The following is an 81,660-nucleotide window of genomic DNA, read 5'->3' on the forward strand; positions in this document are numbered from 1 at the left end:
GTTGAACCTAAAGAACCTGAACCACCGGTAGTACCCAACAAGCCGAAAGATCTGATCGTACGCCCTGAGGCGGGTAGCTACATTGCCAACCATGCAGCAGGAAATACTTTATTCACGACCCGATTGCACGATCGCTTAGGGGAAACCCAATATACCGACGTATTAACCGGTGAAGAAAAAGTGACCAGCATGTGGCTACGCCAGATCGGTGGGCGTAATAACTTTAAAGACAGCAGTGGGCAATTGAAAACCAGCACCAACCGCTACGTTATGCAATTAGGCGGTGATATCGCGCAGTGGAGTACGGATGGTTTGGATCGTTGGCACCTTGGCCTGATGGCTGGTTACGCCAATGCGAAAAGCCACACCCACTCAAATAAATCGCGTCATGACTCGCGTTCAAGTATTGATGGCTATTCCGTCGGCGCTTACGGTACTTGGTATAACAACGATGCAGATAAGACAGGACTCTATGTTGATAGCTGGCTGTTGTATAACTGGTTTAAAAACTCGGTAAACGGTGATGATTTACCATCCGAATCCTATGACTCTAACGGTTTCACCGGATCTGTGGAAAGTGGATATACCTTTAAAGTGCGCGAAAGCGAACGCCGCAAAGTGTTTATTCAGCCTAAGGCACAGCTAACGTGGATGGGTGTCAAAGCGGATCGTCACATTGAAAGAAACGGCACCCGAGTAGACAGCACGGGCAACAACAATCTGCAAACCCGACTTGGCGTTCGAGCCTATATGCAGGGTAATGCAGCGCAAGATGACAACAAAGATCGTACCTTCGAACCCTTCGCTGAGGTTAACTGGATCCATAATACCCAGCGATTCGGCGTAGAGATGAATAATGTCAAACTGTCCCAAGACGGTGCACGCAACATTGGTGAGGTCAAAGTCGGTATTGAAGGGCAATTCAGCCAACGCACCAGCGGCTGGATAAATATAGCCCAGCAAATCGGCGATGCCGGCTATAACGATACGTCTGGGATGTTAGGAATTAAATATAGCTTCTAAGCTTTGTTTCTAACGCCTTCGTTACATGAACAGCCCGCCTTCTTGACTACCTTCAATGAAGCAGGGCTGTTCATGTTAAGCAAATTTCGGGACCGGGGCTCGATATTCCATCGAACTCCGGCCTTTTGCAGTCAGGGCTATTCTGTAGTTTTGTACTAGTAGATGCTTTCCTTTATCGTACTTCTCAGCTCGTTAATACTACTTATCTGAGGTAAAAGCACTCCGATTACTATATAACACGCAAATATATCCCCACACTTTAAAATTTTTAATCTGCAAGAAAATCCCGTTTTTATACGCTGTCACATTAATAATATGTAGGAATACTTAGCCCCCGACAGACCTATAAAAGCCATCTGCGATACTGAACCACTATAGTATCAACTATATAATTGATACTATAGTGGCTCACCAATATCATAAATCTTCCTGAATAGGTGATGATATTTTCATTTCCATTACATCTGCCCCTAATGAATAGATATCAGAAAAATATTCTGGGTAGGTTTGCCCAACATGATACGGCTCTTTAATTAGAATAGGATTCTTGCAATGTAGACCTATGGTTGTAAGCCCCATAATTAAAGCATGATCATAATGGCCATCAACAATTACATTCCCTTCGTAACCATTAGGGTTACCATATATGATCAATTTATCATTCTCTTCTTCAGTTTTTATTCCTATTTTTAACATTTCAAGTCTATAGTCAGAAATACGATTTGATTCTTTATAACGAATGTGCTCAATGTTATAAAACACACTTTTTCCATTAGCAAATGCCGCTCTTGCTACAAGAGCAGGAACAGCATCGGGGGCAAGAGAACCGTCGAAATCAAGAGGTATAATTTCCTTTCCATCCGATTTTATATTAATAGAGTTATTACCTACACTAGTAATACTAGCACCACTTTCAATCAAATAATTAATAACAGCACCATTGCCGAGTTCTTCTTCAAAAAAACCATTTAGAATAACATTTGATGATAATGAAGAACAAAGAGTTAAAATTGCTGACGCACTTGCTGGATCTGAACCAATACTGAAATTTGATGGCTTAAATTTTTCTTTTCCACTGATGAAAAAATCCCTAAAACCATTATCATATCCAATATCTACTCCTGCACTACTCAAATTATTTATTGTTGTATGAACCATTGATGGTGCTGTAATTTCATCAATAACCTTTATATGCAAATCTCTATCACTTACCGCACCCAAGTAAAGAAGCCCACTTAAAAACTGAGAGCTTTTTCGACACGAAACTTCAGTATAAGAATTTAATTTCCTACTAGACTTTATTTTTATCGGTAAAAAACCGTCTTCACCAATACCCGTGCAGTGTACATTTAGTTTTTGTAAAGCACTAATCATTTCCTTTTGAGAGCGCTTAGCTAGCGAATTAATATAACTAGTAATAAAATATGATTCAGGTAAATATCCTGCAACCCCCATTAGCAATCGTAATACAATACCTGAGTTTTCAGGATTAAAGGTGATTATTTTATCTATATTATTAATATCAACTCCATTAATAACGGTATTATTCCCAATACAAGTAAATGAAGCCCCAAGATTCATACAATTTTTTATCATTGCAGTCGTATTATATCCTGTGGCTAAATTAGCTATATGACACTTACCATTTGTAAGTGTCGATGTTAATATAGCCCTTGTCGAAGAACTTTTTGATGACGGTAAATTAACTTCTCCATACATTGAATCAGTTGGTGATACTTTAGCATATAAAGGAAAGTTCCCACCATAATATTTCATGTACCCTCCACATTAAAAAAATTTTACTTTTGCGCCTAAATAATTCAAATGATGAATAAAATCTGGAAATCCATCATCTAATTTATCAACTCCATCAACAATAGTTTTTTCTTTCGCACCTAATGCTATAATTATATTCGATGCACAAATTCTGTGATCTTCATAACTCTGCAACTCAGCCCCTCCTGCGACAGCCCCAGAACCTTTAAGGTATATTCCATCAAAGCGTCCGTTACTATCAAATAGTAAACTAGTCTCCCCCCCCCATCAATCTTATATTTTCATTTATAACAAGTGATCTTTGACATTTATAATTATTAGTAGATGACACCTCCCTAAAAACCATCTTATTATAAGAGTTTATTGATGCGGATATAATATTAGATGCTACGGATGGAAGCTTGCACAAGTTAACTTCGTAAAGTTCATGAGTTCTAATACAATTGGAGTTAATTTCAACTATATTATTTCCCACATTTATTTTCAATCCTAACATTTCATATATATTAAACATTCTAACCTCATTAATAGTACCACCATAAAAATAATTTTTTATTCTTATCTTTGATTTTTTGTTAATACTAAGCAGAGAGGATGCAATATAACTTACAGAAGTAAAATCAGAAGGGATATTAATCTCAATATTTTTCATTACATAAGGAGTTAAGTGATAGTGATCATCAATTATTTTGATTTTACATTCAAGTAGTGACATTATATCTGTGGTAATCTTCACATATCCAAATCGACACCCACCACCCATAAATTTTATCTGGCCGTTAGTCAATGGAGATATTAATAATAAGAACGTCAAAAACTGTGTACTTTCATTTGTGCCAACCGGGCTTTTAAAATCATATTTTTTCCTTGATATTGAAAAAATATTTTCATTTATTTTTTCAATGTCTATGTTCAAATGTGAGAGATAGCCAATATCAATCAGAGATGTTCTATTGAACAGCGAGTTGTTACATTTTATTTTTATATCACCATCAGATAATGAAGATAAAGCAAGAGTAATTCTAAATAGCATCCCTGAACCATTCGCCAATATAATGTCACTACATTTAAACGGAGGCCTTACTCCTTTAACTATAATTTTATTATGAGTCTTATACAAAACATTCAACCCAAATTGCTGTAATGCAATTAACAAATCCTCTGTTTCTTTACACCAAGATATATTATTAATAACTGTTTCAAACTCATTTATAAGACCAACTAACAGCGCTCTTTGAATATGTGGTTTCGAAGATGGAATGAACACATCACCATTAAGGATTGAATCAGAATCAATGCTCACTTTACTCATAATATCTACCTTTAGTTTTTAGTAATTTCGTTTCATCCTTTACATGACTCATAAATAAGGTTTAAACTAATTATTATTGAAACAAAAATAATCATTGGTTTTATTATTTTTTTTCCTTTAGTAATTACTAGTTTCGCCCCAAAATACCCACCAAATATTTGACCTATAAGCATAACGATTCCAAGTGGCCAGATTATTTTTCCACCAAAAATGAAAAACAACACAGATGCTATATTTGATGATAAATTTAAAAAATTAGCATTCATCTGTGCTTTGTCAATGTGAACCCCCCACAATGAAATGTAAGCTATAGTATAAAAAGTTCCTGCACCAGCCCCCAGAAAACCATCGTAAAAACCAACCAATGAAATAATAAAACAAAATAGACATAGTGAAACTCTACGATTGACATTTTTATTATTAACTGTTGGTGTTAATATGAAATATATAGCTATCGCAATCATTATTATTGGTATTAATTTCCTTAAAAAACCAACATCAATAAACTGGATTAAAACTGTACCAACTGCAGCACCGACAAAAACACTAAAAAAAATGAATTTCCCAGTTTCTAGATCAATACCTCCTTTCCTCAAAAAACATAGCCCGGAGGTTACACAACTCCCAAAAGATTGGACTTTATTAGTTGCTAATGCATTAGACGGAGGCAACCCTAAAAGTAATAACGCACTAATAGATAAAAAACCACCACCACCTGAAACAACATTTATAGCACCTGAAATCATAGCAATGAAAAACATTACTATATATAAACTATAATCATGAAACATGACATACATGAGATGTCACCTCATTGAATAGAATTTAACCAACCTATCTACACTAATTAGAAAAAAAAAGAACTTGATTATTCATCAAGTTATTATGCATTTTTTAGATATCTATTGTTTTTATTGATTTTTATATTTTTAACCAAGGAAATGAATTAATTTTTATTTTTATAATTGCAATGAATGTCGCAAAAGCCATCATATCTACCATTGAGTTCCATTCCTCCATTTAGTACTCCATTGGGCTATTTCTCAACAAGCTTCCATCTACGTACGGGTGATAGATACTACCTATAAATAGCTTGAAATATAATATAATAACAATCATCTCATCGACAAACCAGTGGAAAGCTGCCACTAATAATCACTATTAAATTTACACAATTAGTTTATTTATTCATATTATTAGCAGCTGTCAGATCATTTGCTAATGTTGATCTCTCATCGAGCTACACCTTACTCCCGACCAAACTACTCCTCACTGAACTATTGCTATCACTTATCTTGCCTTCACCAAACAGACCATCGCAGCAGCAACATCTAGTTTGAAGTATATTGCTCCGCATGATTTGCACACCACTGTGAGATGATCATTTTTCGATGCATGCAATAGTGCTAGCAAGGTTACATAACAAACTTGCGAAGCACTTCCAGATATTAACTATGTCAGTTTGCAGATCCCTACGTTAGTATAGTGCCCTAAAAAATCGTTCTGGATGACTGCTTCTCCAAACGATTTCGTGATGCTTAAACAGAATCTAAAAAATCACGATAATCTTAAAATTCAATATATTAGATATAGAAATTCTATGAGCGACATGACAAACCTAGACTCACATACCCCGATGATGCAGCAGTACTTAAAACTGAAAGCACAGCATCCTGATATCCTGCTGTTCTATCGTATGGGTGACTTCTACGAGCTATTTTATGATGATGCCAAACGTGCCTCTCAGCTCATGGATATTTCGCTAACCAAGCGCGGAGCCTCTGCCGGAGAGCCAATTCCCATGGCCGGCATTCCGCATCATGCCGTTGAAAACTATCTCGCAAAGCTGGTACAGCTCGGTGAATCCGTCGCTATTTGTGAACAAATTGGCGATCCGGCAACCACCAAAGGGCCTGTCGAACGCAAAGTGGTTCGTATCGTCACGCCGGGTACCATCAGCGATGAAGCGCTGCTTAAAGAGCGTCAGGATAACCTACTAGCCGCAATCTGGCAGGACGCGCGCGGCTTTGGCTTTGCGACTCTCGATATTAGCTCTGGCCGTTTTCGCGTTGCCGAACCAGCCGATCTCGAAACCATGGCCGCAGAACTCCAGCGCACTAATCCGGCAGAGCTGCTTTACCCCGAAGATTTCGGCTCTATGCCGTTGATTGAAAACCGCAGAGGCCTGCGCCGCCGTCCGCTTTGGGAGTTTGAGTTAGACACCGCTCGGCAACAGCTGAACCTCCAGTTTGGCACCCGCGATCTCAATGGTTTCGGCGTGGAGCAATCAACACAGGCGCTGCGTGCGGCTGGCTGTTTGCTGCAATATGTGAAAGATACGCAACGAACCACGCTGCCTCACATTCGTGGTATTACCATCGAGCGCCAGCAAGACGGCATTATTATGGATGCCGCTACCCGCCGAAATTTAGAGCTCACTCAGAACCTATCCGGCGGCGTTGAAAATACGCTGGCCGCTATTTTGGATTGCACCGTTACGCCAATGGGCAGTCGTATGCTAAAACGCTGGGTGCATATGCCGAGCCGCGATCACAAAGCGCTCAATAATCGTCAACAGGCTATCGAAGCCCTTCAGCCTCTGGTTGAAGATCTTCAACCGCTACTGCGTCAAGTCGGCGATCTTGAACGAATTCTTGCCCGTTTAGCTCTGCGTACCGCTCGCCCACGTGATCTTGCGCGCATGCGCTATGCATTCCAGCAGCTACCTGAAATTCAGGCGCTCATCGGTGACCATGCCACGCCTCACATTGCGACGCTGGCGAAAAACGCCGGTCAGTTTGATGAGCTGAAAGCATTGCTGGAAAGAGCGGTCGTAGAAACGCCTCCTGTTCTAGTTCGCGACGGCGGGGTCATCGCACCAGGCTACAACGAAGAGTTAGACGAATGGCGCGCGCTGGCCGATGGCGCTACCGACTATCTCGATCGTTTAGAAATTCGCGAACGCGAAAAGCTCGGTTTAGACACCTTGAAGGTCGGTTTCAACGGCGTGCATGGCTATTACATTCAGGTCAGCCGTGGCCAAAGCCATTTAGTGCCGATTCACTATGTACGTCGCCAGACCTTAAAAAACGCAGAACGCTATATCATCCCTGAATTAAAAGAGTATGAAGACAAGGTTCTGACCTCAAAAGGCAAAGCATTGGCGCTAGAAAAGCGTCTCTATGAAGAACTGTTCGACATGCTATTGCCTCATTTGGCCGATCTTCAGCAAAGCGCCACCGCACTTGCCGAACTGGATGTGTTGAGCAACTTGGCAGAACGTGCTGAAACGCTAAACTATGTCCGTCCAGAACTCAGCGATAAGCCCGGTATTAAAATCGTTGGCGGACGCCATCCCGTGGTTGAGCAAGTGCTCAAAGAGCCTTTCATTGCTAACCCGCTGTCACTTTCCCCACAGCGCCGCATGTTAGTGATCACCGGCCCGAATATGGGCGGGAAAAGCACCTATATGCGTCAAGCCGCGCTCATTGTGCTTATGGCGCACATTGGTAGCTTTGTGCCTGCTGAGAAAGCCGTGATTGGGCCTGTTGACCGCATATTCACCCGCGTGGGCGCAGCCGATGATTTGGCATCGGGCCGTTCAACCTTCATGGTCGAGATGACCGAAACCGCCAATATCTTGCATAACGCCACGGAAAACAGTCTGGTGCTGATGGATGAGATTGGTCGCGGGACATCGACCTATGACGGCTTATCGCTGGCGTGGGCCTGTGCCGAGAATCTCGCCAGCCGCATTAAAGCCATGACGTTATTCGCCACGCATTACTTCGAATTAACCACGCTGCCAGAAAAACTGGAAGGCGTGTACAACGTTCACCTCGATGCCCTTGAGCATGGTGACACCATTGCCTTCATGCACAGCGTGCAAGATGGCGCGGCCAGTAAAAGCTATGGCCTTGCGGTTGCCGCGCTGGCAGGCGTTCCTCGTGATGTTATCAAGCGTGCAAGACAAAAACTCAAAGAGCTGGAAACCTTGTCGGCGCAAACCGGCAATAGCCAAATTGACGGATCACAGCTTCAGCTTCTAGCTGAACCTGAAGCCTCTCCTGCCGTAGAAGCTCTGGAAACGCTCGATCCCGATACACTCACGCCGCGTCAGGCATTGGATTGGCTGTATCGCCTAAAAGGCATGGTTTAAACTCTAAACTTGAAGCATAAAAAAAGGTGAAGCCGCAAAGCTTCACCTTTTTATTTTATGCATTATCGAAAGTCTTATTCGCGGAATAGAGCCTCAATGCTCAATCCCTGTCCTTGCAGGATTTCACGCAGACGACGTAAGCCTTCAACTTGGATTTGACGCACACGCTCACGGGTTAAACCGATTTCGCGCCCCACATCTTCCAAGGTAGCAGCTTCATAACCCAGCAGACCAAAACGACGCGCCAAAACTTCACGTTGTTTCGCGTTAAGCTCAAACAGCCACTTAACAATACTCTGCTTCATGTCATCGCTTTGCGTGGTATCTTCCGGACCACTTTCATTCTCATCGGTGAGAATATCCAGTAAGGCCTTCTCTGAATCGCCCCCCAGCGGAGTATCCACTGAAGTGATACGCTCGTTTAAGCGCAGCATACGGCTAACGTCAGTGACCGGACGATCTAACTGCTCAGCAATCTCTTCCGCGCTCGGCTCATGATCCAGTTTGTGTGAAAGCTCACGTGCAGTTCGCAGATAAACGTTCAACTCTTTGACAATATGAATCGGCAAACGGATCGTACGTGTCTGATTCATGATAGCCCGCTCAATCGTTTGGCGGATCCACCATGTTGCATAGGTAGAGAAACGGAAGCCACGCTCTGGATCGAACTTCTCGACGGCACGGATTAAACCTAAATTGCCTTCTTCGATCAGATCTAACAGCGCAAGGCCGCGATTGCTATAACGACGGGCGATTTTCACCACCAGACGCAGGTTACTTTCGATCATTCTACGACGAGACGCTTCGTCTCCGCGTAACGCTCGTCGGGCAAAAAAGACTTCTTCTTCTGCGGTTAGCAGCGGAGAGTAACCGATTTCGCCCAAATAAAGCTGAGTAGCATCAAGTACACGTTGTGAAACGGCCTGTGCCATCAGTTCATCGGATGAATCAACCTCGGTGGGTTCTTCAACGAGTACCTTCTCGTCAAACGCTTCTTCCCCGTTCTCATCGAAGTCTACTTCTTCATTTAACTCGTTAACTTTCAGCGTATTCTGGCTCATAGCTGTACCCTACCCGTGATATTGCGGGCAGAATACAGCGATTCTGCCCCGACTATCGCTGCGGCAAGTAGCGCAGCGGGTTTACGGATTTCCCCTTGTAACGAATTTCAAAGTGCAATCTTACTGAGCTGGTTCCGGTGCTCCCCATGGTTGCAATTTTTTGACCCGCCTTAACCTCTTGTTGTTCCCGGACCAGCATCGTGTCGTTATGGGCATAGGCGCTCAGGTAGTCATCATTATGTTTAATGATGATCAGATTTCCGTAACCACGCAGCGCGTTGCCGGCGTATACCACACGGCCATCAGCCGTGGCGACCACCGACTGGCCGCGTGAACCCGCAATATCAACGCCTTTATTTCCACCTTCGGCAGAAGAGAAGTTGTCGATAACTTTACCGTCAGTAGGCCAGCGCCAGGTTCCTACTGGAGCACTGCTGCTTACGCTACTGGCTGACGAGCTCGGAACTGTAGCTGCAGCAGTCGTTGTCGCCGCTGTAGCCGTAGATGCAGGCAACATTTTGCCAACATTCTGTTTACCCGAATTGTCAGAATACGCTGTGGTTGATTGAGAATCAACACCTGTGCTCTTAATTTGACCACTTGATGGTTGCGTAGGGACTCCGCTGGTTCCATCATTAGCAGCTAGCATGCCACCGCTGTTGCTGTTGGCGTCTAATTTGATTGTTTGACCAACATTGAGGCTGTACGGCGCAGGTATATTGTTTTTCTCTGCAAGATCGCGGAAGTCATTTCCAGAGATCCAAGCAATATAAAAAAGTGTATCGCCGCGTTTTACGGTATAAGTGCCGCCGTTATAGCTTCCCTTCGGAATATTCTGATAGCTACGATTGTATACAATGCGTCCGCCGTCACCGGCCTGAGCCGTGCTGGTATTTCCACCATTTGACAGCATACGGCCATTGCCGCCGCCATTTACCGAGCTTATCGGCGCAGAACTATTATCTGACGAACAACCAGCCAACCATAAAGTAATCAAAGTACACGCCGCTACCTGGCGCCACTTCATCATCGGGCTTCCCATGCTCATGCTTCCCCCATGACAGCAAAATCAGCGATATCCAACATATTCAGTCTCTTATCCGTCTAAATTACCGGTAGCCACAGCTTCAAGTAACCAGAACTTTACGCGCTCTGAACCGACTAGCCCAACCATTGGGCTAGCGAAGAAATACCAAACAAGACAAAAAATCAGGCAAGGTCACGATCAAAAACCTCACCCGCTGCATTTAGTTTCCAACCATATACTGCAATTAGTCATGAATTGGACACTAAAAACAGAGTGCGGGTCAAATGCGAATCAATAAGAAAAATCATTATGTCGATTTAACATAGCAGATATGTTCTCGATTATTCGCCTTGATGCACAAAAACATAGCCGATGCCCGACGGTAAAAAATAGGGGGCATGGCTGAAAAAATCAGGCTAACTCACCCTGAACGAGTGGCACAAATCTCACAGGTTCAATCGACTCAACGGAGAAATCATTTCCACGCCGCTGCACGCAGCGTAGCTGCTGAGTTTTATCAAATTCACCTACTGGCAGAACCAAGCGTCCACCGTCGGCTAACTGCAACAGCAATGCCTCAGGGATTTCAGGCGGAGCAGCGGTAACAATAATCGCGTCAAACGGCCCGCGCGATGCCCACCCCTGCCAGCCGTCACCGTGACGCGTCGACACATTATGCAAATCAAGCTGCTTAAGACGTCTTTTAGCCTGCCACTGTAGGCTTTTAATCCGCTCAACCGAGAATACGTGTTGTACGAGATGTGCCAGTACCGCGGTTTGGTAGCCAGAACCGGTGCCAATTTCCAGCACCTTAGACTCTGGCCCAACGCGTAACAGCTCCGTCATACGCGCAACCATATAGGGTTGAGAGATAGTTTGGCCTAAGCCTATCGGTAAGGCCGTATTGTCGTAGGCCTTGTGAGACATGGCCTCATCAATGAATTTTTCACGCGGAACTTCAGCCATTGCTTTCAGTACCCGCTCATCACCGATCCCTTGCTGCATCAACTGCTGCAATAAGGTCAGCACACGTCTATCTACCATTCCTCACCGACCTTAGTCTGTTCAAGCCACGAAGAAAGCAAATCCTGCGCGTGATACGCGGTTAAGTCCACCTGTAAAGGCGTAATGGATACGTAACCTTGCTCAACGGCGGCAAAATCAGTATCAGGTCCCGCATCATGTTTCGCGCCCGGAGGTCCGATCCAATATAAATCACGGCCACGCGGATCATGCTGATGAATCACCTTATCAGCCGGATGCCGACTACCACAGCGCGTCACTTTAATGCCTTTAATCTGTGACAAAGGCAAATCAGGTACGTTCACATTGAGAATACGCCCCGTGCGTAAAGGGTGCGCAGCCAACCCCTTCAGCAGGCGGACAGTCACCTGAGCCGCCGTGTCGTAATGCTGAAAACCATTGAGTGAAACCGCCAGCGCAGGAAAACCTAAGTGTCGCCCTTCCATTGCCGCGGCCACGGTTCCCGAGTAAATCACATCGTCACCCAGATTAGGCCCGGCATTAATACCCGATACAACAATTTCTGGATGAGGCCGCATCAAGGCATTCACGCCCAGATAAACGCAGTCGGTCGGCGTACCGTCGATCACGCTAATATCACCGTTCGCCAAAGTATCAATACGTAGCGGCGACTCAAGCGTTAATGAATTTGAAGAAGCGCTGCGATTCCGATTAGGGGCAACGACCTGCACCTGAGCAAACTCACGCAGCGCTGCCGCTAATGTTTGCAGGCCCGGGGCCATCACGCCGTCGTCGTTACTCAGCAAGATCCGCATTAGGGTTTTCCTGATTAAACAACTCACGCACGATGCTGGTAGCAAAGCTGCCTGCCGGAAGCGCAAACTCAACTTCTACCGTAGCATCGTCCCACCATGACCAGCTCATCTCCTGCGGTTTGACCAGCATAGCGCGACGCGCGGACTCCACGCGCTCACGCTTAACCAGCGCCAGAAGATCGCCATATTCAGCAATCGCCTGTTGCTCAAACTCTGCGGCTAAATCACGCGTCCCTAGATCGTTATCGCCCGGCAACGCCGCTGTAATTTGTAACTCACCGCTGTCTGTTCGCTGCTGTAGGCTTTCTAGCTCTTCCGCATTCGCCACAAACCAACTACCACGGCCCGTTAACTGCATGGCATCACCCAGCATTACCTGACGTTGAGACCCCTGTTCCAAACGCTTATTCGCGATCTGGTTAAACATCGCACTGCGGGCAGCAGACAGGTAAAAACTGCGCTTGGGGCGCTCTCTGACCTGAATTTCATTACGCGACCATTTTGCGGCCTGAACCAGATTGTTACCACCGCGGCCAAAGCGCTGAGCGCCAAAATAGTTTGGAGCGCCTTCCGAGGCAATGGCCTGCAAACGCTGCTCTACGTCATCGCGTTCGGTAATATGGCGCAGCACCAAGCGGAACGTATTGCCTTTCAGCGTACCAATGCGCAACTTGCGCAAATGGCGTGCGCTGCGTACCACTTGGCAGCCTTCTAAAATAAACTGACTCAAATCCGGTGATTCTTTACCCGGAAGATGTAGGCAGAACCACTGCTCGGTGACCGCATGACGATCTTTTAGGCCAGCGTAGCTCACCGAGCGCTGCGGAATTTTGGCAAATCGAGCCAAATTATCCGCAACAAACTGCGTGTTACAACCTTCCTTACGAATACGCACCAGCAGATGCTCACCTTCGCCGTCGGGCTCAAACCCCAAATCTTCCGAAACAAAGAAGTCTTCTGGGAACGCTTTTAAAACACCCGTTCCGCGTGGGCGTCCATGCAAATAATGCAGTGCATCAAAATCCACGCGTTACTCCTTAATCAACAGCGCAACAGCTTCACAGGCAATGCCTTCACCGCGGCCGGTAAAGCCCAATTTCTCTGTGGTCGTCGCTTTAACGTTGACATCATCCATATGGCACTCCAAATCTTCCGCCAAATTCACGCGCATCTGCGGAACGTGCGGCGCCATCTTTGGAGCCTGAGCAATAATCGTAATATCGAGATTGCCTAAACGATATCCTTTAGCACGAATACGGCGATAAGCCTCACGCAGAAGTTCACGGCTATCCGCACCTTTAAACGCAGGATCGGTATCAGGGAAAAGTTTACCGATGTCGCCCAGCGCAGCGGCGCCAAGCAGCGCGTCAGTAGCCGCATGCAGAGCAACGTCGCCGTCTGAATGCGCCAGCAAACCAAATTCGTAAGGGATACGCACGCCGCCAATGATTAGAGGGCCTTCGCCACCAAATTTATGAACATCAAAACCGTGGCCAATTCTCATCAAGCATTCTCCTTTGGAGGCAGTGGGGTAACGAAATAAAACATCGTTGAGTTATCGCAAGCGCAAAAAAACAAGCACAAAACGATTAAGTACGCTGGGATAAATAAAACTCAGCCAACGCAAAATCCTCTGGCCTTGTCACTTTAATATTATCAGAACGGCCAGACACCAGCAGCGGATGATAACCACAATATTCCAACGCCGATGCCTCATCTGTCACGTTAGCGCCTTCATTGAGCGCGCGTTCCAGACACATCATAAGCAATTCGCGTGGGAAAAACTGGGGCGTCAGCGCATGCCATAGCGCTTCACGATCGACCGTATGCGCAATCGCGCAACAATCGCCCGTTTCTGCGCGTTTCATGGTGTCACGTACCGGCGCGGCAAGAATACCACCGATTTTAGAGGTATGGCGTAACGCCAAGAGCTGGCTGAGATCTTCTTGGTGTAAACACGGACGAGCAGCGTCATGTACCAATACCCATGAAGCATCCGTCGCCGCTTTTAAACCAGCAAAAACCGAATCTGCACGCTGGGCGCCGCCAAATACCACCTGAATACGGGGATCTTTTGCTAGCGGCAAATCGTTAAAATAGCCATCGTCAGGGCTGATAGAAACAATCACCCGCTCAACGTCAGCATGGCATAGCAACGCCGCAATCGAATGCTCAAGGATCGTTTTTCCCGCAATGGTCAAGTACTGCTTAGGGCAGGCCGAACGCATTCGGCTGCCAACGCCAGCTGCGGGTACAACGGCAACAATGGGGAGGAGTGTAGACACGTCAGGATCACTCATACTTATCAGTTTGTTCTTATCAAGATTATTGTAATGAAGATCATGGATATGACGTTAGGCCCAATGACATAACTAAACTAACGGGCATGATGAGTGAACGAAAAACGGTGTTCGAGGCTAATTTCGTGCCGTAGACGATGAGAACGAAGGCGCTGGGGAAGACTGAGTTGCCCCACCATTATGTTTTGCCTGTTCTGGAACCAGACGATAAAACGTTTCGCCAGGCTTTATCATACCAAGTTCATTGCGTGCGCGTTCCTCAATGGCTTCTTGCCCGCCATTTAGATCGTCAATTTCTGCAAAGAGTTGATCGTTACGAGATTTCAGCTTGCCATTATTAGCCTGCTGACTCGCAACATCTTCTTTTACGCGCACATAATCATGGATACCATTTTTGCCGATCCACAATGAATATTGCAGCCAGCCCAACAGTATCAATAATAATAGCGTTAGTTTACCCATTCACGCCCCCTGAAAAACCGCACAATCATCCCACAACTTTTAGCGAGACTCCACACTCAAGGGAAAATTACTGCGTTATACAGATTTCTCTTTATCAGATCCGTATAAGAAGAACTCATCACCGTGAATAGTTTAGGATTATTCATAAAAATTAGTTGGAAAATAAAACAAAATAATTACAAGCCACCGCGAATTAAGCCACCCAGACCACGTCTTTCCATAAAAGCAGCGGTGAGATGACGAACTTCAGTCGACATTTGAGTTTCCAGCACTCGCTGAACTAAAAAGCGAGCATCTTCCAACTCAATCGTCCGTAGCAGATATTTTATACGCGGAACGCTATGGCCATTCATGCTGAGATTTCGATAGCCCATACCGATCAATAACAGCGCCCCCATAGGATCGCCCGCCATTTCACCGCATACGCTAATCGGTAAATTCAGACGTTCACACTCATTAACCACTTGGTTAAGAACGCGCAGCATAGCCGGATGCAGGCTGTCATACAGCGATGCCACCCGCGTATTATTGCGGTCAACGGCCAGCAGATATTGGGTTAAATCGTTGGTGCCCACCGAGATAAAATCTACGCGCTCGGCCAAAAACGGCAGCAAGAAAATCAGCGATGGAACTTCGAGCATTACGCCGATGCGTGGTTTCGGCAATGCATAGCCGATCATCTCTTCCACTTCCCGCCCTGCTCGCTCAATCAGGCGTTTCGCCTCATCCACTTCGCTCAGGCTGGTTACCATCGGCAGCAAAATGTTTAAATTGCCGCTGGCCGCATTAGCACGCAGCATCGCACGCACTTGAACCAAGAAGATCTCTGGCTGATCGAGGGTGATCCTAATCCCACGCCACCCAAGGCTTGGATTCTCTTCGTTGATCGGCATATACGGTAGCTGTTTATCCGCACCGATATCCAGCGTACGCAGCGTTACAGGTTTATTGGGATTGATCTGCAACATCCCTTGGTATTGCGCAACCTGCTCTTCTTCCGATGGGAAACCGCTTTGCAACATGAACGGTATTTCTGTGCGGTATAAACCAACCCCATCAACGCGGCTATCCTGACGTTGCTCATGCTCCGCACTCAAACCGGCGTTGAGCATAACCTGCACGCGTTCACCACTTTTTAGCTGAGCGGGTTTTTCGGCGTCGTCTTCCGCCATTTTGCTGAGCGCGATCTCTTCATTCACCAAGCGCTGATATTCATGCACCAACACCGGATCCGGTGCAACCAACACCTCACCGCGATAGCCATCAACGATCAGCTGACGCTCATGCAATAACGCAGGCTGAATATCAGCTCCCATCACCGTCGGCACGCCCATGGCACGTACCAGAATGGCAGCATGCGAGTTTGCCGCACCGTCACGCACCACCACGCCGAGCATCCGCTCCTGCGGAACCTCAGCCAAAAGCGTCGCGGTGAGCTCATCAGCGACCAGAATAAAACGATCTGGCCATTGGTTAATGCCGGTCGCGTTATCATCGAGATGGAAAAGCAAACGCTGCCCAAGGGCACGCAGATCGCTGGCACGCTCACGCATATAAGGATCTTGCAAACTGGCAAACTGTTCGGCAAAGCGCTCAATTACCTGCTTGACCGCCCATTCAGCGACGGATCCCGCGTCGATCTCATTCATGAGCTCGCGTTTAAGCCGTGCGTCATTGATCAAATGCGAATAGAGATCGAAGATGGCCGCGCTGTCTTTCTGCGAATTGGCCGTAAAACGTTTACTGAAGCGACGAAACTCTGCCGCCGCCTCTTCCAAGGCCTGCGTCAAACGCTCGCGCTCGCTGGCGCTGTCTAGGGTTGAAGCTTGGTAGACATGTTCAAGCGAAGGCTGGCTAACATCCATCCAACCTTCACCCACGGCAATTCCGGGAGAGGCGGCGATCGCACGGATCCTGCTCTGCCGCAGCTTGCCAAACAAACCGTTAAGCTGGGTTTGAGAAAGGATCCCAGCCAGCTGAGTCGCCAGCGTCACCAAAAACGACTCTTCGGTTTCATTAAATTGGCGAGACTCACGCTGCTGTACGGCAAGAACGCCGAGCAGCTGGCGGCGATAAATCATCGGCACGCCGAGAAAAGCGCGGTAGCGCTCCTCTTTTACTTTGGGAACATATTTAAAACTGGGATGGCTCGGTGCGTCCGCCAAGTTAATTGGCTCGGCCAAACGCCCCACTAATCCAACGATGCCTTCGTCAAAAGCTAACGTCACCACACGCCCGCGCGGCTTTTTCAAACCACGCGTCGCCATCAGGTAATAGCATTGACGATCGTTATCAGCCAAATAGATCGAACAAACTTCCGTATCCATTGCCTGACACGTCTCATCAACCAGCACTTCCAATGCATCAGTCAGACTGGTGGCCGCAGCCACCTTCTCAACGATTTCCCGCAAACGCGTGAGCATGATTAAAGCCACTTAACCTCTTTTACGGCGATAAGCAGGAGATGGTGGGCGCGTCGTGGGCGGCAACACTTCCTGTAATGGCATGACCACGGGCGAAAATTCTTTCATCACCCGACGATAGACATCACGTTTAAATGAGACAACTTGGCGCACCGGATACCAAAAACTGACCCAGCGCCAGCCGTCAAATTCAGGCGTACTACTTCTTTGCATGTTGATTTCAGACTCATTGCACATTAATTGCAATAAGAACCAACGCTGCTTTTGGCCGATACACACCGGCTTTGTATCCCAACGCACCAAACGTTTAGGTAATTTATAGCGTAACCAGTTACGGGTTGATGCAAGAATTTTAACGTCCTTTCGCCCCAGACCCACTTCCTCAAACAGTTCGCGGTACATCGCCTGTTCGGCGGTTTCTCCAGGATTAATTCCCCCTTGAGGAAACTGCCAAGAGTTCTGACCAAAGCGACGGGCCCAAAGTACTTGCCCCTGCCGATTACAGATTACGATACCCACGTTCGGGCGGTAGCCATCATCATCGATCACTGGACTACCTCAATAGCAAATTCGCAAGATGGGCTGATTGTTTCACACTCCCCTGTGGTGGTAAACCACCGCATTAAATCGGGCAAAAAACGGATAACATTGGGATAACTCACAGATTCATCCATAGTTATAAACATTGCTCGCTCCACAACATCGTTTTTATTCACTTTTTCTGTGGATATATTTGTGTAGAACTTCAGGGGAAGTGATGTAAACCTTTGGATAGCTCAAAACAACCTGTTTTACACATCCTGACATTAATCTTATATATCAGTAAAATAGGCATAACCAATCATATCACTAATAAGCAAAAATGTGAGCTATGCACGGTTTGGATCTTAGCTTGTTCAAAGATCGTCCAATGGCGATTTTATCCACAGCTTATTCGCCAAACTTGCACACTGAGACGGCAATTTCCCAAAAAACCCCCTACGTCAAGCCTGTAAATCAAACCAGTGATCGGTAAATAAATGGGTTATCCCAAAAATCTGTGGATAAATAGGTGTAAGATCCTGTTCATTGTCGGTGTCTAGTCTTGCACAACAAATTTTTGAAATTACCGTAAAAAAGAAAATTTCGATAATTTCTTATATGAATCATGGTATTATTTCCGGCTCGGTGCAAATAACTCGGCGCCAAATTTTACTCACAGCATGCAGCTCATTTTTTAACCAACTTGTGAGTTCTGGTAAAATTAGTGAAATTTCAACGATGACAACACCTCAACTGCCCACCACCACGCCTGAAAATGTGCAACAACTGTTAAACCGCGCCCAGTCACTGGCCGGTTATACATTGGGTGAACTCGCGGCTAGAGCGAACATCGCTATTCCACGCGATTTGAAACGGGATAAGGGTTGGGTTGGCATGCTGTTAGAGTTGTACCTCGGTGCCAGCGCGGGTAGTAAGCCTGAGCAAGACTTCCCCGAGATAGGCGTTGAGCTCAAGACAATCCCCATCGACAACCGCGGAAAACCATTAGAAACCACCTTCGTTTGCGTGGCTCCTTTAACAGGAAACAGCGGCATAACGTGGGAGTCGAGCCATGTTCGTCACAAACTACAGCGCGTGCTGTGGATCCCTGTCGAAGGCGAACGGCAAATTCCACTGGAACAACGTCGAGTCGGTAGCCCGCTGCTGTGGACGCCCAACGAAGAAGAAAACGAGCAGCTCAAGCGCGATTGGGAAGAATTGATGGATATGATCGTGTTAGGTAAAGTCGAGCGCATTACCGCTCGTCACGGCGAAGTATTACAAATCAGGCCTAAAGCGGCCAATAGCCGCGCGTTAACCGAAGCCACTGGCGAACATGGGGAACCTATACTCACGCTCCCACGCGGTTTTTACCTCAAGAAAAACTTCACCGCAGCCCTGCTCGCACGCCACTTTCTGCTATAACGCAAAACTCACCTCAGCATTTCACTACGTTCATAGGATCCCTGAACGGTCAAGAAAGCGTATAATCTTCGTTTATCGTTTATTTAGGTAGTACTGAGTCATGTTTGAATGGATTGTGGATCCCAATGCCTGGTTAGCGCTCGGCACGCTGACTATTCTAGAAATCGTCCTTGGCATTGATAACATTATTTTCTTATCTCTGGTTGTCGCCAAACTTCCTAAAGCACAGCAAAACAAAGCCCGCCGCATCGGCCTGCTGGCCGCCATGGGGATGCGTTTATGCTTGCTAGCTTCGATTGCGTGGGTTGTGCGCTTAACACACCCGCTCTTTAGCGCGTTCGGTCATGCCGTTTCCACGCGCGACCTGATTTTGCTGTTAGGTGGTTTGTTCCTGATTTATAAGGCGATAAAAGAGATCCACGAAACCATTGAGGGCGGTGGCGAAGACATCACCACCAACGTCCATTCGTTTTTAGGTGCCATCGTGCAAATCATGCTGCTGGATATTATCTTCAGCTTGGATTCGGTGATTACCGCCGTAGGTCTTTCAGATCATCTCTTTATTATGATGGCGGCCGTGGTGATTGCCGTAGGCGTGATGATGTTTGCCGCTCGCCCAATCGGCGAATTTGTGGCCCGCCATCCATCGGTAAAAATGTTGGCGCTATCCTTCCTGATACTGGTTGGCTTTACCCTGATCCTAGAAAGCTTCGGCATACATGTCCCCAAAGGCTACATCTATTTTGCGATGTTCTTCTCGATGACGGTTGAAGCGCTGAACTTGCTGCGTAGCAAAAAAGAACAAAGCAGCGATTAATATCAGATTATTCATACATAAATAAAAAAGGAGAACTCTCGTTCTCCTTTTTTATTTGCCTAATCGGTCACAGTCTTTCTTATCCATTACAAAGATATGTTCGAGCTGGTCAACATGATATACGTACATGATTTTCATATTGTAATGACGAATCCCTTTCTCATTGCAGTGCGCAATAAAGTCATCTTTGGCATGTTTGGCTAAAGTGCTTTCAATCGGCTCATCCGATGGCGGAATAACACGGAAAACAAACACCAGCGTTTTCCCTTCCAGCCTGACCCGACGCAGCTTAAACATACTGTCCGGAGTATCAGCCTGCGGAGTCGCATCCACATAGCGTTTCAGCATTTCGCGACGATATTCAATCCATTGCAACGGATCTTCTTTTTTCTTTTCAATCCAACGAAACGCATATCCGCTGCTCAGTAAAGCCGCCAGTAGAGCAATTAAACACAATAACCCGATAGGCTTGCACCTGCGCTGCGCCAGCCACAGTGGCCTTTCGAGGCCACGATGGAGTTGGGTATTCGCCACGACACCCAATAAAAAGAATAACGAAAACAATGTCGATATAACGAGATTAAACGTCGTGCCATCAATAAATAAATACAATAGCATGGTATGAAAAACAGCAAATAATATCCAACTACATATCATTGGATATTTAAACATACCAAGAAGTAAAAGAAGTGTGACGGGACCATACACCAGACAAGCAATACGATAGGCATTTTCGTGCATGCTTTCTGGATACACCAATACCGTTAGTAAGGTAATAAATACAACACTTGCTGCAGCCATTATCCCGCAAAGCCGATAGAAACGGAGATGTTCCCCGACTTCACTTTCAACAAGGGATTGTTTATCTGCTGGACTATTTTCTTTCATAAGATAACGCGCAACACATACTGCCGATGAAAATACTTATAGCCAAAACATAGCATGCAATAAGGTATTACCGCAGAGTTACTTTATCTAAATACTATCTATTTTTAGGGGAGGCCCCATGAAACGCCCACCTCCCCACCGTTAAATAGAGATGGCCCCCCATCCTATCTCCGATACTTATCTTTATATAATAAGGATATACCCAAAATAATTCGAGTTACATCGAGGCGGCAAGTGAGCGAATCCCGATGAACTTACTCAAGTCAGTGATTCGGGTGAGTGAGCGCAGCCAACAAAGATACAGCTTGAAGTATGATGGGTATAAACAGTTACTTAATCCCCATCGCATCGCGCATGGTAAAGAACAAATCGGTTTGATCGGTCAGGCCAACGACGTTACCCGCATGTGGCCCATAGGCCGCGACACGTAGCTGAGTGCCGGTATGCTCCTGTGAATCACCTTCAGAATTACCGTAGCTAATCGCCATCACCGCGCCATCTTTGGTGGTTAACGCCTGAGTTAACCCCGGCGCTTTGCTATCAGGTGCAATAATCTGGCTTGAATGGGCATGGTCTGCGGTCACAATCACCAAGGTATTACCGTCTTTGCGCGCAAATTCTAGCGCTTTTTGCACCGCTTCATCTAAATCAACGGTTTCACCAAATTGCCCACAGGGGTTGGCGGCATGATCTTGTTTATCGATCGATGCCCCTTCTACCTGCAAGAAGAAACCTTTTGGATTCTTATCTAACAACGAAATCGCTTTTTCAGTCATCTGTGCCAGCGTCGGCGTGGAAGCGCTGCGTTCAGGGTTAACGCTACAGGTTACCGGCGCGCTATCCAGATTCCCATGGTAGGTCGCTTTTGGCCCCTGCCAGCGTACCGGCATATTGCCATCAGAAAAGAGCCCCAGAACTGGTTTTTGCTGGTCTGCGACACTTAGTTTGTTTAGCGCATCTAGATTCGTAACCACCTGATAACCCAGTCCTTCGGCCTGCTGCATCAACGTTTTGTCTTTCCAATCGCCTGAATTTGCCGTTTCAGAGAACGTTTTAGCGCCCCCGCCCAGCGTCACGTCGGCACGGGTTTTTAACAGCTGCTCGGTAATAGAGCCTTCACCGCCATTTTCCAACGCATTCCCCGGACATAGCTCCAGCGTTTTACTTGGACCATAGCATTTACGTGAGGTTACGTGAGATGCCTGTGCCGCTGGCGTGGCATCCTGCAGCTCAGCCGTTGAGACGTTACCCGTGGCTTTTCCCGCCGCTTTCGCCATCTCTAATAAGGTGCGATGAGACTTACCGTTCACGTCCACGCCCAGAGCTCCATTGTAGGTTTTTACACCGGTGCTCCACGCGGTCGCTGATGCCGCTGAATCCGTAACATAGTCGGGTTTATGGGTTTTCTTATCTAAAGAGTAATGCGTGTATTGCCCCGTCAGCGGCAACGCATCGATCCCTTTAAATTGGCCGCCAGCGCCTTCGGCATAGTTACGCGCCGAGGTAATCTCAGAATCCCCCATGCCGTCGCCAATCAACAAAATGACATTTTTGGCCGTTTTATTGCTCAAAGAGGCAATTAGCGCAGTGGTTTGATCCTGCGTCATGCGTCGCGCACCACCAAACTGAGTGATATCTCCTTGGGCTGCACGCGCCGTTAAATCGGCCAGAGCCGGATTAGCCGCCTGCGCCGGTGGCATCAACATCATTAGACTTAACATAGACAACGAAAAAATTTTATTAGAGGCCACTTCACTATCTCCTTGTAAATAAATACTCTGCATATACGCGTCGTGCTTCAAGATGCAGGCAGTATAAGAAGCCTTAGTGAAGGTTTTGTGACGGAGTTGTTCTAGAAATATGACAATGTGGCGTAACCTCGAAATATTGGGGTAGATATATACCCAAAATAATTGGAGTTGGAGTTGGAGTTGCTTCAAGTATGAAGGGTATAGGCCCGCATAATCTTGCTAAAGTAGTAGCAGAAATAAATGAGGATGACGTTCCATCCTCTAAGAACACGTTCCATCTATGAAGGATGCTCAGCTATGCAATATCACCGCATTCCACACAGCTCGCTGGAAGTTAGCGAACTGGGCTTAGGAACCATGACGTTCGGGGAACAAAACAGCGAAGCTGATGCCCACGCTCAACTCGATCTGGCAATTGCCAGCGGAATTAACCTGATTGATACTGCAGAAATGTATCCGGTGCCGCCTCGCCCAGAAACTCAAGGTCTGACCGAGGCCTATATTGGCAGTTGGCTTGCCAAACGAGGCAACCGTGAAAAAATTGTGCTGGCGACCAAAATCACCGGCCCTGTGCGCAACAACGACAGCAGTATTCGTCCTGAACAAGCCCTCGACCGTAAAAATATCCGCGCTGCGCTGGATGCCAGCTTAAAGCGACTCAATACCGACTATATCGATCTTTACCAGCTGCATTGGCCACAGCGACCAACCAACTGCTTTGGCCAGCTTGGTTATCGCTATACCGAACAGAAGCCTGCCGTCACTATTCTAGAAACCTTAGAAGCTCTTTCTGAACAAGTTCGTGCGGGTAAAATTCGTTACATCGGGGTTTCTAACGAAACGCCTTGGGGCGTCATGCGCTACCTACAGCTGGCGGAAAAACACGATCTGCCGCGTATCGTTTCCATCCAAAATCCCTACAGCTTGCTCAATCGCAGCTTTGAAGTGGGATTAGCTGAAATCAGCCAATATGAAGGCGTTGAGCTGCTGGCCTATTCCTGCTTAGGCTTCGGCACTTTAAGCGGCAAATACCTCAATGGGGCGAAACCCGCGACGGCGCGTAATACGCTGTTTAGCCGCTTCACTCGCTACACCAGCAAACAAACCGAAGGTGCCGTCGCCGAATATGTCGCACTGGCGAAAAAACATGGGTTAGATCCCGCGCAGATGGCATTGGCGTTTGTGCGTCAGCAGCCATTTGTGTCCAGCACCTTGCTGGGCGCAACCACGTTGGAACAGTTGAAGAGTAATATTGAAAGCAGAAATTTGGTGCTAAACGAAGATGTGTTGAAGGCTATTGATGAAATTCATAGCCGGTTTACTTATCCGGCACCGTAAGCGCGAAAACAGCCCTCCCTTTACCGGGAGGGCACTTAAAGCATTTTAAATTCCACGCTTTCTACGCACAACGTCCCATCCCCAGACGCCCGCGATTGCCAAAGCAAAAACAACGCCGAAGCCCACGCCGATACCCACAACCGGGACACCGATTTTTACCACCAGCGAATACAGACCAAGCATCAGCAGCATGGCGGTGTTTTCACCCAGATTCTGTACCGCGATAGCATTACCCGCGCCTACGCTGTGTCTTCCACGCTCTTGCAGCAACGCATTTAGCGGCACGACAAAGAAACCGCCGCAAATCCCTACCAGCACGAGCAACGCATAAGAAACCGATGGGCTACTTTGCATCGCAAACCATGCCACCACGACGCCAATCAAAACGCCCGCAGGCAAACAGCGTTTCACCGTACTGAGCGTAACAAGTTTGGCCGCTGCCGCTGCACCAATCACAATCCCCACCGCAACCATTGCATTCAGCAAGGTTGGCGTGGTGTTATCCGTGATGTTCAGCACCACCGGCACCCACAGCACTAACAGAAAACGCAGCGTAACGCCTGCGCCCCAGAATAGGCTGGTGCCAATTAGCGAGAAACGTGCTTCCTGATTGTTCCATAACACCCGACATGCATTGCCGAAGATCGACACCATACGGGCAGGGTTCCATGATTTCGCAGGATGCGCCGCATTCAGCTTCGGGATAAACCAGTTCGCTGCCACCGCCGCGCCATAAACCAATACGCACAGCGCCAATGCCGCGATCACATTGAGATCCGCCATCATGCCGCCAGCCACCGACCCAATGAGGATCGCCGCGATCGTGGAGGCCTCCATCAATCCGTTGGCTTTCACCAACTGATCGCCGCTGGTGATCTCGCCAAGAATGCCGTATTTAGCCGGAGAATATGCCGCAGCACCAATACCCACGAGGGTATATCCCAAGAACGGATTAAAGCCAAAACAGATAACCAACGCGCCCAACAGTTTCAGCGCATTGGCAACCATCATAACTCGCCCTTTGGAGAAGCTGTCGGCAAACTGCCCCACAAACGGGGCTAGAATGATATAAGTCGCCACAAACGCCATCTGTAAAACCGGCTGACTCCAATCGGGATAGAGCTGCTGTTTAATCACCGCGAGGGTGGCAAACAACAGCGCATTATCACCAAACGCCGAGAAAAACTGCGCCAGAATCACCGCCTTCATGCTGCGGTTTAACAACGGCGCTGTCGGACTTACTGCATCACTCATGCTGTTTCTCCGGTTGCTGTCTCTTTGTTCTCGGCCATTTGGCGTAGGGTAACGAAATCAATTTTCCCGCTCCCTAATACCGGCAACGGTTTAAGGAAACGAATATCGCGTGGCACAGCAAGTTCTGGCACACCGCTTTCACGCGCCTGTTTTAACAGGCGGTCACGGCTTAATTCAGCATCGGTCGTAAACAACACCAACGCTTCGCCTTTGCTGCTGTCACTGCGCGATGACGCCGCATGTTCATGATCGGGAGACACTTTTAAGGCCAACTGCTCCACGCTTTCCAGCGATACCATTTCTCCCGCTAACTTAGCGAAGCGCTTAACTCGCCCACGGATAACGCAATAGCCTCTATCATCTAACGTAACTACGTCGCCGGTGTCATACCAACCCGCTTCCATCACGCCGTCAGCATTTTCCGCCTGTGGAACTTCCAGCACGCCTGGATTCTCGACCCGCAGATAGCCTTTCATAATATTTGGCCCGCGCAGCTGCAAACGCCCACCCTGCTCTATGCCGGTCATCTTCATTAAGCGGGCTTCCATCGATGGCAAAATTCGACCAACGCTGCCGACTTTCGTCGACATTGGCACGTTAATCGCCACCACCGGCGCACACTCGGTCACGCCATAGCCTTCCAGAATGCGAATGCCAAATTTGTCCTGCCAAACCTGCGCCGTATGTGGCGATAGCTTCTCAGCGCCAGCCACCACGTAACGCAAGCGAGCAAAATCGTAAGGATGAGCAAAACGCGCGTAGTTGCCCAAGAATGTTGAGGTACCAAACAGCACGGTACAGTTACGATCGTAGACCAGCTCCGGCACTACGCGATAATGCAAAGGGCTTGGATAGAGGAAAACGCGGCTGCCGGTCATCAACGGCGTGAACAAACCAACGGTCAGGCCAAAGGCATGGAACAACGGTAAAGCCGACATGAAACGGTCTGCGGGCGTGAAGTCAGCCACGGTACGAATTTGCTCAACGTTAGCCATCAGGCTAGCGTGAGAATGCACCACGCCCTTCGGATAACCTTCAGAGCCTGAGGTAAACAGGATCAGCGCGGCGTCATCCGGCTTTTGCGGTAGCATCGCGCGTTCAGGACGCAGCAGATGTTTGATAATCCAAATTTTATCATCGCGCGTTACGGTATCTTTCAGATCTTCCAGATAGACCCAGTTAGCCTCGGTTACCTGCTCAGGCAAATGCGTCAGCTTGCCTTTTTCCAAAAACTGGCGCGACGTTACGATAGTTTTGATGTTGGCAGCCAGCATGGCATTCTTCACGCCGTTCACGCCCGCGGTATAGTTCAACAACGCAGGGACGCGGTTACGCATCGTGGCACCAATAATGGCGGCGGCGGTAATCGTTGCGTTCGGCAACAGCATACCCACGTGCTCACCTTCCGTGGTGAATCGTTCGAGAATACGGCTCACGCCCAGCGATTTTTTCAATAGCGTACGGTAGCTATCTTCTTTAAAAGAGATGTCTTCGATAATCGGTTTGGAAGCGCCGTAGCGTGTCATCGCCGCCAGCAGTCCCTGATATAACGTGTGCCGCGGCTGAGAATCCATGCGCGCCTTCATCATGATGTCATGCAGACGCTCACCGGCTAACAAACGACGGTCGCGCGCACGCGGTGCTTCAGGCATGGCTAAATGCGTTGGCGGCAAAATGTGAATACTAATATGTGGGAACCAACGGGTCTTGAACAGCCCGCGTAGACGACCAAACGGCGTAAACTCCGCGCCTTCGATTCGAACAGGAATAATCGCCGCGCCTGAACGTGCCGCCACAAACGCGGCTCCGTCATAAATCTTCATCATCGAACCAGTCACGGTGATACGCCCTTCTGGGAAAATCACCACCGGACGCCCCTGCTCAACCATACGGATCAGATGTTTAATCGCCATTGGCTTAGTGGGATCGAGCGCCACAATATCCACATACTTACTGATAAAACGCATATAGCGGCTATCAGCAATCGAGCTATAAACGGCAAACACTGGTCTAATGGGCAAATAAAGCGCCATTAAAACACCGTCTAAAAATGAGACGTGATTGGGGGTAATAAGCAATTTTTCATGCTTGAAGGAGTGCTCAAGACCCGTAATTTTTATGCGGAATATCAAGCGGAAAAAAGCGCGGAAAAAACGGAAAACCATACACATCTCCCTATGTTCAAAGGTTATACGCAATAAGTATTACGTACATTTTCATTGAGCATACTAAAGCCCTGATATTTTTTCAGGAAACAGATGAGAAATAATCATAATTTAAGAATAACTAACAGCCGTCGAGGCGGAGGCGTACAGGAATTTGGGGTAAAAAAAACCTACGCATCTGCGTAGGTCGGTGTAATTTATTGGCTCAGTAGCAAATGCACTGAAAAACCCACCAATCAATACCTCTGGGATGGCTAATGTAGAAGACATTCGGCTGCATCACTATGCATTTATCGCAAGATAACCATTCAAAATGCAACGATATGTAAATTACCTTTCAAACCCGAAACACCTCAGGTCAATGTGAGAAAAACCGTGGGGAAAACCGTGGGGAAAATGTGCAAAGCTGCCAACGCAGCGGCAGCTTCAAATACACCAAACTTCCCCAAAGTATTTGGAGTTGCGGCAAGGCGGCAAGAGAGTGAAGCCCGATGAGCTTACATCAGTAAGTGATTCGGGTGAACGAACGCTGCCAACGCAGCGGCAGCTTCAAAGACGCAGGGGAAGCAAAAAAAAACCTACGCATCCGCGTAGGTCGGTGTAAACATTGGCTTCAGCCACAAATGTACTGAAATCACACCAATCAATACCTCTGGGATATTTAGGTTAAAACGTCGTTCCATTCGCTGCTAGCTGCGAATCGCAACATTCGTGGGCAAAATGTAACTAGCGGTGTTATTTCTGTCGTTCTGAGACATATCCCTGCAAACCGATATTGCACGGGACTTGCGGCGGCGGGGGTTTTCCGCAACACTGGCGTGTAACCGCTTCCCCTCACTGTATTTTTGGACAATCCCATGGCTACCATAAAGGATGTTGCCAAACTCGCGGGTGTTTCCGTAGCCACGGTTTCTCGCGTTATCAATAATTCACCTAAAGCCAGCGACAGCTCGCGCAATGCCGTGATGTCTGCCATGGAACAGTTGCAGTATCACCCCAACGCCAATGCCCGCGCGCTGGCTCAGCAATCGACTGAAACGATTGGCTTGATTGTATCTGACGTTTCTGACCCCTTTTTTGGCGCGATGGTCAAAGCAGTTGAACAGGTCGCCTATGCCACCGGTAATTTTTTATTAATTGGTAACGGTTACCACAACGCAGATAAAGAACGTCAGGCGATTGAGCAACTGATCCGCCATCGCTGTGCGGCGCTGGTGGTTCACGCCAAAATGATCCCAGATGAAGAACTGGCCCATCTCATGCAGCAAATTCCGGGAATGGTGTTGATCAACCGCACATTGCCGGGATTCGAAACCCGCTGTGTGGCTCTTGATGACCGCTACGGTGCTTGGCTTGCTACGCGCCATTTGATCCAGCAAGGGCACAAGAACATCGCCTGCATCTGCTCAAACCACCCCATTTCCGATGCGCACGATCGCCTACAAGGATATTTAGATGCGTTGCATGAGCATCATATTCCGGTTGACGATAGACTGATTGCCTACGGTTCACCGGATGAAATCGGTGGTGAACAGGCGATGACTGAGCTGCTTGGTCACGGCAAAGCCGTGACCGCTGTGACCTGCTATAACGATCCCATGGCGGCTGGCGCACTATCCGTACTGAGCGACAACAGCATTGATGTTCCAGGGCAAATTTCACTGATAGGTTTTGATGACGTGCTGATATCACGCTATCTACGCCCACGCTTAACCACGATCCGTTACCCTGTCGTTGCCATGGCTACGCAGGCGGCAGAACTAGCGCTGGCATTATCAACAGCATCGCCGCTGCCAGAAACCACGAATATGTTTAGCCCAACGCTAGTATGCCGTCACTCGGTCTCTACACCACGTTCGGTATGATAGACTCTAGGTTTTGCGAACAATGCAGGGAAGGTACTCATGATAACCATGCTGGATGTATCGCGACAGGCTGGCGTCTCCAAGGCCACTGTTTCCCGAGTATTAAATAATACCGGTCAGGTTAAAGAGAGCACGCGCGTTGCGGTATTTAAAGCGGTCGAAGAGTTGGGCTATCGCCCCAATCTGCTGGCGCAAGCATTGGCGAATCAGACCTCTAATACCATTGGTTTAGTCATCTCTAACTTTGATGGCCCTTATTTTGGCCGGCTGCTGCGCCAAGCTGCTCAGCTTATCGAAGCGAGCGGTAAACACATGATCGTTACCGATGGTCATGACACACCAGAAGGCGAACTTGAAGCCGTTCGACTGCTGATAGATCGTCGCTGCGATGCCATCATTCTCTATACGCGTTTTATGGAAGAGCCTGCGCTGATGCAGTTAATCAGCCAGCACCCTGCACTGATGGTTATCAACCGCGATTTGCCTCAGGCTCGCGAGCGTTGTGTTTTCTTCGAACAGCAGCAGGCAGCCAGCGAAGTGGTCAACTATCTAATTGCTCGTGGCCACCAAAATATCGCGTGTATCACTGCACCAATAGATACCCCAACGGGGCAGTTGCGATTGGCAGGCTATCGAGAAGCATTAGAGCAAAACCACATCGCCTATCACGACGATTGCGTTGCCTATAGCGATAGCAGCATCGCAGGCGGATACCGCGCCTGTTGCGAACTTCTCGCAAAGAACCCATCCTTTACCGCCCTATTTGCCTGCAATGACGATATGGCCATCGGTGCTTTGCGTGCGCTCCATCAAGCAGGAAAACGCGTTCCTGATGATGTTTCTCTGTTTGGATTTGATGATGAGCCTAGCGCGGAATATTTACAGCCACCGCTTTCTACGGTGTATTTACCTATCGATAAAATGATTTCTACCGCAATTCAGCAAGCGCTGCGCTTGAGCAACGGCGAAATCGTTGAGCCAGTAGAGCCGTTTGTGGGCGAATTGAAGGTGAGAGAGTCGGTCATTAACCGAAAATAATCGAGAGGAAAATCCCCCTCCAAACCTCCACCTTCACAGGGGGGCGGAGCCGATCGAGATTCTTACAAACATCACTGAACAGTTCCCTCCCCTGCCAAGGGGAGGGTTAGGGTGGGGTCATTACCCAAACATCACCGAATCTGTAGTGGGTAACGCCTTCGACACTAATGTCGAACCCTCCTCCAAGTGTCGACAGCGACACACTTCCGACACACAAAAACCGCAACAAAAAACCTAATAATCAATTGAAAAGTAACGATTAAATTAAAAATAAAATCTACTGGCACGTTTTGTGCTTAACAAGGAGGAATTTTACTTTTTGTAGTCTGAACCAGAGGACTGAACATGAACCGCTTTGTTATTGCGGATCCCCGATTATGTATCGGGTGCAACACCTGTATGGCCGCGTGCTCTGAAGAGCATAAGACTTATGGCCTGCAGACTGAGCCGCGTCTGGTGGTGGTGAAAGACAATCACGATTCTGTGCCTGTCATGTGCCATCACTGTGAAGACGCGCCATGCGCACAGGTTTGCCCGGTCAATGCGATTACCCATACCGACGACGCCATCCAGTTGAGTGAAAGCCTGTGCGTGAGCTGCAAGCTGTGCGGTATTGCCTGCCCATTCGGTGCTATCACCATGAACGGCAGCAAGCCTTTGCACATTCCAGCCAACAGCAATACGCCAAAAGCCTTGCCTGCACCACCAAACAAGCGCGGCATCAGCCCATTCTTAGATTGGTATCCCGGTATTCGTAGCATCGCAGTGAAATGCGATTTATGTCAGTTCAGCGAACAAGGGCCTGCCTGCGTTCGTGCCTGCCCAACTCACGCCATCATGCTAGTTGATGATAATCAACTGTCTCAGGCGAGCGCGGCCAAACGCCAAAACGCGATGGACGCAATGGATGCCGATTTGATGATGTTTAGCTCATTCTCAGAGGGGTCCGACGCACAATGAATACCGTTGAATTATTGAGTTTCGCGCTCAGCATTTATCTCATCTCAGCCATCCTGGCGTTGCTGCTAGGCACAACAGGTTCAGGCTGGATTGGCGCTCGCGTTGCAGCGCTAGGTGCATTGGTTGCGGGCATTGCCGGAACCTGGAGTGCTTGCCAAGGGCTGGCGTTTACCCCTGAAATCGTCAGCGCTAACCTGTTTAATCACACGCCGGTGCTGTTCAGTACGCTCAACAGCCTGATGTTGCTGCTGACCTCGGTAGTGAGCCTGCTGTGCGGCGTTTATGCATTTAGCTATCTCAAGGGTTATGCCCCGAAAAAAGCCGCGCTGATTGGTTGCTTGATGAACCTGTTGAGCGCTGCCATCAGCCTACTAGTGCTAACTGATAACGCCGTTATCTTCGTTGCGTTGTTGGAGCTGATGACGCTGTTCACCGCGTTGCTAGTGTGGCAGTCGCAGGATGCCAAAGCGCGTAAGGCAGCCAGCTTATATTGGCTGATGTCGCGTTTAGGCACTGTGCTTATCATCGCCGCATTCTGGATTATTTACCGTCATAGCGGCACGCTGGCGTTAAGCGAATTCCATCTGGCAAGCCTGAGCCACGGCTTAGCCTCATGGGTCTTTGTGCTGGGCTTACTGGGCTTTGGCATCGTTTCTGGTTTAGTTCCGCTTCACGGCTGGATCCCACAGGTTCACTCCAGCGCACCAAGCCATGCAGCCACGCTGATTTCTTCCGTGATGCTGAAAGTCGGCCTGTTTGGTTTACTGAAACTGAGCATCGACTGGCTAGGCATGCCGCAGCTGTGGTGGGGCGCCGCGTTGATGATCGTCGGGGCGCTAACCGCCTTTATCGGTGGTTTGTACGCGCTGATGGAGCACGATATCAAGCGCCTGTTGGCTTATCACACCGTAGAAAACATTGGCATTATTCTGCTGGGTCTTTCCGCCTGTGTGCTCGGTTTAGCGCTGGGTAAACCTACGCTGGCGGTACTCGGTTTGATGGCTGGTCTGTTCCATATGGTTAACCACACGCTGTTTAAAGGCGTGCTGTTCCTCGGCGCCGGAGCAGTTATCCGCAGCACCGGTGCGAAAGATATCGAGAAACTGGGCGGCGTCGCGCGCCGTATGCCGTTAACCGCCACGGCGATGTTAATTGGCCTGATGTCGATGGCGGCACTTCCCCCACTTAATGGCTTCGTCAGCGAATGGTTTACCTACCAATCCCTGTTCTCTCTGAGTCACTCTTCCGCGGTGAGCATGCGGATTATCGCTCCGCTGGTGATGGTGGTTCTAGCCATCACCGGTGCGCTCGCCGTGATGTGTGTGGCGAAAATCTTCGGCGTAACGTTCTTAGGAGCACCGCGCAGTGAAGGTGCAGCGAATGCAGGCTGCGCACCCGCTTCCATGCTGTTCTCTCCGGTATTGTTAGCAATTGGCTGCTTGGCATTTGGTATCGGCGCACCTTGGGTTCTGCCATATATGCTGCAAATGGCGGCAGGCTCACTGGGCTTGATGCTCGATCCACATCAAATGACACAGGGCGCGGTGATGATTTCCGGCACCACCAATACCACCCTGCTTTCAACACCGATGATCGCCATTCTGCTGTTGGCCTTCCCGATTCTGCCAATGCTGCTCGTGGGGATGTACAAAAACTCACGCCTGCCACGCCGTAGCCACGGCGATGCATGGGCCTGCGGTTATGGTCACGAAGCGGAAATGGTGGTTACGGCAACCGGCTTCGCTCAGCCTTTGCGCGTGATGTTTGCCCCGATCTATCGCCTACGCAAAGTTTGCAACCCTGCGCCTCTGTTCGGTGGTCTGCTGCGTGACGGTGCAATGCGCGTTTATCCAGCGTTAGCGGTGATTGAACTCGCCCTGCTGCTAGTGGCGATTTTCGCCTGAGGAGAATGACATGAGTTCGCTTTCTATCCTTGCGCTAGCGTTGATTCAGGCTTTAGCCCTGTTGGCGCTGGCTCCGTTATTTAGCGGAATTTCCCGCGTGCTGCGAGCCAAAATACACAGCCGCAGCGGCCCTGATATTTTTCAGGACTACCGCGATATTTTTAAACTGTTTAGACGACAAAATATTTCGCCAGCGGCTTCGGGCGTGTTCTTCCAGATGATGCCTTATGTGATGGTTGGCACCATGCTCACCATCGCGACTGCCCTGCCGATTGTCACCGTTATCAGTCCGCTATCGCCGATTGGCGATTTGATTACCGTGGTGTATCTGTTTGCCGTTGCGCGTTTCTTCTTTGCAATTGCAGGTCTAGACACCGGAAGTACCTTTACCGGCATCGGCGCGAGCCGTGAATCCATGCTGGGCATTTTAGTTGAACCGATTCTGATGCTAGGCCTTTGGGTTACCGCGCTATTAGCGGGTTCAACCAATCTGGGTGTGATGAGTTTCCACGTTCTTAACTGGGACGTGAATTCCTCACTGGCTCTGGTGCTAGCACTTCTGGCCTGTGCATTTGCCACCTTTATCGAAATGGGCAAACTGCCCTTCGATATGGCCGAAGCCGAACAAGAATTGCAGGAAGGCCCGTTGACCGAATATTCCGGCTCGGCGTTTGCCGTGCTGAAATTAGGCATCAGCCTTAAGCAGTTGGTTGTTCTGCAACTCTTCATCGGCGTCTTTGTCCCTTGGGGCCAAATGGCCACTTTCAGCGCAGGTGCTTTGGTTCTGGCGATCGTGGTTGCCTTTATCAAACTGCTGGTTGGGATTGCCCTTATCGCCCTGTTTGAAAACAGCGTTGCCCGTTTGCGCTTCCTGAAAACGTCTTACACCACTTGGGCCGGTTTCGGTCTGGCGGCAATGGCGTTCTTATCATGGTTAATTGCGTGAGGCCGGTTATGACAACCTTCGCTCACCTACTCACTATTTCACCCTCTCAGCTTACGGGGCATCACGGTTTATGAATCAGCAAAAAATAGGTCAACATTACATTCAGGAACTGCGTCAGCAGTTCCCTTCAGCGATTCTGGACGAAAGCTGGCAGACAGACACTCAGGCAACCATCACCATTAAAACCAATATGTTGCCGGAAGTGGTTGAGTTTCTGTATTACAAACAAGGCGGTTGGCTATCGGTTCTGTTCGGCAATGACGAACGTCCACTGTGCGGCAGCTATGCGGTGTACTACGTGCTCTCTATGGAAACCGGCACCAAATGTTGGATCACTGTAAAAGCGCTGGTCGATGAGAGAACGCTGGAGTTCCCGTCTGTTACCCCTCGCGTACCGGCTGCCGTTTGGGGCGAACGCGAAGTACGTGATATGTACGGTTTAATCCCGGTAGGATTGCCCGATGAGCGCCGTCTGGTGCTGCCAGATGATTGGCCAGATGAGCTGTATCCGCTGCGCAAAGACTCAATGGACTATCGTCAGCGTCCGGCGCCAACCACCGACGTTGAAACCTATCCGTTCATCAACGAAAGCAAAAGTGGCAAAATTGTCCCTATCGGCCCCCTGCACATCACCTCTGACGAACCGGGTCATTTCCGTTTGTTCGTTGACGGTGAAGATATCGTAGATGCCGACTATCGTCTTTTCTACGTCCATCGCGGCATGGAAAAGCTGGCTGAAACCCGCATGGGTTATAACGAAGTCACCTTCCTGTCTGACCGTGTTTGCGGCATCTGTGGCTTTGCACACAGCACTGCGTACACCTCTTCAGTAGAAAACGCGATGGGCATTCAGGTTCCTGAGCGTGCGCAGGCTATTCGTTCTATTCTGCTGGAAGTCGAACGTTTACACAGTCATCTGCTGAACCTCGGTTTATCGTGCCACTTCGTCGGCTTTGACTCCGGCTTTATGCAGTTCTTCCGCGTGCGTGAAAAATCCATGAAAATGGCGGAAATCCTCACCGGCGCACGTAAAACCTACGGTCTAAATCTGATCGGCGGTATCCGTCGCGATCTGCTGAAAGACGACATGATCCAAACCCGCAAACTGGCCGCTGAAATGCGTGCCGAAGTGAAAACGCTGGTTGATATCCTGTTCAGCACGCCAAATATGGAACAGCGTACCGTGGGCGTGGGTCGTTTAGATCCACAGATCGCGCGTGATTTCAGCAACGTGGGTCCAATGATCCGCGCCAGCGGCCATGCCCGTGATACCCGTGTGGATCATCCGTTCGCGGGTTACGATCTGCTGCCAATGGAAATTCACACTGAAACCGGCTGCGACGTGATTTCCCGCGTCAAAGTGCGCGTCAACGAAGTCTTCACCGCGCTGAATATGATCGACTTCGGTTTAGATAATTTGCCGGGTGGCCCGCTGGCCGTTGAAGGCTTCACCTATATTCCAAACCGTTTCGCACTGGGCTTCTCTGAAGCGCCACGCGGCGACGATATTCACTGGTCGATGACCGGTGATAACCAGAAACTCTATCGCTGGCGCTGCCGTGCGGCCACCTACTCTAACTGGCCAACGCTGCGCTACATGCTGCGAGGCAACACGGTATCCGATGCACCATTAATCATCGGCAGCCTTGACCCTTGCTACTCCTGTACCGACCGCGTAACGCTGGTCGACGTGCGTAAACGCAAGTCCGTTACCGTGCCGTACAAAGAAATCGAGCGCTATGGTCTGGAACGCAAAGACTCACCGCTGAAGTAAGGTCAGGAGAATACCCATGCTGAAATTATTAAAAACGGCGTTTAAGCATCGCAATGCGACGGTGGCTTATCCCGCCAAGCCAATGCAGGTTGATCCGAACTTTCGCGGGAAACCTGAATACAATCCAGAACAGTGCATCGCCTGTGGCGCATGCACTGCCGCTTGTCCGGCCAATGCGCTAACCATGGAAACCGATGCGCGTGAAGGTACGCGCACTTGGGCATTACATCTTGGCCGCTGTATTTTCTGCGCGCGCTGTGAAGAAGTGTGCCCAACGACGGCTATCAAATTGTCACAAGAGTTTGAAATGGCGGTATGGAACAAAAGCGATCTGTTCCAAACCGCTGAGTTCAAAGTCTGCAACTGCGTTGAATGTGGTGCGCCTTACGCGGCACAAAAAGAGATCGACTACGCTATGGCATTACTGGTTCAGGCGGGCAATTTAACGGAAGAGCAGGCCGAAGAACGCCGCTCGCAGTTTGAAACCTGCCCCAACTGTAAGCGTAAAAACAACATTACCCACTCAGCACGTATCACGCTGGGACGTCACCTGACACAGGAGGCGGCACAATGAGCCAAATAATTACTCAACAGCCAGCCGATGGCTCACCGATTATCGGCCCACGCGACGCCAACGGTTTACCGGTACCCATCACCGTCGATGAGCAGATTGCTAAACTTAAAAGCACGCTGCTGAAGGATATTCGTCGCTCAGCCTACGTTTACCGCGTGGACTGCGGCGGCTGTAACGGCTGCGAAATCGAAATCTTCTCTGCGCTAACGCCGTTATTTGATACCGAACGCTTTGGGATCAAGGTCGTTCCTTCGCCGCGTCATGCCGATATTTTGCTATTTACCGGCGCGGTGACCCGTTCAATGCGTATTCCAGCGATCCGCGCGTATGAATCCGCACCGGATCCAAAAATTGTGATCTCCTACGGTGCCTGCGGCTGCAGCGGTGGCATCTTCCACGATTTATACTGCGTATGGGGCGGCACGGACAAAATTGTTCCGGTTGACGTTTACATCCCAGGTTGCCCGCCAACCCCTGCTGCCACCATTTATGGTTTTGCCATGGCGCTGGGTTTGCTCGATCAAAAACTGAAAGGCGAACACCACCAGCAGGCTGAAGATGAGCAGGCCGCTATCTTGCATCCGGCGATCCCACAGCAGCTGCGCGTTATGATCGATCGTGAAGCGCGTCGTATGTCGGGTTATCGCTATGGCCGCCAGATCGCCGATAAGTTTATGGATCTTCTCGCTCAGCAAAACGATCTCACCGTTGAAGCACGCGTGGCGCAATTTTTAGCCCACGAAAATGATCCTCGCCTAACCGAGATCATCTCTCGCCTGCAGGCGGTGTGCCATGATGCTGCTCGCGGAGGCAATTTCTAATGACTGACCACGCCCGTAATCAGCCTTATCACGAACAAGACCCGATGGTTGTGTTCTACTCCCTTAGCCGTAAATTCGTGCAAAAAAAGGAAGATGAGGACAGAACTCCGCAGGAAGCGAAAGAAGTTATCTATTACAGCCTCGCGATTGGCCATCACCTTGGGGTGATCGACTGCCTGAAAACCTGTTTGGAATGTCCACTGACGGGGTATCGGGCGTGGGTAGCCAAGCTGCCGGAAGAGAGTACGGCACGCCGCAAACTGGAAGGACTTCCGCGCTATGGCGAAATCTGTATCGATAGCACGCACACACATTTGCTGGCCTGCGCTTTAGATAAAGCACGTCCGCAGATGAATGAGCAAGAGCAGACATGGACAGACGCACTGATCGCTGCGCTGCAGATGATCGAAAATGAACCCGCAATCTATCTGATGGTGAAAAGACGCGATGGCTAGTTTTTTAGAAGAGAGTGCTCACCCCGTTAAGAATCTATTGTTATGCGTTGGCAACAGCATGATGGGTGACGATGGCGCAGGGCCATTGTTGGCCGAAAAGGTCACTGACCATCCTGTCGCTGGTTGGGCCGTCATCGACGGAGGCACTTCGCCGGAAAGTTATTCCCACGCGATCCGTGAGATGAAACCAGAGCGTTTGATCATCGTCGATGCCACCGAAATGGGATTAGAACCCGGCGAGATCCGCATCATCGACGAAAAAGATATTGCCGAGCTGTTTATCGTCACTACCCATAATCTGCCGCTGAGCTATTTGATTGAGCAACTGCGTGAAGATGTACCGGATATCACCTTTGTGGGTATTCAGCCCGCTATCGTCGCATTTTATGCCCCGATGATGCAGCCGGTGAAAGACGCCGTTGAAACCGTTTATCAGCGTCTGAATAACTGGGGCGATCAGGGCGGATTTGAACTGCTGGTGGCCTACGAGGATGAGTTTGGGGTGAGTAGCCAAGGGTAAACCGTCAAACTCCATGTTAGAAATGTGCAAGATTCCGCCCGCCGATATATCCCTGTATCGGCGACTCTTTCTCCCAAGGCTTACCCCTGAAAAAAACAAAAATAATATTGTTTTGCTTTTTTCGTGTTGAAAAAGTTCGTTATAGATTCACCAGCAAGGATGCTGGTGAAAGGTTGAGGGCGTGCAAGGATGCACGCTCCGAGACTGGTCGGCCAAGCAACTCGGTGATAAGCGCGAGAGTCGAGAGGCTGCGCGCCAGCAACCTTTCGTCGGACGCCTACGCCTCCAAAACATGGGAGTATGGATGGTGACTGGCGTTCGAAACCTTACACCACATCTAAAATCCACAAACGTTACTCCTCACTTCGACAAAACTGTCGAACTCGTCACCGCTTTGATGATGTCGATCAGCACGCCTCTATCCCCTGAGCCCTTATAGTTCAACGTATTAGCCATCACCCACAAGGGGTATAAAACTGGCACAGTACATGCATATAAATAAGATGAATAAACATTAAATAACGCTCGGCTTGCTGAGCGGTATGTATACGAGCCGGATTGTGTCCCTTCCGGCCGCATAAAATAGGAGCAATGTTGATGAAGAAAGTCATCACGGTCTGCCCTTATTGCGCATCAGGTTGCAAAATTAATCTGGTGGTCGATAACGGTAGAATCATTCGCGCTGAGGGTGCGAATGGCGTGACGAACCAAGGCGAGCTGTGCCTGAAAGGGTATTACGGCTGGGATTTTATCCACGATACTAAAATCCTGACTCCGCGCTTGAAGTCACCAATGATCCGCCGTGAACGCGGTGGGAAGCTGGAAAACGTCTCATGGGAAGAAGCGATTGAATTCGCAAGCTCCCGCCTGCTGGCTGTAAAAGAAAAATACGGCCCAGATGCCATCATGACCACCGGTTCTTCCCGCGGTCCTGGTAATGAAACTAACTATGTGATGCAAAAATTTGCTCGCGCAACGATCGGTACTAACAATATCGACTGCTGCGCGCGCGTCTGACACGGCCCTTCGGTTGCAGGTCTGCAGCGATCGGTCGGTAACGGCGCCATGAGTAACTCAATCGTTGAGATTGAAGATACCCAATGCATTTTTGTCTTCGGTTATAACGCCGCAGACTCCCACCCTATCGTGGCTCGCCGTATTATTAAGGCGAAAGCGAAAGGGGCTAAAATTATTGTTTGCGACCCGCGTTTCATCGAAACCGCGCGCATCGCCGACATTCATGTTCCGCTTAAAAACGGTTCTAACATCGCACTGCTGAATGCGCTGGCTCACGTCATCATTGAAGAAAACCTTCATGACCGTGAATTCATCCAACAGCATACCGAAGAGTTTGAAACCTTCCGCGATCTGGTCTTGCCGTATACGCCAGAATCGGTTGAAGAAACCACCGGTATCAGCGCGCAGATGATTCGTGAAACCGCACGTATGTATGCCAAGGCACCAACGGCAACCATTCTGTGGGGCATGGGCGTTACCCAGTTCTATCAGGGTGTCGAAACCGTTCGTACGCTTACCAGCTTGGCGCTGCTGACCGGCAACTTAGGTAAAGCACACGTGGGTGTGGGTCCTGTTCGTGGTCAAAATAACGTTCAGGGTGCTTGCGATATGGGTGCGTTGCCAAACACCTATCCGGGTTATCAGTATGTCACTGATGAAGCTGCCCGCGAGAAGTTTGCCAAGGCGTGGGGCGTTCCTTCCCTGCCAGCCCATATCGGCCACGCGCTGAGCGAAGTGCCGCATAACATCGACCACGGTCTGATTAAAGCGCACTACGTCATGGGTGAAGATCCATTACAGACCGAACCGGATCTGGCGACGATCCGTCGTACCTTTGAGAAGCTGGATATTCTGATTGTTCAGGATATCTTCATGACCAAAACCGCCGCCATTGCAGACGTGGTGTTCCCTGCAACGTCGTGGGGCGAGCATGAAGGTGTTTACACCGCAGCTGACCGCGGTTTCCAGCGATTCTACAAAGCCGTAGAGCCTGTGGGTGACGTTAAACGCGACTGGGAGATCATTAGCCTGATGTCCACCGCGATGGGTTACCCAATGCACTACAACAATACGCAGGAAATCTGGGACGAACTTCGCGAACTGTGTCCGATCTACTACGGCGCGACCTATGAAAAAATGGCCGATCTGGCCTACATTCAATGGCCATGCCCAACGCTCGAAAGCCCAGGAACGTCTTATCTGTATGAAGGCGGCAAGTTCGACACCCCTAACGGCAAAGGACAGTTCTACACCTGCGAATGGCGTCCGCCGATTGATAAAGTCAGCGACGAATTCCCAATGGTATTGGCTACCGTACGTGAAGTGGGTCACTACAGCTGCCGCTCTATGACCGGTAACTGTAAAGCGCTGGCGGCTCTGGCAGACGAACCTGGCTTTATCCAAATCAATACTGAAGATGCCGCACGCTTTGGCATTCGCGATCAGGAACTGGTTTGGGTTCGTTCACGTCAGGGTAAAGTCATTACCCGCGCCAACGTGAGCAACCGTCCAAACAAAGGTGCGGTCTATATGACGTATCAATGGTGGATCGGTGCCTGTAACGAGCTGGTCGCAGAAAACCTGAGCCCAATTACCAAAACGCCAGAGTACAAATACTGTGCCGTCGCGGTAGATGCCATCAAGGATCAGGATGAGGCCGAACAGTACGTCGTTCGCGAATACGACAATATCAAACGTCGTCTGCGAGAAACGGCGGAAGGTTAGAGGTAGGTCGTTTACTGAAACATATGCTCAACGTGATTTAATCCACCACGTTGGGCATTTTTATCATCTTGGATTCTCATTTTAAGAACGCTAACACCCGCGAGTTCAGAGACCTAAAGTGGCACCCCCGTCCCTTTATCAAATCAGCACCTGCCATTATCACCGCCAAGATCAACGAGTGAGATCTCCATTCCAACGATAATGTTGCCGATGTCGTATCGCGCAAATTATTCGACACTTATGTCGAATTTCCCTGTCGAGCTGGCAATTCAGCGCGCTATTTTTTGCGTTTAAAAAATCAGATTAGAAAGCAACCTTCTAATTTAAAACAAAAAAACACCCGTTCAAATACAGTTGGCATGATGTGTGCTTACTAGTACCGATAAGCAATCTGAGCATAGGCAGGTTCTTTCTGCCTCACTAAATATAATGAGAAATCAGGAGTTAATTGATGAACCGGTTCGTCATTGCAGATCCTAAAAAATGTATCGGCTGCCGTACCTGTGAAGTCGCCTGCGTCATGGCTCACCGTGAAGACAGCGAACTTCACAACCTGTCCAAAGACAACTTCACCCCACGCATTCACGTTATTAAAGGGGAAAACGTCAGCACAGCGATCCTGTGTCGCCAGTGCGAAGATGCCCCTTGTGCCAACGTTTGCCCAAACGGTGCCATTACCCGTCAGAAAGATTTCATCTATGTGTCACAGGAAAAATGTATCGGCTGCAAAACCTGCGTGGTTGCTTGCCCATACGGCACCATGGAAGTGATCACTTCTCCGGTCGTTCGTCAAAACGGCGCCTCCGCCATGATGGTTTCCTCTAAGGCTGAAGCCAACAAATGCGACCTGTGCCACTCTCGCGCTAATGGCCCAGCGTGCGTTGAAACCTGTCCAACCAATGCATTAAAGCTTATCGACCGCAATGCTATGCAAGACATGATCAATGAAAAACGCCGTCGTGCAGCGCTCGATACCACAATCGATTTCATGTTCTAACGGTTTCACATTTTAACGCTTTCATCTCATGCAGTTTTAAATCCTATTGATTGAAGTTGCCGTTTACTTGCAGCGACTTCAAAACCAAAAGGCTTGATTAACAACCATTCATTATCCCCGGTTCGGGGTAAGGTCTCGTTATGAATTCACCTACAGTGAATAACTCAATCGTTGTCAATAATCTCGACGTTGTGAAAAGTAAAGTCGTCACCGTCTGCCCCTACTGCGGCGCAGGATGCAAAATCAACCTTTGTGTTGAAAACGGTAAAATAGTCCGTGCCGAAGGCGCAAACGGCGTCACCAATCAGGGTGAGCTTTGTCTGAAGGGCTATTTTGGCTGGGATTTTCTCAACGATACAAAACTGCTAACGCCGCGCTTGAATGAGCCAATGATCCGCCGAGAAAAAGGCGGAAAATTTGAAGTGGTCTCTTGGGATGAAGCCATCCGCTATACCGCGCAGCGCCTAAAAGAAATCAAACAAAAATACGGCGCGAAATCGATTATGCATACCGGTTCCTCACGCGGAACAGGCAATGAAACCAACTATGTGATGCAGAAGTTTGCTCGCGCAGTGACCGGCAATAACAACGTTGACTGCTGTGCGCGTGTCTGCCACGGCCCGTCGGTTGCTGGCTTGCAACAAACGCTGGGCAACGGTGCTATGAGCAACTCCATCACCGATATCGAAAACTCCAAATGCCTGCTAGTTTTTGGCTATAACTGCGCGGACTCCCACCCTATCGTGGCGCGTCGCGTGATTAAGGCTAAAGAAAAAGGCGCCAAAATCATCGTTTGCGATCCACGAAAAATAGAAACAGCGCGCATTGCCGATCAGCATCTGCAAATGAACAATGGCACCAATATGGCGCTGGTGAATGCTTTTGCCCACGTACTGATTGAAGAAAATCTTTACGACAAAAGCTACGTGGCTAATTTCACCGAAGGCTTCGAGGAGTATCGCAAAATCGTTGCCGACTACAGCCCAGAAGCCGTCGAAAAACTGGTTGGCGTTCCCGCCGAGGATATTCGCCAAGCCATGCGCACCTACGCGGCGGCACCTTCCGCCACCATTATGTGGGGGATGGGCGTCACTCAGTTTGGTCAAGCCGTTGACGTGGTGAAAGGCTTATCAGGTTTGGCATTACTGACCGGCAATTTAGGCCGTCCTGACGTGGGCGTTGGCCCTGTACGTGGTCAAAACAACGTACAAGGAGCCTGTGATATGGGCGTATTGCCTAACGAATTCCCAGGCTATCAGTCGGTGACAAACCCAGAAATTCGCGCCAAATTTGCCAAAGCATGGGGCATCAATGCCGACGATATGGACCCTAACGTCGGCTATCGCATTACTGAAGTGCCGCACTTAGCTCTTGAAGGCAAAGTGAAAGCCTACTACATCATGGGCGAAGATCCTCTGCAAACCGAAGCCGACTTAGGCCTCGTGCGCAAAGGCTTTGACGCCTTAGAGTTTGTGGTGGTGCAAGACATCTTCATGACCAAAACCGCTGAGCAAGCCGACGTTATTTTACCGGCCACCAGCTGGGGCGAACACGGCGGGATCTTCTCCTGCGCCGACCGCGGATTCCAACGTTTCGGAAAAGCCATCGAGCCGAAAGGCAACGTTAAGCGTGACTGGGAGATTATCAGCCTGCTGGCCACCGAGATGGGCTATCCGATGCATTACAACAGCAATGAAGAAATCTGGGATGAACTGCGCGAGCTGTGCCCGCTGTATTACGGCGCAACCTACGAAAAAATTGGGGAAATGGGACACGTACAGTGGCCATGTCCAACGCTCGATCACCCTGGCACGCCTTATCTGTATAAAGACAACCATTTCGACACCCCGACAGGGAAAGGTCAACTGTTCGCGACCGCGTGGCGTGCTCCGGCCGAGATCCCAGACGAAGAGTTCCCTCTGGTGCTGTGTACCGTGCGTGAAGTAGGACATTACTCATGTCGCTCCATGACCGGTAACTGTGCCGCGCTGCAAACATTGGCCGATGAACCGGGTTTTGTGCAGATGCATCCTGAAGATGCCCAACGTATGGGAATTTGCGATCAGCAAATCCTATGGGTTGAATCTCGCCGTGGCAAAGTGATCTCGCGCTGTAACTACAACGAACGCATCAATAAAGGTGCAGTTTATATGACGTATCAGTGGTGGATTGGCGCATGCAACGAGCTGACTCAGGATAATCTGGACCCCGTTTCTAAAACGCCAGAAACCAAATACTGTGCGGTTCGCGTTGAGCCAATCATCGATCAGGATTGGGCAGAGAATTACGCCTCTCAGACCTATAACGAAATGAAATCACGCCTGCGTCGTCATGTTGAAGACGCTGAACGTATGATGGTTCATGCCTAATCGTTAGCTCTTTTACTGTCACCTCTCTCTTTATGGGAGAGGTGATAAAGAAAATACTCACTTTACTAATCCTTTTTGCACACTCGCTGCCCCACATCAAAGATGTTTATCGTTTAAATACGGAAAATAGTCATCTTTGATATGACGTAGTCTTCAGGAGCCACCTTGAGTCAGAACGCAATCTTGCTGAGAGTAAAAGGCAAAGTCCAAGGTGTTGGTTTTCGCCCATTCGTCTGGCAACTGGCTCAACGGCTTAAGCTGCAAGGCGAAGTGAGTAATGATGCCCAAGGCGTATTAATCGCCCTACGTTTACCCGCAGATATCGCACACTTCTGTCACCTGTTACGTCAGGAGTGCCCACCGCTGGCGCGCATTGACACGATCAGTAAGCAAGAATGGCTCGGTGGTGAACTGCCCCATGAGTTCTGTATTATTGAAAGCGGTCAGGGCCAAATGGATACCCAAATTGTGCCCGATGCTGCGACCTGTCCTGAATGTCTGCGCGAGATGAGCGATGCAGCCAATCGACGCTTTGGCTATCCGTTTATTAACTGCACCCACTGCGGGCCACGGTTTACCATTATTCAACGTATGCCATACGATCGCCCTTTCACCGCGATGGCGATTTTTCCGCTGTGTCCCACCTGCGATCAAGAATATCGAAACCCGGCAAACCGGCGTTTTCATGCCCAGCCAACGGCCTGTGCCGCCTGCGGCCCCCATCTGTGGAGCTGTAATAGCGCTGGCGGGCAGCCTTTTATTGGCGCGCACGCGTGGAAGGAAGTGATTGATGTATTGCTTAACGGCGGCGTTGCGGCGATTAAAGGCATCGGCGGATTCCATCTGGCCTGCGATGCGTCAAACCCGCACGCGGTGCAGCTTCTGCGCCAGCGCAAGCGCCGACCGGCCAAGCCACTAGCCGTCATGTTACCCGATGAAAGCTGGGTACGCGCCTATTGCCGAGATAACGTCTCAGACGACTTACTCAAGCTACTTAGCAGCCCTGCCGCCCCCATTGTGTTGCTACCAAAATCCACCTTGGTATTAGATGACATTGCGCCGCAATTGGATGAAGTTGGCGTCATGCTGCCGTCGAACCCCGTGCATCATCTATTGATGCAAAAAGTGGGGCGCCCCTTAGTGATGACATCGGGCAATGCCAATGGCTTGCCTCCCGCATTAAGCAATTCGCAGGCGCTGCACGATCTGGCCGATATCGCAGATATTTGGCTGCTGCATAACCGAGATATCATCCAACGCGTTGATGACTCCGTCATTCGCTGGCAACCGCATGGCGGCGAAATGCTACGCCGCTCGCGAGGCTATGTACCGGACGCAATTGATTTACCAGAGAGTTTCCAGCCGTTGCCTGCCGTGGCAGCTGTCGGTGGCGATCTGAAAAATACGTTTTGTCTGTTAAAAGGCAATCGGGCCGTGCTCAGCCAGCATCTCGGCGATTTAAGCGATGAAAGAGTCCAACAACAGTTCAGCCAAACATGGACATTGCTGCACCAAATTTATCAGTTTAGTTCTGAAGCGATCGCCTGTGATATGCATCCGGCCTACGTCAGCACCCAGTTTGCTCAGCAACAGACTCAAGAACTGAACGTTGAATGTTTACCCATTCAGCATCATCACGCTCATCTTGCAGCCTGCATGGTTGAGCATGGTATTCCTTTAGATACGCCGCCGCTGATTGGGCTAGCGCTCGATGGCATTGGTTTTGGTGCAGATAATACCCTTTGGGGCGGTGAGTGCCTTCGCGTGGATTATCGCCAAATGCAGCGTCTGGGGGGATTACCCGCCGTTGCGTTGGCAGGCGGTGATTTGGCCGCTCGTCAGCCATGGCGCAACCTGCTGGCGCAGTTGCTATGCTTCGTCCCCAACTGGCAGAGTTACCCAGAAGCCAAATTTATTCTTTCTCAGCCATGGCAAGTTTTACAACGGGCCATCGAGCGCGGACTCAATAGCCCGTTGGCGTCATCCACAGGGCGATTATTTGACGCAGCGGCAGCGGCATTAGGCATTTGCTCAGAAGCGATCAGCTTTGAAGGTGAAGCCGCCTGTCGCTTAGAAGCCTTGGCACAGCAGGCTCAGGAACGACACCCGCCGGTCTCATTGCCGCTGGATGTACACAACAATCTCGATATGGCCGTTTTCTGGCAACAATGGCTCCGTTGGCAGGCCGCCCCCGAAGATCGCGCCTATGCATTTCATTATGCATTGGCCGGCGGACTCGCGGATTTGGTGCGTGTTCATGCGAACGCAGCGAACTGCCGCACTATCGTAATGGCTGGCGGGGTCTTGCATAACCGTTTGTTACGCGAGCTGTTACAGCAAAATTTGGCTGAATTCACGCTATTACTTCCGCAAGCATTACCCGCTGGAGATGGTGCTCTGGCGTTAGGGCAGGCGGTCATTGCCGCCGCTCAGCGATGGGATGCGAGGGCGATCGCAAAGGCGTAAATGTTGCGCCATCACAATGCTATCAATCAGCCATCTAATGACGGTAATCAAGGTGCCACGGTGTGTATTCACCGAGGATATGCCCGCCATAAAAAATAAGATAACAACTATGCATGAACTAACCCTATGCCAGAGCGCATTTGACATCATCGAACAGCAGGCTCGAGCCAACAACGTGAAGCGCGTGACCGGTGTATGGCTGGAGATTGGCGCACTCTCATGTATTGAAGAGAGCGCCGTACATTTTTGCTTTGAAATCGTCTGCCGTGGCAGCGTAGCCGAGGGATGTGAACTGCACATCACAACCCAACCAGCTCAAGCTTGGTGCTGGGATTGTAGCCAGGCCATTACCGTATCAGCGCATGACGCAGGATGCCCACATTGCCAGAGCCATAATCTGCGCGTGGACAGCGGCGACAGCATGCAAATCAAACAAATCGAAATCGAATAGTTTTCGGGAGAGAATTTATGTGTACTACTTGCGGTTGCGCGGCTGGCGAACAGCGCATTGAAGGCGACGATCATCACGATCACGACCATCATCATGAGCATGGACACCATCACGATCACCACCATGGCCATGAACACGGTCATGATCACAGCCACGAACATGGTCACCATCATCATGAACATGAGCAGAACCATGAACACGGTCATCATCATGGGCATCAACATCAGCACGCGCAGAGTGAACATCCTCAGACCGTAGTGGTGCACCACCATTACCATCACACCGGCGACGTACATCATCATCACTATAACTACGTACTTGCCTCTGATGCCGAACTGCATCTTCACGACCACAAGCATAAACACAAGAATAAGAACAAAAATAAGCACGCAGAAAAGCGCCTAGAAAAGCATCTCGATAAACACGACGAAAAATTTACGCCAGAACAGCAAGATAACGATCTGCACTACGGTAAAGGCGAGGCGGGTAGCCATGCGCCCGGCATGACTCAACGCCGTATGCTGCAAATTGAGCAGGACGTTCTCGGCAAAAATAACCATCTGGCCGAGCACAACCGTGAGCACTTTACCCAGCAGCATATTGCCGCACTGAATTTGGTTTCAAGCCCCGGTTCAGGCAAAACAACGCTGCTGACGGAAACCCTCAAGCGTATTGCCGATCAATACAGCTGCGCCGTGATTGAAGGCGATCAGCAAACCACCAATGACGCAGAGCGTATTCGCGCCACCGGCGTTCCTGCTATTCAGGTGAACACCGGCAAAGGCTGTCACTTAGACGCACAAATGGTGCACGATGCAATGCATCGCCTGAACCTGCCAGACCGTAGCCTGCTGTTTATTGAGAACGTGGGTAATCTGGTGTGTCCAGCCAGCTTCGATCTTGGTGAACGTCATAAAGTTGCCGTGCTGTCCGTTACCGAAGGCGAAGATAAGCCGCTGAAATATCCACATATGTTCGCCGCCTCTTCGCTGATGATTATTAATAAAATCGATCTGCTGCCGTATCTGCATTTTGACGTTGAAGCCTGCATTGCCAATGCGAAACGCGTTAATCCACAGATCACCGTTATCCAACTTTCCGCCACCAGCGGTGAAGGAATGGATGCTTGGCTTGCATGGTTGGAGACAAACGTATGTGCTTAGGAATTCCAGGTCAGGTCGTTGCCGTAGGCGATGATATACATCAAATGGCAATGGTTGACGTGTGTGGCGTGAAGCGCGAAGTCAATATCGCGCTGGTATGCGAAGGCTCACCTCAAGAGATGCTTGGTCAGTGGGTGCTGGTTCACGTCGGTTTTGCCATGAGCATTCTCGATGAGGCCGAAGCCAAAGATACGCTGGATGCGCTAATGGCGATGCAAGAAGTTGAAGAGGACGTCGGTTATTTCCTGCGTAACGGCGAACCCGCTCCTCAGGCCAGTGAAAAGTAAGGTGGTATGAGATATGCAGTTTGTTGATGAGTTCCGCGATCCTGAACTGGCTAAAAAGCTGGTTCAGCGGATTACAGAGCGGGTTCGAACCTTACCTTCACACTGCAAACTTCCTCTTCAGCTGATGGAAGTTTGCGGCGGACATACTCACGCTATTTTTAAATTTGGCCTAGATCAGCTGCTGCCACCGGAGATCGAGTTTGTACACGGCCCCGGATGTCCCGTCTGCGTTCTGCCAATGGGCCGCATCGACGAGTGTGTCGAAATTGCAAGCCAGCCGGACGTGATTTTTTGTACCTTTGGCGATGCCATGCGCGTCCCAGGGCGCCACGGTTCTCTACTGGATGCCAAACGCAAAGGCGCTGATGTTCGCATCGTTTATTCGCCACTGGACTCCCTCGCGCTGGCGCAGCAGAATCCAGACAAAGAAGTGGTGTTCTTCGGCCTTGGCTTTGAAACCACGATGCCAAGCACGGCGGTAACGCTGCAGCAGGCGAAAACGCTGGGGTTGAAAAACTTCTCGGTTTTCTGCCAGCACATTACGATCACGCCTACGCTGCGCAGCCTATTGCAGCAGCCGAATGTACGCATCGACGGTTTCCTCGCACCCGGCCATGTCAGCATGGTCATTGGCGCTCATCCCTATGAGTTTATCTGCGAAGATTTCCACAAGCCCTTGGTTATCACCGGCTTTGAGCCGCTCGATATCTTGCAGGCGCTGGATATGCTGGTAGCGCAAATTGCCGAGGAACGCTGCAGCGTGGAAAATCAATATCGCCGCATCGTTCCCGATCACGGCAATGCTATCGCGCAGAAAGTTCTGGATGAAGTATTCGTCACCAAAGAGAGCAGCGAATGGCGTGGCTTAGGCGAAATCGCCCATTCCGGCGTAGGCTTAAGCCCTGCGTATGCTCAGTTCGACGCTGAATTACGCTTCCACCCGCAAGAACAGAAAGTCGCCGATGATCCAAGAGCGCGCTGCGGTGATGTACTCACCGGTCGCTGCAAACCGGCCGAATGTCCTCTGTTTGGCGTTGGCTGTAATCCGCAAAACGCATTTGGTGCGCTGATGGTTTCTTCTGAAGGGGCCTGTGCGGCGTTCTATCAATATCGTCGTGGGCTTGAATAAGAGAAGGTACGAAGAATGAGTGAATGGTCTAAAGATGATGTGATAACGATGGCGCATGGCAGCGGTGGCCGCGCGATGCAGCAACTGCTTGATACGCTGTTTTTGCCCCTGTTTAGCAATCCTGCTTTAGATGAACGTGAAGATCAGGCACGTTTGCCGCTGAGTGTTTTCAACCAGCACGGCGATCGCTTGGCCTTCACCACCGATAGCTATGTTATCGACCCGATATTTTTCCCCGGTGGCGATATTGGTAAGCTGGCCGTATGCGGCACCGCCAACGATTTGGCGGTAAGTGGCGCTCAGCCTAAATATCTCTCCTGTGGCTTTATTCTTGAAGAAGGGTTACCGCTGGCCGATCTGGAAAAGATCGTGCGTAGCATGGCGGCGACCGCGCGTGCGGCAAATATCCAGATCGTGACTGGCGATACCAAAGTGGTTCAGCGCGGCGCTGCGGATAAGATCTTTATCAACACCGCCGGTATTGGCGCGATCCCGAACGATATTCACTGGGGAACGTCAGAGATCCAGCCCGGCGACAAGCTGATCGTCAGCGGTACGCTTGGCGATCACGGTGCCACGATCCTGAATCTGCGTGAGCAGTTGGGGCTTGAAGCTGAACTGACCAGCGACTGCGCGGTACTGGCTCCGCTGATTGCGCCACTGCGTAATATCCCTGGCGTTCGAGCCCTACGTGATGCAACCCGCGGTGGCGTGACCGCCATTATGCATGAGTTCGCCAATGCGAGCGGCTGCGGTATCGACGTTATCGAGCAATTACTTCCGGTAAAAAGCGCGGTGCGCGGTATTTGTGAACTCCTAGGGCTAGAGCCACTGAATTTTGCCAACGAAGGAAAGCTGGTGATAGCCGTTGCGCCAGAAGCTGAACAAGCGGTGCTTGATAGCTTACATCTGCATCCATTGGGAGTGGACGCTGCAACGGTTGGCGTGGTGACTGAAGGGAAACAAGTACGCCTAACCGGAATGTATGGCACCTCTCGTCTGCTGGATTTACCACACAGTGAGCCGCTGCCAAGAATTTGTTGAGATTCGTGATTGTCCCCCTACCAACCTCCCCTTCGCAGGGGAGGAGCCGATCGAGCACTGAATTAATATCGAAAGCTGAACTGCTCCCTCCCCTGCGAAGGGGAGGTTGGGGTGGGGTAACTCTCTCCTCAGCATAAGGAGAGGTATTGATCAATGAGTGCCTAACTTCCCTACCAACAATTCCCGCACCGGCTGGTTAGTATTCATCGCCTGATACAAGATTTCATACAGATCGTGGATCTTATCCAGATAGTGTTCCAACACCGCATCCATCGAACGGTTGTTAACCTTGCCATCAATCTGACCATTCTCATCGATGGTTGAATGGCTAATTTCCACAAAATGATCTTCGCCCTGTTCATCGTTCATGCGCAGTCCGTACTGGATCTTTTTGCTGTAAAACTCATCTGCCAGCTTCACTTCAACCATAAAGTGATCAAACACCGTGAAGTTAACGCTGTCACCATCACCGCAGCTGAACTCATGAAAAATCTTCAGCTTTGAAGACGTCGCGGCTTTGATTAAGCTGCTTTTATACAAAGCCCACTGCGCCATTAATTTTTCATTTTTGTCATGGATATAAAGCGACTTTTCGGTTAATTCGCTGACCTTCATACTTCTTTGCCTCGCTCCACATTGTGGGTTGGAGTGTGTTACCTAGGGCATCGCCCCACTGATTGTTTGACGCTCAATCAGGCCGACATTCGGCAGCGTTGAGCGTTTCAATCACTACAAAAGCATAATCCGTGCCAATAAATAAAATAATTAAATAACCAATGTTATTCAGATAATTACGGGAATTAATCATTCAAAGTGACAAGATAAACAGGCGGGATGGTTCTGGCGAGTGATGACGTGTCGACACTTATGTCGACGCTATGACACGGGCGAAAAACGTACATTTTCGCCCGTGCGAGGAGAGGTTTTTAGTCCTTCGCAGAAATGCCTAAGCGCTGCATACGGGAAATCAACGTGGTGCGTTTCAGCCCAAGCCGTGCCGCAGCACCACGAGGGCCAGCCACAATACCGTTAGACTCACGCAATGCCGCCAGAATGCGCTCACGCTCGCTGAATTCACCGCCCTGCGCTGGATCGTGCGCCGCCTTTTCCGCAGGCGGTGTCACTGACCATGCAGAAGGCGCCGCTTGCGCAGGCTTATTCACCAACGGTGGCGAAAGGTGATATTGCAGCTCGTTGAGTTGCAAGTTTAATACCGGCCCGCGCGTTAAGATAACGGCACGCTCAATGATATTTTCCAGCTCACGAATATTACCCGGCCACGGTAAATCGCACAGCATGCGGATGGTTTCCGTTGGAATACTATCGATAGTGCGATTCATACGTTTAGCAATTTTGCGCGTGAAGAATTTGACCAGCAGTGGAATATCTTCTGGGCGTTCACGCAAAGGCGGGATCACAATAGGAAAAACATTAAGGCGATAATAGAGATCGCTGCGATATTCACGATCCAGCACCATCTGTTTCAGATCGCGGTTAGTGGCGGCTATCAGACGAACATCTACCGGAATAATTTTATTCCCGCCCAGTCGCTCAATTTCTCGCTCCTGCAATACGCGCAGCAATTTTGGTTGAAGCTCAAGCGGAATATCACCCACCTCATCCAAAAATAGCGAGCTCTTATTCGCCAACTCAAAACGCCCCATTCGCTGTGACGTTGCGCCGGTATAAGCGCCCTTCTCATGGCCGAATAAATCACTTTCCATCAGGCCACTAGGAATGGCGGCGCAGTTCATTTTAACCATGCGCTTTTGATTGCGTGTGCTGAGATTATGAATAGCCTGTGCGATCAACTCCTTGCCTGTTCCCGTTTCACCCAAGATCAGCACGCTACAGTCGCTCGAAGCCACCATTTCAACCTGTTCCAACACGCTTTTTATCGCCGCGCTTTGACCAACGATTTCACCAAAATCGCTGCCTTGGCGAATTTGTTCGGTTAAATAGCGATTCTCGTGTACCAAGCTATCTTTCAGGCGCGATATTTCACCGTATGCCAGCGCGTTATCCACCGCGATGGCGATACGTGCCGCAATTTGACGCAGCAGCTTAAGGTTATTATCACTGAATATCGCGGGCTGGCACTGCGCCAGTTTCAGAACGCCTAGCACTTTATTACCAAAGATCAGCGGCAGCTGGCAGATGGTCTGATGGCCAAACGCAAGCATCTGCGCTAGCTGGCGATCCTGCGGAGCAAGGCGCGCTGAGTCCTGCAAATCCATCAACAGCATCTCTTCGCTTTGCACCACCTGTTGGGCAAGGGAGCCCTCCAGCGGCAGATATTTTTGTTCACGCAGCACCGGTTTTCCGCTTTGGTAGCAGGCGACATAGGCTTTAAAACGATCTTCCTGTTCATCAAAAACCGACAGGCCGATATAGTCGATGCCGAAGAAACGATGGATCTCTTTGGAAACCTCCGCAGCCAGCCCATCGAGCTCAAGCTTAGAGGTGACGGCATTCGTGACGTCCACCAAAATGCGATAGTGATCGCGCTCGCGGCGCAGGCTCTCTTCCTCAAGCTGAACATGTTCACGCTCAAGGATGTTCTCTAATACGCTAGCAACTACCTCAGCCAACGGCTGTGCCAGAGCCAGCTCGCTTTCGCTGAACTGTTGATCGCCGTGTTTAATGAATTCGATACCACCTAATCTTTGGCGTGGCGTAGTCAGCGGCAGCTGATAATAGACGTTTAAATCGCGATACTGCACCAGTTCAGACACCTGTGGAAACTGCTGAACAAACGCATCGCGTCGACAGCAAATAGGCTGCTGGTCGGCCCAGACTTTTCCCCCCGGCCCTTCAGCTAACAATACGTCATTGGAGCATCGCATTTGTTTGCTTTCAGGTTCATAGCCGTAATGAGTAATACGATTGTGCAAGGGGTCAAGGCGTAAAATATTCACGCGATCAAAACGAATAACGGAGAATGACAAGCCGTGTAGTGCCCGCATTAGCTCAGAGAGTGAGCGCTGAGCAAGCAGCGTTTGTGTGGCCTGATGCAGCATATCCTGCCAGACCGGATTCATTCTGGTTGAAGACTGTATTTTGACGGTATTCATAGCTGAAGATGATGCGCGTGAAATGATTAGGACCGTTATTCTACGGGAAGCTAAGGTCGGATAGATATGATCTAAACGCTTAAATATCACAATTAATACTAATGATATCGGAGTAAATAATAACTATTATTCTTTAAGCATGTGCGTCAACAAATTGCTAACGCACATGAAACTTCTTAGCGCTATACCCAAGCAATACAAGTTACTTGAAGTATGACGAGGACAAATTTACATAATTTCTAACGCTAATAACTCTTCAATTGTCTGACGGCGGCGAATTAAACGCGGCTGATTATTTTCAAATAACACCTCAGGCAATAGCGGGCGGCTATTATAATTTGAAGACATCGATGCACCGTAAGCGCCGGTATCATGAAAGACTAAATAGTCTCCAACCTGTGCCGCAGGAAGCGCGCGCGTTTCCACTTCCCCACCCGCCTTTTGTGTAAATACGTCGCCAGACTCACAAAGAGGACCACCAATAACAGATTCAATCAGCGGCTGCCCACTCACATCTCGCCCGTCTGCTGGCATGAGCGAAATATGGTGATAGCTGCCATACATAGCCGGACGCATCAGGTCGTTAAAACCAGCGTCAACCAGAACAAAATGACGGCTGCCCATATTTTTAACCGAACGAACCTGCGCCACTAAAACGCCGGACTCAGCCACTAAATAGCGCCCAGGTTCAATTTCAAGATGTACTGGGTGACCAAGATGACGTGCGATACGTTCGCGAGCGTCGTTCCACAGAGCATAGTAGTTCGACACATTGATAGATTCATCGCCCTGCTGATAGGGGATAGACAAACCGCCACCCGCTGAAATAGCCTGAATATCGTGACCGAGTTCGATCACTTGGCGCGCCATGGTGTCACATACCTGTGCCAGATGCTGGTAATCCACGCCCGAGCCGATATGCATGTGCAAACCAATCAGCTGCAACTCATAACGTTTGATCAGCGCGAGCGCCTGCGGCAGCTCTTCAAACCAGATACCGTGTTTGCTGTTCTCACCGCCCGTATTGGTTTTCTGGCTATGACCATGACCAAACCCCGGATTAACGCGCAGCCACACGGGATGACCCGGCGAGCGCTCGCCCAGTTGGGTGAGCATATCGGCGGAACCCGCATTCACAGGAATATTCAGTTCAACAACACGCGCCAGGGTGGCTTCGTCTAACACATCAGCGGTAAAGACGATTTGGCTTGGGTTACCCCCCGGCTGAAAACCTGCCATCAGCGCACGTTCAATTTCACCTAATGAAACCGCATCGACCTTAACGCCTTGCTCATGCATCAAACGTAAAATATGAATATTAGAACAGGCCTTCTGCGCAAAACGGATCACATCAAATTCACGCAGCTTTTCAATCTGCTGCTTTATGATATCGCCATCATAAGCCCACACCGGACAGCCAAAGCGTTGTGGCAGCGTCATCAGATTATCGATATTCAGCGCGGTGGTGCGATCATTTAGTGAACGTGGCATGAGATCCTCTTTGCGGTCAGTCTATTTTTTGTGTTGTTGGATGTTGTTCTCCGATTATTGCCACTGCAGATGACTTAAAGAAAATATCTATTTAGAGCAAGTCTATTCATTTATGATATAGGCTGTTCATCTTCGGAGCCCGCTGACTATGCCTGCTATTTCCCTACGCCAAATCGAAATTTTTCACGCCGTGATGACAACGGGGAATTTGACGGAGGCAGCACTGCTGCTCAATACATCACAGCCAACGGTGAGCCGTGAACTGGCTCGGTTTGAGAAACTGCTGCAAATATCGTTGTTTGATCGGGTGCGCGGTCGCCTAAGACCCACCGCACAGGGACTTCAACTGTTTGAAGAAGTACAACGCTCCTACTACGGCATCGAGCGTATTGCCGATGCCGCCAAGCATATTCGTCAGTTCCAACAGGCACAGCTTTCCGTCGCCTGCCTGCCCGCATTCTCTCAGTCGCTGTTACCTAACGTCTGCCGCACATTTTTAAGTGAATATCAGGATGTGAGTTTGAACGTGATCCCACAGGAATCGCCGCTACTGGAAGAGTGGCTGTCTGCCCAACGCTACGACCTTGGCCTGACCGAAAATACCTACACGCCGCCCGGTACCGAACGCCAGACTCTAGCCACGTTCAACGAAGTTTGCATTCTACCGAGCGGGCATCCTCTGTTAAGCAAGTCTCATTTGGCACCACAGGACTTTGAAAATCAGCGCTATATCAGCCTTTCACCCAATGATAGCTATCGCCAGACGCTTGATGCGCTGTTTCACCGCGAACAGGTGAGCCGCCAAATGGTGGTAGAAACGCACAGCGCCGCATCCATTTGCGCAATGGTTCGCCAAGGCGTGGGTATTTCTATTGTGAACCCGTTAACCGCGCTCGATTTCGTTGGGCAAGGGATTGAGATCCGTCCCTTTAGCGTTGACGTTCCCTTCACCGTGAGCTTAATTCTGCCCAAGCATCGCCCGTCATCCGTGTTGGTGAGCGCGTTTATTCATCATCTTGAAGGCTATATTGCCGAGGTTTGTCAACGCCTCGCGAAACCATCGCATTAACGCTAAGAATAATCGGTTTTCTCTAGCCACTTGCCCTCTTTGTCTATACTGAAATCAGCGGCTACATGAATTCCCCTAATAGTAAGGAGCTCAAATGGCAGGTAAACCACCCTATCCAAGACACGCAGAAATTGTGGAAGTGAGAAAAGGTACGCAGGGCGCAACGGAAATTTGGTACGAGCTACGGGCAGACCATCCGCGGCCCAATACGCTGATTAGCGAGCATCCTACACACCAAGAAGCAGTAGACGCTAAACGTCGCTATGAAGATGAAAAGAAAGAATAATATGTTTGTATTTAGACATAAAAAAACTCAGCCAATAAGCTGAGTTTTTTTATTTCGTGTGTCGGCAATGAAACCATTATTTCGTTAACGCGATAATACCCAACGTTAAGCCAGCAACCGCCGCTGCCCCACCGGCAATCGCGCCAGCCGTTTCCCAGTTATCCTGAGTCGTACCTTTCATGCACGTGTCGGTATGCACCAAGCGACCCTGAGAGTCATAGACCGGTACGCAAGGCGAGTTGGTTGCACATCCGGCAAGTAACGCTGCAACCAACGCTACGCCAATTAACTTTTTCATGATACGCCTCGATGAGCGAATGCTCTAAATCCATATGTTGACGGATAAGACAGTATCACTAGCAAAGATATAAAGTGATGATGAATAATTGCAAAGTATTTGGATTGTAAAGAGTGTGGGGAAAACCGCTTAAATAAGGAGAAATTATGCTTTATCGCAACAGGGCAATTCCCCATACTCCGATAAATCATCCTTGCCATCAAGCAGCCTATTTAGCGTCTATACACCTAATTATCACAAAAAAGCATTTACGTTTCGGTAATAATCAGTGTATTACCATATAGAAACTTCATCACCCAAGGTCGTTATTTATTTGGCCTACATTCTCATGATTTAGCCTAGACTAAATCTTAGGGCTACTGGGTTCCATGTGTCGTTCTATCTGATCTAGCTTATTTCACGATGCATGAAATGATTAATGTTCAAAATGAAAACACATTTAAAATTGGTGAAAAAGATTAGTTCACACAGGCGAAATATTATGATTAATATAGGCTAAAAAGAAAATAATATTTTATTATCACGCAAAGCCGATATATATAACAAATCCATTCAAGTAGTCAGTATAGAAATAAACCTTAAAGCAGAGCAAGATATAAAATAATCATTATTTCACTTACAATAAAAATCTTATATATAACCTGCCCCTGTGTAACTCCCATTATATGAAAATTTTCCTTTCCATATAAAACATGCATTGTATTGGCATTTTTAAACAGCAATGTGAATCGCTTATCAGCGTATGAAAAATCTGAAAGTATGTAAAAAGCATGTAAAGATGAGGCGATTACATTTAAAAACATTGCTCGCCTTTGTGAAATAAAACACAATTAACCATATAAAAACTGCGTGTATGCTCACCGGCTAAAAATGGATGTAGGATAGAACGATGCTGAAGGTTCTCTTTTCAATCCCCCTCTCTTCTTTATGTCACACCGAATATCTACGACAGCGTAGCTATAAACGCTTTGCTGGCGCAGAGAAGCATCTTCGGGGATAGGCAGATTTAAAATTTTTGGCAGGAGCCATAACGTGACCTTATATGACATTAAACCGAAGTTTCAGAATCTATTAAGACCTATCGTTATCAAACTTCATGATTGGGGAGTAACAGCCAATCAGGTCACGCTACTGGCCATGCTGACATCAGTATTGTTGGGTGGATGGCTGATGTTTTTCCCCAATCCAATTTTATATATTTCGCTACCGTTTTATTTATTTTTTCGCATGGCGCTAAACGCTATCGACGGCATGCTAGCCAGAGAGTTTAAGCAACAATCAACGCTCGGGGCCATTCTAAACGAGGTCGGCGATATTATTTCTGATGCTGCACTCTACCTCGCTTTCGCTTTTTTAACCGGCATCGCGCCTTGGCTGGTGATACTGGTGGTGCTGCTTTCTTGGCTCACTGAGTTTTGTGGCGTGATCGTCCAAACACTAACGGGGGTCAGGAACTATCGCGGCCCACTCGGCAAAAGCGATCGGGCGTTTGTACTCGGTGCATTAGGTCTCTTTATTGCGCTTTGGCCTCAGTATATCGGCGTTGCCAATATCGTATTTGGTGTTGCGGCACTGCTCCTCGCATGGACCTGTGTCAACCGTTGTCGCTGTGCTTTGGAGGCGAAAAATGCCTGATACCATGCATACGTTATATTATTGCCTCGGCGGGATTTTCAGCGTTTTGCTGCTGGCGACCATTATTATTTTCGCCTTAAAAAAATGCCGTCCACAGCGCGACTGGTTGGAGTTACAACAGCGCATCAATAGTTGGTGGGTGATTATTTGCCTATTTTCGCTGGCAATGCTGTCGCCCAAATGGCTGGCGCTGACTTTCTTCGGTTTTATCAGTTTCCTATCGTTAAAAGAATACCTAACCCTAGCGCCAACGAGACGCTCAGACAGCGTGCCGTTGCTATGGATGTACGCCGCAATACCCCTGCAATATATCTGGATAGGTATGTCGTGGTACGGAATGTTTATTATCTTCATTCCTATTTATGTATTTTTATTCCTACCGGCGCGCATGGTTATCGTCGGCGATACCAAAGGTTTTCTTCACTCTGCGTCGGTCATGCACTGGGGAATGATGACTACGGTATTTGCATTGAGTCACGTTGCCTTTCTGCTAACCCTGCCCGGCGTTGATGCCAACGCGGGTGCTTTGCTGGTTATTTTCTTAGTCGCGGCGACAGAGCTTAACGATATATCTCAGTATTTGTGGGGAAAATCGCTGGGTAAAATCAAGGTCACACCTAAAGTCAGTCCGAATAAAACGCTGGCCGGCTTAATCGGCGGGGTGATGACCACCACACTGCTAGCGGCAATTTTTGGCCCCCTACTTACACCAATGGATTGGCTCCATTCATTGGCTGCTGGCGTCATTATTGGCCTAAGTGGATTCTGCGGTGATGTGGTGATGTCAGCGATTAAACGCGACTTCGGCGTAAAAGATTCCGGCAAGCTGCTGCCTGGGCACGGCGGTATTCTCGATCGCATGGATTCGCTGATTTATACCGCACCGCTGTTCTTCCACTTTTACTATTACTTCTACGTTTAAGAGGCGCTCATGAACCGTATGCTGCGCTGGATTTTTACGCTGTGCGTTGCCTATCCTGTGGTTTGGATTTGGCTCGGCGTTCGCGTCTCTGGTCGTAAAAAATTACCGATAGATGGCCCAGCGATTATCGTGGCGAACCACAACAGCCACCTCGATGTACTGACACTCTTCACCCTATTTCCGCTCTCAACGTTGGTCAACGTGCAGCCCGTAGCTGCTGCAGATTACTTTCTGAAAAACAAACTGATTAGCTGGTTTGCACTGAAGGTGATCGGCATCATCCCCGTTTATCGTGGAGCCCATCAGGCCAACCCGCTACAAGCCTGCGTTGATGCACTGAATGAAAAGAAAATCGTGATTATTTTTCCCGAGGGCACGCGCGGAGAGCCGGGTAAATTTTCAGAAATAAAATCCGGTATCTGGCATTTGAGCCAACAGTGCCCCGAGGTTCCTATTATTCCTGTCTATATGCACGGCCTTGACCGTTCGATGGGGAAAGGTCAAAAAATCCCGGTGCCTTTCTTTATCGACATATTTATTGATGACGCATTGTTTTATGACGCAGACAAAATCACTTTTAAGCGATTACTACTAAATCGTTTTGTCGCTTTACAACAGCTTGCTACAAGGAAAACAGCATGATTCAGGAAGCACGTTTATTTCAGGAAGGCACATTCTTTACCAGCGACAAGACATCATTATATTTTCGCCACTGGCCTGCTACGGAAGGTCACAGTCATAAAGTCATCGTTCTGTTTCATCGTGGGCATGAGCACTCTGGGCGTTTGCAGCATGTTGTCGACGAACTGATGATGCCCGATACGCATTTTTACGCCTGGGATGCCCGTGGTCACGGCCAGTCACCGGGTGCTCGCGGCTATAGCCCAAGCCTTGCACGCTCGGTATTGGATGTGGATGAGTTTGTGCGTTTTGTCGCACAGGATGCACAGGTCAGACTCGATGATATTGTGGTGATTGCTCAAAGCGTGGGTGCCGTGCTGGTATCAACATGGGTTCATGATTTTGCGCCGAAAATTCGCGGTATGGTACTGGCGTCTCCGGCGTTTAAGGTCAAGCTATACGTACCGTTTGCCCGTTCTGGCCTTGGCTTAATGCAGCGTTTTCGTGGTCTATTTTATGTAAATTCCTACGTAAAAGGTAAATTCCTCAGCCATGATCCCGAGCGCATCGCCAGCTTTGAAAATGACAAACTGATTACGCGTCAAATCGCCGTGAACATCTTGTTAGACCTGTACAAAACGGCTGACCGCATTGTTTCCGACTCATCGGCGATTACGTTGCCAACTCAGTTACTTATTTCCGGCGACGATTTCGTGGTACATGCAAAACCGCAAAAACAATTCTACGCCGGATTACGTAGTGCAATAAAAGAACAACATATTTTACCGGGCTTCTATCACGATACTTTGGGTGAAAAAGAACGCAGTTTAGCCTTCGATAAAATGAAAAGTTTTATCGACCAGCTTTATAAAGCCGAACCTTATGCATTCGATTACAGCCATGAAGATCGATGGAGTCCGAGCGCCGATGCCTATCGTGAATTGCAAGCGCCGCCAAAAGCGCGGTCGCTGGAAGGTCTATTTTATGCCGCACTAAGCTTTGGGATGAAAACTATCGGTAAGAAGTCAAAAGGAATGCGGCTTGGTTACGAAACAGGCTTCGACTCCGGTAGCACGCTAGATTATGTCTATCGCAATCAACCCGAAGGTCAAGGCACTCTGGGACGCGTAATCGACCGTAACTATCTCAACAGCGTTGGCTGGCGCGGCATTCGGGTTCGTAAAATACATATCCAGCAGATGATCGAGCAGGCGGTTAAGTCCTTGCAAGACAGAAATATCCCCGTGCGCGTGGTGGATATCGCCGCAGGGCATGGCCGCTATGTGCTGGATGCACTGGAGAAACAACAAGGCGTTGAAAGCATATTGCTGCGTGATTACAGCGATTTAAATGTGGAAAAAGGTCAGGCGATGATCGCGGAACGCGGGTTAAGCGCTATCGCACAGTTTCAAAAAGGGAATGCTTTCGACTATGACTCCTTAGCAACGCTTAATCCGGCACCCACGCTAGGGATTGTTTCAGGGCTGTACGAACTCTTCCCTGATAATCATTTAATCAAAACGTCATTGGCTGGGCTTGCGGCAGCCATACCTGTCGGCGGCATATTGGTATATACCGGCCAGCCATGGCACCCGCAGTTAAAAACCATCGCGTATACCCTCACTAGCCATCAGAACGGGATTCCGTGGATGATGCGTGTACGTAGCCAGAAAGAGATGGATACGCTTGTGGAACAGGCTGGTTTTGAAAAATGCCATCAGGTTATTGATGAGTTTGGCATTTTCACCGTGTCACTCGCGATAAGAAAATAAAATGGCTCAGTGCAAACCTTCACAAAATAATGGCAGCCTTTGGAAACATGGGCTGTGCTGGCTTCTGTTGCTAGGCCCACTATTTTTTCTCAGCTACGGGCAGGTAAATCAATTCACTGCGACAAGAGACGACGTGGAAAGCATAGTTTTCGGCTGGGAACATGCGATCCCGTTTATGCCGTGGACCATCGTGCCTTACTGGAGCATTGATCTACTGTATGGTCTTTCGTTTTTTATCTGTACCTCAAAGCAAGAACTAACACGCCACGGCTGTCGACTGCTTGCTGCATCGCTTATTGCCTGTATAGGTTTCCTATTTTTCCCACTGAGATTTTCGTTTATTCGCCCAGAAACGCAGGGCATATTTGGCTGGTTATTCCATCAGCTCGAGCAGTTTGATCTCCCTTATAACCAAGCCCCATCCTTGCATATCATCCTCGCGTGGCTACTGTGGTTACGTTTTCGTCAGCATTTGGGGCGTGAAGCGCGCTTCCTGTGCGGAGGATGGTTTTTACTGATTGCAGCGTCCGTGTTAACGACTTGGCAGCATCATTTTATCGATGTCATCAGTGGTTTTATCGTTGCGGTCGCTATCAGCTACGCGATCCCGATCAAAGGCCAATGGCATTGGAAGCGCCCATCTCCACACACGCTTCGGCTTGCAGCAAAATATGCCACCGCAAGTGCCTTATTTTTTCTAGCTGGGGGGCTTATCCCATATGGCTCTATTTTGCTGTGGCCAGCGACTGCTTTACTCATTGTCTCATTAGGCTATGTAGGTCTGGGTACTAGCATATTTCAAAAAAACGATGCAGGGCATTTATCGCTTTCTGCACGTTTATTGCTCTGGCCTTATTTAATTGGGGCGCGGATTTCTAGAAAGTGGTTTTCCCGCCATATCCCCGCGGTGTCCCCTATCCTCGATGGAATATCTTTAGGGGGATTTCCGGGGAAGTCCTCACCGCCTAGCGCAGTGCTTGACCTCACGGCGGAGTTTCATAGAAAAGTTCCTTCGACATTTCGCTGGTCAGCTTATCCGTTAATGGATTTAACCCCGCCTACGCTACAAGATATTGATGCGATCTTGTGTAAACTCAGTCAGTTACGCTTAACCAATGGTACGGTTCTGGTTTGCTGCGCATTAGGTTTATCCCGCAGTGCAACGGTGGTGGCCGCTTGGTTGCTGGCTAAAAACCACGTGTCTTCTGTGCCGCAGGCTATTGCACTCATCAAACATCATCGCCCGCAAATTGTATTAACGCCTGCCCATATTGATGTGCTGGAAAAGTATAAGGAAACACGATGCCAAACATCAGCATGACAAACCGCATTATAGAGATTCATCTGTCAAGTTGGCGTTACTTCGCGGCGCTATCACTGCTACCGATGGTGCTAGCATTTGCCTTTTTACCGATATGCGAAGTTGCAGCACTGTGCATTTTATTTCTGGTTACGCACTACTACTGCTGGCGTCTATGGCTGGATGAACGACTTTTCCAGCTCCTCAATGAAGAAAGCAATCTTGCTGAATTTGATCAAGGAATGGGGTGCTTATGGGGAGCTGCTTCAGGTAAAACGCGCTCAATGAATGAACGCTGGCAAGGAGTGCGACGGCTGTTTTACCGGGCAATACTGGCGCTCTTAGCGCTATGGCTCGTTTCATTAGGCTTAGTGCTTTATGTCTCTTATAGCCTTAGGTGATTGAACATATTTATATTGCTGAGTTTTTATTGGCATAGATATATATATTGATGATAAATGAGGAATAAATCGAAATAGTCGCTGGGTCATCGAGGGAAAATGTGGACCTATTTGGGTTTATAGGGGCTACTAAAAAACACTGGCAGCGGCCACGAACTTAGTCAGCTAACCACCTTGCCAAGCCAATGAAACACTCTCCGCTCTGTCATCTAAAAGTAGAGATTCTACATATAGAGCGACAAAAACCATCATTTATTGCTTAACTTTTATACTTACCATTATCGATACAATATTTCTTAATATCCTGACATTATGGCAACATATGCCAATGTTTATCTGTCAATTAGATTAAATTCGTTCAGGTAAAAAACTGACACTATCAAGCTTTCCTTTAGTAATACTAATGTACCCTCCCTCCTCTAGCTCACCAATCACCTGGTAAATAAGGCTTTTAGATAGTGTCGTAGAGGACTGAATATAGGCAGCGACATTCATTCTATTCTGGATATGAACCTCTTTATTAGCCAAGTATTCAAGCAGTTTGACTCGGATAGCTGTGTAAGAGGCCTGGCTAACAAGGTGTTCATCTCTATAAACCATCATTCTTAGATAATAAGCTAGCACCTCTGCAGCTTCCTTCCAGAGTCCCTCTTTATCAATGATGTTGCGAGCTAGAGCGGCTGGCAGTGAGAACACAACAGCATTACGCGAAACCCGCATCATGTGTCTATCGAAAGGAGAGATGATTCGCTGTAATCCTAGAATAAGTGGTCCCTCAGCAACGCCGATTTTTAGCTCGTCATAAGACCGATAAATTGTTGCATTACCTGACGTTACCAGCCATAGCATGTCGTGGTTACATTTTTTACTAGGAAATTGCCGCCCAGGGGGGATCGGACATGGCTCCGCTACAGGCAAAAGAATGTCATGCAGGTATCGGATTACTTCGGATGGCCGAATCATTTCGGTTGGCAGCAAAGCCTGCTTTACAGAAAACGAATGCGAAACACCGCATTGCGTATCCTCAGATGTAGAAACACGATTTTTCCGAGAAACACTTATATCTAACTTGTTGATTTCTGTCATAGTATCAAAGCGGTCTGAACCCGCATTTATATTCTACTAGATAAGGCTATGTAGTGAATCAGAAAAACACTCTACACGTTTACACCTTTTACAATTCGAAAAAACCAGCACTGATTGGAGCCTAAATCATAAGTTCTCCTTGATAAACAACAAATTAATCAACTGATTTGTGTGGATTTTATAAAATCCAATATCAGCTATTATATTAATTACATAGGGTATTATAATGGATAAAAGAAAATTCCTAACTCGCTCTGAAATTCGAAAAATTCTAACCGCTACGCAAACTGGAACACATCCGGCTCGTGATAATTGCCTTTTTCGACTTTGTTTTTTCCATGGATTGCGCGTGAGTGAACTATGTAACATCACTCTTACAGACTTGGATATGCAACAAAAAATCATTTACATACGCCGACTTAAAAATGGCCTTAGCACTATTCACCCTCTTACAGAAGATGTCATCCCCTTTCTTAATCTCTGGCTAAGCAAGCGTGCATTTACTCGAAATGCTCTACAGCCATGGCTATTTCCATCACAAAAAGGAGGGGCAATTAGCCGGCAGCAAATTTATACTTTATTAAAAAAATATGGCTCTATTGCCGGCCTAACTATTCAACCTCATCCTCATATGCTCAGACATGCATGCGGTTACGCTCTGGCAGACCTCGGTGTTGATACCCGATTAATACAAGATTATTTAGGACATAGAAATATTAGGCACACAGTCATTTATACCGCGACTAATGCAAAGCGATTTTATGGAGTATGGCAGAAATAAATGAAATGAAATAATTAAAAACGAGACATTTTGGACCAAACTGTAATATTCAGAATATAATTCTTTGTTTTTATTTTATTTCAACAAAAAACGCCAAGAAAAAACAGAAAAATAGCATATACATAGCCATGCTTTTGGCTCACGTGCTAACTACAAAGTCAAACAACTTCATAATAAAAAAATTTCGCAATTAGATAATTCAAGTCACATCATTTTTTTTAGATATTTTCCAATTAAAACAAGCAATTATTTAAGCATCTAAAAGTAAACATAAAACTTATTTGACTTAAATTATGCTGGGTTTAATCTACTTACAGTTTGGTCTATTTTGTCTTGTTTAATCAATTAATGATGTCATGATTAAATCATAAAAAAATAAACAAAAAGAAGTTCACAATTAGCATTTGAGTAATAAAAAATAGAGTAAAGAATATTTACAAGACTATTTATGGACTAAGAAAACAGTATGTTACATATAGAGCAACATGTTAGATTTGAGTATTAATTTTAAATGGGGGCGTTATGTCTAACTTTTCAATAGCTAATAACTTAGGCGTAGATAAAATAAGAAGCCTTGCTGAAAAACCGTTAGATGAGCTGACTAAAATACAACAAAGCATCTCATCATCCGGTACTCCATTTTTTATACACCAAGGAGAAATTACTCATCTTGGACTACCAAACAAAAATGATTGTATTTTCCTTGTTGAGATGGGGATTTTTCTATCCATAGAGAGTCAGACGACTTACTGATTACTTCAGGCCACGGACTCAGCGTCTTAGGTTTAGTCGAATGCTTACGCCCGCAAGGTCGTGACTATTTTATGGCTCAAAGCGACTGTTATGGTACAGCTATACCTGCACTTATAGCGCTGCAAGCGCTGACAAACCTGTGTTTATGGCGCGAAGTTTCAATCGTATTAGCATGGTTTATTCGGTTACTTTCAATCCGAGACGAGCAACTTGTTGGTGTAACCGCCTATGCGATGGTTCGAGATAAACTACTCGAATTATGGATGGAATCTGAAGAGAGTAGAATGAACATTAGCGTTTATCATTTTATTCAACAAAGAACATTATTAGGGCGTAGCACAATACTCAATATTTTGTCAGCGCTCCGAAAAGGTAAATATATTGACATGGAGAAGGGAAAGCTAATTTTTATTCGTCAACTACCTAAACACTATTAAATAATTAATATCACTAATAGAGAGAATAGCAAATCGCGACAAACAAAAATCATCCCTATACGCTAAATAAGACTAGCAACAAGGCTGCTAACACATGAATTCTCGAAAATATCTATCAGAATCAGAAATAGAGCGAATTTTATTCAAAACAAAAGATGGTCGATATCCATTAAGAGATTATTGCATTATTAACACATGTTTCATGCATGGTTTGCGGGTAACGGAACTATGTAACCTTCAGTTATCAGATATTGATATTGATGCTGGAGAAATGCATATTCGCCGCTTGAAAAATGGTTTTTCAACAACACATCCTGTTTATGAAAATGAAGCTTGTAACCTAGAGCTTTGGATAAAAGAGCGTAAAAGATGGTTGAATTCTGAAGGAAAACCTTGGCTATTTTTATCACAAAAAGGTAGCCAACTTTCCCGTCAGCACATATACACATTACTTAAAAATTATGCCTCCATGGCCAACATTGGTGTTTCAGCACATCCGCATATGTTAAGACATGCCTGTGGATACGCATTAGCAAATCAAGGAACTGACACTCGCTTGATACAAGACTACTTAGGTCATCGAAACATTCATCATACAGTTATTTATACTGCAAGCAATTCGATGAGATTCCAGCGATTATGGCGAAAATAATATTATAAAAAGAGACCAGTTCTTTCAGGCCTCTGCTGTTAACATTTTATTCGTTTATTGCATAGAGGTAATCAACCATTGCCCAAAATGACTGCGATGGGTCCATTTTATTTATATTTCCCGTTTCTGGAAAATATAATGAATCTAATGAGCCAAATACCGCCAGATCGGCAATCGCTATTTGCTGGGCATTTTCTGTTGAGTAAATTGATACCACATTTAGATTATATGGCAAAGGATTCCCGTTTGCATCCAGTGGAAGAGACTGTAAATCACACGTCACTAAAAGCAAAGACTGTGAATTAGTTCCTTCTAAATAAAACGTTTGTTTGCTTCTATAAATGCCTCCTTTTTGACTAAATGCTCGTGGCTGAGAAAAATCAGAACCCCACCGGACATTATTATTAGGAAAATTACCAGACAAGCCGGATATCTTAAACGACATATTTGTTACCCTTAATAGAAATCAATGAATTTTTTCTTTAAAAAAATTAACGCATTGATACTCGGCAACTAAGATTTTAATTAAACATAGAGGCTTCGTACAGTCTAAAAAAAAACTTGCCATTTTTAATAAATACACTCTCAACTAGCCAAGAAGTTCAGCATTAAACCTAAAAATACAGCTGGTAAAGCAAATTACAACTTGTCAAACCTGGTGCACAATCCCTCTTCATACCTAAAATACAGCAGAACATACAAACTCTGTGGGCATAATAAAAGACATCTTCCAACCGTAATGCTGCGAGTACTTCAAATGTTGCTGCAGCCGCTGCGAGCAGGTTCCTGCTCCATACGATAGCTCCTAAGCCTTTATCGTGCTTGCTACTAGCTTCATATAAAGAAGCTTATAGCTAAGCCCTTCAATGGCAACATTTAGCCTTACCTTGATAACAGAAACAAAATATCTTTCCCTTAAGCCGTTAGGTTCGATTTGTAGGGCTAATCTGTTCCTGTTGGCTTTGCGAGATGTATTTCAATGTTTGCGAGGGGTTGTTGTATGATTTATGAGCACATAGGGTATGCCAGAGATATTCTTATACAACATATGGAGTCGATTTAAGGTAAATCTAGCTGAGTTGAAAATGACTTAAAATCTAATTAAATTGCTAGGAAATTGATTTCAGTGAAATTTTTGTGGGGAATTGGAGCGGGCGAAGGGAATCGAACCCTCGTATAGAGCTTGGGAAGCTCTCGTTCTACCATTGAACTACGCCCGCATCAATGTGGCGATCATTATAGTCCCTTCTGCCACGCCATCAAGCAGATTAAAACACTAAGTGACGAATAATTAAGCGGTTAGACCTTTGGGCGATCACAATTTAGGAAATCACTTCTTAAAAAAAATCCCCACGGTTTTAAAAAACGTGGGGATTTTTATTTTGTATGCGGCAGGCTAGCTACCGCTTACAAACTTATTTGACTGGACGCATTGCTGGGAACAGGATCACGTCACGGATGGTGTGGCTGTTGGTGAACAGCATCATCATACGGTCGATACCAATACCCAGACCAGCGGTTGGTGGCAGACCGTGTTCCAGAGAAGTCACATAGTCTTCATCGTAGAACATCGCTTCGTCATCACCTTCGTCTTTCGCGCGAACCTGATCCTGGAAGCGTTCAGCCTGATCTTCCGCATCGTTAAGCTCGGAGAAGCCGTTACCGATTTCACGGCCGCCGATGAAGAACTCGAAGCGGTCAGTGATGAACGGGTTATCATCGTTACGACGAGCCAGCGGAGAAACTTCTGCTGGATATTCGGTGATGAAGGTTGGCTGAATCAGGTTTTTCTCTGCGGTTTCGTCAAAGATTTCACACTGAATACGGCCTAGGCCCCAGCTCTTCTCGATCTTAATGCCCAGAGATTCAGCGATTTTGATCGCTTTATCCAAGTCATCCAAATCTTCCATTTTAATGTCTGGACGATAGTGGTTGATGGACTCTTTCATGGTCATTTTGATGAAAGGTTTACCGAAGTCGAAAGTCTGGTCGCCGTACTGAACAATGCTGCTGCCCAGAACTTCCTGAGTCAGAGTACGGAACAGATCTTCGGTCAGAACGATCAGGTCTTTGTAATCCGCGTAAGCCATATAGAGTTCCATCATGGTGAACTCTGGGTTATGACGCGGAGAAACGCCTTCGTTACGGAAGTTACGGTTGATTTCGAATACGCGTTCGAAGCCACCCACAACCAGACGTTTCAGGTACAGTTCTGGCGCGATACGCAGATACATATCGATATCCAGCGCATTGTGGTGAGTGATGAATGGACGTGCAGACGCACCGCCAGGGATCACTTGCATCATAGGAGTTTCCACTTCCATGAAGCCTTTGTTCACCATAAAGCTACGGATAGCAGCCAGAGTTTTAGAACGAATACGGAAAGTCTCGCGAGACTCTTCGTTAGCGATCAGATCAAGATAACGCTGACGATAGCGAGTTTCCTGATCGGACAGACCATGGAATTTGTCTGGCAGCGGGCGCAGTGCCTTAGTCAGCAGACGAATCTCGGTACAATGGATAGACAGTTCACCCGTCTGAGTGCGGAATACTTTACCGCGCGCACCAATGATGTCACCCAAGTCCCATTTTTTGAACTGGTCGTTGTACAGGCCTTCAGGCAGATCGTCACGTGCCACATACAGCTGGATGCGACCACCCATATCCTGCAGAGTGACAAAGGAAGCTTTACCCATGATACGGCGGGTCATCATACGACCAGCAACAGAAACCTCGATGTTCAGATCTTCGAGTTCTGCTTTATCCTTTTCGTCGTACAGGCTATGCAACTTGTCCGAAGTAGCATCACGGCGGAAATCGTTAGGGAATGCGATCCCTTCCTTACGCAGCGCGGCCAATTTTTCACGGCGAGACTGCATTTCGTTGTTAAGATCAAGAGCCTGATCGGCACCTTGTGATTGTTGTTCAGACATATTGTTTCCTCATAACCCGGCTTTCAAGCTTGCCTCAATGAATCTATCCAGGTCGCCATCTAACACGGCCTGTGTATTACGCGTTTCAACGCCAGTACGTAAATCCTTAATGCGAGAGTCATCCAGTACATAAGAACGGATCTGGCTCCCCCAACCGATGTCAGACTTGTTGTCTTCCATCACTTGTTTCTCAGCATTTTTCTTCTGCATTTCGTATTCGTACAGCTTAGCTTTCAGCTGACGCATTGCCTGATCTTTGTTCTTATGCTGAGAACGGTCATTCTGACACTGGGTCACAATGTTGGTCGGAATATGGGTAATACGTACTGCGGATTCCGTACGGTTAACGTGCTGACCACCGGCACCAGAGGCGCGGTATACGTCAATACGCAAATCGGCTGGATTGATCTCGATATCAATATCGTCATCCACTTCTGGGTACACAAACGCAGAGCTAAATGACGTATGACGACGACCACCAGAGTCAAACGGGCTTTTACGTACTAGGCGATGAACGCCAGTTTCAGTACGCAGCCAGCCGTAAGCATATTCACCGGAGATTTTCACGGTCGCCGATTTCAGACCGGCTACTTCGCCGTCTGATTCTTCAATAATTTCGGTTTTGAAACCTTTGGCTTCCGCCCAGCGCAGGAACATACGCAGCAACATGCTTGCCCAGTCCTGTGCTTCTGTCCCGCCAGAACCTGCCTGAATGTCGATATAACAATCAGCGCTGTCGTACTCACCAGAGAACATACGACGGAATTCTAACTGAGCCAGTTTGGCGTCTAACTGATCCAGCTCAACGACGGCCTCATTGAAGGTCTCTTCGTCGTCGGCTTCGATAGCCAGCTCCAGCAATCCGAATACATCATCCAGACCCTGAGTCATTTGATTGATGGTATTAACGATTTCTTCTAACGAGGAACGTTCTTTGCCCAGCGCCTGTGCGCGTTCTGGCTCATTCCATACGTCGGGCTGCTCGAGCTCGGCGTTAACTTCTTCTAGCCGTTCTTTCTTGGCATCATAGTCAAAGATACCCCCTCAGAACTTCTGTCCGGTCAGACAGGTCCTGGATACGGCTTTTTACCGGATTAATTTCAAACATATTTTCTTATATCTTTCGTTAAGTGTTCAGCGACGGAACCATGTCATTCCTCTAAAGGAATTCCTAAACCGTCATAAAGAGACGATAAAAATAGCGTTAAGGCAGCGTAATGAACTAAAAAACTGCTTACGCCTAGCTTTCGACTCTATCAAAATGTCCTTACAGAATATAGCAACTCACACCTATAAATGGCAGTCATTCCGCGATTTTCAAGCTCTATTGCTGCAATTTCCGGCGAGGAACGATGCGATTAAAATGTATGGCTTATTGCAGGCTCGCTGTTATTACTTCTTCTTATAAAAGAGCGGCGTCTCACTACACTTAATCATCTGAGCAGTATAACGAGAACAAAAAGGGGCAGCTTGTGCTACCCCTCATACATTACATGGATTTTTGTTCGAGTGCGTCAGCGTGGCCAAAGGTGCTGGATCATCAGCTGTACACTGCGGTTGCCACGATATTCGTTAATGTCCAGCTTAAATGCCAGCTCCACTTCACGTACGCTCGGATCTGGCCACAGCGTGGTATCCACGTTAAAAGCGATACCATCTAGCAGCGGGCCGCCACCCACGGGCTCGACCATCAGCTTCAGATGACGTTCACCCACCAGCTTCTGCTGCAAGATTTTAAACTTGCCGTCGAAGGTAGGATCGGGGAACGCCTGCCCCCATGGCCCCGCATCACGCAATAACTCTGCGGTTGGCAGCGAAAGCTCGTCCATCGCCAGTTCACCGTCAGACCAGATCACGCCTTCAAGCTGAGACGCATCCAGCCATTCACCCACCAGTTCAGCAAAGCGCTGGCGGAATTCATCAAAGCGCGATTCTTCTAGAGACAGCCCAGCCGCCATTGCATGGCCGCCAAACTTCATGATCAAACCGGGGTTCTGCGAATCAATGCGCTCCAGCGCATCGCGCATGTGCAAACCGTGAATTGAACGACCTGAGCCTTTCAGAATGCCATCGCCCGCCGGAGCAAAAGCAATCACCGGACGGTAAAAACGCTCTTTGATGCGGGAAGCGAGAATACCCACCACGCCTTGGTGCCATTCTGGATGATACAGCGCTAAACCGTACGGCATTTCAACCGTGGTACGTTCCAGCTCGCTGCAAATCTGTAATGCCTCAACCTGCATGCCCTGCTCTATCTCACGGCGCGTCACGTTCAAACTATCCAGATCGCTGGCAAGCTCGCGCGCTTTAGGCATCTCGTCGCAGAGCAGTAGCTCAACGCCAACCGACATGTTGTCCAAGCGCCCGGCGGCGTTAAGCCGTGGACCAAGCGCAAAACCTAAATCACTTGCCACTAGCTGACGGGCATCACGATTAGCAATTTCTAACAACGCACGGATCCCGACACGACATTTTCCCGCACGGATACGGTTAAGCCCCTGATGCACCAAAATTCGATTGTTGGCATCCAGCGCGACAACGTCTGCCACCGTGCCTAGCGCCACTAAATCGAGCAAATCAGCCAGATTCGGCGCGGCGATCCCATGTTGTTCGAACCAACCATGTTCATTCAGATGCTTGCGTAGCGCTAACATCAGATAGAACGCCACACCAACGCCGGCTAATGACTTCGACGGAAAATCACAGTCGTTGAGGTTCGGGTTAACCATGGCATCAGCGGCGGGCAAAGTTTCGCCCGGCAGATGGTGATCGGTAACCAGTACTTTAATCCCGCGTGCATGCGCATTATCAACACCTGCGTGAGACGATATTCCGTTATCAACGGTCATGATCAGCTCTGCACCCATGGCAGCCGCCTGCTCAACCACTTCAGGGCTTAGCCCGTAGCCATCTTCAAAGCGGTTCGGTACCAGATACTGAACGTTTGCCGCCCCCATGCTGCGCAGTGCCAACATAGAAAGCGCGGTACTGGTTGCGCCATCGGCATCAAAGTCGCCAACGATAACAATGCGCTGATGCTCAGACAGTGCCTGATGGAGAAGCTCTACCGCGCGATCGATACCCGATAGCGTCTGGTATGAGAGTAAACCTTTTACCCCACGCTCCAGCTCTTGCATGCTAACAATGCCACGGTTGGCATAGACACGGCGCAATAGCGGATGGAGATCGTCAGGAAGTTCATGATTTTCCACCGCCTCTCGGCGGCGGAGCTGTGTTGATACGATCAAACCAATTAACCTTTAGCCTTGCTCATGGCTGCCTGCGCATCCAACATCGCCAACATCTCTTTCGGCCCCTGATAACCAGGGATCACGGTGCCGTCGTTAAGCACAATGGCAGGAGTTCCCTGCACGCCAAACTGCACGCCGAGCTCATAGTGTTTTTTGATATCAACATTACAAGTTGCTGGCTGAGTGGCCTCACCGCTCAATGCCGCATCGAACGCCTTACGACGATCGGCCATGCACCAGATTGACTGCATATCCTTTTCCGCCTGAGAGCTTAAGCCCTGACGCGGGAATGCCAGATAACGAACGGTGATACCCAGATCGTTATACTCTTTCATCTGCGAATGCAGTTTGTGGCAGTAGCCGCAGGTGATGTCGGTAAAGACCGTGATCACATGTTTTTCTTTTGGTGCTTTGTAGACAATCATTTCAGGCACCAGCTTTTGCAAACGGCCAACCAGAATCTGATTAGTCACGTTAACCGGCACCGCGCCGCTGACGTCATACATCGGCCCTTGCAGAATGTGCTTACCATCGCTGGTCACGTAAAGCATGCCGTTGTCGGTAAATACCGTTTGCAAGCCAGCAACCGGAGAAGGCTGAATCTCGGCTTTCTGTACGCCCAATGTTTTCAGCGACTGCTGGATTTCAGCATCACCTGCATGTGCTGCGCCAGTGACTGAAGCCGCCAGCAAAGACAGCCAAATTAAACCTTTCTTCATTGCGTAATCCTTGTATTTCCCTGCGCCTTACGCACGGGGATGATGCTGTTGATGTAGCTGTTTAAGTCGTTCAGTAGCTACATGCGTATAAATTTGGGTTGTGGACAGATCGCTATGTCCTAACAACATTTGTACGACACGCAAATCCGCCCCATGGTTCAGCAAATGAGTGGCAAAAGCGTGTCTGAGCACATGCGGTGATAAGCGAGAACTATCGATTCCTGCCAGTACCGCATAGTGTTTAATTCGATGCCAAAACGTTTGGCGCGTCATCTGCTGGGCACGATTACTGGGGAACAACACGTCTATCGTTTGTCCATTCAGCAGCCATGGCCGACCATATTCCAGATAATACTCAATCCAGTAAACCGCCTCTTCCCCCAGCGGAACCAGTCGTTCTTTATTACCTTTACCGATAACGCGCACCACGCCCTGACGCAAACTGACATCGGCCTGCGTCAGCCCCACCAGTTCAGAAACGCGTAGTCCGGTGGCATAAAGCACTTCGAGCATCGCCTTATCCCGCAATTCTATCGGGTTCTCAACGCTTGGCGTTTGCAGCAACGTATCAACCTGCTCCTCGGTGAGATCTTTAGGCAACCGCTGCGGTAGCTTTGGCGACGATAATAACGTCGTCGGATCGTCGCTGCGCATTTTTTCACGATAAAAATACTGAAACAAACGACGCATGGCGCTAAGTAAACGAGCAGAGCTGGTTGCTTTATAGCCGCCATCAACGCGTTCAGCTAAGAAACTTTGCAGGTCAGAAACCTGAGCCTGTAATAAATCAGAATGATGATGCGCCAGCCATTCAGCCAGCGACCGTAAATCCAGACGATAAGAGGCCAGCGTATTTTCGGCTAAGTTACGTTCTAACCACAGCGCATCTAAAAATTGTTCTATCAGTGCCTGATCTTGCTCGTGCACCGGCGACTCCGTTGATAAAGGCTCAAACCAAGGTTTAGTGTGCATTATGCCTGACACGGATTCAAATCTGATACACTCTGCTGTTATGTATTTGTAACCCGACGGCAGCAACGCCCCCGTGCTCTTTACATTACCGCAGCGTTGGCTACCTTCTTTCACCCTGATTGCCGCCTAGTCGCAGCTCGAATGTTTTTAGGTATTACTATGAAGATAGGTCTTTTTTACGGCTCCAGCACTTGCTATACCGAAATGGCGGCTGAAAAAATTCGCGATATTCTCGGCGCCGAGTTAGTCGATTTACATAACATCAAAGATATCCCCATCCAGCGCATGGAGGATTACGACATTTTGATCCTCGGCATTCCAACCTGGGACTTTGGTGAAATTCAAGAAGACTGGGAAGCCGTCTGGGATGCACTGCCAACCTTGAATCTACACAATAAAATTATCGCCATGTATGGCATGGGCGATCAACTTGGTTATGGCGAATGGTTCCTCGATGCCCTTGGTATGCTTCACGACCGTTTACTGCCGCTAGGCGTGCAGTTTGTCGGCTATTGGCCAACAGAGGGCTATGAGTTTACCAGTCCTAAACCGGTGATTGACGATGGCAAACTGTTCGTTGGTTTGGCTCTCGACGAAGCGAATCAATACGATTTAAGTGACAAGCGCCTAGAACAATGGTGCGAGCAGATCATGCTGGAGATCGCTGAATTACTGTAACGCGATGCTTATTGCACACATTGCATATAGAGAAACAAAAATGCCCGATGGAAATCTCGGGCATTATTCACTAATCACTCTGGTGCGTTTGCATCAAAGTTCGGCGCAAATGGCACCATGCTTCTGGCGTCAAACTGTCTGCCGCAATCCATAAACGCTTTTTCTTTCCCTGATTTTTCACACTTTTTAAGGGTAGCAATGCGCCAAAATCACTGATCCAAGGCGTCTTACATAACTCCCACTCATTGTGTTGCCATTGAATATGATTATCCTCCAGAAAGCTAAACTCTCCCTGAATCTTAGCGATCTGCTTTTGACTGCGGATACATTCAAACACAACTAAAGTCAGCAACACTAGCCAATAAAAACTATAGTTTTCCGGCCAGGGTGCTAGCAAAATTAACAAAATCAGAATGCCATGCGTAACCAACATCAATAGTTGCGTTCGCCATGACACCCGTACATCACAACGCCATTGGTCCACGATCTTTGTTTCGCGTTTGAATAAGTTTAACCATATGCGCTAATTCAGGATCCTTGGGTGAACCGTGGTTCATAAGCCAATTGAAAAGATCGGGATCGTCGCACTCAAGTAAGCGTACAAATGCCTGTTTATCTGTATCGCTCAGCGAATCATACTCATGTTCGAAAAACGGCATAATGGAGATATCCAACTCACGCATACCGCGGCGGCAAGCCCAATGAATGCGTGATTTATTTCCTATATCCATGATTTACTCACTCCTGATCAGTTAACCTTATTCTTATAAGATAATCTCGTAAGACACCCCGTAACTCACTGGGTTCCCAGTCGAGACGAGATATGCGGCTCCATTTTAGCGCGAATCCAACGAAGATTTAGAAAATAGGTTCACAAACTGACATATTTATTAGCGCATTATGTACCAGACAGTGCCTTAAACCTCGGCAAATATAAGGTTTATAGAAAAACTCGGAATTCTCCTCCCTCTTTGCCGCTTTAGTCCCACATATTTACCTCTGTGCGTGAGCATTTATCCCAACTGCACGATATTTCCATTTGCAATCCTACCCGCCTCTCTTAACATGGTTAGATTCCATTTCGGGACTGCATTAGTAGGGAACCATCATGACTTTGAACTCTCTTTTCGCGCCACGCCAACCGGTAGCCTCTAACCACCTGCCCTTAACGATAATGTTGCTCAACGATTGGCAGTTGGTAAACGTGACGGGGCCTGACGCTAGCAAATATTTGCAGGGCCAGCTAACCGTAGACGTTGCAGCACTCACTGAGCATGAACACACCCTCTGCGGGCATTGTGACGCGAAGGGGAAAATGTGGAGTGACCTGCGTTTATTCCACCGAGCAGAAGGCTTCTCTTATCTGATACGCCGCAGCGTGGCAGAAAATCAAATCACCGAATTAAAAAAATATGCGGTGTTTTCCAAGCTCACTATCAGCGCAGACAATGACGCCGTGATCCTCGGCGTTGCCGGCTTGAAAGCCGACGCTGCGCTTGCAGCCTATTTCCCGCAGTTGCCTGATGCCAACACACCGGCGATGACGCATGAAGACACCACGCTGCTCTATTTATCTCAGCCAGAAGCGCGCTATCTGCTGATAACCTCTTTATCCACCGCTGAAATGCTCACAGATAAACTGCGTGGCAGCGCGCAGTTTAACGACGGTCAACAGTGGATTGAGCTTGATATCGAAGCGGGCCTGCCTGTTATTGACGTCGCCAATAGCGGCCAGTTTATCCCTCAGGCCACGAATCTTCAGGCGCTGAACGGCATCTGCTTTAAAAAAGGCTGCTACACCGGCCAAGAGATGGTAGCTCGTGCTAAATATCGCGGTGCCAACAAACGTGCGCTTTATTGGCTGCAGGGTTCCGCTAGCCGCGTGCCACAAGCAGGTGAAGATTTAGAGCTCAAGTTAGGCGAAAACTGGCGACGTACTGGAACGGTATTAGCCGCCGTTCAGCTTAACGACGGCAGTCTCAACGTTCAGGTCGTGCTCAATAACGATTTAGAAGCCGATAGCGTACTGCGAGTTCGTGACGATGAAGGTGGAATGCTGACGATTCAACCGCTGCCATATTCGTTGGTGGAAGGGTAATTCATCTCATTGCTTGACCCCACCCCAGCCCTTCGCAGGGGAGGGGGCCGAACGGTTCTCGGTATTAATTTCGCACTCGATATGCTCCTCCCCCTGCAAAGGGGGAGGCTGGGAGGGGGTCTGTCAAACTAAAAGCACTTACCCCAATTTCACCCGCGCGCATATTTCGCCGCAGCCAAAAATAGCTCATGATCGGGGCGAATACCGGTATACAACACAAACTGCTCAACGGCCTGAATAGCAAAAACTTCAGCGCCGCTAATGACCGTTTTCCCCTGAGTCTTGGCATAACGGATCATCGGCGTTTCAGATGGCAACGCCACAACATCAAAAATTACCTTCGCACGGTCGATCTCACCTTCGCTAAACGCCAGCGTATCAGCATCGGCACCCCCGCTCATGCCGATAGGCGTTGCGTTGATCAACACATCGGCTTCCACGCCCTGCATATCTGGCCGCCACTCATAACCATATAGAGAGGCCAGTTGCTGCCCGGTTTTTTCATTCTTCGCCACAATATAGCCTTGCTTAAAGCCTGCGTCTTTTAACGCACAGGCCACGGCCTTCGCCATTCCACCGCTGCCACGTAGAGCAAATACTTGCTCAGGGGAAACGGCATACTGTGCCAAAAGCTGGGCAATCGCTAAATAGTCGGTGTTATACGCTTTGAGATAGCCATCGGTATTCACAATGGTGTTAACTGAATCAATGGCTTTAGCAGATGCATCCATCTCATCCACCAGCGGGATAACATCCTCTTTAAACGGCATCGAGATCGCGCAGCCACGGATCCCCAGCGCACGCACACCACCAATTGCCGCTTTGATATCTTTGGTCGTAAAAGCTTTGTAGAGATAGTCCAGATCGAGCGCATCATAAAGATAATTATGAAAACGTGTGCCGAAGTTGCTCGGACGCGCCGCCAGCGACATGCATACCTGAGTATCTTTGTTGAGATGTTTAGTCATAGAACCTCTTCGCCAAAAAATGAATCCAGAAAAGCCGCAGACTGATACCTGCATTTGTCACTATCATGGACTAAAACCGATAGGGTGAAAATGGCTGAGTTTCTTGCTAAAAGTTCCTCTTTTAATCTGCTCTCAGACTGAGCCAAAATGCAAAAAAGGAGCCCTTAGGCTCCTTTTGTATAGGCATCAACTTGGTGAAACTTAGAAGTTGTAACCCGCAACCAGGTAGTAACCCCAGCCGGTAGATTTCACGTCAAAGTTACCTTTGCCGAAGTTCAGCTCAGTACCATCCTGCCATTGTCCGCCGTTATGGAAATAACGCGCAACGAAGGAGTAGTGCCAGTGATCGTAGTTCAGTGCCAAAATGTGGCTAGAAGCGATAGAGTTGCTGCTACGAATACGCTGGCCATTCAGGTCGCTGTGGCCAGAATCTTTACCTAAGTCGGAACCCCAGTCGAAGTTGGTGAAGCCGATGTAGCTCAACTTACCGCCCAATACTTCGGTGATTGGCACGAAGTATTTAACTTTGAAACGGTAACCGTCCCATTCGTTTTCGTTAGCTGCATCGTAGTTCTGCCACTGGTATTTTGCATACACGTTCATCGACAGGCTCATTGGCAAGCCGGTATCAATGTCGGTACCCAGACCCATATACCATGTGCTCTGACGGCTATCGCTGTTACGACCCATATCGTAGATATAGTTATTCGCGAAATACCACTCTTTGAACGGGCCGAAGCTCAAATCGGTACCGGTCAGCTTATCAATAGAGAAGCGCGGTTCAATTTCCATGAACAATGGAGAACCGTGGTTCCAGATACCGCGAGAGGTGCTGTCGCCGCCGAAGAACATTGGCGCATCCACATAACCGTAAAAGTCGAACCAATCTTTCTTAGCAAAAGCTTCATACTCAAGGTAAGTATCGTCTCTCAGCTGTGGTCCAAAGCGCGTATGAGCGCTCCCCACCACGTTAACGCTTTGATGCCACCAGTCAGAAAGATATTCGCTGTTGTTGTCTGCTGCTACAGCGGTAACGCTGCTTGAAAGTGCAAGCACGGTGCCTGCAGCTAAAATTATTTTTTTCATAATATTGCTACTTACCTTAAGCAAAATTCCCTGCCAGGGAAAAGACCCATGTAAACATCACCACAAATAGCCATCAATTGATCAACAACCCACCTTTCTGGCCGTGCGTATTATAGAAATTATTGCTCACAAAAATCTGTGATCTCTGAATACATTTTTAAATACGTAATCGATTGCGTTCACGTTTGCGATGAAAAAATTCGGAGGGATTCTACAATCTTTGCAGCAATAATCAAATTTAAAACCGAACTGTTGTTATACAAATTGCCCTGAAAGGCTTATGCCATCTGGTATTAGATGATAAACGCTCGCGGTTTTTGTGTCTGAACAAAAATTTGCGCAACTTACCAAAGGAAAAAATTGACGAAACTTTGCCGCTGTTACAATGTCGCAGGCGATAAATGTTTGAATGCTAATAAACCATTCACATTTTTGTGAAAATCATGACAAATAAGTTGATAAACAAATATCAACAAAACCAATTTATTCGAACTAAAACCATATAATTATCTGATAAACAAAAATAAAGTCATTCGTGTCGTAATTAGCGCAATTATATTTGAGCTTACACGTGTACACTGGAATAATTCTCAGATAACCTAGCTCTAGTTTTAAGCCACAGCATGATTTCCATTGTTCAACAGAGGTAGTGCCGCACTATGGCAAAGGCAAACATTGTTCAGCAGGGATATTCACTGGCAGAGGAAGTTGCCAACAGCATCAGCCACGGAATTGGTTTTATTCTGGGGATCGTCGGCCTCGTATTATTGTTGGTACAAGCCATTGGCACCGGCGCCGATGCCACAGCAATCGCCAGCTATAGCCTTTACGGCGGCAGCATGATTTTGCTGTTTCTTGCATCCACGCTCTATCACGCCATTTCGCATCAACACATTAAACGTTGGCTAAAGGTGTTTGACCACTGCGCCATTTATTTATTGATAGCAGGTACCTACACCCCATTCCTGCTCGTCGGATTAGATTCCACCCTAGCCAAGTGGCTGATGGGAGTCATCTGGGGTATTGCGCTGTTTGGTATTTTGTTCAAACTCGCGTTTGCCCATCGTTTTGAAGTGCTTTCACTTATCACCTACCTCACGATGGGGTGGCTGTCATTAATTGTTATCTATCAGTTGGCAACCAAACTGGCATGGGGGGGCGTAACGCTACTGGCCGTGGGTGGGATTGTTTATACACTTGGCGTTATTTTCTACGTCAGTAAACGAATTCCATACAACCACGCGATCTGGCATGCGTTTGTATTGGGCGGATGCGCCTGTCATTTTTTTGCGATTTATTTGTATGTGTAGATCGAATGGGCAGGTTTTGTTCGCCTATTCTCTGTGCGACATGATGTAAGGTTTCGACCG

72 protein-coding genes and 1 tRNA gene are annotated in these 81,660 nt (G+C 48.2%); 39 read left to right on the plus strand and 34 right to left on the minus strand.

The features are described 5' to 3' along the window. Positions 1 to 1,023: autotransporter outer membrane beta-barrel domain-containing protein (locus BN1044_RS20885; protein WP_139130987.1), on the plus strand; the 1,023-nt coding region annotated here is incomplete at its 5' end. Positions 1,024 to 1,440: 417 nt separating this feature from the next. On the opposite strand, the gene BN1044_RS20890 is transcribed toward BN1044_RS20885, so the two are convergent. From BN1044_RS20890 to BN1044_RS20900, 4 genes are all read right to left on the minus strand, one after another. Continuing rightward, a complete protein-coding gene (locus BN1044_RS20890) occupies positions 1,441 to 2,799 on the minus strand; it encodes a 3-phosphoshikimate 1-carboxyvinyltransferase (protein ID WP_072310286.1) in 1,359 nt (452 codons plus the stop codon). Positions 2,800 to 2,811: 12 nt separating this feature from the next. After that, positions 2,812 to 2,973, minus strand: a complete 162-nt coding sequence (locus BN1044_RS23485) for a hypothetical protein (protein ID WP_254663944.1) — start codon at positions 2,971 to 2,973, stop codon at positions 2,812 to 2,814. Positions 2,974 to 3,049: 76 nt separating this feature from the next. After that, positions 3,050 to 4,111 (minus strand): hypothetical protein, encoded by a 1,062-nt coding sequence (locus BN1044_RS20895; RefSeq protein WP_081329638.1) that lies wholly within the window; start codon positions 4,109 to 4,111, stop codon positions 3,050 to 3,052. Between the two features lie 32 nt (positions 4,112 to 4,143). After that, on the minus strand, positions 4,144 to 4,911 hold the full coding sequence (locus BN1044_RS20900) for a TSUP family transporter (protein WP_072310287.1): 768 nt from the start codon (positions 4,909 to 4,911) through the stop codon (positions 4,144 to 4,146). A gap of 800 nt (positions 4,912 to 5,711) precedes the next feature. On the opposite strand from BN1044_RS20900, the gene mutS reads away from it, so the two are divergent. Further along, positions 5,712 to 8,270 carry a DNA mismatch repair protein MutS gene (mutS, locus tag BN1044_RS20905; protein WP_072310288.1) on the plus strand — a complete coding sequence of 853 codons (2,559 nt, stop codon included), beginning with the start codon at positions 5,712 to 5,714 and terminating at the stop codon, positions 8,268 to 8,270. Positions 8,271 to 8,344: 74 nt separating this feature from the next. Here the strand turns inward: mutS and rpoS are convergent, their stop codons facing one another. The 10 genes from rpoS to rppH form a co-directional block, all read right to left on the minus strand. Then, positions 8,345 to 9,331, minus strand: a complete 987-nt coding sequence (gene rpoS / locus BN1044_RS20910) for an RNA polymerase sigma factor RpoS (RefSeq protein ID WP_025801555.1) — start codon at positions 9,329 to 9,331, stop codon at positions 8,345 to 8,347. 52 nt (positions 9,332 to 9,383) lie between these two features. Further along, on the minus strand, positions 9,384 to 10,361 hold the full coding sequence (gene nlpD / locus BN1044_RS20915) for a murein hydrolase activator NlpD (protein ID WP_081329641.1): 978 nt from the start codon (positions 10,359 to 10,361) through the stop codon (positions 9,384 to 9,386). A 408-nt stretch (positions 10,362 to 10,769) separates the two neighbouring features. Further along, positions 10,770 to 11,402 carry a protein-L-isoaspartate(D-aspartate) O-methyltransferase gene (locus BN1044_RS20920; protein ID WP_072310290.1) on the minus strand — a complete coding sequence of 211 codons (633 nt, stop codon included), beginning with the start codon at positions 11,400 to 11,402 and terminating at the stop codon, positions 10,770 to 10,772. Next, the gene (gene surE / locus BN1044_RS20925) at positions 11,396 to 12,157 is read right to left on the minus strand and encodes a 5'/3'-nucleotidase SurE (RefSeq protein ID WP_072310291.1); all 762 of its coding nucleotides are present in this window, start codon (positions 12,155 to 12,157) and stop codon (positions 11,396 to 11,398) included. Before surE ends, BN1044_RS20920 begins: the two co-directional genes overlap by 7 nt. Then, positions 12,138 to 13,184, minus strand: a complete 1,047-nt coding sequence (gene truD / locus BN1044_RS20930; protein WP_072310292.1) for a tRNA pseudouridine(13) synthase TruD — start codon at positions 13,182 to 13,184, stop codon at positions 12,138 to 12,140. The genes surE and truD overlap by 20 nt, the downstream gene beginning before the upstream one ends. A gap of 3 nt (positions 13,185 to 13,187) precedes the next feature. Continuing rightward, complete coding sequence (ispF, locus tag BN1044_RS20935; RefSeq protein WP_072310293.1) at positions 13,188 to 13,661, minus strand: 2-C-methyl-D-erythritol 2,4-cyclodiphosphate synthase; 474 nt, start codon at positions 13,659 to 13,661, stop codon at positions 13,188 to 13,190. Between the two features lie 85 nt (positions 13,662 to 13,746). Then, the gene (gene ispD / locus BN1044_RS20940) at positions 13,747 to 14,457 is read right to left on the minus strand and encodes a 2-C-methyl-D-erythritol 4-phosphate cytidylyltransferase (protein WP_072310294.1); all 711 of its coding nucleotides are present in this window, start codon (positions 14,455 to 14,457) and stop codon (positions 13,747 to 13,749) included. Between the two features lie 117 nt (positions 14,458 to 14,574). Next, positions 14,575 to 14,919, minus strand: coding sequence for a cell division protein FtsB (gene ftsB / locus BN1044_RS20945; protein ID WP_072310295.1), 345 nt, complete (start codon positions 14,917 to 14,919; stop codon positions 14,575 to 14,577). Positions 14,920 to 15,095: 176 nt separating this feature from the next. After that, positions 15,096 to 17,342 (minus strand): phosphoenolpyruvate--protein phosphotransferase, encoded by a 2,247-nt coding sequence (gene ptsP / locus BN1044_RS20950; RefSeq protein ID WP_072310348.1) that lies wholly within the window; start codon positions 17,340 to 17,342, stop codon positions 15,096 to 15,098. Positions 17,343 to 17,354: 12 nt separating this feature from the next. Then, positions 17,355 to 17,891: an RNA pyrophosphohydrolase gene (gene rppH / locus BN1044_RS20955; protein WP_072310296.1), complete on the minus strand. Its 537-nt coding sequence runs from the start codon at positions 17,889 to 17,891 to the stop codon at positions 17,355 to 17,357. Positions 17,892 to 18,602: 711 nt separating this feature from the next. On the opposite strand from rppH, the gene mutH reads away from it, so the two are divergent. Together mutH and BN1044_RS20965 are read left to right on the plus strand one after the other, a co-directional pair. Beyond that, a complete protein-coding gene (gene mutH, locus BN1044_RS20960; RefSeq protein ID WP_072310349.1) occupies positions 18,603 to 19,289 on the plus strand; it encodes a DNA mismatch repair endonuclease MutH in 687 nt (228 codons plus the stop codon). Between the two features lie 100 nt (positions 19,290 to 19,389). Further along, positions 19,390 to 20,106, plus strand: a complete 717-nt coding sequence (locus BN1044_RS20965) for a TerC family protein (protein ID WP_072310297.1) — start codon at positions 19,390 to 19,392, stop codon at positions 20,104 to 20,106. A gap of 51 nt (positions 20,107 to 20,157) precedes the next feature. Here BN1044_RS20965 and BN1044_RS20970 read toward each other — a convergent pair whose 3' ends face one another. Together BN1044_RS20970 and phoA are read right to left on the minus strand one after the other, a co-directional pair. Next, entirely contained in the window at positions 20,158 to 20,994 is an 837-nt protein-coding gene (locus tag BN1044_RS20970; protein ID WP_072310298.1) for a polysaccharide biosynthesis protein, read from the minus strand. A 329-nt stretch (positions 20,995 to 21,323) separates the two neighbouring features. Then, positions 21,324 to 22,715: an alkaline phosphatase gene (gene phoA, locus BN1044_RS20975; protein ID WP_072310350.1), complete on the minus strand. Its 1,392-nt coding sequence runs from the start codon at positions 22,713 to 22,715 to the stop codon at positions 21,324 to 21,326. Between the two features lie 327 nt (positions 22,716 to 23,042). Here phoA and BN1044_RS20980 point away from each other — a divergent pair, with 327 nt between their 5' ends. Next, positions 23,043 to 24,083 carry an NADP(H)-dependent aldo-keto reductase gene (locus tag BN1044_RS20980; RefSeq protein WP_072310299.1) on the plus strand — a complete coding sequence of 347 codons (1,041 nt, stop codon included), beginning with the start codon at positions 23,043 to 23,045 and terminating at the stop codon, positions 24,081 to 24,083. Between the two features lie 45 nt (positions 24,084 to 24,128). On the opposite strand, the gene lplT is transcribed toward BN1044_RS20980, so the two are convergent. Together lplT and aas are read right to left on the minus strand one after the other, a co-directional pair. After that, positions 24,129 to 25,337 carry a lysophospholipid transporter LplT gene (gene lplT / locus BN1044_RS20985; protein WP_072310300.1) on the minus strand — a complete coding sequence of 403 codons (1,209 nt, stop codon included), beginning with the start codon at positions 25,335 to 25,337 and terminating at the stop codon, positions 24,129 to 24,131. After that, positions 25,334 to 27,502, minus strand: coding sequence for a bifunctional acyl-ACP--phospholipid O-acyltransferase/long-chain-fatty-acid--ACP ligase (aas, locus tag BN1044_RS20990; protein ID WP_072310301.1), 2,169 nt, complete (start codon positions 27,500 to 27,502; stop codon positions 25,334 to 25,336). The genes lplT and aas overlap by 4 nt, the downstream gene beginning before the upstream one ends. An 857-nt stretch (positions 27,503 to 28,359) precedes the next feature. Here aas and galR point away from each other — a divergent pair. From galR to hypE, 19 genes are all read left to right on the plus strand, one after another. Next, positions 28,360 to 29,367 carry an HTH-type transcriptional regulator GalR gene (galR, locus tag BN1044_RS20995; RefSeq protein ID WP_072310302.1) on the plus strand — a complete coding sequence of 336 codons (1,008 nt, stop codon included), beginning with the start codon at positions 28,360 to 28,362 and terminating at the stop codon, positions 29,365 to 29,367. Between the two features lie 39 nt (positions 29,368 to 29,406). Beyond that, the gene (locus BN1044_RS21000; protein WP_072310303.1) at positions 29,407 to 30,405 is read left to right on the plus strand and encodes a LacI family DNA-binding transcriptional regulator; all 999 of its coding nucleotides are present in this window, start codon (positions 29,407 to 29,409) and stop codon (positions 30,403 to 30,405) included. Between the two features lie 345 nt (positions 30,406 to 30,750). Further along, positions 30,751 to 31,365: a 4Fe-4S dicluster domain-containing protein gene (locus BN1044_RS21005; protein WP_072310304.1), complete on the plus strand. Its 615-nt coding sequence runs from the start codon at positions 30,751 to 30,753 to the stop codon at positions 31,363 to 31,365. Further along, positions 31,362 to 33,269 carry a proton-conducting transporter transmembrane domain-containing protein gene (locus BN1044_RS21010; protein ID WP_072310305.1) on the plus strand — a complete coding sequence of 636 codons (1,908 nt, stop codon included), beginning with the start codon at positions 31,362 to 31,364 and terminating at the stop codon, positions 33,267 to 33,269. Before BN1044_RS21005 ends, BN1044_RS21010 begins: the two co-directional genes overlap by 4 nt. 10 nt (positions 33,270 to 33,279) lie before the next feature. Beyond that, complete coding sequence (locus BN1044_RS21015) at positions 33,280 to 34,215, plus strand: respiratory chain complex I subunit 1 family protein (RefSeq protein ID WP_072310306.1); 936 nt, start codon at positions 33,280 to 33,282, stop codon at positions 34,213 to 34,215. A gap of 70 nt (positions 34,216 to 34,285) precedes the next feature. Further along, a complete protein-coding gene (locus tag BN1044_RS21020) occupies positions 34,286 to 35,989 on the plus strand; it encodes a hydrogenase large subunit (protein ID WP_072310307.1) in 1,704 nt (567 codons plus the stop codon). Positions 35,990 to 36,005: 16 nt separating this feature from the next. Then, a complete protein-coding gene (locus BN1044_RS21025) occupies positions 36,006 to 36,563 on the plus strand; it encodes a formate hydrogenlyase complex iron-sulfur subunit (protein WP_072310308.1) in 558 nt (185 codons plus the stop codon). Next, positions 36,560 to 37,384, plus strand: coding sequence for an NADH-quinone oxidoreductase subunit B family protein (locus BN1044_RS21030; RefSeq protein WP_072310309.1), 825 nt, complete (start codon positions 36,560 to 36,562; stop codon positions 37,382 to 37,384). Before BN1044_RS21025 ends, BN1044_RS21030 begins: the two co-directional genes overlap by 4 nt. Then, positions 37,384 to 37,839 (plus strand): formate hydrogenlyase maturation HycH family protein, encoded by a 456-nt coding sequence (locus BN1044_RS21035; protein ID WP_025801580.1) that lies wholly within the window; start codon positions 37,384 to 37,386, stop codon positions 37,837 to 37,839. Before BN1044_RS21030 ends, BN1044_RS21035 begins: the two co-directional genes overlap by 1 nt. Next, on the plus strand, positions 37,832 to 38,359 hold the full coding sequence (gene hycI, locus BN1044_RS21040) for a hydrogenase maturation peptidase HycI (protein WP_072310310.1): 528 nt from the start codon (positions 37,832 to 37,834) through the stop codon (positions 38,357 to 38,359). The genes BN1044_RS21035 and hycI overlap by 8 nt, the downstream gene beginning before the upstream one ends. Positions 38,360 to 38,956: 597 nt before the next feature. After that, the gene (gene fdhF, locus BN1044_RS21050; protein WP_081329639.1) at positions 38,957 to 41,101 is read left to right on the plus strand and encodes a formate dehydrogenase subunit alpha; all 2,145 of its coding nucleotides are present in this window, start codon (positions 38,957 to 38,959) and stop codon (positions 41,099 to 41,101) included. Positions 41,102 to 41,552: 451 nt separating this feature from the next. After that, positions 41,553 to 42,098, plus strand: a complete 546-nt coding sequence (gene hydN, locus BN1044_RS21055; protein WP_072310312.1) for an electron transport protein HydN — start codon at positions 41,553 to 41,555, stop codon at positions 42,096 to 42,098. Positions 42,099 to 42,238: 140 nt separating this feature from the next. Further along, complete coding sequence (gene fdhF / locus BN1044_RS21060) at positions 42,239 to 44,467, plus strand: formate dehydrogenase subunit alpha (protein WP_072310313.1); 2,229 nt, start codon at positions 42,239 to 42,241, stop codon at positions 44,465 to 44,467. Between the two features lie 165 nt (positions 44,468 to 44,632). Continuing rightward, positions 44,633 to 46,933: a carbamoyltransferase HypF gene (hypF, locus tag BN1044_RS21065; protein ID WP_072310314.1), complete on the plus strand. Its 2,301-nt coding sequence runs from the start codon at positions 44,633 to 44,635 to the stop codon at positions 46,931 to 46,933. A gap of 109 nt (positions 46,934 to 47,042) precedes the next feature. Continuing rightward, positions 47,043 to 47,384 carry a hydrogenase maturation nickel metallochaperone HypA gene (hypA, locus tag BN1044_RS21070; RefSeq protein WP_072310315.1) on the plus strand — a complete coding sequence of 114 codons (342 nt, stop codon included), beginning with the start codon at positions 47,043 to 47,045 and terminating at the stop codon, positions 47,382 to 47,384. Between the two features lie 17 nt (positions 47,385 to 47,401). After that, positions 47,402 to 48,547 (plus strand): hydrogenase nickel incorporation protein HypB, encoded by a 1,146-nt coding sequence (hypB, locus tag BN1044_RS21075; RefSeq protein WP_072310316.1) that lies wholly within the window; start codon positions 47,402 to 47,404, stop codon positions 48,545 to 48,547. Next, positions 48,538 to 48,834 carry a hydrogenase maturation factor HybG gene (gene hybG / locus BN1044_RS21080; protein ID WP_072310317.1) on the plus strand — a complete coding sequence of 99 codons (297 nt, stop codon included), beginning with the start codon at positions 48,538 to 48,540 and terminating at the stop codon, positions 48,832 to 48,834. Before hypB ends, hybG begins: the two co-directional genes overlap by 10 nt. 13 nt (positions 48,835 to 48,847) lie before the next feature. Continuing rightward, on the plus strand, positions 48,848 to 49,963 hold the full coding sequence (gene hypD, locus BN1044_RS21085; RefSeq protein ID WP_072310318.1) for a hydrogenase formation protein HypD: 1,116 nt from the start codon (positions 48,848 to 48,850) through the stop codon (positions 49,961 to 49,963). Positions 49,964 to 49,978: 15 nt separating this feature from the next. Then, positions 49,979 to 51,007, plus strand: coding sequence for a hydrogenase expression/formation protein HypE (gene hypE / locus BN1044_RS21090; protein WP_072310319.1), 1,029 nt, complete (start codon positions 49,979 to 49,981; stop codon positions 51,005 to 51,007). Positions 51,008 to 51,157: 150 nt separating this feature from the next. Here hypE and hycA read toward each other — a convergent pair whose 3' ends face one another. From hycA to lysA, 3 genes are all read right to left on the minus strand, one after another. Then, positions 51,158 to 51,622, minus strand: coding sequence for a formate hydrogenlyase regulator HycA (gene hycA, locus BN1044_RS21095; protein WP_072310320.1), 465 nt, complete (start codon positions 51,620 to 51,622; stop codon positions 51,158 to 51,160). 311 nt (positions 51,623 to 51,933) lie between these two features. Further along, complete coding sequence (gene flhA / locus BN1044_RS21100; protein WP_072310321.1) at positions 51,934 to 54,081, minus strand: formate hydrogenlyase transcriptional activator FlhA; 2,148 nt, start codon at positions 54,079 to 54,081, stop codon at positions 51,934 to 51,936. 228 nt (positions 54,082 to 54,309) lie between these two features. After that, positions 54,310 to 55,572, minus strand: coding sequence for a diaminopimelate decarboxylase (lysA, locus tag BN1044_RS21105; RefSeq protein ID WP_072310322.1), 1,263 nt, complete (start codon positions 55,570 to 55,572; stop codon positions 54,310 to 54,312). Positions 55,573 to 55,720: 148 nt separating this feature from the next. Here lysA and BN1044_RS21110 point away from each other — a divergent pair, with 148 nt between their 5' ends. Together BN1044_RS21110 and BN1044_RS21115 are read left to right on the plus strand one after the other, a co-directional pair. Further along, positions 55,721 to 56,641 carry a LysR family transcriptional regulator gene (locus BN1044_RS21110; protein ID WP_072310323.1) on the plus strand — a complete coding sequence of 307 codons (921 nt, stop codon included), beginning with the start codon at positions 55,721 to 55,723 and terminating at the stop codon, positions 56,639 to 56,641. Positions 56,642 to 56,735: 94 nt separating this feature from the next. After that, entirely contained in the window at positions 56,736 to 56,927 is a 192-nt protein-coding gene (locus BN1044_RS21115; protein ID WP_072310324.1) for a YaiA family protein, read from the plus strand. A 76-nt stretch (positions 56,928 to 57,003) separates the two neighbouring features. On the opposite strand, the gene BN1044_RS21120 is transcribed toward BN1044_RS21115, so the two are convergent. After that, positions 57,004 to 57,225: a putative periplasmic lipoprotein gene (locus tag BN1044_RS21120; protein ID WP_025801597.1), complete on the minus strand. Its 222-nt coding sequence runs from the start codon at positions 57,223 to 57,225 to the stop codon at positions 57,004 to 57,006. A 1,032-nt stretch (positions 57,226 to 58,257) separates the two neighbouring features. Here BN1044_RS21120 and BN1044_RS21130 point away from each other — a divergent pair. The 6 genes from BN1044_RS21130 to BN1044_RS21155 are packed head-to-tail and all read left to right on the plus strand — an operon-like array spanning position 58,258 to position 63,876. Beyond that, the gene (locus BN1044_RS21130; protein ID WP_072310326.1) at positions 58,258 to 58,860 is read left to right on the plus strand and encodes a CDP-alcohol phosphatidyltransferase family protein; all 603 of its coding nucleotides are present in this window, start codon (positions 58,258 to 58,260) and stop codon (positions 58,858 to 58,860) included. Then, on the plus strand, positions 58,853 to 59,782 hold the full coding sequence (locus BN1044_RS21135) for a phosphatidate cytidylyltransferase (protein ID WP_072310327.1): 930 nt from the start codon (positions 58,853 to 58,855) through the stop codon (positions 59,780 to 59,782). The genes BN1044_RS21130 and BN1044_RS21135 overlap by 8 nt, the downstream gene beginning before the upstream one ends. Before the next feature lie 9 nt (positions 59,783 to 59,791). After that, positions 59,792 to 60,424, plus strand: a complete 633-nt coding sequence (locus tag BN1044_RS21140; RefSeq protein WP_072310328.1) for a lysophospholipid acyltransferase family protein — start codon at positions 59,792 to 59,794, stop codon at positions 60,422 to 60,424. Further along, a complete protein-coding gene (locus BN1044_RS21145) occupies positions 60,421 to 62,175 on the plus strand; it encodes a bifunctional alpha/beta hydrolase/class I SAM-dependent methyltransferase (RefSeq protein WP_072310329.1) in 1,755 nt (584 codons plus the stop codon). Before BN1044_RS21140 ends, BN1044_RS21145 begins: the two co-directional genes overlap by 4 nt. A 1-nt stretch (position 62,176) precedes the next feature. Further along, complete coding sequence (locus BN1044_RS21150; RefSeq protein WP_072310330.1) at positions 62,177 to 63,496, plus strand: phosphatase PAP2/dual specificity phosphatase family protein; 1,320 nt, start codon at positions 62,177 to 62,179, stop codon at positions 63,494 to 63,496. Beyond that, positions 63,478 to 63,876, plus strand: coding sequence for a hypothetical protein (locus BN1044_RS21155; RefSeq protein WP_072310331.1), 399 nt, complete (start codon positions 63,478 to 63,480; stop codon positions 63,874 to 63,876). Before BN1044_RS21150 ends, BN1044_RS21155 begins: the two co-directional genes overlap by 19 nt. Before the next feature lie 348 nt (positions 63,877 to 64,224). Here the strand turns inward: BN1044_RS21155 and BN1044_RS21160 are convergent, their stop codons facing one another. Next, complete coding sequence (locus tag BN1044_RS21160) at positions 64,225 to 64,962, minus strand: helix-turn-helix domain-containing protein (RefSeq protein ID WP_081329640.1); 738 nt, start codon at positions 64,960 to 64,962, stop codon at positions 64,225 to 64,227. Positions 64,963 to 65,188: 226 nt separating this feature from the next. Between BN1044_RS21160 and BN1044_RS21165 the strand changes: the two genes are divergently transcribed. The 4 genes from BN1044_RS21165 to BN1044_RS21180 all read left to right on the plus strand — a co-directional run bounded on the left by BN1044_RS21165 (position 65,189) and on the right by BN1044_RS21180 (position 67,585). Further along, positions 65,189 to 65,743 (plus strand): tyrosine-type DNA invertase, encoded by a 555-nt coding sequence (locus BN1044_RS21165; RefSeq protein WP_072310333.1) that lies wholly within the window; start codon positions 65,189 to 65,191, stop codon positions 65,741 to 65,743. A gap of 522 nt (positions 65,744 to 66,265) precedes the next feature. After that, complete coding sequence (locus BN1044_RS21170) at positions 66,266 to 66,496, plus strand: hypothetical protein (protein WP_072310334.1); 231 nt, start codon at positions 66,266 to 66,268, stop codon at positions 66,494 to 66,496. Between the two features lie 71 nt (positions 66,497 to 66,567). Then, the gene (locus BN1044_RS21175; RefSeq protein WP_072310335.1) at positions 66,568 to 66,933 is read left to right on the plus strand and encodes a helix-turn-helix domain-containing protein; all 366 of its coding nucleotides are present in this window, start codon (positions 66,568 to 66,570) and stop codon (positions 66,931 to 66,933) included. 94 nt (positions 66,934 to 67,027) lie between these two features. Further along, positions 67,028 to 67,585, plus strand: coding sequence for a tyrosine-type DNA invertase (locus BN1044_RS21180; RefSeq protein ID WP_072310336.1), 558 nt, complete (start codon positions 67,028 to 67,030; stop codon positions 67,583 to 67,585). A gap of 46 nt (positions 67,586 to 67,631) precedes the next feature. On the opposite strand, the gene BN1044_RS21185 is transcribed toward BN1044_RS21180, so the two are convergent. From BN1044_RS21185 to xerD, 7 genes are all read right to left on the minus strand, one after another. Beyond that, complete coding sequence (locus tag BN1044_RS21185) at positions 67,632 to 68,030, minus strand: hypothetical protein (RefSeq protein ID WP_072310337.1); 399 nt, start codon at positions 68,028 to 68,030, stop codon at positions 67,632 to 67,634. Between the two features lie 701 nt (positions 68,031 to 68,731). Beyond that, positions 68,732 to 68,805, minus strand: a tRNA-Gly gene (locus BN1044_RS21190). A gap of 195 nt (positions 68,806 to 69,000) precedes the next feature. Next, complete coding sequence (lysS, locus tag BN1044_RS21195; protein WP_040046179.1) at positions 69,001 to 70,518, minus strand: lysine--tRNA ligase; 1,518 nt, start codon at positions 70,516 to 70,518, stop codon at positions 69,001 to 69,003. Positions 70,519 to 70,527: 9 nt separating this feature from the next. Continuing rightward, positions 70,528 to 71,626, minus strand: a protein-coding gene (gene prfB / locus BN1044_RS21200) for a peptide chain release factor 2 (protein WP_139130989.1) whose coding sequence is annotated in 2 segments (ribosomal slippage) — positions 70,528 to 71,550 and positions 71,552 to 71,626 — 1,098 coding nt in all. Because the reading frame shifts where the segments join, the coding sequence is not laid out codon by codon here. Between the two features lie 406 nt (positions 71,627 to 72,032). Next, on the minus strand, positions 72,033 to 73,766 hold the full coding sequence (gene recJ / locus BN1044_RS21205) for a single-stranded-DNA-specific exonuclease RecJ (RefSeq protein WP_072310338.1): 1,734 nt from the start codon (positions 73,764 to 73,766) through the stop codon (positions 72,033 to 72,035). Positions 73,767 to 73,771: 5 nt separating this feature from the next. Continuing rightward, positions 73,772 to 74,488 carry a bifunctional protein-disulfide isomerase/oxidoreductase DsbC gene (gene dsbC / locus BN1044_RS21210; protein WP_072310339.1) on the minus strand — a complete coding sequence of 239 codons (717 nt, stop codon included), beginning with the start codon at positions 74,486 to 74,488 and terminating at the stop codon, positions 73,772 to 73,774. Between the two features lie 27 nt (positions 74,489 to 74,515). Next, positions 74,516 to 75,460, minus strand: a complete 945-nt coding sequence (xerD, locus tag BN1044_RS21215; RefSeq protein ID WP_211095692.1) for a site-specific tyrosine recombinase XerD — start codon at positions 75,458 to 75,460, stop codon at positions 74,516 to 74,518. Between the two features lie 159 nt (positions 75,461 to 75,619). On the opposite strand from xerD, the gene fldB reads away from it, so the two are divergent. Then, on the plus strand, positions 75,620 to 76,138 hold the full coding sequence (gene fldB / locus BN1044_RS21220) for a flavodoxin FldB (protein WP_072310340.1): 519 nt from the start codon (positions 75,620 to 75,622) through the stop codon (positions 76,136 to 76,138). 70 nt (positions 76,139 to 76,208) lie between these two features. Here the strand turns inward: fldB and BN1044_RS21225 are convergent, their stop codons facing one another. Together BN1044_RS21225 and sdhE are read right to left on the minus strand one after the other, a co-directional pair. Further along, positions 76,209 to 76,622, minus strand: coding sequence for a protein YgfX (locus BN1044_RS21225; protein WP_072310341.1), 414 nt, complete (start codon positions 76,620 to 76,622; stop codon positions 76,209 to 76,211). Continuing rightward, positions 76,603 to 76,869 (minus strand): FAD assembly factor SdhE, encoded by a 267-nt coding sequence (sdhE, locus tag BN1044_RS21230; RefSeq protein WP_072310342.1) that lies wholly within the window; start codon positions 76,867 to 76,869, stop codon positions 76,603 to 76,605. Before sdhE ends, BN1044_RS21225 begins: the two co-directional genes overlap by 20 nt. A gap of 377 nt (positions 76,870 to 77,246) precedes the next feature. Here sdhE and ygfZ point away from each other — a divergent pair, with 377 nt between their 5' ends. Continuing rightward, positions 77,247 to 78,236, plus strand: a complete 990-nt coding sequence (gene ygfZ, locus BN1044_RS21235; protein ID WP_072310343.1) for a tRNA-modifying protein YgfZ — start codon at positions 77,247 to 77,249, stop codon at positions 78,234 to 78,236. A gap of 149 nt (positions 78,237 to 78,385) precedes the next feature. Here the strand turns inward: ygfZ and BN1044_RS21240 are convergent, their stop codons facing one another. Next, complete coding sequence (locus tag BN1044_RS21240; protein ID WP_072310344.1) at positions 78,386 to 79,204, minus strand: shikimate 5-dehydrogenase; 819 nt, start codon at positions 79,202 to 79,204, stop codon at positions 78,386 to 78,388. 201 nt (positions 79,205 to 79,405) lie between these two features. Further along, complete coding sequence (locus BN1044_RS21245; protein ID WP_072310345.1) at positions 79,406 to 80,290, minus strand: nucleoside-specific channel-forming protein Tsx; 885 nt, start codon at positions 80,288 to 80,290, stop codon at positions 79,406 to 79,408. Between the two features lie 659 nt (positions 80,291 to 80,949). On the opposite strand from BN1044_RS21245, the gene trhA reads away from it, so the two are divergent. After that, on the plus strand, positions 80,950 to 81,600 hold the full coding sequence (gene trhA, locus BN1044_RS21250; protein WP_072310346.1) for a PAQR family membrane homeostasis protein TrhA: 651 nt from the start codon (positions 80,950 to 80,952) through the stop codon (positions 81,598 to 81,600). The last annotated feature ends 60 nt before the right edge of the window (positions 81,601 to 81,660 follow it).

The organism is Hafnia alvei, from assembly GCF_900095695.1.
Lineage (GTDB): Bacteria > Pseudomonadota > Gammaproteobacteria > Enterobacterales > Enterobacteriaceae > Hafnia > Hafnia alvei_B.

What these genes read in the sequence shown, in the direction of transcription:
- BN1044_RS20890 (WP_072310286.1), bottom strand. Translation starts at nt 2,799, where the DNA reads ATGAAATATTATGGTGGGAACTTTCCTTTATATGCTAAAGTATCACCA.
- hypD (WP_072310318.1), top strand. Translation starts at nt 48,848, where the DNA reads ATGCAGTTTGTTGATGAGTTCCGCGATCCTGAACTGGCTAAAAAGCTG.
- hypE (WP_072310319.1), top strand. Translation starts at nt 49,979, where the DNA reads ATGAGTGAATGGTCTAAAGATGATGTGATAACGATGGCGCATGGCAGC.
- ptsP (WP_072310348.1), bottom strand. Translation starts at nt 17,342, where the DNA reads ATGCTCACGCGTTTGCGGGAAATCGTTGAGAAGGTGGCTGCGGCCACC.
- xerD (WP_211095692.1), bottom strand. Translation starts at nt 75,460, where the DNA reads ATGCACACTAAACCTTGGTTTGAGCCTTTATCAACGGAGTCGCCGGTG.
- nlpD (WP_081329641.1), bottom strand. Translation starts at nt 10,361, where the DNA reads ATGATGAAGTGGCGCCAGGTAGCGGCGTGTACTTTGATTACTTTATGG.
- BN1044_RS21185 (WP_072310337.1), bottom strand. Translation starts at nt 68,030, where the DNA reads ATGTCGTTTAAGATATCCGGCTTGTCTGGTAATTTTCCTAATAATAAT.
- BN1044_RS21245 (WP_072310345.1), bottom strand. Translation starts at nt 80,290, where the DNA reads ATGAAAAAAATAATTTTAGCTGCAGGCACCGTGCTTGCACTTTCAAGC.
- mutS (WP_072310288.1), top strand. Translation starts at nt 5,712, where the DNA reads ATGAGCGACATGACAAACCTAGACTCACATACCCCGATGATGCAGCAG.
- dsbC (WP_072310339.1), bottom strand. Translation starts at nt 74,488, where the DNA reads ATGAAGAAAGGTTTAATTTGGCTGTCTTTGCTGGCGGCTTCAGTCACT.
- phoA (WP_072310350.1), bottom strand. Translation starts at nt 22,715, where the DNA reads ATGTTAAGTCTAATGATGTTGATGCCACCGGCGCAGGCGGCTAATCCG.
- ygfZ (WP_072310343.1), top strand. Translation starts at nt 77,247, where the DNA reads ATGACTTTGAACTCTCTTTTCGCGCCACGCCAACCGGTAGCCTCTAAC.
- BN1044_RS21140 (WP_072310328.1), top strand. Translation starts at nt 59,792, where the DNA reads ATGAACCGTATGCTGCGCTGGATTTTTACGCTGTGCGTTGCCTATCCT.
- sdhE (WP_072310342.1), bottom strand. Translation starts at nt 76,869, where the DNA reads ATGGATATAGGAAATAAATCACGCATTCATTGGGCTTGCCGCCGCGGT.
- hypA (WP_072310315.1), top strand. Translation starts at nt 47,043, where the DNA reads ATGCATGAACTAACCCTATGCCAGAGCGCATTTGACATCATCGAACAG.
- BN1044_RS21240 (WP_072310344.1), bottom strand. Translation starts at nt 79,204, where the DNA reads ATGACTAAACATCTCAACAAAGATACTCAGGTATGCATGTCGCTGGCG.
- BN1044_RS21010 (WP_072310305.1), top strand. Translation starts at nt 31,362, where the DNA reads ATGAATACCGTTGAATTATTGAGTTTCGCGCTCAGCATTTATCTCATC.
- BN1044_RS21135 (WP_072310327.1), top strand. Translation starts at nt 58,853, where the DNA reads ATGCCTGATACCATGCATACGTTATATTATTGCCTCGGCGGGATTTTC.
- BN1044_RS21015 (WP_072310306.1), top strand. Translation starts at nt 33,280, where the DNA reads ATGAGTTCGCTTTCTATCCTTGCGCTAGCGTTGATTCAGGCTTTAGCC.
- BN1044_RS20900 (WP_072310287.1), bottom strand. Translation starts at nt 4,911, where the DNA reads ATGTATGTCATGTTTCATGATTATAGTTTATATATAGTAATGTTTTTC.
- fldB (WP_072310340.1), top strand. Translation starts at nt 75,620, where the DNA reads ATGAAGATAGGTCTTTTTTACGGCTCCAGCACTTGCTATACCGAAATG.
- BN1044_RS21005 (WP_072310304.1), top strand. Translation starts at nt 30,751, where the DNA reads ATGAACCGCTTTGTTATTGCGGATCCCCGATTATGTATCGGGTGCAAC.
- BN1044_RS21025 (WP_072310308.1), top strand. Translation starts at nt 36,006, where the DNA reads ATGCTGAAATTATTAAAAACGGCGTTTAAGCATCGCAATGCGACGGTG.
- BN1044_RS21150 (WP_072310330.1), top strand. Translation starts at nt 62,177, where the DNA reads ATGGCTCAGTGCAAACCTTCACAAAATAATGGCAGCCTTTGGAAACAT.
- BN1044_RS21180 (WP_072310336.1), top strand. Translation starts at nt 67,028, where the DNA reads ATGAATTCTCGAAAATATCTATCAGAATCAGAAATAGAGCGAATTTTA.
- flhA (WP_072310321.1), bottom strand. Translation starts at nt 54,081, where the DNA reads ATGAATACCGTCAAAATACAGTCTTCAACCAGAATGAATCCGGTCTGG.
- BN1044_RS20970 (WP_072310298.1), bottom strand. Translation starts at nt 20,994, where the DNA reads ATGAAAGAAAATAGTCCAGCAGATAAACAATCCCTTGTTGAAAGTGAA.
- fdhF (WP_072310313.1), top strand. Translation starts at nt 42,239, where the DNA reads ATGAATTCACCTACAGTGAATAACTCAATCGTTGTCAATAATCTCGAC.
- BN1044_RS21175 (WP_072310335.1), top strand. Translation starts at nt 66,568, where the DNA reads ATGGCTCAAAGCGACTGTTATGGTACAGCTATACCTGCACTTATAGCG.
- surE (WP_072310291.1), bottom strand. Translation starts at nt 12,157, where the DNA reads ATGCGGATCTTGCTGAGTAACGACGACGGCGTGATGGCCCCGGGCCTG.
- hycI (WP_072310310.1), top strand. Translation starts at nt 37,832, where the DNA reads ATGGCTAGTTTTTTAGAAGAGAGTGCTCACCCCGTTAAGAATCTATTG.
- ispF (WP_072310293.1), bottom strand. Translation starts at nt 13,661, where the DNA reads ATGAGAATTGGCCACGGTTTTGATGTTCATAAATTTGGTGGCGAAGGC.
- ftsB (WP_072310295.1), bottom strand. Translation starts at nt 14,919, where the DNA reads ATGGGTAAACTAACGCTATTATTATTGATACTGTTGGGCTGGCTGCAA.
- BN1044_RS21110 (WP_072310323.1), top strand. Translation starts at nt 55,721, where the DNA reads ATGCCTGCTATTTCCCTACGCCAAATCGAAATTTTTCACGCCGTGATG.
- mutH (WP_072310349.1), top strand. Translation starts at nt 18,603, where the DNA reads ATGACAACACCTCAACTGCCCACCACCACGCCTGAAAATGTGCAACAA.
- ispD (WP_072310294.1), bottom strand. Translation starts at nt 14,457, where the DNA reads ATGAGTGATCCTGACGTGTCTACACTCCTCCCCATTGTTGCCGTTGTA.
- BN1044_RS21165 (WP_072310333.1), top strand. Translation starts at nt 65,189, where the DNA reads ATGGATAAAAGAAAATTCCTAACTCGCTCTGAAATTCGAAAAATTCTA.
- BN1044_RS21170 (WP_072310334.1), top strand. Translation starts at nt 66,266, where the DNA reads ATGTCTAACTTTTCAATAGCTAATAACTTAGGCGTAGATAAAATAAGA.
- lysA (WP_072310322.1), bottom strand. Translation starts at nt 55,572, where the DNA reads ATGCCACGTTCACTAAATGATCGCACCACCGCGCTGAATATCGATAAT.
- aas (WP_072310301.1), bottom strand. Translation starts at nt 27,502, where the DNA reads ATGGTTTTCCGTTTTTTCCGCGCTTTTTTCCGCTTGATATTCCGCATA.
- hycA (WP_072310320.1), bottom strand. Translation starts at nt 51,622, where the DNA reads ATGAAGGTCAGCGAATTAACCGAAAAGTCGCTTTATATCCATGACAAA.
- BN1044_RS21120 (WP_025801597.1), bottom strand. Translation starts at nt 57,225, where the DNA reads ATGAAAAAGTTAATTGGCGTAGCGTTGGTTGCAGCGTTACTTGCCGGA.
- trhA (WP_072310346.1), top strand. Translation starts at nt 80,950, where the DNA reads ATGGCAAAGGCAAACATTGTTCAGCAGGGATATTCACTGGCAGAGGAA.
- rpoS (WP_025801555.1), bottom strand. Translation starts at nt 9,331, where the DNA reads ATGAGCCAGAATACGCTGAAAGTTAACGAGTTAAATGAAGAAGTAGAC.
- BN1044_RS21145 (WP_072310329.1), top strand. Translation starts at nt 60,421, where the DNA reads ATGATTCAGGAAGCACGTTTATTTCAGGAAGGCACATTCTTTACCAGC.
- BN1044_RS20980 (WP_072310299.1), top strand. Translation starts at nt 23,043, where the DNA reads ATGCAATATCACCGCATTCCACACAGCTCGCTGGAAGTTAGCGAACTG.
- BN1044_RS21115 (WP_072310324.1), top strand. Translation starts at nt 56,736, where the DNA reads ATGGCAGGTAAACCACCCTATCCAAGACACGCAGAAATTGTGGAAGTG.
- BN1044_RS21035 (WP_025801580.1), top strand. Translation starts at nt 37,384, where the DNA reads ATGACTGACCACGCCCGTAATCAGCCTTATCACGAACAAGACCCGATG.
- BN1044_RS20895 (WP_081329638.1), bottom strand. Translation starts at nt 4,111, where the DNA reads ATGAGTAAAGTGAGCATTGATTCTGATTCAATCCTTAATGGTGATGTG.
- hypB (WP_072310316.1), top strand. Translation starts at nt 47,402, where the DNA reads ATGTGTACTACTTGCGGTTGCGCGGCTGGCGAACAGCGCATTGAAGGC.
- lplT (WP_072310300.1), bottom strand. Translation starts at nt 25,337, where the DNA reads ATGAGTGATGCAGTAAGTCCGACAGCGCCGTTGTTAAACCGCAGCATG.
- BN1044_RS20965 (WP_072310297.1), top strand. Translation starts at nt 19,390, where the DNA reads ATGTTTGAATGGATTGTGGATCCCAATGCCTGGTTAGCGCTCGGCACG.
- BN1044_RS21020 (WP_072310307.1), top strand. Translation starts at nt 34,286, where the DNA reads ATGAATCAGCAAAAAATAGGTCAACATTACATTCAGGAACTGCGTCAG.
- BN1044_RS20920 (WP_072310290.1), bottom strand. Translation starts at nt 11,402, where the DNA reads ATGGTAGATAGACGTGTGCTGACCTTATTGCAGCAGTTGATGCAGCAA.
- BN1044_RS21160 (WP_081329640.1), bottom strand. Translation starts at nt 64,962, where the DNA reads ATGACAGAAATCAACAAGTTAGATATAAGTGTTTCTCGGAAAAATCGT.
- lysS (WP_040046179.1), bottom strand. Translation starts at nt 70,518, where the DNA reads ATGTCTGAACAACAATCACAAGGTGCCGATCAGGCTCTTGATCTTAAC.
- hydN (WP_072310312.1), top strand. Translation starts at nt 41,553, where the DNA reads ATGAACCGGTTCGTCATTGCAGATCCTAAAAAATGTATCGGCTGCCGT.
- galR (WP_072310302.1), top strand. Translation starts at nt 28,360, where the DNA reads ATGGCTACCATAAAGGATGTTGCCAAACTCGCGGGTGTTTCCGTAGCC.
- BN1044_RS21030 (WP_072310309.1), top strand. Translation starts at nt 36,560, where the DNA reads ATGAGCCAAATAATTACTCAACAGCCAGCCGATGGCTCACCGATTATC.
- BN1044_RS21155 (WP_072310331.1), top strand. Translation starts at nt 63,478, where the DNA reads ATGCCAAACATCAGCATGACAAACCGCATTATAGAGATTCATCTGTCA.
- hybG (WP_072310317.1), top strand. Translation starts at nt 48,538, where the DNA reads ATGTGCTTAGGAATTCCAGGTCAGGTCGTTGCCGTAGGCGATGATATA.
- BN1044_RS21000 (WP_072310303.1), top strand. Translation starts at nt 29,407, where the DNA reads ATGATAACCATGCTGGATGTATCGCGACAGGCTGGCGTCTCCAAGGCC.